Genomic DNA, 114,957 nt, shown 5'->3' with positions numbered 1-114,957 from the left:
CGGGTAGCCGGCGACCATCCCGCGCTCCATCTGCGTGCGCACGCCCTTCTCGACCGACGGGATGTAGTTGTGCGGCACCACCCCGCCGACGACCTTGTCGACGAACTCGAAGCCGGAGCCGCGCGGCAGCGGCTCGACCTTGATGTCGCAGACGGCGTACTGCCCGTGGCCGCCGGACTGCTTCACGTGCCGGCCGTGGCCCTGGCTCGGCGCGGCGAACGTCTCGCGCAGCGCCACCTTCACCGGCTCGGTGTCGAGCTCCACGCCGCCGGCGCGGAGCCGGTCGAGCACCACGTCGGCGTGCGCCTCGCCCATGCACCACAGCACGAGCTGGTGCGTCTCGGCGTTGCGCTCCAGCCGCAGCGTCGGGTCCCCGGCCACGAGCCGGCCGAGGTTCTTGGCGAGGGCGTCCTCGTCGGAGCGCGTGCGGGCCACGATCGCGATCGGCAGCAGCGGCTCCGGCATCTCCCAGGGCGCCATCAGCAGCGGCGACTCCTTGGACGAGATCGTGTCGCCGGTCTCGGCCGTGCCCGACTTCGTCACCGCGACCAGGTCGCCGGCGACGGCGTGCGGCACCTCGCGCAGGTGGGCGCCCAGCGGCGAGAACAGGTGGGCGAAGCGCTCGTCGGCGTCGTGGTCGGGATGGCCGCGCTCGGCCATGCCGTGGCCGGAGATGTGCACCGGCGTCTCCGGGCGCAGCGTGCCGGAGAAGACCCGGACCAGGGAGACGCGCCCGACGTACGCGTCGATCGTCGTCTTCACCACCTCGGCCACCAGCGGCCCCTCGGGGTCGCAGGCGAGCGGCTCGCGGGGGTGGCCCTCGACGTCGGTGACCGGCGGCACCTCGTGCTCCAGGGGCGACGGGAAGCCGCTGACCAGCACCTCGAGCAGCGCGTCGAGGCCGACGCGGGTCTCGCCGCACACCGGCACGACCGGGTAGAAGGTGCCGCGGGCGACCGCCTTCTCGAGGTCGTCGATGATCACCTGGGTCTCGATCGCCTCGCCGCCGAGGTAGCGCTCCATGAGCGTCTCGTCCTCGCTCTCGGCGATGATCCCCTCGAGCAGCGTGTTGCGGGACTCCTCGATCGCCGGCAGGTGCTCGACGTCGGGGTCGCGGACCTCGGGCGGGAACCCGGCCGAGTAGTCGAACACGCGCTGGGTGATCAGGCCGATGAGCCCCTCGGTGCTCGTGCCGTCGTCGCCGAGCATCGGCAGGTACAACGGCATCACGTTGTCGCCGAAGACCTCCTGGCACATCTGCAGCGTCTCGTCGAAGTCGGCGCGCTGGTGATCCAGCCGCGTGATCGCGACCGCGCGGGGCATCCCGACGTGGGCGCACTCCTCCCACAGCGCGGCGGTGGCCTCGTCCATGCCGTCGACCGCGGAGACGACGAACAGCGCGGCGTCGGCGGCGCGCAGCCCGGCGCGCAGCTCGCCGACGAAGTCCGCGTAGCCCGGCGTGTCGAGCAGGTTGACCTTCACGCCGTTGTGCAGCAGTGGCGCGCAGGACAGCGTGACCGAACGCTGCTGCTTCACCGCCGCCGGATCGTGATCGGTAACCGTGGTGCCCTCGCCCACCGAGCCGGCCCGGGGAATCGTGCCGGTCGCCGCGAGCAGCGCCTCGACCAGCGTCGTCTTCCCCGATCCGGAGTGGCCGACGACCACCACGTTGCGTACCCTGCCGGGTTCATCAACCACCGGCGCGGTGCCGGTGACACCCTTCTCCTGGACCTTCTGCGCCATCACGCGCCTCCTGAAAGTCTCGCGTTACCTGTGAGGAGTCTCACAGTCACGACCTGTTCACCGATCCCACACCCGAAACATCACCGACACAAGCCCACCGTGGCTCCCTCTCGCCTCAGCTTTACTCAAGCACCGTGAGCAGTCCCACGTGCCGGTATCGGGCAAGCTCCGCCCCCGTTATCGTGAGAGCGCCATGGCGAAGATCTTCAGCGTAGTCAGCCGGGCCGGGCTGGCCCGCGTCCTGGACCCCGTCGCCGCCGCATTATTGCGCGCCGGAGTCACCCCGAACGCCGTCACGGTGATCGGTACCGTCGGCGTGCTCGTCGGCGCGTTCGGCTTCGCGACGCGCGGCCACCTGTTCATCGCGCTCGTCATCATCACCGTGAGCTGCTTCACGGACCTCATCGACGGCTCGATGGCCCGGCAGCGCGGGATCACCAACAAGTTCGGCGCTCTGCTGGACTCGGCGATGGACCGCATCGCCGACGGCGCGATCTTCGGGTCCGTCGCCTACTACTACGCCACCCAGCACGAGCCGCGCCTGGTCGCGGCCGCCCTGCTGTGCCTGCTCACCGGGCAGGTCGTGTCCTACGTGAAGGCGCGGGCCGAGGGCCTGGGCTTCACCTGCAACGTGGGCATCATCGAGCGGCCCGAGCGGCTGGTCGGCATCGGCATCGGTGGCGTGCTGTGGACCGTCGGCGTGCCGTACGGCCTGGAGATCGTCATGTGGCTGCTCGGCGCGCTGTCGATCGTGACCATCGGGCAACGCATCGGCACGGTGTACCAGCAGGCGCACGCGGCCGAGCGGGCCCACGTCCAACCGGGCCCAGCCCGGTGAGCCTGGTCGAGCTCGGCTACGGCACCGCGTTCAACCTGCTCCCGAGGCTGCCCCGCGGCGTCGTGTGGCCGCTGTTCGCGGCGGCGGCGGCGAGCGGCTCCCGGGGGTACCGCCGCGGAAAACCGGGTAGGGGGACCGCCACGCTCGCCAAGAACCTGCGACGGGTGGTCGGACCCGAGATGCCCGAGGACGAGTTCCAGCGGCTGATGCACCGCGCCCTGCGCTCCTACGCGCGCTACTACTTGGAGGCGTTCCGGCTGCCCGGGTGCTCCAAGGAGCAGATCCTGGCCGGCTTCCGGCTCGAGCGCGGCGAGCTGCTCGGGCAGAACCACGCCGCCGGCATCGGCTCCGTGGTCGCGCTGCCGCACGCCGGCAACTGGGACGCGGCCGGGGCCTGGGTGGCGGCCAAGGGATGGCCGATCACCACCGTGGCGGAAAGACTCAAGCCCGAGAGTGTGTACCTCAAGTTCCTGGCCTTCCGCCGCTCCCTCGGCATGGAGATCCTCCCGCTGACGGGCGGCGAACGGCCCACCTTCGACGTGCTCGAGGAGCGCCTCCGCAAGGACGCGGCCGTCGTGCCCCTGCTGGCCGACCGCGATCTCACCCCGCGCGGGATCGACGTCGACTTCTTCGGCGGCCGCACCCGGATGCCGGCCGGCCCGGCGCTGCTCGCCCTGCGCACGGGCGCCCCCCTGTACGTGGTCGACATGTGGTTCGATGCGGATGCGGCGGCCGGGCACCTCGCCGGCCCGATCCCGATGCCGGGCGCCGACGAGGGCCCGCTCGACACCCGGGTCCGGATCGTCACCCAGCGGGTCGCCGACACGTTTGCCGAGGGCATCGCGCGGCACCCGGAGGACTGGCACATGCTCCAGCGGTTCTGGCTCGACGAGCCGGCCGTCAGCACCGTGGCCTAGGGGAGGGGCGTTGCGCATCGGGATCGTCTGCCCGTACTCGTTCGACGTGCCCGGCGGCGTGCAGAACCACGTCCGCGACCTCGCCGAGACGCTGATCGCGCTCGGCCATCACGTCAGCGTCCTGGCCCCCGGCGACGAGGAGGGCATGACGCTGCCCTACGTCGTGCCGGCGGGGCGGACCGTGCCGGTGCCGTACAACGGCTCGGTCGCCCGCGTCTCGTTCGGGCTCATCTCCGCCACCCGGGTGCGGCGCTGGCTCGCCGCGGGGCGGTTCGACGTGCTGCACGTGCACGAGCCGCTCATCCCGAGCCTGTCGATGCTCGCGGTGCTCTCCGCGCGCGGCCCGGTGGTGGCGACCTTCCACACCGCGATGACCCGCTCGCGGGCCCTCGCCGCCGCCCAGGGGGTGCTCCAGCTGGTGCTGGAGAAGATCACCGGGCGGATCGCGGTCAGCGAGCTGGCGCGCAAGGTGCAGGTCGAGCACCTCGGCGGCAGTGCGTGGGAGATCCCCAACGGCGTGCAGGCCTCGAAGTACCGCGGCGCCGTGCCGCTGGACGGCTGGCCGGGGGAGGGCGGCGCGCTCGGGTTCATCGGGCGCTTCACCGAGCCGCGGAAGGGTTTCCGGTACCTCCTGGAGGCTTTCGGCGCTCTGGTCGAGACGCGGCCCGGGCTGCGGCTCCTGGTGGCCGGTCCCGGTGACCCTTCGGAGGTGGTCGAGGACCTCGACGTGCGGGTCCGCGATCGCATCGTCTTCCTCGGCAAGGTCTCCGAGGAGGACAAGGCCCGGATGCTGCGCAGCGTCGACCTCTACGTCGCGCCCAACACCGGCGGCGAGTCCTTCGGCATGATCCTCACCGAGGCCATGGCGGCCGGCACCCCCGTGCTGGCCAGCGAGCTCGACGCGTTCCGCCGGGTGCTCGACGGCGGCGACGCCGGGGCGCTGTTCCCGGTCGGCGACGCCGGCGCCCTCGCCCGCTCCGCCGCCGCCCTGCTCGACGACCCCGCCCGCCGGGCCGCCCTGGCCGCCCGGGGCGCCGAGGTGGTGGCCGCGTACGACTGGCCGGTCGTCGCCGAGCGGGTCCTCGAGGTGTACTCGACGGCGATCGAGGTTGCCGGAGCGACCGTGCAGGAGTCCGTCCCGTAGGCTGCGCCGCATGTGGTGGGTGATCGCCGTGGTGGCCGTGGTGGTCGCGGTGGCCACCTACCTGACCTGGCTCGCGGCCCGGGTCGACCGGCTCCACGCCCGGGCGGCCGCGGCCTACGCGACCCTCGACGCGCACCTGGTCCGCCGGGCCGCGGCCGCGGTGGCCCTGGCCGAGGCGGCCCAGCTGCCCACACTCATGTACGCGGCCAAGATCGCCCTGGACGCCCAGCCGGACGACCGCGAGGTGGCCGAGAACGACCTCACCCGGCACCTGCGCAACGGCTTCGGCGGCGCGGCGAACCCGCCGGCCGAGGTGGTCGACACGCTGGTGCAGGTCAGCCGCCGGGTGGCCCTGGCCCGCCAGGTGCACAACGACGTGGTGCGCGACGCCCTGGCCGTGCGCCGCCGCGGGCTGGTGCGGGTGTTCCGGCTGGCCAGAAAACACGCCGTGCCGGCCTACTTCGACGTCGACGACCCCTCGCTGGCCTGATGCGGGCCCCGGCCCGGACTCGGCCTCAGCGAAGCTCGCCAAATCCGGGCCCGGTGCATTCCGTGGGCCACGGGGTTGTCCGTGGCTGTCGGATCGGGTTACGGAGACAGCGTAAACTTGCGGGTGAATCCAGCTTTCCCCGTTAGGAGTGTCTCGTCGTGTCCTCACCCACCTCGCCGGTCACCGGCACGGCCCGCGTCAAGCGCGGCATGGCCGAGATGCTCAAGGGCGGCGTCATCATGGACGTCGTCACCGCCGAGCAGGCCAAGATCGCGGAGGACGCCGGCGCCGTCGCGGTGATGGCGCTCGAGCGGGTCCCCGCCGACATCCGCGCCCAGGGTGGCGTGTCGCGGATGAGCGACCCCGACATGATCGACAGCATCATCAACGCCGTCTCGATCCCGGTCATGGCCAAGGCCCGCATCGGGCACTTCGTCGAGGCCCAGGTGCTGCAGGCGCTCGGCGTCGACTACGTCGACGAGTCCGAGGTGCTCACCCCGGCCGACTACGCCAACCACATCGACAAGTGGGCGTTCACCGTGCCGTTCGTGTGCGGCGCCACCAACCTCGGCGAGGCGCTGCGGCGCATCAACGAGGGCGCGGCCATGATCCGCTCCAAGGGCGAGGCCGGCACCGGCGACGTCTCCAACGCCACCACCCACATGCGCAAGATCCGCGGCGAGATCCGCCGGCTGACCTCGCTGCCCGAGGACGAGCTGTTCGTCGCCGCGAAGGAGCTCCAGGCGCCGTACGACCTGGTCAAGGAGGTCGCCGAGGCCGGCAAGCTGCCCGTCGTGCTGTTCACCGCCGGCGGCATCGCGACCCCGGCCGACGCGGCGATGATGATGCAGCTCGGCGCCGAGGGCGTCTTCGTCGGCTCCGGCATCTTCAAGTCCGGCAACCCGCAGCAGCGCGCCGCCGCGATCGTCAAGGCCACCACCTTCCACGACGACCCCGACGTGCTCGCCAAGGTCTCCCGCGGCCTGGGCGAGGCCATGGTCGGCATCAACGTGGACGAGATCCCGCAGCCGCACCGCCTCGCCGAGCGGGGCTGGTGACGCACTCCGTGAACGGTCCGGAGCGCAGCGGAGGGGCCGTTCACCATTGGACCCGGTTATCGCGCCGGAGCGAAGCGGAGGCGATCGCGTGATCATCGGTGTGCTCGCCCTGCAGGGCGATACCCGCGAACACCTGCACGCGGTGGCCGATCTCGACGCGATCGGCCGTCCCGTGCGCCGCCCCGACGAGCTCGACTCCGTCGACGCGCTGATCATCCCCGGTGGCGAGTCCACCACGATGAGCAAGCTGGCCGTCGAGTTCGGCCTGCTGGAGCCGCTGCGCAAGCGGATCGCCGGCGGCATGCCCGTCTACGGCTCGTGCGCCGGGATGATCATGCTCGCCTCGACCATCCTGGACGGCCGCGCCGACCAGGTGCCGTTCGGCGGGATCGACATGACGGTCCGCCGCAACGCGTTCGGCCGCCAGGTCGACTCGTTCGAGGGGTCCGTGGACATTTCGGGCATTGACGGTGGCCCTTTCCACGCCGTATTCATCCGCGCCCCGTGGGTAGAGTCGGTGGAGGACTCCGTAGAGGTACTGGGCCGCGTGAATGATGGCCCGGGCGCCGGTAGGATTGTCGCGGTTCGGCAGCAGCACCTGCTCGCGACGGCCTTCCACCCCGAGCTAACCGGCGACCTACGCGTTCATCGGTACTTCGTGGAGATGGTGCGCGAGGCGGGTCAGACGACGGAGGGTTAGGCATGTCGGGGCACTCAAAATGGGCGACCACCAAGCACAAGAAGGCGGTCATCGACGCCAAGCGTGGGAAGCTCTTCGCCCGCCTGATCAAGAACGTCGAGGTGGCCGCCCGCACGGGTGGCGGTGACCCCGCCGGCAACCCGACCCTCTTCGACGCCATTCAGAAGGCCAAGAAGAACTCGGTCCCCAACGACAACATCAACAACGCGGTCAAGCGCGGCTCGGGCCTCATCGGCGGCGGCGCGGACTGGCAGACGGCCATGTACGAGGGCTACGGCCCCAGCGGCGTCGCCATCCTCATCGAGTGCCTGACGGACAACCGCAACCGGGCCTCGACCGAGGTGCGCGTGGCCCTGACGCGCAACGGCGGCTCCCTCGCCGACGCGGGCAGCGTGTCGTACATGTTCACCCGCAAGGGCGTCGTGATCGTCCCCAAGGCCGGCGAGCTGACCGAGGACGACCTGCTCATGGCCGTCCTCGACGCGGGCGCCGAGGAGGTAAACGACCTGGGCGAGGCCTTCGAGATCATCAGCGAGGCCTCGGACCTGGTCCCGGTGCGCACGGCCCTGCAGGACGCGGGCATCGACTACGAGAGCGCCGAGTCCTCGTTCGTGCCGAGCGTGACCGTCCCGCTGGACGAGGAGGGCGCGCGCAAGGTCTTCAAGGTGATCGACGCCCTGGAGGACTGCGACGACGTACAGAACGTCTACGCGAACTTCGACGTGAGCGACGAGGTCATGGCCCTGGTCGAGGCCTGACCCACCCGCGTACCGGCGCCCCGACCCGCAACGGGCCGGGGCGCCGTAGTCTGTAAGACATTGCGGGGTTGGCCATGTGGCCACACGGGCATAAGGTGAGGGGGTGACTATGACGGAGATCGTGCCGAAGAAGGGCGCCGCAGCAAGCGTCGACCAGGAACTGCTCGCCGAAGCGCAGGACCATCTGGGAGGCGTTCCGGAGGCGGAAGCCATAAACGCTGCATTGAAACTGTTCGTTGAACACTGGCGCGAGCGACGAGGCCGGGCATTCGATCGCCTCCAGGCGATGGCCGACGACGGCGGGTTCAACTTCGATGCCATCGACGAGACGGATCGGTGAGGTATCTGGCCGATACGAGCGCGCTCGTCCGCATCTGGCGCAAGCAGGTCGACCCGGCTTGGCGCGAGATTGCGAGCCGCGGGTTGATTGTCTTGAGCGAACCGGTTCTCACCGAGACTCTTCTGGCGGCCGACGCGAAGAGATACGCCGAGGTCGAGGAGCAGTTCTACAACCTCTACCCCGTGGCAGCAATCCCCGACGGCATCGGGAAGCTGACCGCTGTCATCCGTCGAGAGTTGGCGCTGCACAGCGCGCACCAGGGTCTGTCCTTCACCGACGTGCTGGTGGCGGCGATGGCGATCCGGCTGACACTCGAGGTGCTGCACGAGGATGCGGACTTCGAGACGGTCGCGCGATTCGTGCCCGAACTGCGCCAGCGACGCATCAGTGCGAACCCGGAGTGATCGACCCGGCCGGCGGCGCCCCCGCGCTCGGGTGCGGTGGCGCCACCGTCCTGCTCAGGCTGTCGCGGGCACCGGGACGGCCTCCGGCGCCGGGTGGGCACGGCGGGCCACCGGAGCCAGGGCGGCCAGGAGCAGCGCCGGGCTCAGCAGGCTCAGCGGCCCCACCCCCAGCACCAGGAACGCCGCGATGCCCGCCGCCGTCAGCGCCGGCGTCCACCACCGCACGCGGTGCCGCACGGCGGCCAGTACCGTCACCGCGACCAGCCCCAGCAGCGTCAGCAACATGCCGGGCAGCATCCAGCCCAACGTGAACGGCGCGTACTCGCCGATCGTCGCGTCCACCTTCTCGGCCGTCGCGCGGTCCAGGGCCGTCGCCGCCGCGATCGTCGTGTAGTCGCCGACCATCAGGCCCGAGAAGTTCACCAGGGCCAGCACCGTCACGGCGGCCACGGGACCGCGGGCCAGGTGCAGTACCGCCGGGATGAAGGCGACCCAGGCCAGATGCAGCAGCAGGGCGCTCGCCTGGGCCTGCGCCGGGTGCGCGAGGGAGCCGTCGAGGCTCGGGGAGAAGCCCGGCACCGTGCCCAGGCCGCCCGCGAAGAGCAGCGGCGCCGCGATGAGGGCCGCGCGTCCGGCCCGGTCCACGAACGCTGCGTACCGGGCGGGCTCGCCCTCCGGCGCCGGGCGCAGCCGGAACGCGGCCACCGTGTAGGCGCCCAGCAGTACCGCCGGGCCGGTCAGCGAGAGCGGCAGCGGGGAGATCGCGAACAGGAAGTACAGGGCGGTGCCGAGCAGGGCCGCGCCGGCCGTCCACCAGTCGATCACCCGCGCCCGGGCCGCGGCCAGCGGGGCGAGGACCAGGGCCAGGGCCCAGCCCGCCAGGCCCGGCACCTGCCAGCCCCACCGGGCCCACGCCAGGTCCTCGAACGCCTCGTTCGCGCGGCGCACCGCGTCGTCCGGCAACGTCTGCTCCAGGGCCAGGATCCACAGGTCGGCGGCCATCAGGGCGGAGAACGTCGTCAGCCCCACCACCGTCGCGACCCACGCGATGCGCGCCGGCACCGCGCCGCGGGCCCGGATCGGGGCCAGCAGTGCCAGCAGGCCCGGCACGAACAGGGCCCACGCCGAGTGCAGCAGCAGCGAGTGCCACTGCAGCGCCTCCGGGTGCGCGCGGTACACCCCGTAGCCCTGCGCCTCGCCGAGCGCCGGGTCCACGGCGGTCGCGAGCAGCAGGCACAGCGGGGCCACTATCAGCAGGAACCGCATGCGGTCCTCCTCAATCTTCTCGTCGGGGACCGCGAACGTTAGGAACCCGCGCCGCGCCCGTAACCCCCACCGGGACGGATTCCGCGTCCGCCTCCCGGCGGAGAGTCGGTCATCCGGCGGACCGGTCCGCGCGCGGCCGCCGGCCCGTACGGTTCCTGCCATGCGCGGATGGCGGCTCGACCTGGCGGTGACGGCGGGGTTCGTCGCGTTCGCGCTCGTCGAGGAGGCCGTCGTGGGCATGCCCGGCGCCTGGTGGCCGTTCGCGCTCGCGGTTTTCGCGGTGCTTGTCGCGCTGCGCCGGAAGGTGCCCCTGCTCGGGCTCGCCGCGACGGTGCTGCACCTCAACCAGCTGCACTATTCCGGCTGGTCGGAGTGGTACCGGCTGTGGCAGCTCGCCGCCATGATGATCTTCGCGTACACGGCGGGGCGCGCGTGGGGGCCGGGGCGCGCGAAGTGGGCCGGGCTCGGGCTCGTGGTCGCCGTCGGGCTCACGTACTGGAGCGTCGACCACGAGGACCCGATGGCCGCCCTCTTCTTCCCGCTGGCGCCCTGGGGGCTGGGCCGGGCGATGGCGGTCCAGCAGCGGCGGAGCGCCGAGGCCGCCGGCGCCCGGGCCGCCGTCCGCGAGCAGCGCGCCCGGGAGGCCGTGATGGAGGAGCGCGTCCGGATCGCCCGCGAGCTGCACGACATGGTCGCGCACAGCGTCACCGTGATGGTCATCCAGGCCGGAGTGGTACGCCGCCGCCTCGACGCCGGGCTCGACGTCGACGGGGATCTGCTGCGCAGCATCGAGTCCTCCGGCCGCGACGCCGTCGGCGAGCTGCGCCGCACGCTGGGCCTGCTGCGCGGGGAGGGCGCGGCCGACCCGCCGGCCGGGCTGGAGCGCCTCGAGGACCTGCTGGCCCAGATGCGCGAGGCCGGGCTCGACGTGCGGCTGCGGCGGGAGGGGGCGGCGGTCGCGCTGCCGCCGGCGGCCGACCTCTCGGCGTACCGCATCGTGCAGGAGGCGCTGACCAACGTGCTGAAGCACGCCGGCCCGACCACCGTCACCGTGACCATGCGCTACGCCGACGACGGCCTCCACCTGACCGTCGCCGACCGCGGGGCCAGGGTCCCGGCGGCGCTGGCGGGCACCGGGCAGGGCCTCATCGGGATGCGGGAGCGGGTCACCCTCTTCGGCGGCGAGCTCGAGACCGGTCCGCAGGCCGAGGGCGGGTTCCGGGTGCACGCGCGGCTGCCGGTGCCGGTGCCGGTGCCGGCCCGGAGCGGGGCGGAGGTGCCGGTTTGAGCGGGGCGAAGGGTGCCGGCGGTAGCGGGGCGAAGGTGCCGGCGTGAGCGGGGCGGAGGTGCCGGCGTGAGCGGGGCGGAGGGTGCCGGCCGGACGCCGATCAAGGTGGTCGTGGCCGACGACCAGAAGATGGTCCGGGCCGGGCTGCGGATGGTCATCGAGACCGAGCCCGACATGGCCGTGGTCGGCGAGGCGGGCGACGGCGTCGAGGCGGTCGCCCTGGCGCGGCGGGTGCGCCCCGACGTGGTGCTCATGGACATCGCCATGCCGCGCCGGGACGGGCTCGCCGCGACCCGCGCGCTGCTGGCCACCCCGGCGCCGCCGCGCATCGTGGTGCTCACGACGTTCGACACCGACGAGAACCTGTACAACGCGCTGCGCGCCGGGGCGAGCGGCTTCCTGCTGAAGGTGTCGTCGCCGGAGCACCTGATCACCGCGATCCGGGTCGTCGCGTCCGGGGAGGCCCTGCTCGACCCGGCGGTGACGACCCGCGTGATCGCCGCGTTCGCGGGCGGCCCGGGCCCGAAGCCCCCGCCGGAGCTGGCCGAGCTGACCGCCCGCGAGACCGACGTCCTGCGGCTCATGGCGCGCGGGCAGTCCAACGCGGAGATCGCCGCGGCCCTGGTGCTGGGCGAGGCGACGGTGAAGACACACGTGGCGCGGGTGCTGCAGAAGCTGGCCCTGCGCGACCGCGTCCAGGCCGTGGTCTACGCCTACGAGTCCGGCCTGATCCGCGCCGGCGCCGTCTGATCGAAGGGGAACGTCAGTCCAGGGCGACGCGCAGGTGGCGCGGGCCGCGCAGGACGGCGCTCAGGCGGTACTCCGGCGGGTCCTCCAGCAGCCGGGCGCGGGCCAGCGCCGGGGCCAGGGCCGCGATGGCGACCTGGGCCTCGAGCCGGGCCAGCGGCGCGCCGAAGCAGTAGTGGATGCCGTCGCCGAAGCCGAGATGCTGGGCCGGGCGCCGGTCCGGGGAGAAGCGGTCCGGCTCGGGGAACTGTTCCGGGTCGCGGTTGCCGGCCGCCAGGAGCAGGGTGATCGACGCGCCCCGCGGGATCGTGGTGCCCGCCACCGGGATGTCGTCGAGCGCGGTCCGCCACGGCAGCATCTGCACCGGCGGGTCGTAGCGCAGCACCTCCTCGACGAACGGCACCACCGTCTCCGGCTCCTCGATCAGGCGGTCCAGCCACACCGGCTGGCGCAGCAGGACCAGGGCGCTGTTGGCGATGAGGTTGACGGTGGTCTCGTGGCCGGCGATGAGCAGCAGCATCGCGGTGCTCACCAGCTCCGAGCGCGACATGCGTCCGTCGGGGCCGCTGTCCGTGGCCAGCGCCGTGAGCAGGTCGTCGCCGGGCTCCGTGGCCGGCTCGGAGAGGGCCGAGAGCCGCTGGTCGACGAGGTCGCCGAGGTACTGGGCGAGGTCGGCCAGCGCGGTGCGGTCCGGCTGCACGGCGATCAGGGCCTCGTCGATCCAGGCCCGGAACCGCGGCTCGTCCGCCATCGGCACGCCGAGGAGGGAGCAGATCACCTGGACCGGCAGCGGGTACGCGAACTGGTCGACGAGGTCCACGGTGGACGGTGGGAACGCGGCGACCAGCGACCCGGCCAGCGACGCCAGGGTGGGCTCCAGATCGGCGACGCGGTGCGGCGTGTGCGGCGGGCCGAAGGGGCGGGTGGCCAGGCGGCGCAGGCGGTCGTGGGCCGGCGGGTCCAGGCGCAGGAAGCTCGGCGGCAGGCCGACGAGGTCCGCGGTCGCGCCGGACGACGACTTCTCCGCCAGGTCCGAGATGTCCGCCGAGCTCACCCTCGGGTCGTGCAGCAGGGCCGCGATGGCGTCGAAGGTGCTCACCACGTAGGTGCCGTCGCCGGTGACCGTCACCGGGGTGCGGCGCAGCGAGGTGAGCAGCGGGTAGGGGTCGTGGCGGTTCACGGGGTCCAGCACGGCGTTGAAGACGGAGGCGACCGCGGTCGTCATCGGATGCTCCTCACCAGGGTCGGGCGGTGGCCCGTCACCACCACTGTCGCGTCGCGCGCCAGCAGGGCCCGGTCGGGTACGCCCGCCGGCACCGGCAGCGCGTCGTCCGGCCGGTCGACCCGGTCGAACTCGGGCGGGAACGGGGCCGCCTGCTCGATCAGCCGCTCGTAGAACGGCAGCCACTTGGCGTGGTTGAAGGCCACCGCGCCGGTCAGGCGGCCCTTGTACCCGTACGCCGCCGCGAACCGCCGGTCGGCCACCGAGCCCTGCGCGATCACGACCTCGTCGGAGAAGGTGGGCACGCCCACGGACTTGATGTTGTTGCCGAACTGGGCGGACCAGAACTGCGGCATGTGCAGGTGCGGCCACCGGTCCGACTCGTCGCTGACCATGTTGTGCGCGGCCACCTCGGCCTGCGCGACGGCGTTGGCCCAGTGCTCCAGGGCCAGGAACTGGTAGCCGAAGAGCGCGTTGGGCGCGCGGGCCACGTCGCCGGCGACGAACACGTCGTCGGTCACCACGCCGTTGACGTCGAAGGCGCGGCAGCCCGCGTCGCAGGCCACCCCCCACGGCCCGACGGCCAGGCCGGAGTGCTCCAGCCACTCGACGTTGCGCAGGCCGCCGAGCGCGGCCACCACCACGTCGACGTCGAGCACCTCGCCGTTGGAGAGCACCGCCCGGCGGACCCGGTGGTCGCCCTCGACGCGCTCCACGGTCACCCCGCAGCGCAGGTCGACGCCGTGCTCGCGCTGGATGTCGGCGGCGACCGAGCCGATGGCACAGCCGAGCGCCCCCTCCAGGGGCGTGCTCGCGGCCTCGGCCACGGTCACCTCCAGGCCCAGGGAGCGGCACGTCGAGGCCACCTCGGAGCCGGTGAACCCGGCGCCGACGACGAGCACGCGGCCGGGGGGCGAGCCGTCGCGGGGCAGCAGGCGCTGCTGCAGCGCGATCGCGTCGTCGCGGGTACGCAGGACGAACATGCCGTCCAGGGCCCCCTCGGCCGGGACGGGCCACGGCCGGGCGCGCACGCCGGTGGCGATCAGCAGGCGGTCGAACGGCACCGCCGTACCGTCGCTGAGCTGCACCCGGCGGGCGGGCAGGTCGAGGCCGAGCGCGCGGACGCCGAGCAGCCAGCGGGCGTCGAGGTCGGCGCGGTGCGGCAGGCCGGTCCCGTCGGGGCGGATGCGGCCGCCGAGCGCCTGCTTGGACAGCGGCGGGCGGTCGTAAGGGCCGTACGGCTCGTCGTCGATGAGCGTCAGCGAGCCCGACCAGCCCTCCTCGCGCAGCGCCTCGGCCGCCCGCAGCCCGGCCAGCGACGCGCCCACGATGACGATCCGGTCGGCCCCGACGCCGGGGGTCACGCCGAGCGGCGGCATGTCGTGCGCGGCCACGCGGTCGAGCTGGATGGCCTGGACCGGGCAGGCTGCCGCGGCCCGCCGGACCTGCGCGTCCTCGGCCGGGGACGGGTCGTAGAGCAGGGTCTCCTCGCCCTGCATCTGGAAGGCCGACGGAGCCAGGAAGGCGCACTGGGCGTACCCCTGGCACTTGGTGAGGTCGACAACCACACGCATGCGTCAACCATGGGCCCGGTCGCGGGGCGGACAGCTCACCCGGCGGGAAGGGCCGCGCGCACCACGGTCCCGGCCCCCGGCGCGCTGCGGATGTCGAGGGTCCCGCCCAGCAGCGCCGCCCGCTCCCGCATCGAGCGCAGCCCGAGCCGTCCCGGGAACGACAGCGACGGCGTGAAGCCCACGCCGTCGTCGGAGACCTCGAGCACGACGTGGCTGTCGTCGCCGGCCAGCCGCACGGTCACCTGGGTGGCCTCGGCGTGCCGGGCGGCGTTGCCGAGGGCCTCCAGGGCGATGCGGTACAGCGCCTCCTCGACCTGCGGGCTGACCGCCGGGTCGGCGTCGAGCTGCAGGCCCCAGCCGGCCCGGCCCGGCGCCGCGTGCAGGGTCTCGAAGACGCCGCGCAGGGCGGCGGCGAGGCCGGCGCCGGCCAGCGTCTCGGGGCGCAGCTTGAGGATGATGCCGCGCAGGTCGGTCAGGCCGGCCGCGGCCGTCTCCTTGATCCAGGCGAGCGAGGCCTCGGCGTGCGCCGGGTTGCCGTACAGCAGTTCTGCGGCCGTGCCCGCGCCGAGGCTGATGCCGTACAGCGTCTGCACCACGGAGTCGTGCAGGTCCCGCGCCAGCCGGGCGGGCTCGGCCGCCGCGGCCAGCAGCAGCTCGGCGAGGGGCGCGAACGGGGCCAGGGCGGACGGGCGCGGGGCGCGGCGCCCGCCGGCGGCCAGCAGCCCGCCCGTCACCGGCAGGTAGGTCACCCGCCGGGTACGCAGGGCCCGCCCCTTCGCCATCGCCCGGAGCGCGACCGCCCGGTCCACGAAGCCGTCGACGCCGGACACGACCGACCCGCGGGCGTCGAGGACGACGACGGCGGTCACGCAGGGGCCGCCGCGTGCACCGGGACCAGCCCGACCCGCATGGCGTAGAGCGCGGCCTGCGTCCGGCTCTCGGCGTTGAGCTTCTGCAGGATGTTGCTCACGTGCGTCTTCACCGTCTGCGGGGCGATGTGCAGCTCGCGGGCGATCTGGCCGTTGGCTCGGCCGCGGGCCAGCAGCGCGAGCACCTCCTCCTCGCGCCGGGTCAGCTGCGGCGGGGTGCTCGGCACGTGCACGTCGCGCACGAGCCGGGCCGCCACCGCGGGGGAGAGTTGCACCTGGCCGGCGGCCGCAGCGCGCACGGCCCGGTGGAGCTCTTCGGCGTCGGTATCCTTCAGCAGGTACCCCACCGCGCCGGCGTGCAGCGCGTCGGCGATGAGCTGCGGTTCGAGGTACCCGCTCAGCGCCACCACCTCCACGCTGGGCAGCTCCCGGCGGATCACCGCGGTCGCGCTGATCCCGTCGAGGACCGGCATCAGCAGGTCCATCAGCACGATGTCCGGACGCAGCTGGTGGGTCAGCTCCACGGCCTGCCGCCCGTCGGCGGCCGCGCCGACCGGTTCCAGGTCGCCGCTCAGCGCCAGGAAGCTGCGCAGCCCCTCACGGACCATCGCGTGGTCGTCCGCGATCAACACCCTGATGCTCATTGCCGCGCCTATACCCCGCAAATGCCGCAAATACTCCAAGCGGCGGAGCCAAGCGCACTACGCCATCTGGGGGAGGCCAAAGGTGTGCGCCGGAGCCGGTCCGCGGCGGGATGCCCCGGGCTCCGCTCGTCGGCACGGTTGTGGGTGTGACGCACTACTTGCACCGGCTGAGCCGGTTCTCCCTGGTGGGAGTCAGCGGTGTCGTCGTGAACAACGTCGCCCTGCTCACGCTGCACGGGCTGCTGGGGCTCGCCCTGCTGCCGGCGACCGTGGCCGCGGTCGAGCTCGCCCTCGTGTCCAACTACGTCCTCCACGAACTGTGGACCTTCCGCCGGCGGCGGCTGTCGCTGACGCGCTTCGCCTACTTCAGCCTGGCCGGGCTCGCCGCCCTGCCCGTCAACGTGATCGTCGTTCAGCTGCTGGTCGGTCTCGGCCTGCACTACCTCCCCGCCAACCTGGTCGGAATCACGGCCGGTTTCGGGGTCAACTTCGCCGTCAGCTCGAAGTGGATTTGGAGTGAACGCACCGATGGAGCAGCTGGTGTTGGGGGTCCTCACGCTGATCTCGCTGGTGCTGACGGTCCAGGCGGCCCACGCCCTGTATCTCATGATCTACACGTGGGACCAGCCCGAGGCGGACGCCAAGGCCCGGGTGCCCGATCAACGTGCTACGCCGGAACTCTCCTTCACCGCCATCCTCCCGGCTCGGCACGAGGAGGAGGTCATCCAAGCCACCATCGCCCGCGCCGCGTCCGCTGACTACCCGCCGCACCTGGTGCAGATCCTCGTCGTGTGCTCGGCCGACGACGTGGGCACCATCGAGCAGGCCCGGGCCCAGGTGAGCCAGCTGCGCGCGGCCGGGCGCGCCAACGTCGACGTGGTCGTCTTCGACGACGGCCCGATCAACAAGCCGCACGGGCTCAACACCGCCCTGCGCTACGCCACCAGCGACATCGTGGCCATCTTCGACGCCGAGGACGAGGTCCAGCGGGAGCTGTTCGACATCGTCAACACCATCATGCTGACCGACGACGTCAGCGTCGTGCAGGCCGGCGTGCAGCTGATGAACTTCGACTCCAACTGGTACTCGACGTTCAACGTGCTGGAGTACTTCTTCTGGTTCCGCAGCCGGCTGCACTACCACGCCAAGAACGGCGCCATCACGCTCGGCGGGAACACGGTCTTCTTCAAGCGGGAGCTGATCGAGCGCCTCGGCGGCTGGGACGAGACAAACCTGACCGAGGACGCGGACATCGGCCTGCGGGTCTCCAGCATGGGGGAGAAGGTGCGGGTGGTCTACGACGACCGCTACGTCACCAAGGAGGAGACGCCGCCGACCCTGCAGAGCTTCATCAAGCAGCGGACCCGCTGGTGCCAGGGGTTCATGCAGACGCTGGGCAAGGGCACCTGGAAGCTGATGCCCAACCGGCGGCAGCGGTTCCTGGCCTGGTACACCCTCGCCTTCCCGCACGTGCAGGCGATGCTCGGCTTCTACCTGCCGGTCGCGCTGCTCAGCGCGTTCGTGCTGAGCGTGCCCGTGCCGGTCGCGATGCTGTCCTGGCTGCCGGTGCTGCTGCTCGGCGCGCACTTCGTGATGTCCGTCGTCGGGCTGTACGAGTTCACCAGTGCGCACGGGCTGAAGGCCGGTCCGGGCACGGTCGTGAAGATGGCGCTGACCTGGTTCCCGTACCAGATGGTGCTGTCCTATGCGGCCGGCCGGGCGCTCTACCGCCAGCTCAAGGGCACGACCAACTGGGAGAAGACCGCCCACGTCGGCGCCCACCGCACCGAGGCCCCGGAGCTGACCAATGTCGGCTGAAGTCCTGACCAAGCCGAAGAAGCGGCCCTCGTCCGGTGCGGCCCGGGTGCCGCAGAAGGCGCCGAAGCTGCTCATCGCCGTCGCCCTGCTCATCGGGCTGGCCAGCCACGGCTGGAACATGTTCCGATATCCGCTGTACCTCACCGACGAGGGCATCTACATGGAGCAGGCCTGGTCGGTGCTCAAGGAGGGCAAGCTCTCCCCGTACACGTACTTCTACGACCACGCCCCGATGGGCTGGCTGGCGCTGGCCGGCTGGGTCGGCATCCTGCCGGGTGGCTTCGGGGCCTTCGGCAACGCCATCAACACCGGCCGGGTGCTGATGCTCATCGTCCACCTGGCGTCGGTGTTCCTGATGTTCGAGGTGGTGCGGCGCTTCACCGGCTCCAAGTCCGCGGCCTTCCTGGCCACGTTCGTGTTCAACCTCTCCCCGCTCGGGGTGTACTACCAGCGCCAGGTCCTGCTCGACAACCTCATGATGTTCTGGATCCTGCTCGGGCTCTACCTGCTGGCCCGCCGCGACGGGCGGATCGTCACCGCGATGGGCGCCGGGGCCAGCTTCGGCGTGGCCCTGGTGACCAAGGAGAACGCGGTCTTCCTGCTGCCGGGCTGCGCCTACCTGCTGCACAAGACGGTCAAGGAGCAGTCCAACCGGCGGTTCGGGGTCAGCTTCTACTGGTTCACCGTGCTGGCCCCGGTCGTCGGGTACCTGCTCTTCGCCCAGATCAAGAACGAGCTGTTCCCGGAGGGCTTCCGGTTCAGCCCGGACAACAACCAGCTCCACGGCCACGTGTCGCTGCTGAACACCATCTGGTGGCAGCTGCACCGCAACTCCAACAGCTCGACCGGCCTGTCGTTCACGTACCTGCTGCAGCAGAGCTGGCTGTTCAAGGACCGGTACCTGCTCATCGCCGGCGTCGCCGCGACGGTGCTCGCGCTCATCTCGGGCCGGCGCAACAAGCGCCTGCGCACCCCGATGCTGGGCTGTGCCCTGATGACGCTCGGCTACGCGTTCTACCTCAGCCGCAGCGCGCTGCTGGACTTCTACATCGCGCCGATGGTGCCGCTGTTCGCGCTGAACCTGGGCATGTTCTTCGGCTGGCTGACCCGGCGCACCAACCAGAGCGGGGCGGCGGTGCTCGTCGCCTGCCTGCTGGTGCCGGTGCTGGTCATGCCGGGCGGGTTCATGATCAAGTACAACGCCAAGGGCGAGCTGGAGTTCAGCGACGCCTACCGGCTGCCGCTGACCCGGCTGCAGGAGCAGCAGGTCGCCTGGATCAAGCAGAACATCCCGACCAGCGCCCGCCTCATCATCGACGACGACATCTGGGTGGCGCTGCACGACAGCAAGCCGGCGTACAAGTACGCCCATCCGCACTACAAGGCCACGTCCGACCCGGACGTGCGGGACAAGGTCTTCCATTCCAGCTGGGAGAACGTCGACTACGTCGTGATGTCGAACAAGATGCGCGACGCCCTCCAGCGCGGCGGCGAGACCTGGATCATCGAGGCGATCGACCAGCACGGGGAGACCGTCTGGCAGGCCACCCGGGGCGACGTCTCGCTGTCAATCGTCAAGATCGGGAACACCTCCTAGCTGGAGTCCAACCATGCAGACGCTGAAGCACCGCCCGGCCTCCGGCCGCGCCGGGAAGAGAAAGCGACCGAAAATCTCACGCAAGCGGCTGCTGCTGGCCGGTGTGGCCGCAGTCCTGCTCATCACGCTGGGCCGCTCGCTGCTGCCCGCCCTGGGCATCTCGGCGCCCGGCCTGGGCGGGTCGGCCGACGACGCCCCGACCGAGGTGCAGACCAAGGCCCCGCCGGCGCCGACGATCGACCTGAACGGGGTCATGGTGCAGGGCGGCGGCACGCCGATGATCACCCTGAACCCGGGCCTGGTGCGGCTGGGCGGGGGCGTGACCGTGTCCGGGTCGGGCTTCGACCAGGGCTCAATGGTCGACGTGTACCTCGGGCCGTCCTCCACGCCCGGGCAGAAGAAGCCGCCGAGCGGGGCTCCGGACGCCAAGCCCAAGCAGGTGGCCACCGCGAAGGCCGGCAAGTGGGGCGTGTTCACGGCCAACTTCACGATGCCCGGCAAGATGACGGTGCCCGTGCAGGAGGTCACCGCGCAGGCCCGCGGCAGCGACAAGGTGGCCAAGGCCGACGCGTCGGTCGCCCAGGGCGCCGGCCAGGCCGCGCTCTCGGCGGTGGTCGGCAAGCCGGGCGACACGATCAACCTGACGGTCAAGGGCTTCACGCCCGGCGAGCAGCTCAACGTGTACTGGGGCCGGATCAACGGCGACCCGAACCTCACCCTCAAGGCCGACGAGGGTGGCTCGGTGGGTAAGACGCCGATCAGAGTGGGCGTCACGGCCGTCGGGACGACCAGTCTGGTGGTCGTGGGCAAGACCAGTGGCGCGGCGGCGAGCGCGCCGTTCCAGGTGCTGCGGCTGTACCCGTCCATCAAGCTGGCGCCGTACGCCGTGAAGGCCACCCAGAAGATCACCTTCTCCGGCTCCGGCTTCGCGCCGGGCGAGCGGGTGCTGGTGCGGCTCAACGCGGCCGGAGGCCAGCCGGTCATGGCGGTCCAGACCGACGACGCCGGCACGTTCAAGGGCGCCGGGCTGGTGATGCCGTTCCAGCTCAAGGGCGCGCAGTCGCTGGTGTTCACCGGCGAGCAGAGCCGGGCCGCGGTCTCCACCGGCTTCACCATCCTGCCGTTCACCCCGCAGGCGCGCACCAACGCCTACGGCGGCCTGCCCGGCACCGTGGTGAACTTCTACGCCACCCAGTTCGCGCCGAACGAGGCCGTGCACGTGTCCGTCAGGACCGCCAAGGGCGCCAAGCCGCAGCTGGTGGCCGCGTTCCGGGTCGACGCCAAGGGCGCGGCGCGGGCGGTCGGGCAGTACACGATCCCGGGCGACACCGAGGACACCGTGGTGTTCCAGCTGCATGGGCAGCGCAGCGACGCGACCGCGACGGTGAACTTCAAGGTCGACAAGTCCGGCGGGCCGGTCGAGCTGCCGTCCGCCAAGCCGTACGTGGTGCCCAAGGATCTGGAGAACTGACGCCCGTGTACTGGCAGGCGTTCCGCACGGCCCCGGAGGCGTTGGTCGTCCTCGACGCCTCCGGGGTGGTCCGCCTGGCCAGCGCGGCCGCCGAGACGCTGTTCCAGCGCGGGGCGCCCGCGCTCATCGGGTGCGACGCCCGCGACCTGTTCGGCGGCGAGCCCGCGTTCCGGGCCGAGGCGCCGACCACGGCCGTCGTCCGCCTGCCGGACGGCCGCGAGCTGGCCGTCGACGTGCGGGTGCGCACGCTGGAGGGCGACCCGAGCGGGATGCTCGCCCTGGCCGTCGAGGAGCGCGGCGCGGCCGGGCGCAGCCGGGCCAGCCTCGAGCAGCGCATCGCCCGGCTCACGCTCACCGGCCAGGAGCAGGGCGAGCTGCTCACCGACGTGATCGTCACCCAGGAGCGGGAGCGGGCCCGCATCGCCGCCGGGGTGCACGACGACAGCCTGCAGGTCATCACCGCCGCCACCCTGCGCCTGCAGCAGCTGCGCCGCCGCCTGTCCGACCCGGCCGACCTGGCGATCCTCGACCGGCTCGAGGCGTCGCTGGTGCAGGCGGCCGAGCGGCTGCGGCGGCTCATCTTCGACTTCCGCCCGCCCCGGCTGGCCGACGACGGGCTGGCCGCGGCGACCGAGGACCTTCTCGACGACCTCGCCGAGCAGCATGGCCTCGGGGTGCGCGTCGACTCCCGGCTCACCGGCGAGCCCGCGCTGCCGACCCGGCTGCTGCTGTTCCGGATGCTGCAGGAGGCGGTGGCAAACGTCGGCAAGCACGCCGGGGCCGACCGGTGCACGGTCATCCTCGGGGAGGAGCAGGGCGGGTACCTCGTGCGCGTCGTCGACGACGGCGTCGGCGCCGAGAACCTGCACACCGACCCCGGCCACCTCGGGCTGCTCCTCATGCGCGAGCGGGCGGCGCTGGCCGGCGGGTGGTTCCGGATCAGCAGCCTGCCCGGGCGCGGTACCACCGTCACGTTCTGGGTGCCGCGCGGCGCCGACCTCGAATCCAAGGGAGCCGTATCGTGACTCGTCCGCCCTACCGGGTGCTGATCGTCGAGGACCACCAGGTCGTCGCCGAAGGGCTCGCGGCGCTGCTCAGCGAGCACCCGGAGCTGCGCGTGGTGGCCCTGGCCGGCAGCGTCGGCGAGGTCGAGCACCTGGCCGACGTGGAGCGGGTCGACGTCGTGCTGTGCGACTTCTGGCTGCCCGACGGCACCGGGGCCGAGGCCGTCGCGGCGCTGCGGTCCCACCAGCCCGAGGTCGCCGTCGTCTTCCTCAGCGCCGACCAGAGCGACCAGGTCATCCTCACCGCGCTGGAGGCGGGGGCGGCCGGGTACCTCGTCAAGAGCGCCGGCGGCGCCGACGTCGCCGAGGCCGTGCGGCGGGCCGTCGACGGCGAGATCCTCGTCCCGGCCCGCCAGCTGGCCAAGCTCCTGGCCCGCCGCCGCGAGCAGGCCCAGCGCTCCGAGGACCACGCCCGCCGGCTGGACAGCCTCACGCCCCGGGAGCGCGAGATCCTCGCCCTGATGACCGAGGGCATGGACAACCGCGACATCGCGCGCGAGCTCAACATCAGCTACACCACCGTGCGCAGCCACGTGCGGCACCTGCTGAGCAAGATGGGCGCCCGGTCGAAGCTCGAGGCGGTCGTGCGAGCCGCGGAATGGGATGCTCCCACGGTGGGCACTTGACGAGTTGTACGGGCGCGACTCCCTGTTCGTGCCGCAATGCGCGACGGTCCTCCCTCAATTGGCGCACAGGTAAATCCGACATCAGTACGCTGACACCATATGTCCGATATCCGTAACGTTCTGACCTGCCCCGCAGTCAAGTGTGAGGACAGGTCAGTTTTATGGGTCGTACGCGCCTTTACTGGATTTCCGCCCTCGTCGCGCTCGCCGTCGCCGGCGTGGCACTGGTACCGCTGCTGGACCACGACAAGAAGGTCCACCCCGCAATGACCGAGTCCGGCCAGCGCCTGCAGATGCCGCTGCATGCCGAAGGCTCGAAGATCGTCGACGCCCGCGGTGAGACCGTGACGTTTACCGGTGTCAACTGGTTCGGGCTCGAGACCAACACGTTCGCGCCGCACGGGCTGTGGTCGCGCAACCTCGGCGACATGCTCGACCAGATGGTCGGGCAGGGCTTCAACTCGATGCGCCTGCCGTTCAGCAACGAGCTGTTCGACGCGGCGTCCAAGCCCAACGGCGTCGACTACGCGCTCAACCCGGACCTCAAGGGCCTCACCGGGCCGCAGCTGATGGACAAGGTGGTCGAGGGCGCGACCAAGCGCGGCATGATGGTCATCCTCGACCGGCACCGCCCGACCTCGCAGGGCCAGAGCAACCTCTGGTACACCGACAAGGTCAGCGAGGAGCGCTGGATCTCCGACTGGGTCAAGCTCGCCGAGCACTACAAGAACAACCAGCTCGTGGTCGGCGCCGACCTGCACAACGAGCCGCACGGCGAGGCCACCTGGGGCGACGGCAACGAGAAGACCGACTGGCAGGCCGCCGCGCAGCGGGCCGGCGACGCGGTCCTCAAGGCCAACCCCAACTGGCTGATCGTCGTCGAGGGCATCGAGAGCTACAAGACCGCCGACGGCAAGAGCGACGGCTACTGGTGGGGCGGCAACCTGCAGGGCGCCAAGGAGCACCCGGTGAAGCTGACCGACCAGTCGAAGCTGGTGTACTCCGCGCACGACTACAGCCCGAAGGTCTGGTCGCAGCAGTGGTTCACCGACCCGAAGTTCCCGGCGAACATGCCGGCGCTGTGGGACAAGCAGTTCGGGTACCTGGTGAAGAACAACACCGCCCCGGTCCTGATGGGCGAGTTCGGCGGCCGCTCGGTGGCCGAGAAGGACGCCCAGGGCAACAAGGACCTGGAAGGGATCTGGCAGCGCAACCTCATCGGCTACCTCAAGGACAACGGGCTCAGCTACACGTACTGGGCCTGGAACCCGAACTCCGGTGACACCGGCGGGGTCCTCAAGGACGACTGGAAGACGGTCGATGCCGACAAGGCCGCCCTGCTGAAGACCTACCAGGCACCATTGGCCGCCGCCGCCCAGTAACACCGCGGCTCGCCGGTCGGGCGCGGCCCTCCCTCCGCTGCTACATTGCGCGGGGGGAGGGCCGATTCCATGCCTGAGCGAAATACGGTCGTCGATACCGCGATGGGGCCGCTCAACGCGATCCTGTGCACGCCGGACGGTCCGGCCCGGGCCGGCCTGGTGCTGTCCGACGGCTCCGGCCCGGCCACCCGCGACGCCTGGCAGGGCGTGCCCGGCTGGCTCGCCGAGCGCGGGATCGCCACCCTCCGCCACGACAAGCCCGGCTGCGGCGGCTCGCCCGGCGACTGGCGCGCGCAGTCCCTCGGCGACCGCGCCATCGAGGGCCTCGCCGCCCTCGACGCCCTGCGCAAGCAGGCCACGGTCGACCGGGCCGGGCTGATCGGCTACAGCCAGGGCGGCTGGGTCGCCATCGCGGCCGCGGCCAACGAGCCCGGCCTCGTCGACTTCGTCGTCACCGTCTCCGGCCCCATGGTCGGCCCGATCGAGCAGGAGCGGGTGCGCATCGAGCGGGCCCTGCGCGCCCGGGGCCGCTCCGAGGAGGTCATCGCGGACGCCCTGCGCTGGGTCGACGAGCGCGCCGACCGCCTCGTCGCCGGGCAGGACCCGGCCCAGATCCTGGCCGACCAGGCCCGCTACGCCCGCCGCGACTGGTACGCGGAGGCCGCCGGGCCCCCGTACGACACCGAGGAGCTGCTGGTCCTCGGCGGCCGGCTGGCCCGCTTCGACCCGGCCGAGATCCTGCCCTTCGTGCGCTGCCCCGTCATGGCGTTCTTCGGCGCCGCCGACGAGCTGGTGCCGGTCGAGCGCAGCCTGGTGGTGCTGGGCGAGCGGCTGCCGGCCGAGCAGCGGGGCAACAACGGCGTGGCGGTCCTGCCGGGGGTCGGGCACATGCTGTATCCGGAGCCCCCACAGGCCGACGTCCCGCTCTTCCAGCAGCTGTCCCCGGCCTTCCTGCCGCTGCTCGAAGCCTTCCTCGACCGAGTGGCTGCTGGGTAGTCACCATAGGGGAACGCCGATTCTGTGTGGCCCGACCACATAGCGACGTGCCCGACGCCACTCCTAGCGTGTCGAACACCGCCAGCAGGCGCTGGCCTTAACAAGGCGTTCACACGGAGGAAGCGTTGATCAGGCAGACAGGCGCGCCGCGGCGAGTGTTGTTCGCGGCGTTGGGGCTCACGCTGGCGGCGACGTTCGCGTCCGCGTGCAGCAGCCCCCAGGAGGCCGCGCAGGAGCCGGCCGGCGACGGCGCACCCATCAAGGTCGGGCTCGTCTACTCGCAGACCGGCCCGCTGGCCGGCTACGGCAAGCAGTACATCGAGGGGTGGAAGGCGGGGCTCGCCTTCGCCACCAAGGGCACCGGCAAGGTCGGCAACCGCCCGATCGAGGTCAAGGAGTCCGACGACGCCGGCGACGCGGCCAAGGCCGTCTCGGCCGCGAAGGACCTCATCGGCCAGGGGTACAAGATCATCGCCGGCAGCACCTCGTCCGGCGTCGCGAGCCAGATGGCCCCGCTCGCCGCGCAGAACAAGGTCCTGTTCATCTCCGGACCCGCGGCCACCGACGCGGTGACCGGCATCAACAAGTACACCTTCCGCTCGGGTCGCCAGTCCTACCAGGACGTCCTCGCGGCCAAGTCCTACCTGCCCGCCCCCTCGGGCAAGAAGGTCCTCGTGTTCACGCAGGACGGCGCCTTCGGCAAGTCCAACGCGGACGCGGTGAAGGCCGTCATCGGCGGCGCCGGGGCCACCGTCGAGACGATCTCGGTTCCGGCCAACGCCACCGAGTTCACCGGCTTCGCGGTGCAGGCCAAGAACGCCAAGGCCGATATGATCTTCGTCGCGTGGGCCGGCACCACCGCCACCGCCATGTGGCAGGCGCTCGACCAGCAGGGCGTGCTCGGCTCGACACTCGTGGTCACCGGCATCGACCAGCGCGCGTCGTGGCCGACGTTCGGCGCCGCCGGGTCGAAGATCTCGCTGCTCGCCCACTACTTCGACGGCGCGAGCGACAACGAGGCCACCGCGGCGCTGCGCAAGGGCGTCGACGGCGGCAAGGTCGACCTGTTCCACCCGGACGGCTTCACCGCCGCCCAGATGGTGGTGCGGGCCGCGCAGGAGGGCGGCGACGACGTCGACAAGATGGTCACCGCGCTCGAGGGCTGGTCGTTCGACGGCGTCAAGGGCAAGCTGACCGTCCGCAAGGAGGACCACGCCCTGCTCCAGCCGATGTTCCAGGGCAAGTTCAGCGGCTCCGGCGCCGACCTCAAGCCCGAGCTGGTGAAGGCGATCGACCCGGCCGCCGCCGCGCCGCCGGTCGCGCAGATGAAGGGCTGAGCCCGTGGCGAACGCCCCGGGTCCGGTGGCCGGCGGTGTCCTTGCGGACGCCCCGGCCACCGGCCTGCTCAGCATCCGGCGCCTGACCTGGCGGATCGGCGGGGCCGCCATCGTCGACGGGGTCAACCTCGACCTCGCCGAGGGCGAGTTCCTGGCCGTCATCGGCCCGAACGGCGCCGGCAAGACCTCGCTGTTCAACCTGGTCTCCGGGCTGCGCCGGCCGTCCGACGGCTCGGTGTCGCTCGCCGGGCAGGACGTGACCCGGCTGCCGCCGCACCGGCGGGCCCGGCTCGGCCTCGGGCGTACCTTCCAGTCGTCCTCGGTCTTCGCCTCGCTCACCGTCGCGGCCAACGTGCGCCTCGCCGTGCAGGCCCGCCGCGGCGGCTCGATCCGCCCCTTCCCGCTGCCCGCCCGCGACCGGGACGTCGCCGAGCGCGCCGACCGGGTGCTGTGGCGGGTCGGGCTGGACCACCGCGCCGGCGCGCTGGCCGGCACCCTGGCCCACGGCGAGAAGCGCAAGCTCGAGATCGCGCTGCTGCTGGCCGGCGAGCCGCGGGTGCTGCTGCTCGACGAGCCGATGGCCGGGGTCAGCGCCGAGGACGTGCCCGGCCTGGTCGCGCTGATCCGCACGCTGACCCGCGAGGAGCGGCGCAGCGTGCTCATGGTGGAGCACCACATGGACGTCGTACTCGACCTGGCCGACCGGGTCGCGGTCATGCACCACGGGGCGCTGCTGGTCTGCGACACGCCGGACGTGGTCATGGCCGACCGCACCGTCCAGGAGGCGTACCTGGGGGAGAAGTTGTGAGCGGGCCGGAGCGAAGCGGAGGAGCCGGGAACCATGAACACAGGGTCCGGCCGGCGCCGGAGCTTGCGGAGGTGACGGCGTGACCGTTCTCGACATCGCCGGGCTGGACGTGCGCATCGCCGGCTCGCACATCCTGCAGGGCGTGACGTTCGGCGTCGCGCCGCAGGGCGTCACCGCGCTGCTCGGGCGCAACGGCGTCGGCAAGACCACGACCCTGAAGGCGGTGCTCGGCCTGCTGCCGCGCGGCGCCGAACTGGCCGGCGAGGTGCGCTTCGCCGGGCAGCGGGTCACCCGGCTGCCGACCTTCCGGCTGGTGCGCGACGGGCTCGGGTACGTGCCCGAGGACCGCGGCGTCTTCGGCGGCCTCACCGTCGCCGAGAACCTGCGCCTCGCCGAGCGCTCCGGCGCCGCCCCCGACTACGAGCGCGTCTACGGCCTCTTCCCCGAGCTGCAGCGGCGCGGCCGGCAGCGGGCCGGCACCCTGTCGGGCGGCCAGCAGCAGATGCTCGCGATCGGGCGGGTGCTGCTCAACCCCAACCGGCTGCTGCTCATCGACGAGCCGACCAAGGGCCTCGCGCCGAAGGTCGTCGGCGAGGTGGCGGCCGCCCTGCACGCCGTCGCCCAGGTCGTGCCGATGCTGCTGGTCGAGCAGAACCTGGCCGTCGTGCGGCGCCTGGCGCAGGACGCGGTCGTCATCGCCGCCGGGAAGGTCGCCTACGCCGGGGCCGCGGCGGACCTCCTGGACTACACCGAGAAGACCAAGTCGCTGCTGGGCGTCGGGAAGGCGGACCACGCATCATGAGTGGTACGGAGCGAAGCGGAGTGGCCACTCATCATAGGCGCAGATCTGACTCAGGCCGGCGCCGGAGCGAAGCGGAGGTGTCGGCATGAGCACGTTCGTGCTGCTCACCCTGACGGGGCTGGGCCTCTCCGCGCTGTACTTCCTCGTCGCCTCCGGCCTCGCCCTCGTCTTCGGCCTCGCCGACGTGCTCAACTTCGCGCACGGGCTGTTCCTCTCCGTCGGGGCCTACGGCACCTGGTGGGCGGCCGGGCACCTGCCCGGGGCCGGGCCGAGCGGCTGGGGCTTCGCGTTCGCGGTGCTCTTCGGGGTCGCGTGCGGGACGGTCGTCGCGGCGCTGGTCGAGCTGGTGCTCATCCGGCCGCTGTACCGCCGCACGATCGAACAGGTCCTGGTGACCGTCGGGCTCTCGCTGGCCGGCGTGGCGCTGCTGCAGGCGTCGTGGGGCAGCGACGCCCGGCCCTACCCGCGTCCACAGTGGACCCAGCGGCTCACCACGATCGCCGGCGCGCGCGTGCCGAACGACCGGTTCCTGCTCATCGGGGCCGCGGTCGTGGTGCTGCTCGGGCTGCTGGCCTTCCTGAAGTACACCCGGATCGGTCTGGTCATTCGCGCCGGCGTCGAGGACCGCTCGATGGTCACCGCGCTCGGCATCGACGTGCGGCGCGCGTTCACCCTCGTGTTCGCCATCGGCGGCGCGGCCGCGGCCCTCGCCGGCGCGCTCGGCGGCGTGTTCACCGGCGCGATCTCGCCGACCGGCGGCAGCTCCCTGCTCATCTTCGGCTTCATCGTCGTCGTCATCGGCGGCATGGGCTCGGTCACCGGCGCCGCCTACGCCGCGGTCGCGGTCGGGCTGCTGCAGCAGTTCGTCAACTACACCTCGTCGGGCCTCGGCGACATCTGCGTCGTCGCCCTGCTCGCGGTCGTGCTCCTCGTCCGTCCACAAGGGATCACCGGGAAGGTCGCCACCTCATGACGACACAGACGGCACCGCAGGTGCGAACGGCGCCGGCCCGGCTGCGCGCGAGTCGTTTCGGGCCGGTCGCGGTGCTGGCGGCGGCCATCTTCCTGCCCTACTGCGGCCTGAGGATCCCGGGCGTCTTCGACTCCGCGCTCAACGCCCCCGGCACCCTGCAGCTGCTGGCCCTGGGCCTGGTCTTCGGCGCCCTCGCGCTGGGCTACGACCTGCTCTTCGGCCGCACCGGGATGCTCTCGTTCGGCCACGCCCTCTACTTCGCGGCCGGCGTGTACGGCACCGACATGCTCGTCACCAAGGCCGGCTACGGGCTGTGGACCGCGATCCTGCTCGCCGTCATGGGCACCGCGATCCTGGCCGCGCTGCTGGGCGCGGTCGCGCTGCGCACCGGTGGCATTGCGTTCGCCATGGTGACACTGGCGTTCGCGCAGGTCGCCGCGATCACCATCGGGCGCAACCCGGGCGGGGCCACCGGCGGCGAGGAGGGCCTGCCGATGGACGGCGCGAAGGTGCCCGGCTTCCTGGTCGGCGTGGCCAACACGGTGAACCTGTACTGGCTCGCCCTGGGCGTGCTCGTGATCACCGTCCTGGTCGTGCACGCGATCGCCGACTCCCCGTCGGGGCGGGTGCTGGCCGCCATCCGCGACGACGAGCGCCGGGTGGGCGTGCTCGGCCTCGACCCGTACCGCTACCGCCTCTTCGCCTTCACGGTCGCCGGCGGCCTGGCCGGGCTCGCGGGGGCCATGTACTCGCTGCTGATCGGCGGCGCGACGCCCCACGTGGCCGCCTCCGACCAGACCCTGACCCTGCTGGTGATGGTGGTCCTGGGCGGCCCGGGGACGCGCTGGGGGCCGCTGATCGGCGGGTTCCTGTTCACGTACCTCGACTACCGCCTCGTCGCCCTGGGCGACTCGGACGCGGTGGCCGGGCTGCCCGGCTTCCTGCGCGGCCCGCTGTCGCAGCCGCTGTTCATCCTCGGCACCGTCTTCATCCTGGCGGTGTACTTCTTCCCGGGCGGCCTCGCGGGCCTGCGCACCCGGCTCGGCCCGCTGGCGCGCTGGATCCCCGAGCGCCGGCCGGGCCCACATACCTAAGCATGGGAATGTGTGGATCAGCTCCGTAGTGGCGCCGGGAGTGACGGCCATACCTTGTGACGGCCGTCACTTCCGACGTCACAGGAGGGTGAATCCCACATGGCTGGTTCCGCGCTCGTCGCGCGTGGCCTCACCCGCGACTTCCGCGGCTTCCGCGCCGTCGACGGGGTCGATCTCGATGTCGCCACCGGCGCCGTGCACGCGCTCGTCGGGCCCAACGGGGCCGGCAAGACGACGCTGTTCAACCTGCTGACCGGGTTCCTCGCGCCGAGCGCCGGGCGGATCGAGCTGGCCGGGCGGGACATCACCGGGCTCGCGCCCGAGCGGGTCGCCCGCCTCGGCCTGGCCCGCTCCTTCCAGATCGCGAGCCTCTTCCCGCAGCAGACGGTGGTCGCCCACGTGGAGCTCGCGCTGCAGGGCGGCACCTCCCTCGGCTGGGCCTTCTGGCGCTCCGAGCGGCCGCTGCGGCGCTTCCGGGCCCCGGCCGAGGAGCTGCTGGAGCGGGTCGGGCTCGCCGCGGCCGCGCAGGAGCCGGCCGGGAGCCTGCCCTACGGGCGCAAGCGGGCCCTGGAGCTGGCCATCGCGCTCGCCCTGGACCCGCGGGTGCTGCTGCTGGACGAGCCGACCGCCGGCATGGGGGTCGAGGACGTCGAGCGGACCGTCGAGCTCATCGCCGCGGTCCGCGACGGGCGCACGGTGGTGCTGGTCGAGCACAACATGAGCGTCGTGGGCCGGCTCGCCGACCGGGTCACGGTCCTGCAGGCCGGCCGGGTCCTCGCCGAGGGCCCGTACGAGCAGGTGCGCGCCGACGAGCGCGTGGTCGAGGCCTACCTGGGCAGCGCCGATGCTGCGCATTGAGGGACTTTCCGCGTGGTACGGCGAGGCCCGCGTGCTGCGCGACGTCGGCCTGCACGTGGCCGAGGGCGAGGTCGTCACGCTCTGCGGGCGCAACGGCGCCGGCAAGACCACGCTCCTGCGCTGCGTCATGGGCCTGCACCCCGGCCAGTCGGGGACGGTCACCCTCGCCGGCACGGACGTCTCCCGCCGCCCCGCGCACGTCCGCGCCCGCGCCGGGCTCGGCTGGGTGCCGGACGACCGCGGGGCCTACGCCACGCTCAGCGTCGCCGAGCACCTGGCGCTGCCGCCCGTGGTCGGGCCCCGGCCGTGGGGCCTCGACGAGATCCACGAGGCGTTCCCGAACCTGTACGAGCGCCGCCGCAGCCCGGCCACCACGCTCTCCGGGGGCGAGCAGCAGATGCTCGCGCTCGCCCGGGTGCTGCGCATGGGCGCCACGGTGCTGCTGTGCGACGAGCCCACGGAGGGGCTCTCGCCGCTGCTCGTGCGGCGGGTCGGCGAGATCCTGCGCCGCGCCCGCGACCACGGCGTCACCGTCCTGCTCGTCGAGCAGAACCTGCGCTTCGCCACCACCGTCGCCGACCGCCACTACCTGCTCGCCGAGGGGCGGATCGCCGGCACTTTCGACAACGCGGACGTGCAATCCCGCGAGGACGAGCTCCTCGCGCTACTCGGCATCTGACCGGAGGTACACCCCAATGAAGCGTTCCATTGTGATCGGCACGGCGCTGTGCGCGCTGCTCGCCGGGTGCGGCGGCGGCGGCCCCCGCTCCACGGGCGGCGGCGGGCTCACCGGCGACAAGATCGTGCTCGGCGTGCTCAACGACCAGTCCGGCGTCTACGCCCAGCTGTCGGGCAAGAACTCCGTCGTGGCCGTGCAGATGGCCATCGACGACTTCAAGGCCAAGTACGGGGACAAGGCGGTCACCAGGAACATCACCGTGGAGACCGCGGACCACCAGAACAAGCCCGACATCGCCAACACCCGCGCGAGCGAGATGTACGACCGGCTCGGGGTCGACGCCATCCTCGACGTGCCGACGTCCTCGGCCGCGCTGAAGGTCGCCGACGTGGCCAAGCAGGCGAAGAAGCTGTACTTCAACATCTCGGGCGCCACCACGGACCTGACCGGCAAGTCCTGCAACAAGTACACGTTCCACTACGCCTACGACACGGCGATGCTCGCCAACGGCACCGGCACCGCGGCCACCCAGGCCGGGGCGAAGAACTGGTACATCGTCTACCCCGACTACGCCTTCGGCCAGGACATGCAGAAGTCCTTCAGCGCGGCGGTGACCAAGGGCGGCGGCACGGTGGTGGCCAGCGACCCCACGCCGTTCCCGAACGACAACTTCTCCACGTTCCTGCTCAAGGCGCCGACCCTGAACCCGAAGCCGGACGTGCTGGGCACCATGCAGGCGGGCGCCGACCTGGTGAACCTCGTCAAGCAGTACAACGAGTTCAAGCTCAAGGACAAGGGCATCGGGCTGGCCGTGGGCCTCATGTTCCTGACCGACATCCACTCGCTGACCCCCGACGCGCTGGCCGGCACCACCTTCACCGACGCGTGGTACTGGAACTTCGACGAGCGCAACCGCGCCTGGGCCGACAAGTTCGCCGCCCGCACCGGCGGCCAGCGCCCCACGTTCGCCCACGCGGCGAACTACTCGGCGGCGATGCAGTACCTCGAGGCGGTCCAGGCGGCCGGCACCGACGACGCCGACGCGGTCGTCAAGCAGCTGGAGGGCAAGAAGGTGGACGACTTCTTCCTGCGCAACGGCGAGTTCCGGGCCGCCGACCACCGGGTCCTGCACGACGCCTACCTGGCCAAGGTCAAGCCCGGGTCCGAGGTCAAGGAGGCGTGGGACTACGAGCAGATCGTCAAGACCATCCCGGCCCAGGAGGCCTTCCGGGCCCCGTCGCCGGACTGCAAGCTCTGACACGCGATGGGTCTGCTCACCCACACGGTGAACGGTCTGGTCGGGGGCGGCTTCTACGCGCTGCTCGCCCTCGGCCTGGCCGTCATCTTCGGCATGCTCCGCGTGGTCAACTTCGCGCACGGGGCGTTCTACATGCTCGGCGCGGTCGGCGCCTTCTTCCTGCTGGACGCGTTCGGGCTCTCCTTCTGGGTCGCCCTGGCGGTCGTGCCGGTCGTGCTCGGCCTGCTCGGCGTGGTGCTGGAGCGCACGGTCGTGCGGCGGCTGGCCGCGCTCGACCCGCTCTACAACTTCCTGCTCACGTTCGGCCTGACGCTGATCCTGCAGGACGCGGTGAAGTCGCGCTACGGCACCCAGTCGAAGCCCTACGGGGCGCCGGCCGGGCTCGGCGGGACGGTCGACTTCGGGGTGTTCGACTTTCCGGCGTACCGCGTGTTCGTCCTCGCCGTCGCGGTCGCGCTCTGCGCCGTCGTCTGGTGGGTGCTGGCCCGCACCCGGGTCGGGATGGTGGTGCGGGCCGGCATCGAGCGGCCCGAGCTGACCCGGGCGCTCGGCATCGATGTCGGGCGGTGGATCGCGCCGGTGTTCGGCTTCGGCGTGGCCCTTGCGGCGCTGGCGGGCGTCCTGGCCGCGCCGGTGCGGGCGGTCAACCCGCTCATGGGCGGCGACCTGATCATCGGCGTCTTCGCCGTCGTCGTCATCGGCGGGCTCGGCTCGGTCTTCGGCTCGGTGGCCGCCGGCTTCGGCATCGGCCTGCTGCAGGCCTGGAGCGAGGCGTACGCGCCGCCGCTGCTGGCCCAGACGCTCATCTTCCTGGTGATGGCGCTCGTGCTGCTCGTGCGCCCGGCCGGGCTGTTCGGGCGAGAGGAGAGTTCGGCGTGAAATGGGTGCTGCTGGCCGCCGGGGCGGCGATCGCGCTCTGGCTGCCCAACGGGATCTACCCGGCGGTGGCGGTGGACATGCTCTGCTGGGCGCTGTTCGCGGTCGCGATCGACCTGCTGCTCGGGTACGGCGGCCTGCTGTCCTTCGGGCACGCCGCGTTCTGGGGCACGTCGGCGTACACGGCCGGGCTGATCGCGGCCCGGCTCGGGGCGCCGTTCCCGGTCGCGGTGCTCGGCGGGGCGCTCACGGCGGCCGCGCTCGCGGTGCCGATCGGCTGGCTCGCCGTACGCCGGACCGGGATCTACTTCGCGATGGTGACCCTCGCGTTCGCCCAGATGATCTACTACGTGGCCAACGCCTGGTCCTCGGTCACCGGCGGCGAGAACGGGCTGCAGAGCGTGCCGCGGGAGCTGTTCGGCCTGGACCTCTCCGACCCGTACTACTTCTACTACGCGGCGCTGCCCATCGTGGCGCTCGGCCTGCTCCTGGCCTGGCGGATCGTGCACTCGCCGTTCGGCCGGGTGCTCGTCGCGGTGCGGGACAACGCCGGCCGGGCGCGGGCGCTGGGGTTCGCGGCCTCCCGGTACAAGCTGCTGGCCTTCGTGCTGTCGGCCTTCCTGGCCGGGCTCGGCGGCGGCCTGTTCGCGGTCGCGCACGGCTTCGTCTCCCTCGACGTCGTGCACTGGACGACGTCGGGCAAGGGCGTGGTGCTTGTCGTGCTGGGCGGGATCGGCACGCTGTGGGGCGGCGTGCTCGGCGCCGGGCTCGTCGTCAACCTGGAGGACCAGCTCTCGCAGGCCGGCTTCGACCTGGTCGGCCTCGTCACCGGAGGGATCTTCGTGCTGGTGGTGCTGCTGTTCCGGCGGGGGCTGTGGGGCACGGTCGCCGGGTACCTCCCCCGTTTATTCCGCAGGTGGCGCCGGGTGTGATCGGACGCACTATTCAATACGAGACGGTTCCGTATCGGCGTTGGGAGGGCTACGTTGATACGGAACAGTTCCGTATCGTTATCGCGTTCCGACCAGGGGGAGCAACACCGTGGACGCAGCCACCCAAACGCCGGCCCCAGCCAACACAGGACATCCTCGCCGCTGGGCGATCCTCGGCGTGCTCGTCATCAGCCTGCTCGTGGTCGTGCTGGACAACACCGTCCTCAACGTCGCCATGCGCACCATCGCCGACCCGGAGAAGGGCCTGGGCGCGTCCCAGAGCCAGCTCGAGTGGGCGATCAACTCGTACACCCTCGTCTTCGCCGGCCTGCTCTTCACCGCCGGCATCCTGGCCGACCGTCTCGGCCGCCGCATCACGCTGACCGTCGGCCTCGCGCTGTTCGGCATCGCGTCGCTCGTCTCGGCCTACTCCGACTCCGCGGACCAGCTCATCTGGGCCCGGGCCCTCATGGGTCTCGGCGCCGCGGCGGTCATGCCCTCGACCCTGTCGATCATCGCCAACGTCTTCGACCCGCGTGAGCGCGGCCGCGCCATCGGCGTGTGGGCCGGCGCGGTCGGCCTCGGCGTGGCCATCGGCCCGATCGTCGGCGGCCTGCTGCTCGAGCACTTCTGGTGGGGCTCGGTCTTCCTGATCAACGTCCCGATCGTGATCGCGGGCCTGGTCCTGGTCAACACCCTCATCCCCGAGTCGCGCGACCCGAAGCCGGGCCGCATCGACTTCGTCGGCGTGCTGCTGTCGATCATCGGCCTCACCCTGCTCACCTACGGCGTGATCGAGGGCGGCGACCACGGCTTCGGCAAGACCGAGTCCTGGGGTGCCCTGGTCGCGGCGGTGGTCGTGCTGGCCGCGTTCGCCGTCTACGAGCGGCGCATCGAGTTCCCCTCGCTGGACGTGCGCCTCTTCGGCAACCGGCAGTTCAGCGCCTCGACCGGCATGATCGGCCTGGTCTTCTTCGCGGCCATGGGCATCATGTTCGTCAGCGCCTTCTACCTGCAGCTGGTCCGCGGCTACGGCCCGCTGGCCTCCGGCGCCCTGTTCGTGCCCTTCGCGGTCGCCCAGATGGTCTTCGCCCCGCGCAGCGCGGCCATGGTCAAGCGCTTCGGCCCCAAGGCCGTCAGCACCACCGGCCTGCTGCTGGTCGCCATCGGCCTGGCGGCATGGATGTTCATCCAGGCCGACACGCCGATCTGGATCGTCGGCGGGCTGTTCTTCCTGATGGGTGTCGGCATGGCCAACGTGATGCCGCCCGCGACGGAATCGATCATGTCCGTGCTTCCCCGTGAGAAGGCCGGCGTCGGATCGGCCGTCAGCAACACCATCCGGCAGGTCGGCGGCGCCCTCGGCGTGGCCGCCCTCGGCGCCGTCATCTCCTCGGTCTACCGCAGCCACATGGAGTCGGCCACGAGCGGACTGCCGGCCGCGGCGCGCGACGCCGCCAACGAGTCGATCTCGGGCGCGTACGGGGTCGCCGAGCACGCGGGCCAGGCGGCGCCGGCGCTGATCCAGCACGCGAACGACGCGTTCCTCACGGCCATGCACGGCGCGGCCGTCGGCTCGGCGATCTTCGCGATCCTCGGTGCCGTCGTCGCCGTGGTGTGGCTGCCCGGCAAGCGCCCGGCCAGCGCTCCCGCACCCACCAACGCCGAGGGTCTGGCGGAGGAGCAGGGTGTGGAACTGGTAGTCGTCGGCGACTGACGGGACTGGAGGAAACCGGTGAGTAGCTTCGGTGTGAAAACTCGGTAACAATGGAAAACATGACGCTCAGCGTGGAACCGGTGGCTGACCAGGACCGCAAGGGTCCGGGCCGGCCCCGGAGCGCCCGGGTCGACGAGGCGATCGTCGAGGCGGTGTTCGAGCTGCTCAGCTCCGGCCAGAGTGCGGACGCCATCTCGATCGAGGCGGTCGCCGCGAAGGCCGGCGTCGGCAAGGCGACGATCTATCGCCGCTGGCCCAACAAGGACGCGCTGCTCATCGACGCGGTGCTGGCGATGAAGGGCCCGCTGCCCGAGCTGAGCGGCGAGTCGGTCCGGGGCGATCTGATCACGCTGATCGCGTCGATGCGCAACAAGCGGATGGCTCACTACGGCAAGGTCACGGCCTGCCTGATGCCGGAGCTGTTCAAGAGCTCGGAGATGAGCCGGGTGTACCAGGGTGTGGTGGAGCCGCGCCGGGAGCTGATGCGCCGCGTCCTGCGGCGCGGCATCGCCTCCGGCGAGCTGCGCGAGGACCTCGACGTGGAGCTGGCCCTGCTCGTCCTGTCGGGCCCGACGCTCGCGCAGAACATGCTCCGCTGGAACCCGAACGTGCCCGACGAGGGCTTCGCCGAGAACCTGGTGGACTTCGTCCTGCGCGGCGCCCACGCCTGACGCCCGATCGATGTACGACGGCCCGGCCCGCTGAACCAGCGGGCCGGGCCGTTGCTCATGAGGTCTGCAGGCGGTGCAGGCGCAGCGCCAGCTGGACCTCCAGGGCCCGCTCCGGCTTCTGCCAGTCCGGGCCGAGCAGCTGCGCGATCCGCTCCAGGCGCTGCGTCACCGTGTTCACGTGGACGTGCAGGAGCTCCGCCGCGCGGGCCAGGCTGCCGCCCACGCCGAAGTACGCCTCCAGCGTCTTGACCAGCGCGGTGCCCCGGCGGACGTCGTAGTCCACCACCGGGCCGATCGTCGCGGCCAGGAAGGACTGCACGTCCCGGTCGCGGCCGTCCGGGGCCGAGCCCAGCAGCAGCCCGACGAAGCCGAGCTCGGCGGTGCTCGCGCCGGTGCCCGTGCGGCCCAGGGCGGTCAGCGCCGTCACGCAGCGGTCGGCGTCACGGTACGCCGCGGCGATCGCCTCCGGACGCGTCGACGGGCCGCCGGAGCCCGCCGTGATCGGGCGGGCCAGCAGCTTGCCCAGGTCGCGGGCGACCGCTCGCGCCGCGTCGCCCGGGGCGTCGCCGGGCAGCAGCAGGACCACGTGGCCGTCGCGCGCGGCGGCCAGGCCGGCGCGGCTGTGGGCGTACGTCTGGGCCCAGGACACCGCGCGCTGGCGGATCGAGCCGCCCGTGAGGGCGTCCGCGCCGATGGCGACCACGACGTTCGGGGCGTCGAGGTCGACGCCGAGGCGCTTGGCCCGGGTGCGCAGCGCGTCGGCGTCGCGCACGGGGCGGGTGATGACGTCGTCCAGCAACTCGCCGCGCACGCGGCCCTCGGCCTCCGCGACGGTACGCCGGAAGAGCTGCAGCAACGCGGTGACGACGGCGGCCCGCTCCAGGATGCGCTGGTCCGCGTCGACCAGGGGGCTGTCCGGACGCAGCACGAGGGCGCCGAGGTTCTCCGCGCCCGCCACCACCGCGGCGACCCACAGCTCGCCGCGGCGCACGCTGCGGCCCTCGGTGCGGGAGGCGGCCAGGGCCTCGGCGATCGCGGCCGGCTCGGGCCGGGTCAGCACGCCGACCAGGGCCAGGTTGCGGCCCTCGGCGTCCAGCACGAGCAGGGAGCCGCCCAGGACCTCGACCACCACCGCGGCCACGTCCTCGACCCCGGCGCCGCGCAGGACCAGGGCGGTCATGCGGTCGTGGGCGGCGGCCGCGCGCTCGACGGAGTCGCTGTGCGCGCGGATGACCCCGTTCGCGGCGGAGAGCTCGGCGAGCGCCTCCTGCGTCTCGCCCAGCAGGCGGGCGGTGTCGATCGCGACGGCCGCGTTGGCCGCGAGCGAGACGAGCAGCGACACCTCCTCGCGCGCGAACGGGCGGGCGGAGCGGTTCGCGGCGTACAGCACGCCGATGATCCGCGCCCCGAGCCGCAGCGGCACGCCCAGGATCGCGACCAGGCCCTCCTCGCTCACGCCGGCGTCGATGTCGCCGGTGTGGCGGAAGCGGGCGTCGCGGGGGTAGTCGGCGGTGACGTACGGGCTGCCGGTCTGGGCCACCAGCCCGCCGAGCCCGGCCCCCATCGGCAGCCGCAGCGCCTGGAAGCGGGCCGAGATCGAGCCGTCGGTGACGCGCATGTACGTGTCCCCGCGCGCCTCGTCGTTGAGGGTCATGTAGGCCACGTCGGCCCCGAGCAGCGTCCGCGCCCGGTGCACGATCGCGGCCAGCACCGCGTCGACGTCGCGCAGGCCGGCGAGGTCGCTGGCGGTGTCGAAGAGCCCGGACAGCTCCTCCTCGCGGCGCCGGCGGCGCTCGAGCAGGGCCCGCACCCGCAGCGCCACGACCTTGGCCTGCTCCAGCTCGGCGAGGTGCTCCGGGGGCAGCCCGGCGCCCCGGGCGGCGACGAGCGGGCCCTCGAATTCGACGGCGGCGGCCTCGCGGGCCAGCAGCTCGAGGTACTCCAGCATCGTCACGTGCCTAGTGTGCGGTCCAGCCGCCGTCGATCGACAGCGAAGTGCCGGTGATGAACCCGGCGACGTCCGTGCACAGGTAGGCGACCAGCTCCGCGACCTCGGCCGGCTCGATGAGCCGCTTGATCGCCGCGCTGGTCAGCATGATCTTCTCGACGACCTCGGACTCGGGGATGTCGTGGGTGCGGGCCTGGTCGGTGATCTGGCCCTCGACGAGCGGGGTGCGCACGTACGCCGGGTTGATGCAGTTCGCGGTCACGCCGTGGGGCGCGCCCTCCAGCGCGACGGTCTTCGACAGTCCTTCCAGGGCGTGCTTGGCGGTGACGTACGCGGCCTTGAACGGCGACGCGCGCAGCCCGTGCACGGAGGAGATGTTGACGATCCGGCCCCAGTTGCCGGCGTACATGTGCGGCAGGACCCCCCTCACCAGGCGGAAGGGCGCCTCGACCATGACGGCCTGGATGTACGCGAAGCGCTCCGGCGGGAACTCCTCGAGCGCGGCCACGTGCTGCAGCCCGGCGTTGTTGACCAGCACGTCGACGTCGGCGTGGTCGCGCAGCAGCCGGTCGATGGCGTCGGCGTCGGAGAGGTCGGCCAGTACGGGTACGACATCGTCCTGGGTCTGGAAGGCACGGTCCACCGCCACGACCTTCGCTCCCGCCGCGGCCAGGCGCATGGCGACCGCGCGGCCGATGCCGCTGCCGGCCCCCGTGACCATCGCGGTGCGCCCCCGCAGGTCCAGGGCGACCACATGCTCCGTCGTCATGGCGGGAAACGTACGAGGCTGAGCGCCGCCGTCCCATGGGGGAGGCCCACATACCTTCACCGCACTCGGTGTGTGTGTCGCGCGATCGGCGCGCGGCGATCGTCCGATAGGGTGTCGAACACACGTATGAGGTGGGTGTGAAAAAGTGACCGTGCGCGTGCTGGGGGTCGACCCGGGCCTGACCCGGTGCGGCGTCGGGGTGGTCGAGGGCTCGCCCGGCCGCCCGTGCCGGCTGGTGCACTACGAGGTCGTCCGCAGCGATCCGGACCTGGACCTCGCGCTGCGCCTGCTCAACCTCGACCGGCGCCTCACCGAGCTCGTCGCCGAGCACAAGCCCGAGAGCATCGCCGTGGAGCGGGTGTTCTCCCAGCACAACGTGCGCACGGTCATGGGCACGGCCCAGGCCGGCGCGGTGGCGATCCTCGCCGCGGCGCGCGCCGGGCTGCCCGTGCAGCTGTACACCCCGAGCGAGGTCAAGGCCGCCGTCAGCGGCAACGGCCAGGCCGACAAGGCGCAGGTGACCGCGATGGTGACCCGGCTGCTGCGGCTCGAGGTCGCGCCTCGCCCGGCCGACGCCGCCGACGCCTTAGCCTTGGCCATCTGTCATGTGTGGCGAGGTGGTGCGCGCGAGCGCATCAGCGCGGCGTTGAGGAGGACGCGGTGATCGCGAGCGTTCGCGGCAAGGTGGCGGCGGTGTCGCCCGACGGCGCGGTGATCGAGGTCGGCGGGGTCGGGCTGGCCGTGCAGTGCTCCCCGCACACCCTGGCCGAGCTGCGGGTCGGCCAGGAGGCCCGGCTGGCGACCTCGCTTGTCGTGCGCGAGGACTCGCTGACCCTGTACGGCTTCGCCGACGACGAGGCCAAGCAGCTGTTCGAGCTGCTGCAGACCGCCACCGGGGTCGGGCCGCGGCTGGCCCAGGCGGTGCTGGCCGTGCACACCCCGGAGGTCGTGCGCCGCGCGGTCGCGTCCGCCGACACCTCGACCCTCACGCAGGTGCCGGGCATCGGCAAGAAGGGCGCCGAACGGCTGGTGCTGGAGCTGCGGGACAAGATCGGCGCGCTGCCGGGCGCCGGGAACGCCACGCTCCTCGCCGGCGGCGCGGTGTGGCCCGAGCAGGTCCGCCAGGCCCTCGTCGGGCTCGGCTGGAACGAGAAGCAGGCCGACCAGGCCGTGGCCGCGGTCGCCGAGCAGCTTGACGGGCAGACCGCCCCGCCCGTGCCGGTGCTGCTCAAGCAGGCGATCCGGATGCTGGGCACCATTCGATGACCGATCCGCTCGTCAGCTCGTTCGCCTCGGACGAGGACATCGCGGCCGACCAGAGCGTCCGGCCCAAGCGCCTCGTGGAGCTGATCGGCCAGCACCGGGTGCGCGAGCAGCTCGACCTGCTGCTGCAGAGCGCCCTGCGCCGCGGCAGCCCGCCCGACCACATCCTGCTCTCCGGCCCGCCGGGGCTGGGCAAGACCACCCTGGCCATGATCGTCGCCGCCGAGCTCGGCGCCGGGCTGCGGATGACCAGCGGGCCGGCCATCGAGCGGGCCGGCGACCTCGCCGCCGTGCTGACCAGCCTGTCCCACGGCGACGTGCTGTTCATCGACGAGATCCACCGCATCGCGCGACCGGCGGAGGAGCTGCTGTACAGCGCGATGGAGGACTTCCGCGTCGACGTCGTGGTCGGCAAGGGCCCGGGCGCGACCGCGATCCCGCTCGACGTCGAGCCGTTCACGCTGGTCGGCGCGACAACCCGCAGCGGACTGCTCACCGGCCCGATGCGGGACCGCTTCGGCTTCGTCGGCCAGCTGGACTTCTACGACCCGGACGAGCTCGAGCAGATCATCACGCGCTCGGCCCGCATTCTCGACGTACCGATCACCGAGGACGGGGCGGTCGAGATCGGGCGGCGTTCCCGCGGTACCCCCCGCATCGCCAACCGCCTTCTCCGGCGGGTCCGCGACTATGCCGAGGTGCGGGCGGACGGCATCGTGGACCTCACCGCGGCCCGGGCGGCGCTGCGGGTGTACGACGTCGATGAGCTGGGCCTCGACCGGCTCGACCGGGCGGTGCTCGCGGCCCTGCTGCGCCACGGCGGCGGGCCGGTGGGCCTGTCCACCCTGGCCGTGGCCGTCGGTGAGCAACCCGACACCGTGGAAGAGGTCTGCGAGCCCTTCCTGCTGCGTACGGGACTCATGGCCCGCACGCCCCGTGGTCGCATCGCCACGGCGAGCGCATGGCAGCATCTCGGAATTCCAGCTCCCGCTGGTACCGTCGGTGGCGGAAATTCCAAGGACGGCTTGTCACAAACGCCCGATCTATTCAGTTTGTGATTAGAACGTGACGGACGCCGGTCATCGTGCTTTCCGCCACACCGACTAGACTCGCCGCGATCCGCTGCGCGGACGTCAGTTACCTCGAATGGGAAGGCCACCAATCGTGTATTACGCCGCGGAGAGCTCGGGCGGCAGCTCGGCACTCCCGCTTCTTGTCGTTGTCGCCTTCGCCGCCTTCGTGTACTTCCTCATGATCCGCCCGCAGCAGAAGCGCCGGCGCGAGGTCGAGAGCATGCAGTCCGCGATGGGCCTCGGCGACGAGGTGGTGACGGTCGGCGGCCTCTACGGCATCGTGACCGAGGTGGACAGCGACACCGTCATGCTCGAGATCGCGCCGGGAGTCACCGCCAAGTACGCCCGGGCCGCAATCGGCAAGGTGAACAGGAAGGCGGCGGTCGAAGAAGAGCCCGCCGCCGAGGAGGAGTCCGCGCCGAGCACGGACGACTGAAAGCTCGACCACGCCGCCCCGCCAAGTGAAACATTCACGCCGCGCGACCTCCGCCGGCGTCGTGTAGGGAGACCCGACAGCCGTGGCACAACCTCAGGCACCGATGCGCCCGAGCCGCCAGCTCGCCGTGCTTGCCGCCATCTTCGTCATCCTGGCCGCCATCGTATGGTTCGGTGGCAAGGGTGGCTGGCGGGACCGGCTCGAGCCGAAACTCGGCCTTGATCTGATCGGCGGGACCACGGTCACGCTGCAGGCCCAGAACCTGGAGGGCAACAAGCCGCCCACGCAGGATCAGATGGAGACCGCCCGCCGCATCATCGACCAGCGGGTCAACGGCCTGGGCGTCGCCGAGGCCGAGGTCGTGGTCGAGGGCAGCAACAACATCGTCGTCTCCCTGCCGGGCAAGAGTGACGACCGGCTCAAGCAGATCGGGCAGACCGCGGAGCTGCGGTTCCGCATGGTGCTGGGCTCGACCGCCGACACCGGCGCGACCTCCTCCTCGGCGTCGGCCTCGGCGTCCGCGCCGGCCTCGGCGCCGGCCTCCACGGGCGCTTCGGCGACGCCGACGGCCAACGCCTCGGCGACCGCGACGCCGGCCGCCACGAGCGCAGCGCCGACGGCCTCGGGCTCGGCGCCCGCCGCCGCGGCTCCCTCCGCGTCGGAGTCCCTCGCGCCGGACATCGCCACGCAGCGCGCCGCGGTGCAGAAGAAGCTGGGTGCGGACGTCTGGGCCGCGGCCCTGGCCGAGCAGGCCCCGCTGGACTTCTCCAAGGACCCGGCCAAGGCCCAGGCCTACGCGAAGTTCAAGGACCTGAGCCCCGCCGAGGTCGCGGTGCTGCCGGCGTCGATGCAGTACAACATCCCCTACGTCAACTGCGACAAGCTCAACCACCGGCCGGTCGGCTCGATCAGCAAGGCCGACGAGCAGGCCGTCGCGTGCGGGCCGGGCGCCAAGTACCAGCTCGACGTGGCCAAGGTCCTCGGCACCGACGTCTCCAGCGCCAACTCGGGCATCAACTCGCAGAACGGCCAGTGGACGGTCAACCTGTCCTTCCACAGCGACGGGCAGAACCGCTGGACCGACCTGACCCGCGTGGCCTACAACAACGGCCAGGACAGCAAGCAGGTCGCCGTGGTGCTCGACAACGAGGTCGTGTCGGCGCCGACGATCCAGAACGTCATCCCGGGCGACGCCGAGATCAGCGGCAGCTTCACGAAGACCGAGGCCCAGCTGCTCGCCAGCCAGCTGCAGTACGGCGCCCTGCCGCTGTCGTTCACCTCGCAGGACGCGCAGAGCATCTCCGCCACCCTGGGCAGCTCGCACCTGGAGGCCGGCCTGCTCGCCGCCGGCATCGGCCTGCTGCTGGTCGTGCTCTACTCGTTCTTCTACTACCGGCTGCTCGGCGGCGTCATCATGCTCAGCCTGGTGCTCTCCGGCGTGCTGGTCTTCATGTCGCTGATCATCCTGGGCCGCTGGATCGGCTTCACCCTGAGCCTCGCCGGCTTCGCCGGGTTCATCGTCTCGCTCGGTGTGGCGGCCGACTCGTTCGTCATCTACTTCGAACGGCTCAAGGACGAGATCCGCGACGGCCGGAGCCCACGCAGCGCGGTGCCGCGCGCCTGGGTCCGGGCCCGCCGCACGATCATCTCGGCCAACACGATCACGCTGCTGGCCGCGGGGATCCTGTACTTCGTCTCGATCGGCTCGGTGAAGGGCTTCGCGTTCGCCCTGGGCGTGGCGACGATCCTCGACCTCGTGGTCGTGTTCCTCTTCCGCCATCCGATCATGACGCTCTTCGCCCGCCAGAAGGCGTTCTTGTCGCCCCGGGTCAGCGGCCTCGGGCGTGTGCTCAACCAGCACCCGACCACCAGCGACGCGGCGCCCACCACCCGTCGTAACCGCCCGAAGGAGGCCTGACGATGAGCGCCAGTGGCATCGCAGCCCGGCTCTACCGCGGTGAGGCCGGCGTCAACATCGTCGGCCGCCGCAAGCTGTGGTTCACCGTCGCCGGCATCGCGATGCTCATCGCGATCGCGAGCATGTTCATCCGCGGCTTCACGCTCGGCATCGAGTTCCAGGGCGGAAACCAGTACAACGTGCCGGCGAAGGTCGGCACCCTCGCCGACGTCGAGAAGGCGTTCGGGGATGCCGGCGTCGCGGTCAAGACGGGCCAGACCGTCGGCAACAGCCAGTACATCATCAAGACCGAGCTCATCACCGACGCCGAGAAGCAGACCGCGATCAAGGACACGGTCGCCAAGCAGTTCGGCATCGACGCGTCGCAGATCTCCGACAGCGCGGTGAGCACGTCGTGGGGCGGCCAGGTCACCAACAAGGCGGCGCTGAGCCTCGCGATCTTCCTTGCCGCGGTGCTGGTCTACCTCGTCGCGCGATTCGAGTGGCGGATGGCCGTCGCCGCGATCGCCTCGCTGCTGCTGGACCTGATCCTCACCGGCGGCGTGTACTCGCTGGTCGGCTTCGAGGTCACCCCGTCCACGGTCATCGGCTTCCTGACGATCCTCGGTTTCGCGCTCTACGACGTCGTCGTGGTGTTCGACAAGGTGCAGGAGAACACCCGCGGCATCACCGGCTCCAGCACCTCGACGTACGAGGAGGCGGCCAACCTCGCGGTCAACCAGACCCTGATGCGCTCGATCAACACGGGCCTGGTGGCGCTGCTGCCGGTCGGCGGCCTGCTCTTCATCGGCGCCGGCCTGCTGGGCGCCGGCACGCTGAAGGACCTCGGCCTCGTGCTCTTCATCGGCATGGGTGTCGCGGTGTACTCGTCGATCTTCTTCGCCACCCCGGTGCTGGCCGAGCTCAAGAGCCGCGAGCCGCGCCTGCAGCAGCACGCCAACCGCGTCAAGGCCAAGCGCGCCTCGCAGGCCAAGGAGGCGGCGACCCGCGCCGCGAACCCGGCCCGCGACAGCGACGGGGTGCCGATCGGCGGCCCGGCGAAGGCGGCCGAGCGCTCCGAGCTCGCGGGCGCGGCCCCGCGGCCCGGCGCCCGCCCGGCGGCGCGGCCCGGACCGGGCAAGCGCCCGCGTGCGGGCGGCCGTCCCGGTGGGGGCGGCGGCCGGCGGTAGCCGATCGGTATGCAATGCGGGCCCCGATCCGGATCGGCCCACCGCGAAGCGCGGCCGATCCGGATTGGGTGGAGAATCAACGGGCGTCGCGATCATTCGCGGCGCCCGTTGCCGTTTCCCCCGAAGGAGCCCCGTGGAGATCGCCGAGCTGGTCGCGAGCAAGGTCCTCGACGTGCCGGACTTCCCGAAGCCGGGGATCCTGTTCAAGGACCTCATGCCGCTGTTCGCCGACGGCCCGGCGTTCGCGGCCGCCATCGACGCGGTCATCGCCGAGCACGGCGCGGAGAGCTTCGACGTCGTGGCCGGCATCGAGGCGCGCGGGTTCGTGATCGCCGCCGCGGTCGCCTACGCGACGGGCAAGGGTGTCGTACCCGTTCGCAAGGCCGGCAAGCTCCCCCGCGCCACCGTCTCGGCGACCTACGCCCTGGAGTACGGCGAGGCGACCCTGGAGGTGCACGCCGACGCGTTCGTGGCGGGGGAGCGGGTGCTCGTCGTCGACGACGTGCTCGCCACCGGCGGCACCGCGGCGGCCACGCTCTCGCTCGTCGAGCGGGCGGGCGGCACGATCAGCGGCTTCAGCGTCCTGCTGGAGCTGTCGGGGCTGGCGGGGCGGCAGAATCTGGCCGGCCGTCCGGTTCATGCCCTCTTGACCGTCTGAGGGCGGGTAACCGGGCCTTTTCGCTGACGAGAAATGTCGGTGGGGGCGGGTAAGCTTGCCGTTCGGATCGTTGTCGGCGATGAGGAGCGGCCGGTGAGCGGCGACATCGCACCCCCCATTGAGGGTACGGTCGACCACGTGCAGGATGAACCGCAGGACGCCCGGGAGTCGGCCTCGCCGGAGACGGCGGAGGCGGGCGGCGTGGTGCTGCAGTTCCCGACGCCGCCCGGCGCGCCCCAGCGGCGCGCCTCGGATCAGCAGGCGCCCCGCCGCACGCCCGAGGAGATCCTGGGCGAGGACACCGAAGACCTGACCGACGCCGCCGGCGGGGTCACGGGCGCCGTCGCCGGGTTCGTCGGGGCCGCGCCGACGGGCCGCCGCGTGCGCGCCCGCCTGGCCCGCTTCAACGCGCCCTGGCAGAGCCCGTCGGTCAGCGAGGTGCTCGAGCCGCTGATCGCCCAGCACAAGGCCAGTCACCCGAAGGCCGACGTGCGGCTGCTCCAGCGCGCCTACGACATGGCGGAGCACTTCCACAAGGGGCAGTACCGCAAGTCCGGCGACCCCTACATCACGCACCCGCTCGCCGTGGCCACCATCCTCGCCGACCTGGGCATGGACACCACCACGCTGGTCGCCGCCCTGCTGCACGACACGATCGAGGACACCGAGTACACCATCGAGCGCATGCAGGTCGACTTCGGCGGCGAGGTCACGCTGCTCGTCGACGGCGTCACCAAGCTCGACAAGGTCAAGCTCGGCGACGCGGCGAAGGCCGAGACGATCCGCAAGATGGTCGTCGCGATGGCCAAGGACCCGCGGGTGCTGGTCATCAAGCTGGCCGACCGGCTGCACAACATGCGCACCCTGACCTTCCTGCCCCGGCCCAAGCAGGAGCAGAAGGCCAAGGAGACGCTGGAGATCCTGGCCCCGCTCGCGCACCGCCTGGGCATGAATACGATCAAGTGGGAGCTCGAGGACCTGGCGTTCCGCACGCTGTTCCCCAAGCGCTTCGACGAGATCAGCCGGCTCATCGCCGAGCACACCCCGCAGCGCGACTCGCTGCTGCGCTCCGTGACCCAGAAGGTCGCCAACGACCTCAAGGCCGCCAAGATCAAGTCCGAGGTGACCGGGCGGCCGAAGCACCTGTACTCCGTCTACCAGAAGATGATCGTCCGCGGCCGCGACTTCGGCGACATCTACGACCTGGTCGGCGTGCGCATCCTGGTCGACACCGTGCGCGACTGCTACGCGGCCCTCGGCGTGATCCACGCGAACTGGCAGCCCGTCCCGGGCCGGTTCAAGGACTACATCGCCATGCCGAAGTTCAACATGTACCAGTCGCTGCACACGACGGTCATCGGACCCACCGGCAAGCCCGTCGAGCTGCAGATCCGCACCTACGCGATGCACCGCACCGCGGAGTACGGCATCGCGGCGCACTGGCGCTACAAGGAGACGAAGAACGCCACGATCGCCGGCCCGCCCGCGCACATCGACGAGATGACGTGGCTGCGGCAGCTGCTGGACTGGCAGCGCGAGGCGAGCGACCCGAGCGAGTTCCTCGACGCGCTCCGCTTCGATCTCTCGAGCCAGGAGGTGTACGTCTTCACGCCGAAGGGCGACGTGATCGCGCTGCCCACCGGCTCGACGCCCGTGGACTTCGCCTACGCCGTGCACACCGAGGTCGGGCACAAGTGCATCGGCGCCCGGGTCAACGGCAAGCTCGTGCCGCTGGAGAGCACGCTGTCCAACGGCGACGTCATCGAGATCTTCACCTCGAAGTCGGAGACCGCCGGGCCGACGCAGGACTGGCTGGGCTTCGTCAAGAGCCCGCGGGCCCGCACCAAGATCCGGCAGTACTTCAACAAGGAGCGCCGCGAGGAGGCGATCGAGGCCGGCAAGGAGGCGATCGTCAAGGCCATGCGCAAGCAGGGCCTGCCGCTGCAGCGCCTGCTCACGTCCGAGTCGCTGATGACGATCGCCCGCGAGCTGCACCTGTCCGACGTGGCCGCCCTCTACGCCGCCGTCGGCGACGGGCAGTCCTCGGCCCAGTCCGTCGTGCAGCGCCTCGTGCAGGGCTACGGCGGCGAGGAGGGCGCGGTCGAGGACATCGCCGAGACCGCCATCCCGACCCGGCCGGCCCGCGCGCGCACGGCGGCGACCGACCCCGGCGTCGAGGTCCTGGGCGTCGACGACGTCTGGATCAAACTGGCCCGCTGCTGCACCCCGGTGCCGGGCGACGCCGTCTTCGGCTTCGTCACCCGCTCCGGCGGCGTCTCGGTCCACCGCGACGACTGCGCCAACGCGGGCGACCTGAAGGAGCAGCCGGAGCGCGTGCTCGAGGTCAGCTGGAAGCCCACGAGCGCCTCGACGTTCCTGGTCGCCATCCAGGTGGAGGCCCTCGACCGCCACAAGCTCCTGGCCGACGTGACGCGCGTCCTGTCGGACGAGAAGGTGAACATCCTCTCGGCCACCGTGACAACGACCCGCGACCGCGTGGCCATCAGCCGCTTCAGCTTCGAGATGGCCGACCCGAAGCACCTGAACCACTTGCTGGCCGCGGTGCGCCGCATCGACGGCGTGTACGACGCCTATCGGGTGACGTCGGGCGCCTGACCCGACCCACTGTGCTCTTGACCCGCTTGGCACAGTGGGTCGCATGGTCTCCGTCGCGGCCTGGTGGTGGCCGTGGCGGCTGTGGTCGGCGGTACTACTCCTGGTCGCCGCCGCGTACTTCATCGAGGCCCAGCGCGGCCTGGGCGGCGGGGCGACGACGCCGAGGTGCGGCGGACGGTACGCGACCCGGCCCAGCGCCCTGTTCGGCTACGCTGCCGGCTCGGTGCGCGGGGCGATCGCCGCGAGCGTGGTCGCCGTAATGGTCGCGATCGGCTGGGGGAAGCCTGATCCGCCGCGGCTTGATCGGTCCACGGCGCGCCGCGTTCGCGCCGGCGTCCGGAGGCCATCTCGATGAGGCCTCCGCGCTGGCGCGTGAATACCTCGGCGGTCCGGAGGCCGCGTCGTTCGTGGACGGTCTGCGCCGATAACGGGCCGAGGGCCGCTCACCGTTGCCGGTGGGCGGCCCTCGTGACGTGCTACGAACCGGTTACTGCTTGGCCTCGCTCATGGTCAGCGACTTGATGCGCACCTCGGTCTTCGGCTTGCCCTCGCTCGGGCCCGCCGACGGGTCCGCGGCCGGGGCCGACGGGTCCGGCACGACGCCGGCCTCCGCGACCTTCTTCACGAGGTCCAGGCCCTCGGTCACCTTGCCGATTACCGTGTAGTTCGCGTCCAGCTGAGTGATGTCCTTGTACACGATGAAGAACTGGCTGCCGGTCGACGCGGGCTGGCCGTTGTTCGCCATCGCGACGACGCCCTCGCCGTACGCCGGGCGCTTGCCGGTCGGCAGGTTCTCCTCGGCGTAGCGGTAGGAGGGGCCGCCGTAGCCGGTGCCGAACGGGTCGCCGCACTGCAGCACGTAGATGCTCTGCAGCACCAGACGGTGGCAGATGGTGTTGTCGAAGAACTTCTTGCTGGCCAGGTACGTGAAACTTTCCGCGGTGCAGGGCGCGTGCGCGGTGTCGACCTCGATCTTGATCGCGCCCACGCTCGTGTCCAGGGTCATCGTCTGGGTGCCCGTGCGCGGCTCGCCCGAGGTCGGGGGCTTGCCCACGTCCTTGGTGTTCTTCGCCAGCTCCGGGTCGGGCGAGGCGCTCGCGCTGGGGTCGACCAGCGGCTGCCACACGCAGTTGGTCGGCGTGGCCGAGCCCGACGGGCTCGCCGAGGCCTGGTCCTTCTTGTCGCCGTCGCTGGTGAGCGCGATGACCACCCACGCCGCGGCGAGCACCACGATCAGGGCGCCCGCCCCGGCGGCGATCGTCGTGTTCCTACGGCGCCGGAGCCGGGACTGCTCGGCGCGTACGGCCATCTCCCGCTCCAGCCGTGCACGCGCGGCAGCGCGCTGACGGTCCCGGTTGGTGGTCACGGTTGGTACTCCTTGCTCAACAGGGATGGGGTGGACTTCACGACTCAGGAGTTGCTGGAGGCGGCGGCCGAGGGGGTGGCCGAGGTGGCGGGGGCCGATCCGCTCGTCGAGGGGGCGGGCTCGGGCTCGCCCGGCGCCTGGTCGGTGACGGTCAGCGAGCTGATCTTCACCTCCTGGTTGGGCTTGCCGCCGCCGGCCTGGCTGGAGCCGTCGTTGCCGGCCGCGCCGATCTTCTGCAGTACGTCGAGGCCGCCCGTGATGGTGCCGAAGATGGTGTAGTTCGGCGGGAACTGCTGGTCCTTGAACACCAGGAAGAACTGGCTGCTGTTGGTGTTCGCGCCGGAGTTGGCCATCGCGATGGTGCCTGCCGGGTACAGCGCGGTGCTGCTCGGGGCGGCCGAGGGGTCCGCGGACGCGCTCGGGTCGGCCGACGGGGCGGCCGGGGTCGGCAGGTTCTCGTCCGGGAAGCGGTACGCCGGGCCGCCGCTGCCGGTGCCGGACGGGTCGCCGCACTGCAGGAAGGTGTCCCCGAGCCGGTGGCAGGTGGTGTTGTCGAAGAACTTCTTGCCCGCCAGGTACCGGAAGCTGTTCACCGTGCACGGCGCCTTGCTCGGGTCGAGCTTGACCGTCACCGTGCCCTGGCCGAGGGAGATCGACATCGTCTCGACGCCGTTCTTCACCACATCGCGCGTGGGCGGCTTGCCGACGTCCGTGATGCCGGTGGCCTGGTCGACCGAGGTGTAGGCGCATTCCTCGGCCGCGGCCGGAGCGGGGGAGAAGCCCCCGGTCTTCCAGATCACGACCACGACCAGCAACGCGAGGACCACGGCCGTGCCGATGCCCGCCTGCCACTGGCGGCGGCGCCGCGCCGCGGCCGCCCTCCGGGCAATCTGCCGCTCGGTCTTCGCCCGCGCCAAAGCACGCTGCCGGCTCTTACTGGAAGCCACCTGCGCTCCCCTCCAGGAAAATACATTTGGGTGCCACGTCACACGCCCGCCAGAGTGTACGGGTAGAACCCGGAATGCGGGTCGCCGCCCGGTCACGGTTCGCTGTGCCTGACCTCCGGATAGGGTCTACCTGGTTGTTGGCAGGACATCGACAGGGAGGAGCGCCGCCGTGCTGGTCGCCGGGTTCCCCGCCGAGGCGTTCGGGACCAACTGCTTCGTGGTGGCCCCCGGGCCGGGCGAGCAGTGCGTGGTCATCGACCCGGGCATCGGGGTGACGGACCGGCTGGACGAGGTGCTGGCCCAGCATCGCCTCCAGCCCGCCGCGGTCCTGCTCACCCATGGTCACCTCGACCATACGTTCTCCGTGACGCCGGTCTGCGGTGCGCGCGGGATCACCGCGTACATCCACCCCGACGACGCCGAGATGCTCGCCGACCCGGCCAAGGGCCTCAGCACCGACCTGACCGCGCTGTTCGGCGGCCGGCTGACGTGGACCGAGCCCGAGGACGTGGCCCCGCTGGAGGACGGCCTGGTGCTCAAGATCGCCGGGCTGGAGCTGACGGTCGACCACGCGCCCGGCCACACCCGCGGCTCGGTGATGTTCCGGGGGGCCGACGGCGACGCCGCGCTCTGCTTCTCGGGCGACGTGCTGTTCCGCGACTCGATCGGCCGCACCGACCTGCCCGGCGGCAGCCTGGACCAGATGATGGCCAGCCTCCGCGACAAGGTGCTGACGCTGCCCGACGAGACCGTAGTGCTGCCCGGGCACGGCCCCGAGACCACGATCGGGCGCGAGCGGGCCCGCAACCCGTATCTCCGTGAGGCGCTCGAGGCGCCCCGTAAAGGCTGGTAGACCATGACCCGACCCATGCCGCTGTCCGGCTTCCCGGAGTGGCTCCCCGCCCAGCGCGTCGCCGAGCAGCAGGTGCTCGACCGGCTGCGCCGGACCTTCGAGCTCTACGGATTCGCGTCGCTGGAGACCCGGGCGGTCGAGCCGCTCGACCAGCTGCTGCGCAAGGGCGAAACCTCGAAGGAGGTGTACACCCTGCGGCGCCTGCAAGCCGCGGAGGGCGACGAGGAGCTGGCCCTGGGGTTGCACTTCGATCTGACCGTTCCGTTCGCCCGTTATGTGCTTGAAAATGCCGGAAAGCTGCAGTTCCCCTTCCGGCGGTACCAGATCCAGAAGGTGTGGCGGGGCGAGAAGCCGCAGGCCGGCCGCTACCGCGAGTTCCTGCAGGCCGACATCGACATCGTCGACCGGGACACCCTCCCGCCCCACTATGAGGCCGAGATCCCGCTGGTGATCGGCGACGCGCTGCGCTCGCTGCCGATTCCCCCGGTGAAGATCATGGTGAACAACCGCAAGCTCTGCGAGGGCTTCTACCGTGGCCTCGGCCTCGACGAACCCGAGGAAATCCTCAGGATAGTCGACAAACTGGACAAGATCGGGCCGAACGCCGTCGCCGAGCTGATCGAGAAGGCCGGCGGCACCGCGGTCCAGGCCCAGGCCTGCCTCGCGCTGGCCGGGATCCGCGCCGGGGACGCCTCCTTCGCCGACGCCGTGCGCGCCCTCGGCGTCGAGCACCCGCTGCTCGACGAGGGCATCGCCGAGCTCGCCGCGGTCGTGGAGACCGCCCGGGAGCACAGCCCGGGGCTGGTCGAGGCCACCCTGAAGATCGCCCGAGGGCTCGACTACTACACCGGCACCGTGTACGAGACCGAGCTGGTCGGCTACGAGCAGTACGGCTCGATCTGCTCCGGCGGCCGGTACGACAACCTCGCCAGTGCGGGCAAGGACGTCTTCCCCGGCGTCGGCATCTCGATCGGCGTTTCGCGGCTGCTCGGCCTGCTCTTCGACGCCGGCGAGCTGGCCGTCAGCCGGCCGACCCCGACCGCGGTGCTCGTCGCGCTGTGGAGCGAGGAGGAGCGGGCGACAAGCAACCGCATCGCCGCCGACCTGCGCGCCCGGGGCATCGCCACCGAGGTCGCGCCCGTCCCCGCGAAGCTGGGCAAGCAGATCCGCCACGCCGAGCGGCGGGGGATCCCGTTCGTGTGGTTCCCGGCCAGCGCGTGGGCCGAGGGCGGCGACCAGGTCAAGGACATCCGCTCCGGCGAGCAGGTCCCGGCCGTGAGCGGGGAGTGGAACCCCCCGGCCGAGGACATGGCGCCGCGGCTGCAGTGAAAGAATGGGCCGTCTTGCGTAGTTCGCCGAAGGAGACCCTGTGATCCGATCCCATGAGTCCGGCACCCTGCGTGGCGCCGACGCCGGAACGACCGTGACGCTGGCCGGCTGGGTGGCCCGCCGCCGCGACCACGGCGGGGTCATCTTCGTCGACCTGCGCGACGCCTCGGGCGTCGTCCAGGTGGTCTTCCGCGAGGAGATGCAGGCCGCGCACGCGCTGCGCAACGAGTACTGCGTTCTCGTCACCGGCGAGGTGCGCGCCCGGCCCGAGGGCAACGAGAACCCCGACCTGCCCACCGGCGCGGTCGAGGTCGTCGCCACCGCGCTCGAGGTGCTCTCGGAGGCCGCGCCGCTGCCGCTGCCGATCGACGACACGGAGGCGGCCAGCGACGACGTCCGCTACCGGTACCGCTACCTCGACCTGCGCCGCTCCGGCCCGCACAAGGCCATGAAGCTGCGCAGCCGGGCCAACCAGATCGCGCGCAACCTGCTCGCCGACCGCGACTTCGTCGAGGTCGAGACGCCGACGCTGACCCGTTCGACGCCGGAGGGCGCCCGCGACTTCCTGGTGCCGGTCCGGCTCCAGCCCGGCACCTGGTATGCGCTGCCCCAGTCGCCGCAGCTGTTCAAGCAGCTGCTCATGGTCGGCGGGCTCGAGCGGTACTACCAGATCGCCCGCTGCTACCGCGACGAGGGCTTCCGGGCCGACCGCCAGCCGGAGTTCACCCAGCTCGACATCGAGATGTCCTTCGTGACCCAGGAAGACATCATCGGGCTCGGCGAGTCGATCGTCCGGTCGCTGTGGTCCGACCTGGCCGGGCACGAGATCGCCGGCGACATCCCGCGCCTGACCTGGCACGACGCCATGGCGCGGTACGGCTCCGACAAGCCCGACCTGCGGTACTCGGTGGAGCTGACGGAGCTGACGGAGTACCTGCGCGGCACCGAGTTCCGCGTCTTCGCCGGCGCGATCGACGCGGGCGGCTACGTCGGCGCGGTCGTGATGCCCGGCGGCGCCGCGCAGACCCGCAAGGAGCTCGACGGCTGGCAGGACTGGGCCAAGGCGCGCGGCGCCAAGGGCCTGGCCTACGTGGTCCTCGACGCCTCGACGGGCGAGGCCCGCGGCCCGGTGGCCAAGAACCTGTCCGAGTCGCACCTGGCGGGTCTGGCCGACTTCGTCGGGGCCAAGCCCGGCGACGCGGTGTTCTTCGCCGCCTCCACCGAGCGGCGCGAGGCGCAGGAGCTGCTCGGCGCCGCCCGCATCGAGATCGCCAAGCGGGCCAAGCTGGTGGACGAGAGCGCCTGGGCGTTCTGCTGGATCGTCGACGCGCCGATGTTCGAGCCCACCGACCCCGAGGCCGGCGGCACCGGCGGCGGCGCCAAGGGCTGGACCGCGGTGCACCACCCGTTCACCTCGCCGAACCGCGAGTGGATCGACCGGTTCGAGGAGGCGCCGGGGGAGGCCCTGGCGTACGCGTACGACATCGTCTGCAACGGCAACGAGATCGGCGGCGGCTCGGTCCGTATCCACCGCGGCGACGTGCAGCGGCGCGTGTTCGACATCCTCGGCATCTCCGCCGACGACGCCGCGGACAAGTTCGGCTTCCTGCTCGAGGCGTTCAAGTACGGCCCGCCGCCGCACGCCGGCATCGCCTTCGGCTGGGACCGCATCTGCATGCTGCTCGCCGGCGCCGACTCGATCCGCGAGGTCATCGCGTTCCCGAAGACCGGCGGCGGCTTCGACCCGCTGACCGGCGCGCCGACCCCGATCACGACCGAGCAGCGGGCCGAGGCCGGCATCGACGCCAAGCCCAAGGTCCCGGCCCCGGCGTCCGCCGACGTGAAGGTCCCGGTCGAGCGCTCGAATTGAGCCCCGGACTGTAGGGTCTGGGGCCGTGGACGGCTTGTTTGAGGTTGCGTCATCCGGTGACGGTCCGGTCTCCCCCGGTGGGGACCAGGCCGTCACCGGCGGTTTCACCGACGTGGCGGCCGACGCGCCGCTCGCGGTCCGGATGCGCCCGGCCGGCCTGGACGAGCTCGTCGGCCAGCAGCACCTGCTGGCCCCCGGCGCGCCGCTGCGCCAGCTCGTCGGCGGCGCCTCGCCGATGTCGGTGATCCTCTGGGGGCCGCCCGGCTCCGGCAAGACCACCATCGCCCACCTCGTCGCCGGCGCCACCGACCGGCGCTTCATCGCGCTCTCCGCGCTCTCGGCCGGCGTCAAGGACGTGCGCGCGGTCATCGACACCGCCCGCAAAGAGCGTCGCCGCGGCGGCCCGCCCACCGTGCTGTTCATCGACGAGGTGCACCGCTTCAGCAAGACCCAGCAGGACTCGCTGCTGGCCGCGGTCGAGGACCGCACCGTGACGCTGCTCGCGGCCACCACCGAGAACCCGTACTTCTCCGTCATCTCCCCGCTGCTGTCCCGCTGCGTGCTGCTGACCCTCCAGCCGCTCACCGACGACGACGTGCGCACCCTCCTGCGGCGCGCGGTCACCGACGCCCGCGGGCTGGACGGCGCCGTCACGCTCGACGACGACGCGGAGGCTCATCTGGTACGGCTGGCGCGCGGTGACGTCCGTAAGGCGCTCACGGCCCTCGAGGCGGCCGCGGGGGCGGCGCTCGCGCAGGGCCTGGCCACCGTTGACCTCCCGACCGCCGAGAAGGCCGTCGACGTGGCCGCGCTGCGCTACGACCGCGACGGCGACGAGCACTACGACGTGGTGAGTGCCTTCATCAAGAGCATCCGCGGCTCCGACGTCGACGCGGCCCTGCACTACCTGGCCCGCATGATCACCGCGGGCGAGGACGCCCGGTTCATCGCCCGGCGCATGGTGATCTCGGCCAGTGAGGACATCGGCATGGCCGACCCGACCGCGCTGCCGATCGCGACCGCGGCCGCGCACGCCGTGGAGTACGTCGGATTGCCCGAGGTCCAGATCGTCCTGGCCCAGGCGGTGATCCATCTCGCGCTGGCGCCGAAGTCCAACGCGGTCGTCGCCGCCATCGGGGCGGCCATGGCCGACGTGCGCTCCGGACACGGCGGTACAGTTCCCGCGCATTTACGCGATTCGCACTACAAGGGTGCGAGTCGGGTCGGGCACGGGCAGGGGTACAAATACCCTCACGACGACCCGCGCGGCGTGGTCCAGCAGGAGTACGCCCCGGAGGGGATTCGCGACCGGGAGTACTACCGCCCGACGGGCCATGGCGCCGAGCGCGCGGTGGCGGAACGATTGCCGAAACTGCGGCGTATCGTGCGGGGGGCCGGAGCTTCCGGGGGCTCCGGGGCGGGTGACGCTCCGGAGTCGAACAGCAGCAGCATGGAGGAGCGACACCGGTGAGTTCGGGTCGAGACGAGGCCAAGAAGCGGCGTGGCCGCGGCAAGGCCGATCCAGGCTCGAGCGACGACGAACTGGGCTGGCTCGCCGAGCTGCGCAGCGCCGGCAACGACCGCGCCGACGAGTTCGGCGCCGCCGGCCCGGCCGACGTGCTCGATGGGGTGAGCCCGCGGCGCGGGGTGCCGCCCCAGTCCCGGGGCGACGTCAACCCGCCGGTCGCCGAGCCGCCTTCGCGGTCGCGTCCGGACGCCCAGCCCCCCGCCGCGCCGGTCGCGGGGCCGGCCGGTCGTTCGGGTGCGCGTTCGTCGCGGTCGCGCTCGGATGCGCCGCCGCCGGTCGCGGAGCCTCCGGGTCGCCCGGGGGGCCGGTCCCGCGCTGACGGCCCGCCGCCCATGGCCGAGCCGACGCAGTCCTGGCGGGCCCCCGCCGTCCCGGAGCCGACCCAGGCCTGGCGGGCCCCGCGGGAAACGCCGCCGGGCCCCGCCGCGGAGGCGATGCCGACCTGGCGCCCGCCGCGGGACGTCCTGCGCGAGTCCGGCGACAACCCGCCGCCGGCCCCGACCAACCCGCAGGCGAGCCCGGACGCGACGCAGGCCTGGCGCGTGCCGCGCGGGCCGGCTCGCGAGTCGACGTCCGGCAACCGTCCGGCGACCCCGCCCGACCCGCGCCGTGAGTCCACTTCGGGTGCGCGGCCGGCGAATCCGTCGGAGCCGTGGCGAGAGCCGCCCTCGGATCCGCGCCGCGAGTCCACGTCGGGTGCGCGGCCCGCCAATCCCTCGGATCCGCGCCGCGAGTCGACATCGGGCGCACGCCCAGCCAATCCGTCGGATCCGCGCCGTGAGTCGCCGCCCGGCTCGCGGCCGGCGAACCCGTCCGAGCCGTGGCGGGAGTCCACCATGGACAGCCACGCGGCCGAGGAGTCGCGGGCCGCGGCGGGCCGGGGTGGGCACGAGGCCGATCCGCGGCGGGAGTCGAAGTCGCAGGGCCGGCGCACCGCGCGCGAGATGGCCGCGGCCTGGGAGGCCACCGCGGCCGCCACGCTGGCGCCGTCGGGGTCCGCGCCTCCGGCCGCCCCGCCGGCGGGTGGTCGCCGGCGCGCGCCCGAGGCCGAGCAGGAGCCGCCGAACGCCGGGCGGAAGGCCGCGCACGCGCTGCCCGAGCCCCGCCGCGGCGAGACCGAACCCCCCGACTCGCGGCGCCCGTCCGGGCCGGGCGGCGGCGGTCGCCGTCACGCGGCCGAGCCCGACGAACCGGCCGCCTTCCACCCCGGGCCGCCGGCCGACCCGCGCGCCCCCGACCCGCGAACCGGCGATGTCCGCGGAGGCAGCCAGCGGACCGGCGGCGATCCGCGTACCGGCGACGTTCGCGGTGGCGGACCACGCACGGGTGATGTGCGCGGCGGCGATCCGCGGGCTGGAGGCGACCCGCGCAACGGTGACGTACGTGGTGGCGACCCCCGTAGCGGCGATGTCCGCGGCGGTGACCCGCGTACGGCCGACGCGCGTTCCGGCATGCCCGCCGAGGCCCCCAACCGACGTGGACCGGGCGGCCCCGGCGGCCGTGACGGTCAGGGTGGCCGTGACGGTCAGGGTGGCCGCGACGGTCAGGGCGGCCGTGATGGTCAGGGCGGCCGTGATGGTCAGGGCGGGCGCGATGGTCAAGGCGGGCGTGGACCCGGCCAGGGCGGCCCCGGTGGCCAGGGCGGCCCCGGTGGCCAGGGCAGCGGACGCGGCCCGGGCCAGCGCGGCCCGAACCACGGCGGCCGCGGACCGGGCCAGGGTGGCGGCGGCCCCGCCGGACCGGGCCCGTTCGGCAACGGGCGCGCCCCCGGCGGCCGGTTCCAGGGCGAGGGCCCCCCGCCCAAGCCCTTCGTCGATCTCGCGCGCTTCGACACGAACCCGGTGACGTACCGGGGCACGGCCAGCTCGCCCTCGGCCTTCGACTGGGAGTCCACGACGCAGATCGCGCCGTTCGGGCTGCTCCAGCACGCTCAGGTGAAGCGGGTTCGGCAGCTGCGGTACGCCACGATCATTTTTCTCGTGCTCGCCATCGTCAGCGCCCCGGCCGCGTTCTTCGTGATCCGGGAGCTCTCGCGCGACCCCGTGTTCGCCGAGCTCGACGACCTCGACCTGCCCGAGTGGGCCGCGCGGAACCCGACCGACGGCGCCGTCGGCAGCCGGTGGTGCATCGACGAGTGCCGGTCGCGCCAGCGCACCTGGGAGTCCGCGCGCGGGCCCGAGGAGACCAACCGGGCCTTCGTCGGCAAGCTGCGCGACGCCGGCTGGGTCGAGTGGAGCATCCCGGACTGCCAGGCCGACGGCGTCGACGGCATCGAGACGTGCTGGCAGCGCGACGAGTACGTGCTCGACCTGTGGGTCCGCGCGGCCGTGTGCGACGTGAAGGGCGCCCGCCCGACCATCAGCCCGGCCCCGGCCTCGACCGGCGGCGCGAAGACCCCGACGGCCAAGCCGGCGGCGTCGAAGCCGCCCGCGTCCGAGCCGCCCGCGGAGGGCGACAGCCCGGGCGCGGGCCCGACGGCGATCTGCCCACTGGCAGTGACAACGATCAAGGTGTTCAACCGCATCAGCTATGACCCGGGCGGCGGCGGACCACCGGGACCGTGAACGCCTTGCGCGAATGCGCACACAACTGCGCCGGTCGAAGCGCGGCAATGCCTCACGGAGGGTAGGGTTCCTCCGTTGGAATCACCCATTCATGCGGGTTGAGTCATGAGGGCTGAAGGAGGACGGCGTGACCGTGTCCCTGGGCGGAATCGCGGCGCTCGTAGCGTCGGGTGGATTCTTCGTGCTCGTGCTTGTGCTCGCGGTGCCGATCCTGCGAGCTCGCCACACAATCGACGCGGCCACCGGCGCCCTGCGCGACGCCGCCAATCAGACCACGCCCATGCTGGAGCGGGTCAACACCACCATCGACAATGTGAACACCGCGCTGACGCAGGTGCACACCACGCTCGACGGGGTCAACATGCAGCTCGCCCGGATCGACACGATCACCGAAAACGTGTCGCACGTGAGCGCGAACGTTGCGAACCTGTCAACGGTGGTCAGTGCCGCCGCGGCCAACCCGCTGGTGAAGGTCGCCGCGTTCGGTTACGGCGTGCGCAAGGCCGCCGCCAACCGTCGCAACGCCGCGGACGAGGCCGAGGTCCGCGAGCAGGTCAAGCAGCGGCGCCGGCGCGGCTGAGCAAGCACCGAAGGTACAACCAACACAACAAGGGAAGGGTTGAGCCATGCGGCGTCTGCTGTGGCTCGGTATCGGACTCGCCGTCGGGGCACTGGTGGTCCGGGCGGTCACCAAGAAGGTGAACGCCTTCAGCCCGCAGGGGATCGCGGCCTCGGCGCGCGACTCCGCGACGGGGATCGCCGCCGGAGTGCGCAACTTCGTCGACGACGTGCGCGACGGCATGGCCGAGCGCGAGGCCGAGATCCATGCCGCCTTCGCCGAAGGCCTGCCCCTGGACGAGGATCTTTACCCGGAAGGCCCGCAGTACCGATGAGAACCGCCGAGATCAAGCGACGTTTCCTGGCCCACTTCGAGGCCAACGGGCACACGGTGGTGCCCTCCGCCCCGCTGCCGGCGATCGCGGACCCCAACCTGCTGTTCATCAACGCGGGCATGGTCCAGTTCGTGCCGTTCTTCCTCGGCCAGCGCACCCCGCCCTACTCGCGGGCCACGAGCGTGCAGAAGTGCATCCGCACGCCCGACATCGAAGAGGTCGGCAAGACCAGCCGGCACGGCACGTTCTTCCAGATGAACGGCAACTTCAGTTTCGGCGACTACTTCAAGGAAGGCGCCATCAAGCTGGCCTGGGAGCTGTCCACGAACTCCGTCGCGGACGGCGGGTTCGGGCTGGACCCCGAGCGCATCTGGGCGACCGTGTACCTCGACGACGACGAGGCCATCGACATCTGGAGGCGCACCGGCCTGCCGGCCGACCGCATCGTGCGGCGCGGCAAGAAGGACAACTTCTGGTCGATGGGCATCCCGGGCCCGGCCGGACCCTGCTCGGAGCTGTACTACGACCGCGGCGACGCCTACGGCAAGTCCGGCGGCCCGGAGGTCGACGAGGACCGGTACCTGGAGTACTGGAACCTCGTCTTCATGCAGCACGAGATCGCCAACGTGAAGTCGAAGGAGACCTTCGACATCGTCGGTGACCTGCCGAAGAAGAACATCGACACCGGCATGGGCCTGGAGCGCATCGCCTCGATGCTGCAGGGCGTCGACAACCTGTACGAGATCGACGAGGTCCGGCCGATCCTGGCCAAGGCCGCCGAGCTGACCGGGAAGCGCTACGGCCAGGCCGTGTCCCACGTCGCCGCCGAGAGCCACCCCGACGACGTACGCCTGCGCGTCATCGCCGACCACGTGCGCACCGCGCTGATGGTCATCTCCGACGGCGTGATCCCGAGCAACGAGGGCCGCGGCTACGTGCTGCGCCGCATCCTGCGCCGCGCGATCCGCTCGATGCGCCTGCTCGGCTGGCAGGAGGGCCCGGCGCTGCCGCTGCTGCTGCCGATCGCCCGCGACTGCATGGCCCCGTCCTACCCCGAGGTCGCCGCGGAGTACGACCGGATCTCGCAGTACGCGTACGGCGAGGAGGAGCGCTTCCTGCAGACCCTCAACGCCGGCACCACGATCCTCGACCTGGCCGTGACCGAAACCAAGGCGACGGGCGGCCGCCTGCTGGCCGGCGACAAGGCCTTCCAGCTGCACGACACCTACGGCTTCCCGATCGACCTGACCCTGGAGATCGCGGCCGAGCAGGGCCTGAGCGTCGACGAGGACGGCTTCCGCCGGCTCATGGCCGAGCAGAAGGCCAACGCCAAGGCCGACGCCCAGGCGCGCAAGACCGGCCACGCCGACCTGTCGGTGTACCGCGCCGCGCTGGAGGAGGGCGGCCCGGTCGAGTTCACCGGGTACCGCGAGATCACCCGCGAGTCCCGGGTCCGCTCGCTGCTCGGGGCCAAGGTCGCGGGGGAGGGCGAGGAGGTCTCGCTGGTCCTCGACGCGACCCCGTTCTACGCCGAGAGCGGCGGCCAGCTTGCCGACTCCGGCTTCATCACGCTCGGCGGCGGCAAGGTCGAGGTGCTCGACGTACAGTCGCCGCTGCCCGGTCTCATCGTGCACCGCGCGCGCGTGGTGGCCGGCGAGGTCCACCCCGGCGAGACCGCGTTCGCCGAGATCGACGTCGACCGGCGCCGGGCGGTCTCGCGCGCCCACACCGCGACGCACCTGATCCACCAGACGATGCGCAACTTCCTCGGCGAGTCGGCGACCCAGGCTGGCTCGCTCAACGCCCCGGGCCGGCTGCGCTTCGACTTCAACACGCCCTCGGCGGTCCCGGCGAGCGTGCTGCACGACGTGGAGCAGCAGGTCAACGAGGTACTCCTGCGCGACCTGCTCGTGCACGCGTTCGTCACCTCGCAGGAGGAGGCGCGCAAGATCGGCGCCATGGCGCTGTTCGGCGAGAAGTACGGCGACGAGGTCCGCGTCGTCGAGGTCGGCGACTACGCCCGCGAGCTGTGCGGCGGTACCCACGTCGAGCGCTCCTCGCAGCTCGGCCTGGTCAAGATCCTGTCGGAGGCGTCGGTCGGCTCGGGCGTGCGCCGCGTCGAGGCCCTCGTCGGCCTGGACGCGTTCAGCCACCTGGCCCGCGAGCACGTGCTCGTGTCCCGGCTGGCCGAGCTCTTCCGCGTGCCGGGCGACCAGGTCGCCGACCGCGTCGAGCAGACGGTCGCCCAGCTGCGCGACGCCGAGCGCGAGCTGGAGAAGCTGCGCACCCAGGTCGTCCTGGCCGGCGCGGGCGCGCTGGCCGAGGCCGCCCGCGACGTGCGCGGCGTCGCCTTCGTCGGCACCGAGGCGCCGGAGGGCACCTCGGCCAACGAGGTGCGCACGCTGGTGCAGGAGATCCGCGGCCGCATCCCGGCCGACCGCCCGGCGGTGGTCGCCGTGACGTCCCGCGCGGGCGGCAAGGCGTCGCTGGTCGTGGGCGTCAACGCGGCCGGCAAGGGCCGCGGCCTCAAGGCGGGCGACCTGGTCAAGGGCGCCCTGTCCGGCCGCGGCGGCGGCAACGCCGACCTGGCCCAGGGCGGCGGCGTGCCGGCCGCCGAGGCGCCGAACCTGCTGACCGCGGTGGAAAAGGCCCTGTAGCAGCGCTGATTGTTCGACTGGGCGGTCCCGGAAGGGGCCGCCCGGTTCGTTTCCGCGCGACGTGCCGATTTCCCCAAGTCGGAAATAACGGACTCGTCACCCGAGTGGGGTACAGGGTTCGCATCCGGCGTGTCGGAGGGTGACGCGGTGCGCACAGGCCGGAAAACCCCGGCGGGACAACGGTTCAAGGCCGCCTTAAGTCTTGCCTTGGCGGACCCCGGACGGGCCGCGGGTGGCGCGCGGAAGTGCGCGAAACGGTTATCGTGCGCGTGTGGAGCAGTGGACCCGGGGACGACGCCTCGGCATCGACGTGGGGTCGGTGCGCGTCGGCGTGGCCGTGTGTGACCCGGACGGCATCCTCGCCAGCCCAGTGGCCACCGTCGCGCGCGACCAGAAGACCGAGCCGGACACCGTACCGTCCGACATTTCGGAAATTCTCGGTTACGCCGCCGAGTACGAGGCGGTCGAGCTCGTCGTCGGCCTGCCGATCAACCTGGCCGGCCGCGAAGGGCCGGCGGCGACTCTGATCAGGCAGTACGCGGACCGGCTGGCCACGGCGGCCGCTCCGGTGCCCGTCGTGCTGACGGACGAGAGGATGTCCACCGTGACGGCAGCACGTAGGCTGTCGGAGCGCGGCGTCCGAGGCAGGCGCCAGCGCGCGGTGGTCGATCAAGCGGCTGCGGTGGAGATCCTGCAGGGTTGGCTCGATGCCAGACGTGCCGGAATCGTTCGTGGCTGAGCGCCCAGGAGGCAGAGTGCAGATGAACGAGCTGGATCTGGCGTGGGAGGACGAGGAGCGGCCGCGTCACCGGCACCGCTCCAACTCCGCCCCGGCCAAGAAACGCAAGAAGGGCCGCGGCGGCAAGACCTTCCTCGCCTTCTTCATCAGCCTGCTGGTCGTGGGTGGCCTCGCCCTCGGCGCGTACGTCGGGATCGACAAGGTCAAGGGCATGTTCAGCGCCCCCGATTACAACGGCGGCGGCACCGGCGAGGTGACGGTCGAGATCATCTCCGGTCAGCTCGCCGCGGACATCGGCACCACCCTGCAGGAGAAGGGCGTCGTCAAGAGCGCCAAGGCGTTCATCGAGGCGGCCAAGAAGGACGAGCGCAGCCGCAAGCTGCAGCCGGGCTTCTACAACCTGCGCAAGGAGATGAAGGCCTCGGCCGCCCTCACGCTGCTGCTCGACCCGCGCAGCCGCCTGGTCAACAAGGTGACCCTGCCCGAGGGCCTGACCTGGCAGGACACGTTCAAGAAGCTCTCCGAGGTCACGAAGATCCCCTACGCGGACTTCGAGAACGCCGCCAAGGACCCGAAGGCGCTCGGCGTCGGCGACGTCTGGTACACGCGGCAGGACAAGAAGGAGCGCGACCCGGGCATCGAGGGCTTCCTCTTCCCGGCGACCTACGACCTCCCGCCGAACGTCGACGCGACGGCCATCCTGAAGCTCATCGTGGCGCGGTTCAACCAGGAGGTCGAGAAGATCGGCTTCATCGACACGGTGCAGAGCTCGCTGCACATCTCGCCGTTCGAGGCGCTCGTCGCGTCGTCGATCGCGCAGGTCGAGGGGCTCGACAAGGACCAGGCCGGCATCGTGCGGGTGCTGTACAACCGCGTCTACAGCGGCAAGTTCCCCTGCAACTGCCTGCAGGTCGACAGCACGGTCAACTACTACCTGCGCATCACGCACCAGGGCGCCAAGCCCTCGACCGAGCTGCTCAACAGCGAGATCCACAACAAGAACAACCCGTACAACACGCACGACTTCCCCGGCATGCCGCGCGGCCCGATCAGCAACCCGGGCACCAGCGCGCTGAGCGCGGCCATGAACCCGCCGAAGTCCGACTACTACTACTTCCTGGCCATCGACACCCAGGGCAACACCGCGTACGCCAAGACGTACTCGGAGTTCCAGAGCCTCTGGACCCAGGCGCAGAAGAACGGCGTCAAGTAGGTGCGCGCCGCGGTGCTCGGCAAGCCGGTGGGCCACTCGCGCTCACCGGCGATCCACAATGCCGGCTACCTCGCGGCGGGGCTGGGAGATTGGCGGTACACCGCCGTCGAATGCGACGAGGAGAGCCTCCCGGCGCTGGTGGAGGGGCTCGGCCCGGAGTGGGCCGGGCTCTCCCTGACCATGCCGCTCAAGGAGGCCGCGCTCGCGGTCGCGACGTTGGTCGACCCGTTCGCGGCGGCGATCGGCGCCGCGAACACGCTCGTGCGGCGGCCGTACGGCTGGCACGCGTACAACACCGACGCCCCGGGCATGGTCCGCGCCCTGCTCGAGGCCGGCGTGTCCCGCACACCCCGGCTGTCCCTGCTCGGCGCGGGCGGCACGGCGAGAGCGGCGATCGCGGCCGCGGCCGGCCTCGCCGCCGACGTCACCGTGTACACCCGGCGCCCCGAGGCGGCCGACGAGCTGCGCCCGGTGGCGGAGGCCCTCGACGTGGAGCTGACGGCGGCCCCGTGGAGCGCGGCGGCCGAGGCGACGGCGGCCCCGGTCGTGATCTCGACGGTCCCGAAGGGCGCGGCCGACCACCTGGCCATGGCGGACTTCTCGGGCCGCCCGGTCGTGTTCGACGCCATCTACGACCCGTGGCCGACGCCGCTGGCCGCGGCGGCCCAGGACGCGGGGTGCCCGATCGTGTCGGGCCTCGACCTGCTGCTGTGGCAGGCGGTGGACCAGTTCGAGCTCTTCACCTCGACGAAGGCTCCGGTCGCGGCGATGCGGGCCGCGCTTTGACGAAATGCCAGGCGGTGGCCCGCCGCGACATTTCGGATATTTCGTATATGCGCAGTTAAGCCGCGCGGTCGCCATCTGGTGAGATGCGCGCGGCCCAGCGGTCCGTGGGGTAATGCGCGCGTGACAAACTGGCGAGCGTGCTGCGCTGGTTGACTGCTGGGGAATCCCATGGCCCGGCGCTCGTCGCGATCCTCGAGGGCGTGCCCGCCGGAGTTGAGCTGACGAGCGCGTCCGTGGCGGCTGAGCTCGCCCGTCGACGCCTCGGCTACGGCCGCGGCGCCCGGATGAGCTTCGAGCAGGACGTCGTCGAGTTCATCGGCGGTCTCCGGCACGGGCTGACCATCGGCAGCCCGGTCGCGATCCGGGTCGGCAACAGCGAGTGGCCCAAGTGGGAGACGGTCATGGCCGCCGACCCGGTCGACCCCGAGCTGCTCGCCGCCCAGGCCCGCAACGCCCCGCTGACCCGGCCCCGGCCCGGCCACGCCGACCTGGCGGGCATGCAGAAGTACGGCCACACGGACGCCCGCCCGATCCTCGAACGCGCCAGCGCACGGGAGACCGCGGCTCGAGTCGCCGTCGGTACCGTCGCCAAGGCCATCCTGCGTCAGGCGCTCGGCATCGAGATCGTCTCGCACGTCATCGAGCTCGGCTCGGTCGCGGCCAAGCCCGGCCTGCTGCCCACCCCGGACGACTTCGAGCGCATCGACGCCGACCCGCTGCGCTGCCTCGACCCGGACGCGAGCGCCCGCATGGTGGAGGAGGTCGACGCGGCCAAGAAGGACGCCGACACGCTGGGCGGGATCGTGGAGGTCCTGGCGTACGGGGTGCCGCCGGGTCTCGGCAGCCACGTCCAGTGGGACCGCAAGCTCGACGCCCGCCTGGCCACCGCGCTCATGTCGATCCAGGCGATCAAGGGCGTGGAGATCGGCGACGCGTTCACGCAGGCCCGTTCGCGCGGCTCGGTGGCCCACGACGAGATCATCAACACCCCCGACGGCGTCAAGCGCGTCACCGACCGCGCCGGCGGCCTCGAGGGCGGCATGACCACCGGCGAGCCCCTGCGCGTACGCGCCGCGATGAAGCCGATCTCGTCGCTCAACCGCGCCCTGCAGACTGTCGACGTGACCACGGGCGAGCCGGCGACGGCGATCAACCAGCGCTCCGACGTGTGCGCGGTGCCGGCGGCGGCGGTCGTGGCCGAGGCGATGGTGGCGCTGGTGCTGGCCGAGGCGGCCCTGGAGAAGTTCGGCGGCGACTCGGTGCCGGAGATCCGCCGCAACGTGACCGGCTACCTCGACAACCTGGTGATCAGGTGAGCCCCCGCGCCGTGCTCGTGGGAGCGCCCGGGGCCGGGAAGACCACCGTGGGGGAGCTGCTCGCCGAGCGCCTCGGCGTCGACTTCCGCGACGCCGACGCCCTCATCGAGGCCGCGGCCGGCAAGCCCATCCCCGAGATCTTCTTCGACGAGGGCGAGGATCACTTCCGCGCCTTGGAGCGGGCCACCATCGGTACCGCCCTCGAGTCCTTCGACGGCGTCCTGGCCCTCGGCGGCGGCGCGATCCTCGCCGAGGAGACGCGCAAGGCGCTGGCCGGGCACACCGTCGTGTACCTCTCCGTCGAGTTCGCCGACGCCATGTCCCGCGTCGGCCTCGGCGCCGGCCGCCCGCTGCTCGCCCTCAACCCGCGGGCCACGCTCAAGCACCTGCTCGACCAGCGCCGCCCGCTCTACGAGGAGGTGGCGAGCGTGACGGTTCCGACCGACGGCCGCACGCCCGAGGAGATCGCCGAGCACCTGGCGGGTGTCGTATGACGATCGTCGACGTCTCCGGGTACGCCGTGCAGATCGGCCGCGGCGCGACCGACGCCGTCGCCGACCTGGTCAAGGGGGCCAACCAGGTCGCCGTGATCTTCGCCGGCCCGGTGCGCGCGCACGCGGCCCGGGTCGAGGCCGCCCTGACCGCCGCGGGCGCCAAGGTGCTGCCCATCGAGGTCCCCGACGCCGAGGCCGGCAAGGACCTCTCGGTCGCCGCCCGCTGCTGGGACGAGCTCGGCGCGGCCGCGTTCACGCGCACCGACGCGGTCGTCGGCGTCGGCGGCGGCGCGGTCACCGACCTGGCGGGCTTCGTCGCCGCGTGCTGGTTGCGGGGGGTGCGGGTGGTGACGGTACCGACGAGCCTGCTCGGCATGGTGGACGCCGCGGTGGGGGGCAAGACCGGGATCAACACCGCCGCCGGGAAGAATCTCGTGGGCGCGTTCTACCCGCCCACGGGCGTCCTGTGCGACCTCGCCGCGCTCGACACGCTCCCGGCCGACGACCTGCTCGCGGGCCTGGCCGAGGTCGTGAAGTGCGGCTTCATCGCCGACCCGGCCATCCTGGACCTCATCGAGGCCGGCCCGGACGCGGCCCTCGGCCCGCGCGGCCCCGTGCTCGCCGAGCTGATCGAGCGCTCGGTGGCCGTCAAGGCGCGCGTGGTCTCCGCGGACCTCCGCGAAAGCGGCCTGCGCGAGATTCTCAACTACGGCCACACCCTGGGCCACGCGATCGAGCGGCGGGAGCGGTACCGCTGGAAGCACGGCCACGCCATCAGCGTCGGCCTCATCTACGCCGCCGAGCTCGGCCGCCTCTCGGGTCGCCTGGCCCCGGAGGTGGCGGACCGGCACCGCGCGATCCTCTTGCGGCTCGGCCTCCCGGTGTCGTACCCGGCCGATGCCTGGGCGGAGCTCCACGCGGCGATGCGGGTCGACAAGAAGGCCCGCGGCGCGACGCTGCGGTTCGTGGTTCTCGACGGCCTGGCGGTGCCCGGCACTCTGGAGGGTCCGTCCGACGAGCTGCTGAAAGCCGCATACGGGGCAGTGGCCCGGTAAGTGTCCGATAAGTCGGGCGCTCCGCGCCGCGACTTATCGCCCTTATCGCCTGGCGGGGTATAAATCCGACATGTCGGGGTGCGGAGCGCCCGACATGTCGGGAAAGCGGCTTACCGCGCGCTCGGAGCGGCTCCGGCGCGCCAGCAGCGGCGGATTCGGCGTTGCGGAGCGCTCGCACGTCGGGAAGCGCGCACTATGCCGAGGTCGAGCGGCGGGCTCGGGGTTGCGGAGCGCCCGACATGTCGGGCTCCCGCCCGACATGTCGGGAGGGAAGACGTCCGGCCGCCCGGTCGGAGCGGCTATCGCCAGGGCGTCGCGGCGCGTTCGCATGGCGTGAAATGCGCTTTCTACGAGGTCGCGGCCGCGGCCAGAGGCGCTGCGACCGGCGGCCTCATGCGCAGGTACAGCAGCCCCGCCACGGTGCCGACCGTCGCCGCCACCACCGCCTCCGGATACCCCGGCGCCCCCGTCGGCAGCAGGAAGAGCGAGAGCCCCACCGACCCCCAGACCGCCGCCTGCGGAACCCGCCGCAGGCCCGCCGCGAGCGGAACGAACGCCCACAGCAGGTACCACGGATGCACCACCGGCCCGAGCAGGATGATCGAGCTCAGCGCCAGTCCGAGCCCGGCCACCGGGTTCGGGGCCCGCAACAGCGCCCAGCCCGCGAGCAGGCAGCCCACCACTCCCGCCGCGGTGCGGATGATGTCCATCGGCCCCGGCCAGCCCAGCGCGCCCAGCAGCAGCCCCAGGTCGGTGCTGAAGGACAGGCCGTTGCGCACGGTCGTGGGGGTGTGCATCGCGCCGATCCAGCCGGTGCCCAGGCCCGATGCCAGTTGCAGGCCGGCCGCCGACGCGGTCGCGGCGGCTCCGATGCGCAGCCAGGCGCGCGGGGCGATCATGAGGATGGTGAGCAGGGCCAGCGCGGCCGGGGCCTTGATCAGGGCGGCGGCCGTGATGAGGACGGCGCCCAGGGCGGGGTGGTGGCGTACCGCGGCGTAGATGCCCGCCGTCATCAGGCCGACCATTATCGCGTCGTTGTGCATGCCGGCGATCAGGTGCAGCAGGAGCAGCGGGTTGAGCGCGCCGAACCAGATGGCGCGCTGGGGCGGGACGCCGAAGCGCGTTGCGATGCCGGGCAGGCACAGCACGATCATGACCACGCCCGCCAGCGAGATCAGCCGGAAGGCCAGGACGCCCAGCGTCACGTGCGCGCCGGTGACGTTGACCACGGCCGCGGCCGCGCGCAGGAACAGCGGTCCGTAGGGCGCCGGGGTGTTCTGCCAGATCGCCGGCACCTCCGCGGCGAACGGCCCACCCAGATAAGCGGGCCCGTGTTTGTACGCGTCGAGCCCCTCGTGCACCATCGCGCCCTGGGCCAGGTAGCTGTACACGTCCTGGGAGAACATCGGCGGCACGAGCACCAGCGGGCCCGCCCAGCACAGCAGGGTGCGCACGAGGTCGGACGGGCTCTGCTCGTCCAGGGTGCGCCGTAGCCGGAGCCAGGCGCCGCACAGCAGGGCCAGCCCGACGTACGCCCCGGCGATCGCCACGAGTGGGAAGGAGCGGAGCTCGCGGATCACCGGCCAGTGGGCCAGCGGATCGCCGCGCTCGGGAAGAGCCCCGGCCGCCAGACCCCCCAGCGCGATGGCGACGGATCCGGCGAAGCCCAGGGTACGGTTGAGGAGGTCCGGTCTTCCCACCCCGGCACGCTGGCAGAGTCAGGTGTCTCGATGGATAAGGAAAGATGAACACGGACCTCTGAGGCCGGTACACTGCGTCGGGCCCCACCTGCCTTCCCGGTACACTTCACCGGGCCTTTTTCCCGCGTACCGCTCGGGATCAACTCTTCCCGGTCCGCTGGGCCGGCAGTGACGAAAGTGACGTCGAATCACATGGCATCCACGAACGACCTGAAGAACGGCCTGGTGCTCAACCTCGACGGCGACCTGTGGACCGTCGTTGAGTTCCAGCATGTCAAGCCGGGCAAGGGCGGCGCGTTCGTGCGGACCACCCTCAAGAACGTGCTCTCCGGCAAGGTGGTCGACCGCACGTTCAACGCCGGCACCAAGGTCGAGACCGCCACCGTCGACAAGCGCACGATGCAGTACCTGTACGCCGACGGCCCCGACTTCGTGTTCATGGACCTGGACACGTACGACCAGATCACCGTCCCCGGCGGCATCGTCGGCGAGGCGAGCAAGTTCCTGCTCCCCGAGGCCGAGGTCACCGTGGCCACGCACGAGGAGGCGCCGCTCTACGTCGAGCTGCCGACCTCGGTGATCCTCGAGATCACCTACACCGAGCCGGGCCTGCAGGGCGACCGCTCCACCGGCGGTACCAAGCCCGCCACCGTCGAGACCGGCGCGACCGTCAACGTGCCGCTGTTCATCTCGACCGGCGAGAAGATCAAGGTCGACACCCGCGACAGCCGTTACCTGGGCCGGGCGTGACCGGTCCGGAGCGCAGCGCAGGGGCCGGGCACCATGAGCACAGTCCCCTGTCGCGGCGCCGGAGCGAAGCGGAGGCGGCGTGACAAGTTCCAAGGACTCGTTTCTGGGTGGTGACGTCACCGCCCAGATGACCGCGCGGCGCAAGGCGCGCAAGCGGGCCCTCGACGTGCTCTACCAGGCCGACCTTCGCGGTGAGCCGCGCGGGTCGGTGCTGACCGCCTACGTGGCCAACCTCGAGGAGCCGCGGCCCGGGTACCTGCCGTACACGGTCCGCCTGGTCGAGGGCGTGGAGGACCACGCGGCGCGCATCGACGAGCTGCTGGCCAGCTACGCCGAGGGCTGGACGCTGGAGCGGATGCCGGTGATCGACCGCAACCTGGCCCGCATCGCCGTGTACGAGCTGCTGTACAACGACGAGATCGACAACCCGGTGGCGATCACCGAGGCCGTGGAGCTGGCCGAGACGCTCTCCACGGACGACTCGCCCCGCTTCCTCAACGGCATCCTGGGCCGCATCGCCGACTACGCGACCTGACGGCCGGGACATGCAGAAAGGGGCCGCGCCGGTAGGCGCGGCCCCCTCCTTGCGTCTCAGCTCTGGAACAGGCTCCGCGGGTCGGTCACCAGCACGCCGTGCTCGTTGAGGCGCTCGACCAGGCCCGACGGCGAGGCGTCGTACACGATCGCCAGCGCGCGCAGGTCGTCCGCGCGGATCGACAGCACGCGGCCGTTGTAGTCGCCCCGCTGCTGCTGGATGGCCCGGGCGTAGCGGGCGACGTAGGCGAGGTCCTCGGCACCGGCGTCGTAAAGGCGCTCCAGGTCGAGGACGATCTTGTTGGTGGGCTCGTGACGCACTCCGCTGCCCTCGGGCAGCAGCTCGGCCACGGGCACGCGGTAGAACTCGGCCAGCTCGGCCAGGCGAGAGACGGTGACGGCACGGTCGCCACGCTCATACGACCCGACGACGACGGCCTTCCAGCGCCCGGCCGACTTCTCCTCGACACCCTGCAGAGACAGCCCCTGCTGCTGTCGGATGGAGCGCAGGCGAGCACCAAGAGACTTGGCGTACTCAGACGGCATACGGACACTCCCAGTCACTGGCCTGAGGGGTTTCCCCAGCGATCGCTACGGAGCGTGACCGTAACTGGCTCGCGACGCGCGGTCAAGTGGTCGAGACCCTTCCGTTGCCCTGGTCAGGGCGGTTGTTAGGGTAGTTGACGTTCGACGTCCTTTAACGACCCGTCCGGAGAGGCGGGGAAGGAGGTCCTGTTTTGTCGTCCCCGACAACCGGCACTGAGCTGGGTAAAACCATCCTAACGGCGACGGATGTCGCCCGTGTGGTGGACCGGATTGCCCATCAGATTCTGGAAAAGACGTCCGGCGCGGCCGAAACGGTGCTGCTGGGCATACCTACCCGGGGCGTTCCGCTGGCTCGCCGACTGGCCGCCCGGATCGCCGCATTCGAGGGCTTTGACGTTCCCGTGGGTGTGTTGGACATCACGCTGTACCGGGACGATCTGCGACTGCACGCGACGCGTGCTGTGGGTCACACCGAGATCCCTGCCGGCGGCCTCGACGGGCGCCGCGTGATCCTCGTCGACGACGTCCTCTTCTCCGGGCGTACCGTCCGCGCCGCGCTCGACGCGCTCAAGGACCTCGGCCGCCCCCGGGCGGTCCAGCTGGCCGTCCTGGTCGACCGCGGCCACCGCGAACTGCCCATCCGGGCCGACTACGTGGGCAAGAACATCCCGACCTCGATGGACGAGAGCGTGCGGGTGCTGACGGCCGAGATCGACGGCACTGATCTTGTCAAAATCCAAAGCAAGTCTGCCCTCCTGATCCAGAGCAAGGGGGACCGGGCATGATCAAGCACCTGCTGAGCGCGGCCGACCTCGACGCGCCCACCGCCACCCTGGTCCTCGACACCGCCGAGGAGATGGCGAGCCTGGCCGCGCGCGAGGTCAAGAAGCTGCCCACGCTGCGCGGGCGGACCGTGGTGAACCTCTTCTACGAGGACTCCACCCGCACCCGCATCTCGTTCGAGGCCGCGGCCAAGCGGCTGTCCGCCGACGTCATCAACTTCTCGGCCAAGGGCTCCAGCGTCTCCAAGGGTGAAAGTCTCAAGGACACGGCGCTGACGCTGCAGGCGATGGGCGCCGACGCCGTGGTGGTGCGCCACCCGGCCAGCGGGGCGCCGCACCGGCTCGCCAACTGGGTCGAGGGCAGCGTGGTCAACGCCGGCGACGGCACCCACGAACACCCGACGCAGGCGCTGCTGGACGCGTACACCATGCGCAGCCGCCTCGGCCGCCTGGCCGGGCTCAACGTCACGATCGTCGGCGACGTGCTGCACTCGCGGGTCGCGCGCTCCAACGTGCAGCTGCTGCACACGCTGGGGGCCAAGGTGACGCTCGTCGCGCCGCCGACGCTGCTGCCGGTGGGCGTGGCGGCGTGGCCGGCGAGCACCTCCTACGACCTCGACGCGGTGGTGCCCGGCTCCGACGTGGTCATGATGCTGCGCGTCCAGCGCGAGCGCATGAACCAGGCGTACTTCCCCTCCGAGCGCGAGTACTCCCGCCGGTACGGCTTCGACGTTCCGCGCATGCGCCGCCTGCCGGAGCACGCGATCGTCATGCACCCCGGCCCGATGAACCGCGGCATGGAGATCGCGCCCGAGGTGGCCGACTCCGCCCGCTCCACGATCGTCGAACAGGTCGCCAACGGCGTCTCCGTGCGGATGGCCGTCCTCTACCTGCTGCTCGGAGGCAAGTCGTGATCATCACCAACACGCAGCTCGGCGAGATCACCGTCGAAAACGGCGTCATCACCGCCGTCGATCCGGCGAAGACCGGACCGAACATCGCCCTTCCGGGCCTCGTCGACCTGCACACCCACCTGCGCGAGCCGGGCCGCGAGGACGCCGAGACCGTCGAGTCCGGCTCCCGCGCCGCGGCCCTGGGCGGCTTCACCGCCGTCTGCGCCATGGCCAACACCTCGCCGGTCGCCGACACCGCCGGCGTGGTCGAGCAGGTGTGGCGGCTCGGGCGCGAGGCCGGCCTGGTCGACGTCCAGCCGATCGGCGCCGTCACCGTCGGCCTGGCCGGCGAGCAGCTCGCCGAGCTCGGCGCGATGGCCGACTCCGCCGCCCGCGTCCGGGTCTTCTCCGACGACGGGCACTGCGTGCACGACCCGCGGCTCATGCGCCGGGCGCTGGAGTACGTGAAGGCCTTCGACGGGGTGATCGCCCAGCACGCCGAGGAGCCGCGGCTGACCACCGGCGCGCAGATGAACGAGGGCGCGGTCGCCGCGCGGCTCGGGCTCACCGGCTGGCCGGCCGTCGCCGAGGAGGCGATCATCGCCCGCGACGTGCTGCTGGCCGGGCACGTCGGCGCGCGGCTGCACATCTGCCACGTCTCCACCGCCGGCAGCGTCGAGCTGATCCGCTGGGCCAAGTCCAAGGGCTGGCGGGTCACGGCCGAGGTCACCCCGCACCACCTGCTGCTCACCGAGGACCGCGCCACCCAGTACGACCCGGTCTTCAAGGTCAACCCGCCGCTGCGCACCGAGGCCGACGTGCTGGCCCTGCGCGAGGGGCTGCTGGACGGCACCATCGACTGCGTCGCCACCGACCACGCCCCGCACAGCGTGGAGGACAAGGAGTGCGAGTGGGCGTACGCCCGGCCCGGCATGCTGGGGCTGGAGACGGCGCTCGCCATCGTGGTCCAGACCATGGGCCCGCGCTGGGACCGCATCGCCGAGTGGATGTCGGCCGCCCCCGCCCGCATCGCCGGGCTGTCCGGGCACGGCACCCCGCTGGAGGTGGGGCAGCCGGCCAACATCGCGATCTTCGACCCGGGCGTGCGCTGGACCGTCGACCCGACGGCCCTGGCCAGCCGCTCCCGCAACACCCCTTACGCCGGAATGGAGCTGCGCGGCCGCATCGAGGCGACCTACCTGCGCGGCGAGCCGACGGTGCTGAACGGAAAGGCAACACGGTGAGGCGCAGAGAGGCCCTGCTCGTCCTGGAGGACGGGCGCACCTTCCGGGGTGAGGCGTTCGGTGGCATCGGCGAGACGTTCGGCGAGGCCGTCTTCAACACCGGCATGACCGGCTACCAGGAGACGCTCACCGACCCCTCGTACCACCGCCAGGTGGTCGTGCAGACCGCGCCGCAGATCGGCAACACCGGGGTCAACGGCGAGGACGACGAGTCCGGCCGGATCTGGGTGGCCGGCTACGTGCTGCGCGACCCGTCCCGCTCCTACTCCAACTGGCGCGCCACCGGCAGCCTCGAGGACCGGCTCGCCGCCGAGAACGTCGTGGGCATCAGCGGCATCGACACCCGGGCGCTCACCCGGCACCTGCGCGAGCGCGGCGCCATGCGGGTCGGCGTCTCCAGCGTCGAGGACGACCCGGAGGCGCTGCTCGATCGGGTCCGGCGGCAGCCGCAGATGCTCGGCGCCGACCTCTCCGCCGAGGTCAGCACGCCGCAGCGGTACACCGTGGAGGCCGACGGCGAGCATCGGCTCACGGTCGCCGCGATCGACCTCGGGATCAAGCGCAACGTGCCGCGCCGGCTCGCCGCCCGCGGGGTCACCACGCACGTCCTGCCGGCCTCGGCGACCCTGGAGGACATCCGGGCGCTCGGCGCCGACGCGGTGTTCTTCTCGCCCGGCCCGGGCGACCCGGCCACCGCCGACGGCCCGGTGAACCTGGCCCGGGCGGTCATGGGGGCGAAGATCCCGCTCTTCGGCATCTGCTTCGGCAGCCAGATTCTGGGCCGTGCGCTCGGTTTCGGCACCTACAAGCTCGGGTACGGCCACCGCGGCATCAACCAGCCGGTGCTCGACCGCACCACCGGCAAGGTCGAGGTGACAAGCCACAACCACGGTTTCGCGGTCGACGCGCCCCTCGACGAGCGGGTCGAGACCGAGTTCGGCGCCGTCGAGGTCAGCCACGTCTGCCTCAACGACAACGTGGTCGAGGGCCTGCGCTGCCTGGACACGCCGGCCTTCACCGTGCAGTACCACCCGGAGGCGGCAGCGGGGCCGCACGACGCGGATTACCTGTTCGATCGATTCGCGGAGCTGATGCAGACCAATGCCTAAGCGCACCGATCTCCGGCACGTCCTCGTCATCGGCTCGGGTCCGATCGTCATCGGGCAGGCGTGCGAGTTCGACTACTCCGGCACCCAGGCCTGCCGCGTGCTGCGGGCCGAGGGCCTGCGGGTCAGCCTGGTCAACAGCAACCCGGCGACCATCATGACCGATCCCGAGTTCGCCGACGCGACATACGTCGAGCCGATCACGCCCGAGTTCGTCGAGCAGGTGATCGCCCGCGAGCGCCCCGACGCGCTGCTGGCCACGCTCGGCGGGCAGACCGCGCTCAACACCGCCGTGGCGCTGCACGAGGCGGGGGTGCTCGAGAAGTACGGCGTCGAGCTCATCGGCGCCGACATCGACGCCATCCGCCGCGGCGAGGACCGGCAGCTGTTCAAGGACATCGTCGCCCGCGCCGGTGGCGAGACGCCCCGCTCGCGGGTGTGCCACTCCATGGACGAGGTGCACGCGACCGTCGCCGAGCTCGGCCTGCCCGTCGTCATCCGGCCCTCGTTCACCATGGGCGGGCTCGGCTCCGGCATGGCGCACAACACCGCCGACCTCGAGCGCCTCGCCGGCGGGGGCCTGGCCGCCTCGCCCGTGCACGAGGTGCTCATCGAGGAGAGCGTGCTGGGCTGGAAGGAGTACGAGCTCGAGCTCATGCGCGACAAGCACGACAACGTCGTGGTCGTGTGCTCGATCGAGAACGTCGACGCGATGGGCGTGCACACCGGCGACTCGGTGACCGTGGCGCCGGCGATGACGCTTACCGACGTGGAGTACCAACGGCTGCGCGATCTCGGCATCGCCGTGCTGCGCGAGGTCGGGGTCGACACCGGCGGCTGCAACATCCAGTTCGCCGTGAACCCGGAGGACGGGCGTCTCGTGGTCATCGAGATGAACCCGCGGGTGTCGCGCTCCAGCGCCCTGGCCTCCAAGGCGACGGGCTTCCCGATCGCGAAGATCGCCGCCAAGCTCGCCATCGGGTACACCCTCGACGAGATCCCCAACGACATCACCCTCAAGACGCCGGCCGCGTTCGAGCCGTCGCTGGACTACGTCGTGGTGAAGATCCCGCGCTTCGCGTTCGAGAAGTTCCCGGGCGCCGACGCCGAGCTCACCACCACGATGAAGTCGGTGGGCGAGGCGATGTCCCTCGGGCGGACGTTCGCCGAGGCCCTGGGCAAGGCCATGCGCTCGCTGGAGACCAAGGCCGTGGGCTTCTGGACGGTGCCGGACGAGTCGCTGCTCGGGGATCTGCGGGTGCCGCACGACGGGCGCCTGTACACCGCCGAGCTGGCCCTGCGCCAGGGGCGGACGGTCGCCGAGGTCGCCGCCGCGTCCGGCTACGACCCCTGGTTCGTCGACCAGCTGGCCGCCCTCGTGGAGCTGCGCGCCGAGATCGTCGACGCGGCCGTGCTCGACCTGCCGCTGCTGCGCCGGGCCAAGCGGGCCGGGCTGTCGGACCGGCAGGTCGCGGCGCTGCGGCCCGAGTTCGCGGGCGAGGACGGCGTGCGCTCGCTGCGCCACCGCCTCGGGCTGCGGCCGGTGTACAAGACGGTCGACACCTGCGCCGCCGAGTTCGCCGCGGGCACGCCGTACCACTACAGCACGTACGAGGACGAGACCGAGGTCACGCCGTCGGACCGGCCGAAGGTGCTCATCCTCGGCTCCGGCCCGAACCGCATCGGCCAGGGCATCGAGTTCGACTACTCGTGCGTGCACGCGGTCATGGCGCTGCGGGCCAAGGGCTACGAGACCGTCATGGTCAACTGCAACCCGGAGACCGTGTCCACCGACTACGACACCGCCGACCGGCTGTACTTCGAGCCGCTCACCTTCGAGGACGTCCTCGAGGTCGTGCACGCCGAGGACAGCTCGGGCCGGGCGGCCGGCGGCCCCGGCGTCGTCGGCGTCATCGTGCAGCTGGGCGGCCAGACCCCGCTCGGGCTGGCCGAGCGCCTGGAGCGGGCCGGGGTGCCGATCGTGGGCACGTCGCCGGCGGCGATCGACCTCGCCGAGGACCGCGGCCTGTTCGGGAAGCTGCTGACCGAGTCCGGGCTGCGCTCGCCCGCGCACGGCACCGCGACCACGTTCCCGGAGGCCAAGCGGATCGCCGACGAGATCGGGTACCCGGTGCTGGTGCGCCCGTCGTACGTCCTCGGCGGCCGGGGCATGGAGATCGTCTACGACGAGCCGACCCTGCGCGACTACATCGGCCGGGCCACCGAGATCTCGCCCGCGCACCCGGTGCTCGTCGACCGCTTCCTGGACGACGCCATCGAGATCGACGTCGACGCGCTGTGCGACGCGACCGGCGAGGTGTACCTCGGCGGCGTGATGGAGCACATCGAGGAGGCCGGCATCCACTCCGGCGACTCGTCCTGCGCGCTGCCGCCGATCACGCTCGCCGCCGTGCACCTGGCCGAGGTGCGCCGGTACACCGTCGCCATCGCGCGCGGGATCGGCGTGCGGGGGCTGCTCAACGTGCAGTACGCGCTCAAGGACGACGTCCTGTACGTGCTGGAGGCCAACCCGCGCGCCTCGCGCACGGTGCCGTTCGTGTCCAAGGCGACCGCGGTACCGCTGGCCAAGGCGGCCGCCCGCATCGCGCTCGGGGCCACCGTCGCCGAGCTGCGCGCGGAGGGGCTGCTGCCGGCCGCGGGCGACGGCGGGGCGCTGCCCGAGCACGCCCCGATCGCGGTCAAGGAGGCGGTGCTGCCGTTCAAGCGGTTCCGCACCGTCGAGGGCAAGGGCGTGGACAACCTGCTCGGCCCCGAGATGAAGTCCACCGGCGAGGTGATGGGCATCGACCCGTCCTTCGGGCACGCCTTCGCCAAGTCGCAGGCGGCCGCGTACGGCTCGCTGCCCACCTCCGGCACCGTGCTCGTCACCGTGGCCAACCGGGACAAGCGCGGGATCGTCTTCCCGGTCAAGCGCCTCGCCGACCTCGGCTTCGCGATCGTGGCGACCTCCGGCACCGGGGAGGTGCTGCGCCGCTACGGCGTGGCGTGCGAGATCGTGCCGAAGCACTACGAGGAGGGCGGCGGCCGCAACGCCGTCTCGCTCATCGCGGCCGGCGAGGTCGACCTGGTGATCAACACGCCGCAGGGCTCCAGCGGGCGGCAGGACGGGTACGAGATCCGCAGTGCCGCGGTTGTCTCCGACATCCCGTGCATCACGACCCTGCCGGGCGCGGCGGCCGCGGTGATGGGCGTGGAGGCGCTCATCCGCGGTGAGATGACGGTCCGGCCGCTGCAGGAGCTGCACGCGGCCCTGCGGGAAGCCCGGTGAGGCTCTACGAGCGGGCGGTCCGCCCGGCGCTTTTCCGGCTCAACGGCGGTGACGCCGAGTCGGTGCACGAGCGGACCCTGCGCATGCTCGCGCGGCTGCCCCGGGCGCGGCGGGCCTACAGCCCGCCCGGGGCCCGCCGGACGGTGTTCGGGGTCGACTTCCCCAACCCGGTCGGGCTCGCCGCGGGCATGGACAAGGACGGCCGCGCGCTGGGCGCCTGGCCGCGCCTGGGCTTCGGCTTCGTCGAGGTCGGCACCGTCACCCGGCACGCGCAGCCGGGCAACGAGCGGCCGCGGCTGTTCCGCCTCCCGGAGCAGGAGGCGATCGTCAACCGGATGGGCTTCAACAACGCCGGGGCCGAGGCGCTCGCGGCCCGGCTCCGGGCGCTGGGGCCCCTGCCCGTGCCGCTGGGCATCAGCCTGGGCAAGTCGAAGGTCACCCCGCTGACGGGCGCCGTCGAGGACTACGTGCACAGTTTCCGGCAGCTGTACGGCCTGGGCTCCTACTTCGCCGTCAACGTCAGCTCGCCCAACACGCCGGGCCTGCGCGAGCTGCAGGACAAGGCGCACCTCTCGGCCCTGCTCGGCGCCCTGCGCACGGAGGCCCAGGGGCTCGGCGGCCCGGTGCCGGTCCTGGTCAAGGTCGCCCCCGACCTGACCGACGCGGCCCTGGGCGACCTGCTCGACGTCTGCCTCGGGCTGGATGTCGCCGGGCTCATCGCGACCAACACGACGATCGAGCGCCCCGGCGTCACGACCGCCGAGGCCGGTGGGCTCTCCGGGCGGCCGCTCGCCCCGCGGGCCCTGGAGGTCGTGCGGTTCGTGGCCAAGGAGAGCGGGCTGCCGGTCATCGGCGTGGGCGGCATCACCCGCCCCGACGACGCCCAGCGGATGCTCGACGCCGGCGCCGCGCTGGTGCAGCTGTACACCGGGTTCATCTACCACGGCCCCGCTCTCGTGCGCGGGGCCGTCGCATCGACGAGGAGCGCTACGTGAGCGTGCACCGTGCGGAACGTGTGACTGAAGCTTTCGGGGCGCGTTTGAGGGCCGCCATGGACACGCTGGGGCCCCTGTGCGTAGGGATCGACCCTCACCCCTCCCTCCTGGCCTCCTGGGGCCTCTCCGACGATGTCAAGGGCCTGGAAGCGTTCGGTCGGACGGTGGGGGAGGCCCTGGCCGGACGGGTCGCGGCCATCAAGCCCCAGTCTGCCTTTTTTGAGCGTTTCGGCTCCAGAGGCATAGCCGTCCTTGAGTCGGTTATCCGACAGTTGCGCGGCTCGGGCAGCCTGGTGATTCTCGACGTCAAGCGGGGCGACATCGGCTCGACCGCGGCCGCGTACGCCGACGCGTACCTCGATCCGGCCTCCCCGCTGTGCGCCGACGCGGTCACCGTCAGTCCCTACCTCGGCTTCGGCTCGCTGCGCCCGATCATCGACAAGGCCCGTGCCAACGGGCTCGGCGCGTTCGTCCTGGCCCTCACCTCCAACCCCGAGGGTGCGGCGGTCCAGCGGGCCGTCGCGGCCGACGGGCGGACCGTCGCGCAGACCATTATCGACGAGATTTCCCAGGTCAACGCGGGTGTGAGCCCGATGGGCGACATCGGCGTCGTGGTCGGGGCGACCGTCGGGCCGACGGGGCACAGGCTGATCGATCTCAATGGACCGATCCTCGCGCCGGGCCTCGGCGCGCAGGGCGGAAAGGCCGAGGATCTGCGCGCCGTATTCGGGAACGCGCTCGATCTCGTTCTGCCGTCGTGGTCGCGCGAGGTCCTCTCGGCGGGCCCGGATCAGGCCGCGTTGCGGGCCGCGGCGGAGCGCGCGCGTGATTCCTGTGCGTCCGCAATTGCGGTCACTGCGTGATCATCGAATCTTCACAAGGCGTCGATCTTGCCTTCTGACGTTGCCGAAATGGCTTCTGACCGCTAGTTTTCCCGGCGCTAGACCATCAACACTTTTTTCAAGGGACCTGAGGAGACCTGGTGCCGCTCCCGTCACTGAGCCCGGAACAGCGCGCTGCCGCTTTGGAAAAGGCGGCTGAGATCCGTAAGGCTCGCGCTGAGCTGAAGGAGCAACTCAAGCAGGGCAAGACGACGCTTGCCGCGGTGATCGATCGCGCGGAGTCCGACGATGTCGTCGGCAAGCTGAAGGTCTCGGCCGTGCTCCAGGCGATGCCCGGCATCGGCAAGATCCGGGCAACGCAGATCATGGAGAAGCTGAAGATCGCCGAGAGCCGCCGCCTGCGCGGCCTGGGTGACCAGCAGCGCAAGGCCCTGCTCGGGGAGTTCGCCGGCGGCAAGTGATGCCCCCGGCGGTCCCCCGGACCGGTGCAATCACCCCGACGCGCTCGGACTTCGGTCCGGGCGCGTCGGCGTTCCTGCACCTCTGGTAAGGTCGTAGGGTTGGCTCGCAAGAGCCGTCAATTTCACCGTGCTAGCTAACACTGTGCTAGCTAACGAGAGTGTTGAGGTTAGATCCGTGGCCGGAACCGTGGCAGACCCGCAGGGGATCACCAACCCGCCGATCGACGAGCTGCTGGAAAAGACGACGTCGAAGTACGCCCTGGTGATTTTCGCGGCGAAGCGTGCCCGCCAGGTCAACGCCTACTACAGCCAGCTGGGTGAGGGCCTCCTCGAGTACGTCGGCCCCCTGGTGGAGACCACGCCGCAGGAGAAGCCGCTCTCGATCGCGCTGCGCGAGATCAACAGCGGGCTGCTGACCGCCGAGCGCATCGAAGAAGTCGTCTGAGCTGACCCATGTCCGACCAGCCCGCCGAGGGACGCCCCAGGCTCTGTCCGGCCGCTCCTGCCGGCCTGCGACGGGTCCAGATTCCGCCTGGCGGCGTCGCGTGCAAGCCGGGTTACAACCCCGGTAGCCAGGCTTCCACGCGCCACCACCAGGCGAAGTCTGGCCTCCGTCTCGGCTCGGCATGAGCGACCGGACAGAGCCTCGGGTCGTCCTCGGCGTGGCCGGCGGCATCGCCGCGTACAAGGCCTGTGAGCTGCTGCGGCTGCTGACCGAGTCCGGTCACCGGGTGCGGGTCGTCCCCACCGCCGCCGCGCTCACCTTCGTCGGCGAGGCCACCTGGGCCGCGCTGTCCGGCGAGCCGGTCAGCACCGACGTCTGGGCCGGCGCCCACGAGGTGCCGCACGTCCGCCTCGGCCGCGAGGCCGACCTGCTCGTCGTCGCCCCGGCCACCGCCGACCTGCTCGCCAAGGCCGCTCACGGCCTGGCCGACGACCTGCTCACCAACACGCTGCTCACCGCCCGGTGCCCGGTGCTCTTCGCGCCGGCGATGCACACCGAGATGTGGGAGCACCCCGCCACCCAGGCCAACGTGGCCACCCTGCGCGCCCGCGGCGCCGTGGTGCTCGAGCCCGCCGTCGGGCGGCTCACCGGCGCCGACACCGGCAAGGGCCGCCTGCCCGAGCCGGCCGAGATCTTCGCCGTCGCGACCCGGCTGCGGCGCCGCGGCCCGGACGGGTCCGACCTGGCCGGGCGGCACATCGTGGTCACCGCCGGCGGCACCCGCGAGCCGATCGACCCGGTGCGGTTCATCGGCAACCGGTCGTCGGGCAAGCAGGGGTACGCGATCGCCCGCGCCGCCGTCGCCCGCGGCGCCCGCGTGACGCTGATCGCGGCGAACGTCACACTGCCGGACCCGGCGGGGGCCGACGTGGTGCGGGTGGAGACCACCGAGCAGTTGCGGGTGGCCGCCGTGACCGCCGCCAAGGCCGCCGACGCCGTGGTCATGGCGGCCGCGCCGGCCGACTTCCGGCCCGCGAGCCGGTCCGCGACGAAGATCAAGAAGGTGGACGGGGCGGCGCCGGCCCTGGAGCTGGTGACCAACCCCGACATCGCCGCCGAGCTGGGCGCGGCCAAGCCCGAGGGGCAGGTGCTCGTCGCGTTCGCGGCCGAGACCGCCGACCTCGAGCGGGCCGTCGTCGCCGGCCACGAGAAGCTGCTGCGCAAGCGGGCCGACCTGATCGTGGTCAACGAGGTCGGGGTGGACAAGACCTTCGGCGCCGAGCGCAACCAGGCGGTCATCCTGAGTGCCGACGGTTCGCGCGATGCGCTGCCCGAGCTACCCAAAGACGAGCTAGCGGATAGGATTTTAGACCGCATGGCCGCCTGTTTTGCCTGATCGCCGAGGTGCGGGGCGCAACGAGGCGCCGCGCTTCCCGCCGGTGCGTCGACCGCGGCACCAGCCCGAGGTCGTACACTCTGGCGAAACTCATCTCTCGTCCGTCGTTTCCCCCTGAGGAGCACCATTGGCACGCCGCCTTTTCACGTCGGAGTCGGTCACCGAAGGCCACCCGGACAAGATCGCCGATCAGATCAGTGACGGCGTCCTCGATGCGCTCCTCACCCAGGACGCGCGCAGCCGCGTGGCCGTCGAGACGCTCATCACGACCGGCCAGGTCCACGTCGCCGGTGAGGTGACCACGACCGCCTATGCCGACATCGCGAAGATCGTCCGCGAGACGATCCTGGGCATCGGGTACGACTCTTCGAAGAAGGGCTTCGACGGCGCGTCCTGCGGCGTGAGCGTGTCGATCGGCTCCCAGTCGCCCGACATCGCCCAGGGCGTCGACTCGGCCATCGAGATCCGTGAGGGCAGCGGCGGCGACGCGCTCGACCTGCAGGGCGCCGGCGACCAGGGCATGATGTTCGGCTTCGCGTGCAGCGAGACGCCGGAGCTCATGCCGCTGCCGATCGCGCTGGCGCACCGCCTGGCCCGCCGCCTCTCCGCGGTGCGCAAGGACGGCACGATCCCCTACCTGCGCCCGGACGGCAAGACCCAGGTCACCATCGAGTACGACGGCCTGCGCCCGGTGCGCCTGCACACCGTCGTGGTGTCCAGCCAGCACGCCCCGGACATCTCGCTCGACTCGCTGCTCACGCCCGACGTGCGCGAGCACGTCATCGCCCCCGAGCTCGAGGGCCTGGGCCTGGAGACCGAGGGCTACCGCCTGCTGGTCAACCCGACCGGCCGCTTCGAGATCGGCGGCCCGATGGGCGACGCCGGCCTGACCGGCCGCAAGATCATCGTCGACACCTACGGCGGCTACGCCCGCCACGGCGGCGGCGCCTTCTCCGGCAAGGACCCGTCCAAGGTCGACCGCTCCGCCGCCTACGCGATGCGCTGGGTGGCCAAGAACGTCGTGGCCGCGGGCCTGGCCGAGCGCTGCGAGGTGCAGATCGCCTACGCCATCGGCAAGGCGCACCCGGTCTCGCTGTTCGTGGAGACCTTCGGCACCGAGGTCGTGCCGGTCGAGCGGATCGAGAAGGCCATCAACGAGGTCTTCGACCTGCGCCCGGCCGCCATCATCCGCGACCTGGACCTGCTCAAGCCGGTCTACCAGCAGACCGCCGCCTACGGGCACTTCGGCCGCGAGCTTCCCGGCTTCACGTGGGAGCAGGCCTCCCGCACGGCCGAGCTGAAGTCCGCCGCCGGCGCCTGACGCGATTCGCTCCGCTCCGACGTTGGCCGATCAGCCCGAACCCCGGATTGATCGGCCATCGTCATTTTCGCCACCTGGCGAAAATCCGCCGGAGTCTATTCATTCAGCTTCATCTCGCATTGTGGCGCGCTCAACTGATCGATCAGAGACTATTGAGTCGGCGTTGTTCCCCGAGTCGGAACTGAAGCCGCGGGCCGCCGCCGAGCGCATTGCCGGAAACGCCGGCGGGAAGGCGCGCGCCGCCCGCAAGGCCGCCCCGCCGAAACGCGCGACCGACGATTCGCCGATCGCGCGCGTCTGCGTCGACAGCCCGCTGCCGCACCTCGACCGCCCCTTCGACTACCTGGTGCCGGCCGAGGCCGCCGGGACCGCCCGCCCCGGCACGCGCGTGAAGGTCCGCTTCGGCGGCCAGGTCGTGGACGGCTTCGTGCTCGAACGCGCCGCGCAGAGCGACCACGACGGGCGGCTCTCGTTCCTGGACAAGGTCGTCTCGCCCGAGCGGGTGCTCACGCCCGAGGTCGCGCGGCTGGCCCGGGAGATCGCGGACCGGTACGCGGGCACCCTCTCCGACGTGCTCCGCCTGGCCATCCCGCCCCGGCACGCCCGGGCCGAGGCCGAACCGCCCCCGGCCGAACCGCCGCCGCCGTCCGGCTCGACGGCCGGGGCGGCCTGGGAGCGGTACACCGCCGGCGCCGCGCTGCTGCGAGCCCTCGCCGACGACCGGGCGCCCCGCGCGGTCTGGACGGCCCTGCCCGGCGAGGACTGGCCGGCCCGCCTGGCCGAGGCCGCCGCGACAAGCCTCGCCGCCGGCCGGGGCGCGCTCGTCGTCGTGGCCGACGCCCGCGACCTCGAACGCCTCGACGCCGCGCTGCTGCGGGTCCTGGGCGGCCCGGGCCACCACGTCGCGCTCTCCGCCGCGATCGGGCCCGCCGAGCGGTACCGCCGCTTCCTCGCCGCCGCCCGCGGCACCGCCCGCATCGTCATCGGCACCCGCGCCGCCGCGTTCGCCCCGGTCGCCGGCCTCGGGCTGGTCGCCATCTGGGACGACGGCGACGACCTGCACTCCGAGCAGCGCGCCCCCTACCCGCACGCCCGCCAGGTACTGCTGGCCCGCGCCGAGCAGGAGCACTGCGCCGCGATCGTCGGCGGCTTCGGGCGCACCGCCGAGGCCCAGCAGCTCGTCGAGACCGGCTGGGCGATCGAGGTCGGCGCCACCCGCGAGGAGCTGCGCCGCGCCATGCCGCGCGTGCTCACCGTCGGCGAGCACGAGCGCGCCCGCGACCCGGAGGCCGCGGCCGCGCGCCTGCCCTCGGTCGCCTGGCGCGCCGCCCGCGAGGCCCTCACCGGCGGCCGGCCGGTGCTCATCCAGGTGCCGCGCCGCGGGTACCTGCCCGCCGTCGCCTGCGCCGACTGCTACACCCCGGCCCGTTGCAGCCACTGCTCCGGCCCGCTCGCCCTCCCGGCCGCCGACGGCGTGCCCGCCTGCCGCTGGTGCGGCCGCCCCGCCGCCGGCCACGCCTGCCCCGAGTGCGGCGGCCGACGCCTGCGCGCCGCCGTGGTCGGCGCCCGCCGTACCGCGGAAGAACTGGCCCGGGCCTTTCCCGGCGCCCCGGTGCGCACCTCGGGCCGCGACGGGATCCTGACCACCGTGCCGCACGAGGCCACCCTCGTCGTGTCCACCCCCGGCGCCGAGCCGCTCGCCGAGGGCGGCTACGGCGCGGTGCTCCTGCTCGACACCTGGGCCTTCCTCACCCGCGCCGACCTGCGCGGCACCGAGGAGGCGCTGCGGCGCTGGTTCACGGCGGCGGCCCTGGCCCGGCCCGGCGCGCCGGTGGTCGTCGTCGCCGACGGCGGGCTCGCGGCCGTGCAGGCGCTGCTGCGCTTCGACCCGGCCTGGCTCGCGGCCCGCGAGCTGGCCGACCGGCGCGAGCTCGGCTTCCCGCCGGCGGCGAGGATCGCGGCGCTGACCGGGACGCCCGCGGCGGTCGCGGAGCTGCTGGCGCTGGCCGAGCTCCCGCCGGGCGCGGAGGTCCTCGGGCCGGTGCCGGCCGCGGAGGGGCAGGAGCGGATGCTGGTACGCACCTCGCGGGCGGCGGGGAAGGCGCTGGCGCTGTCGCTCAAGGCGGCGGCGGGCGCGCGGTCGGTGCGCAAGGCCGCCGATCCGGTGAAGATCCAGGTCGACCCGCTCGACCTGCTGTAGAGCCGGCGGGGTGCCCTCTGGTCCTTGCATTATCTATCTAGATAGAATTAGCGCATGGCCCGCACCCGACGCCCGTCGCCGCAGACCGCGGCCGTCCTGACCGCCCTCGCCGAGCAGCCCGGCACCTGGCGGCACGGCTACGAGCTCGGGCAGGAGGTCGGCCTCAAGGCCGGTTCCCTCTACCCCATCCTCATTCGTCTCGCCGATCGCGGGCTGCTCGAGGCGACCTGGGAAGCCGATCCGCCGACCGGCCGGCCGCCCCGGCACCTGTACCGGCTGACCGGCGCCGGGGCCACGCTCGCGGCCGAGGTCGCCGCCGAGACGCGGGCCGCCCCGCGCAACGCCGGCCCCGCCACCGAACTGCGGGGGGCCTGGTGAGCGCCCGGGACGGCGCGGCCCGGCTGCTGTCGGCGGCGGTCTGGCTGCTGCCGCCCGCGCGGCGCGACTGGGGCCGCGCGATGCGGGCCGAGCTGGTCGCGGTGACGGCCCGCCGCGACCGCTGGACGTTCGCCGCCGGCTGCACGGGCGCCGTGCTGCGCCAGCCGGGCGTGCTGCGGTCCCTGGTGTACTCGCTCGTGACGGTGGGCGGCCTCGCCGGTGTCGTGGTGTGGAGCGCCGCCATCGTCGACCCGGCGCTGCGGTGGGACGCCGTCATGCTGGTGGCCGGGCTGGTCGCGGTCTCCTGGCTCGGCCGGGTCGCCGGCCCGCTCGGTCCGGTCGGCGCCGCCGGATCCGCCCGCACCGTGCGCGGATTCGGTTCCCTGGCGGTGGCGGTGGCCGCACTCGGCGTCGTCGCCGGCATGAACCAGATCGGGCAGAATCAGGAGGCCGAGCAGGTGGTCCCGGTACTCAGCGGGATCCTGGTCGGCTACCTCGCCGGCTTCGTCGCGGTCACCGCGGACCGGTCACCCGCGACCGCGAGGACACTGTGGGCAGCCGGCGGCGCCGCGGTCGGCGGGGCGCTGGTGTGGCTGGCCCGCGCGGTGCTGGCCCCGCCGATTCCCGCTTCGGCCGGGTTCGCGGCGGAGCTTCTCGTCTGCGCCATGGGCATCGCCGCGTTCCTCACCCGCGGGCAGCCCTCCCGCCGGGTCCTCGGCGCCCTCACCGCCGGCGCGGGCCTGACCCTGCTGGTGCTGATCGAGGTGGTGCTGCTGTCCAGCTACGCACCCGCCCGCATGATCCCCGACCTCGCGCCGGCCGCGCTGACGCCGGCCGACGATCTGGCCCAGAGCCGCTCCGAACTGCAGGACCCCTACGTCGCGCTCATGTTCCTCGGCGCGCTCATCGCGCTGGCCCTCGGCATCACGAGCCTGGCCCTGCGGCGGCGACGAGCGGCCGGCCCGATGACATCCCGGTGACCGGCCGGGCTATCGCTGCAGCACGGATTCGAGGGCCTGCAGCAGCGGCGGGGCGCCGGCGCGGTTGTCGATCTCCAGGTGCGGCACGGCCGGTGGGCGGTCCGGGGGTATCGCGGCCAGGAACTCCGGCCAGCGCGCCAGCTTCTGGCCGTCGCGGTGTGAGCCGCGCGCGAGCAGCCGCTGCCGCAGGGTCTGCTCGTCGGAGCGGACCCAGACCAGCGACACCGGGTCGCCGCCCAGTGCGGCGACGAACGCGTGCCAGCGGGCCGGGTCCGAGATCTGGCCGGTGAACGGGCCCGACAGCAGCACCGGGCAGCCGTGGGTGCGGATCTCGCGCGCGGTCGCGGCCAGGCCCGCGTACTCGTGGATCTTGATGTTCGTGTCGTACCAGGGGCCCTCGCGCTCGCCCGGGGGGCGCCCGGCCGCCTCCAGGGTCGCGGCCACGAAGCCGCCGTAGAGGGTGTCCTTGTCGAGCAGTGCGGGCGTGGGGGAGAGCAGCCGCAACAGCAGGCCGGCGACCGTGGACTTGCCCGCCCCCGGCGGCCCGGCCACCACCCAGGCCGGCGCCGTCATGCCACCAGCAGCTGGTTCGTGGCCAGCTCCCGGTACAGCGGGCTGATCTCCAGCAGCTCCTCGTGGCGCCCGACCGCCGCGACCCGCCCGGCCTCCAGCACCACGATCTGGTCGGCGTCGACCACGGTGGACAGCCGGTGCGCCACCACGATCATGGTGCGGTTGCGGGCGACGGTGTCGATCGCCTCGCGCAGCGCGACCTCGTTGCGCGCGTCCAGGTTCGACGTCGGCTCGTCCAGCAGCAGGATCGGGGGCGCGGCGAGCAGGGTACGGGCGATCGCCAGCCGCTGCCGCTCGCCTCCGGACAGCAGCACGCCGCCCTCGCCGACCTGGGCGTCAAGCCCGTTCGCGGTTCGTCCGACGATCTCGGTGAGGTTGACCGCCGCGAGTACCTCCAGCATCTGCGCCTCGGTCGCGTCCGGCACGGTCAGGCGCAGGTTCTCCCGCAGCGTGCCGGCCAGCACCGGGGCCTCCTGCTCGACGTACCCGAGGTGCGCGCGCAAGGCCCGGCGCGGCAGGTCGCGCACGTCCGCCCCGGCCACGCGGACCGTGCCGCCGGTGACGTCGTAGAAGCGCTCGACGAGCTGCAGCAGCGTCGACTTGCCGGCGCCGGACGGCCCGACGAGGGCGGTGCGGGTGCCGTACGGCACCGTGAACGACACGTCGCGCACGACGGGCTCGGGCGCGGCCGCGTAGCCGAACGTGACGCGCTCGAAGACGACCGCCGAGGGCCCGACCGCCGGGCGCGCGGTGCCGGTATCGGCCTCCAGCGGCACGGCGAGGATGTCCTCCATGCGCTGCAGCGCTCCGAGGCCGGTCTGCAGCTGGGTGTACGCGTGCAGCGCCTGCCCCAGCGGCATGACCAGGAAGAACAGGTACAACACGAACGCCACCAGGTCCCCGACGGAGATCGTGCCGGCGGCGACCCGCGCGCCCCCGACCCCGAGCAGGAGCAGGAAGGCGCCCTGGATCGCGGCGATGCTCGCCGGCCCGACGAGCGCCTGCAGGCGGGCGATGCGCACGCCCGCGTGGTACGCCTCCTCGGCGCTGACCTCGACGGCCGCGATCTCCCGGTCCTCGGCGTTGCTGGCCCGGATCGTGCGCGCGGCCGACAGCGCCCGCTCCACGGCGCTGGTCATCTCGCCGATGCGCTCCTGGGCCGCCTCCGACGCGGGCCGCACCCGGCGCGAGAAGACCAGCGCGATCGACAGCCCCAGCGCGAGCCCGAACCCCGCGGTCAGGAACAGGATCGGGTCGAGCAGCAGCATCGCCACCGCCGCCCCGACCACCATCACCGCGCCGGTGACGGTCTCGAACAGCCCCGACGTGACCACGGCGCGCAGCAGCGTCGAGTCCGCGCCCACGCGGGAGAGCAGGTCACCGGTGCGCCGCGAGTCGTACTCGCTGATGGGCAGCCGCAGCAGGTGCCGCGTGAGCCGGCGGCGCGAGGTGAGCACCAGCCCCTCGGCCGTGCGCTGCAGCAGGTAGTCACGGACCGCGGTGATGACGGCGACCGCCGCGAGCACCACGACGAGCAGGGCGACCGTGCCCCACACCGTACGCGAGGCCTGGAGCCCGTCGAGCACCCGGCGGGTGAGCAGGGGCTGGGCGAGCGTGGTGACGGAACCGAAGAGGGAGAGGACCCCGACGACGACGAGGGTGGCCCGATGATCACGGAGGTAGGGCAGCAGCGACCGCAGCGAGACGCGAGGCGAGTCGGACACGAATCAAAGCTAGCTTAGACTTGACGAGCCCGAATTCAGCCGAAGCCAGATGAGGTGCCGCTTGACCGTCCAGTCCGTCCGCCTGTTCGGCGACCCGGTGCTGCGCACCGCAGCCGACCCGGTCGTCGACTTCGACAAGGAGCTGCGCAAGCTGGTGAGCGACCTGCTGGACACGATGCACCAGCAGAACGGCACCGGCCTGGCCGCCCCGCAGATCGGGGTCGGGCTGCGGGTGTTCTCCTTCGACGTCGACGAGGTCGTCGGGCACCTGGTCAACCCGGTGCTGGAGTTCCCCGACGAGGAGGAGCAGGATGGGCCCGAGGGCTGCCTGTCGATCCCCGGGGTGTACGTCGACACCAAGCGGCGCCAGAACGTGATCGCCAAGGGCTTCAACGAGCACGGCGACCCGATCCAGATCGTCGGCACCGGGCTGATGGCCCGCTGCGCGCAGCACGAGACCGACCACCTCGACGGCGTACTGTTCGTCGACCGGCTCGACGCCGAGCGGCGCAAGCAGGCGATGAAGGAGATCCGGGCGGCCGAGTGGTACAGCCCCGATGCGCCCCCGGTCGTCAAGGCGAGCCCGCACGGGCTCTTCGGGATTCGGTGAGGCTCCGGTGAAGCTGGTTTTCGCGGGCACCCCGGTCGTGGCGCTGCCCGCCCTCGACGCCATCGCCGCGTCGCAGCACGAGCTCGTGGCGGTCGTCACCCGGCCGGACGCGCCCGCCGGGCGTGGGCGGCAGCTCGTCCCGTCGCCGGTCAGCGCGTGGGCGAGCGAGCGCGGCATTCCGGTGCTCACGCCGGCCAAGCCGCGCGACCCGGAGTTCCAGGAACAGCTGCGCGCCCTGGAGCCCGACTGCGCGCCCGTGGTCGCCTACGGTGCCCTGGTGCCGCGCAGCGCCCTGGACGTCCCGCGGCACGGCTGGGTCAACCTCCACTTCTCGCTGCTGCCCGCCTGGCGCGGCGCCGCGCCCGTGCAGCACGCGGTGCTGCACGGCGACGAGGTCACCGGCGCGAGCGTGTTCCGGCTGGAGGAGGGCCTCGACACCGGGCCGGTCTACGGCACGCTCACGGAGCCCGTCGGCCCGCGCGACACCTCGGGCGACCTGCTCGAGCGGCTGGCCAAATCCGGCGCCGAGCTGCTCGTGCAGGTTTTGGACGGCATCGGGGCGGGGGCCCTTTCGGCGGTACCGCAGCCGCACGAAGGGGTGACGACCGCTCCGAAGCTGACCGTGGAGGATGCTCAGGTGCGCTGGGGCGACCCCGCCTTCGCGGTCGACCGGCGGGTCCGGGCCTGCACCCCGGCCCCGGGCGCGTGGACCACGTTCCGCGGCGAGCGGCTCAAGCTCGGCCCGGTCACCCCGCTCACGGCGGCGACCGTGATCGCGGGCGGCCCGGCCTCGCCCGGCCCCGGCCGGATCGCCGTCGAGCGCAACCGCGTGCTCGTCGGCACCGGCACCGTGCCCGTCGTGCTGGGCACCGTGACCGCGCCCGGCAAGAAGGCGATGCCCGCCGACGCGTGGGCCCGCGGCGCCCGGGTCGAGTCCGGGGAGCTCGTATCTTGACGCGCCCGGTTCCTCGTCGCGGCCCGGGCCAGCGGCCCGCCGGTGGGCGCGACGACCGGCTGGCCCGGCCCCCGCGCGGCGGCCGGCCGGCGATCGACCCGGCCCGCGAGGCGGCCTACGAGGCCGTGGCGGCCGTGCACCGCGACGACGCCTACGCCAACCTGGTGCTGCCCGGCATCCTGCGCGAGATGGGCGTGTCGGGGCGCGACGCGGCCTTCGCGACCGAGGTGACGTACGGCACGCTGCGCCAGACCGGCACCCTCGACGCGATCGTCGCCGCCGCGGCCGACCGGGCGATGGAGCGCATCGACCCGCCGGTGCGCGACGCGCTGCGGATCGGGGCGTACCAGCTGCTGCACATGCGCGTCGGCGCCCACGCCGCCGTGGCCACCACCGTGGACCTCGTGCGCTCGCTGGTGCCGGGGGCCGCCGGCTTCGCCAACGCCGTATTGCGCCGCGTCGCCGAGGCCGACCGCGCGGCCTGGGTCGAGCGCCTCGCGCCCGAGGACCCGATCGCCCGCGCCGCGCTGGCCCACGCCCACCCGGCGTGGATCGTCAACGCGTTCGCCGACGCGCTGGGCTCCCTCGACGAGGCCGAGCTCGCCCTGGACGCCGACAACCTGCCGCCGGCCGTGCACCTGTGCGCCCGCCCGGGCCTGGTCACGGCGGCGGACCTGGCGGCCGGGCTGCGCGGGGCGACCGTCGGGCGGTACTCGCCCTACGCGGTCGTGCTCGCCGGCGGCGGCGACCCGGCCGCGATCGCGGCGGTGCGCGACGGGCGCGCCCACGTGCAGGACGAGGGCAGCCAGCTGGTCGCGGCCGTGCTCGCCGATGCCCCGGTGGAGGGCCCGGACGAGCGCTGGCTGGATCTGTGCGCCGGACCGGGCGGCAAGGCGGGCCTGCTCGGCGCGCTCGCCGCGCAGCGCGACGCGCACGTGACGGCGGTCGAGATCACCCACCACCGCGCGGAGCTGGTGGCCAAGGCGACGCCGGGGCTGCCGGTGTACACCATCAACGCCGACGGCCGCGACATCGGCAAGGACCCGGACCTGCCCGAGGGCGCCTTCGACCGCGTGCTGGTCGACGCGCCCTGCACCGGCCTGGGCGCCCTGCGTCGCCGGCCCGAGGCGCGCTGGCGCCGTCAGCCGTCGGACCTGCCGCCGCTCACCCGGCTGCAGCGGGAGCTGCTCCAGGCGGCCTTCCGGGCGGTCCGGCCGGGCGGCATCGTGGCGTACGTCACGTGCTCGCCGCACCAGGCCGAGACCGAGGTCTCGGTGACGGAGGCGGCGCGGCGCTCGTCGATCGAGGTGGAGCTGGTGGACGCGCGGCCGTACCTGCCCGCGGCCCTGCCCGAGGTGGGCACGGGCCCGACGGTGCAGCTGTGGCCGCACCGGCACGGCACCGACGCGATGTTCGTGGCGCTGCTGCGACGGGCTAACTGATCGAGTCGTGGGCCATCGGGTCGCGCTGCTGCGGTACCTCCGGAATGAGCGCCGCGACCGCGTCCCGGGCCCCGCACCCGGCGTTGACGAGCCGGTCGCGCTCGGCCGCCCAGGCGATGCCGAGCGCCTCGCGGGCCGCGGCGTCGAGCTGGAGGCGGGCGTCGTTGAGCAGCGTGCGCTCCTCCTCGTCGAGGTGGTGCGCGAGGGAGTTGGCGAGCCGGCCCACGGCCCGGTCGAAGTCGGGCGCGAGCACGTCGCGCACCTCGAGCAGCGCCAGGAGCTTGCGGTGCCCGTCGATGTGCTCGTCGGCGCCGTGCTCGACGTGGGCGCCGCCGTCGGCCAGCCGGCGCAGCTTCGGGTACACCTCGGTCTCCTCGGCCGTGGCGTGCGCGATGAGCAGGTCGGCGAGCTCGGCCCGCGCGCTCGTGCGCCGGGCCCGCAGGGTGTCGGGGTCGGTGTCGCGGGTCCGCAGGACGCGCAGCAGGTACTCGAACCGCACGTGATCGCTGACGATCGCCTCGACGACATCCATGGGTGTCATTCTCGCAGCCGCCCACGGCAAATCACGCATCGAACGCGCGTTCTCGCGATGCGTCGCGGCGGGTCATGCGTTGGGGTGAGCGCCGCCCGGGATCGCGGATAGCATCACGCTGTGTCGGACAACCTGGTGATCGCGCCCTCGATTCTCGCCGCGGACTTCTCCCGCCTCGCCGACTCGGCGCGGGCCGTCGAAGGGGCCGCGGACTGGCTGCACGTGGACGTCATGGACTACCACTTCGTGCCCAACCTCACCATCGGGCTGCCGGTGGTGCAGAGCCTGCGCCGGGCGACGACCCTGCCGTTCGACTGCCACCTCATGATCGCCGACCCGGCGCGCTGGGCGACGGACTACGCGGAGGCCGGGGCGTACAACGTGACCTTCCACGCCGAGGCGGCCACCGACCCGGTGGCGATCGCGAAGGACCTGCACGCGGCGGGGAGCCGGGCCGGGCTCGCCATCGACCGGGACACGCCCGTCGAGGGGTACCTCGACCTGCTGCCGCACTTCGACCTGCTGCTCATCATGACCATCAAGGCCGGCTTCGGCGGCCAAGCCTTCCTCCCCGAGCTGCTGGACAAGGTCCGCACGGCGCGTCGCCACATTGACACTGGTCATCTCGAGTTGCGCATTGAAGTCGACGGCGGCGTGGCCGAAGATACGATCGCGGCATGTGCGGCGGCCGGGGCCGACACCTTCGTGGCCGGGACCGCCGTCTACGGCGCGCAGGACCCGGCGGCGGCCGTGCGCAAGCTGCGCGGCATCGCCGCGGACAACTGAGACCGGCGCCGGCCGGAGACGAACAGACGGGACGACAGTGGGCGAACGCGACCTGATCCTCGTGGTCGACGACGACGTCGACATCGCCCGGTTCATCAAGGTGAACCTCGACCTGGAGGGGTTCGAGGTGCTGATGGCCCACGACGGGTCCACCGCGCTCAACCTCATCCAGGAGTACAAGCCCGCGCTGGCCGTGGTCGACTGGATGATGCCGCAGCTCGACGGGCTCGAGCTGACCCGCCGGCTGCGGGCCGACCCGATGACCGCCTCGATGCCGGTGATCCTGCTGACCGCGCGCGGGCAGACCGCCGACAAGGTCATCGGCCTGCAGGCCGGGGCCGACGACTACCTGGTCAAGCCGTTCGACACCATGGAGCTCGTCGCCCGGGTGCGCTCCACGCTGCGGCGCAACCAGGAGAACCGCGAGGTGTCGCCGCTGACCGGCCTGCCCGGCAACACGCGCATCCTGCGCGAGATCACCGACCGGGCGCGGGCCGGCACCGACTTCGCGGTCTCGCACGTGGACATCGACCGGTTCAAGCCGGTCAACGACGTGTACGGCTTCCAGCGCGGCGACGAGTTCATCATCGCCCTCGCCCGCGCGCTGCACCGGGCGGTGGTCGACGTCGGCCTGCCGCCCGCGTTCCTCGGCCACATCGGCGGCGACGACTTCCTGATCGTCTGCACCCCCGACCAGCTCAAGGACCTCACGACAAACGCGATCCTGGCGTTCCAGGGCGCCGCCGACGCGCTGTACGACCCGGTCGACGCCGAGCGCGGCTACATCGAGGTCGTCTCCCGCACCGGCGAGGTCCAGCAGCCCAACCTGGTCACCCTGTCGATCGGGGTGGCCGTCGCGACGCCCGAGAGCGGCAAGTTCACCGACCCGCGCGAGGTCATCTCCATCGCCACCGAGATGAAGAAGGTGGCCAAGAAGCACAACGGCAACTACGTCGCCGTCGACCGCCGCAGCGTGGTGGACCTGAGCTGACCCGGTTGCTGTGACGCACATCCCGCAATCTGGAAGGTAAGGACCGGCGGTTGTGTGTCAGACTCAGGTTACGTACCCACCACGCGCTGGCGGGGCTCGGTGAAATTCCGAACCGGCGGTAATCGCTCCTCCACGGGGAGCGGGAGCCCGCGACCCGGTCGAAGCCATCGGCCGGTGGACCTGGTGTGAGTCCAGGGCCGACGGTCAAAGTCCGGATGGGAGTTCAGCGCGCGGGATCCGGTGTCGACCCATTTGGGGCGATTCCGGTGGGTCGCCGCGCGCTCCCCGGGCGAAACATGGGGGTGCCACAGGCGTCCCCCCGCGTGTGATCACTTGACCACGCGGGAGAGGGCCATGGCAGACGACGAGACGTTCATGCGACGCGCCATCGAACTGGCGCGCCTGAGCCTCGGCGAGACCAGCCCCAACCCCAACGTCGGCTGCGTGCTTGTCGCGCCCGGCGGCGAGATCGTCGGCGAGGGGCGCACGGCCCCGGCCGGCGGGCCGCACGCCGAGGTCCGGGCGCTGCTGGCGGCGGGCGAGCGGGCCCGCGGCGCCACCGCCTACGTCACCCTCGAGCCCTGCGACCACACCGGTCGCACCGGGCCGTGCTCGCGCGCGCTCGTCGCGGCGGGGGTGGCCCGGGTCGTGGTCGGGGTCGCCGACCCCAACCCGGTCGCCGCGGGGGGCGCCGAGACGTTGCGCGCCGCCGGGGTCGTCGTGGAAATGGGTTCGGTACTGCACGAGCCCGCCCACGAGGCCATGGAGGGCTGGCTCACCGCCGTTTCCCGGGGCACTCCTTACGTCATCTGGAAGTTCGCGGCCACGCTCGACGGGCGCTCGGCCGCGGCCGACGGGACCAGCAAGTGGATCACGTCCCCGGACGCCCGGGCGGACGTGCACCGGCTGCGGGCCGGGGTCGACGCGATCATCGCCGGCATCGGCACCGTGCTGGCCGACGACCCCCAGCTCACGGTCCGCTCGCCCCAGGGCGTCCTCGCCCCGCGCCAGCCGCTGCGGGTCGTGGTCACCGGCGCGCGCGGCGCCGAGCTCGACGACGGCAGCTTCCGGATCACGGACCGCTCGGCCCCGACCTGGCGCGCGGAGGGCTCGGACCTCCCGGCCCTGCTGCGCGAGCTGTACGCCCGCGGCGTACGGGTGGCGCTGCTCGAGGGCGGGCCGACCCTCGCGGGCGCCTTCCTCGCCGCGGGGCTCGTGGACCGGGTGGTCGCCTACCTCGCCCCCAAGCTGCTCGGGGCCGGCCCGGCCGCCCTGGGCTTCGCCGGAATCTCCAGCATCGCCGAGGCATTGACGCTCGACGTTGTCGACCTCGCCAGGATCGGGCCCGACGTGCGCCTGACGGCAACAGTGAAAGGTGCGTGAGCAGTGTTCACCGGCATCATCGAAGAGCTCGGGACCGTCGTCGCGATCGACGAGCTGGGCGACTCCGCCCGGCTGGCGATCCGCGGGACGACCGTCACCTCCGACGCCGCCCACGGCGACTCGATCTCGGTCAACGGGGTCTGTCTCACCGTCGTGGACAACGCCGACGGGGTGTTCACCGCCGACGTGATGGGGGAGTCGCTGCGGCGCTCGACGCTCGGCGCGCTGCGCCCGGGCTCGGCCGTGAACCTCGAGCGCGCCGCGACGGTCGCCACCCGCCTCGGCGGGCACATCGTGCAGGGCCACGTCGACGGGGTCGGGCAGGTCCTGTCGCGGGAGGCCGGCGACCAGTGGGAGACGGTGACGTTCGCGCTGCCCGAGGGGCTGGGGCGCTACGTCGTGGAGAAGGGCTCCATCACCGTCGACGGGATCTCGCTGACCGTCATGGCCGTCACCGACGACACATTCTCGGTCGGGCTCATCCCGACCACGCTCAAGCTCACGACGCTCGGCGCCAAGGGCGCCGGCGAGCGGGTCAACCTGGAGGTCGACATCATGGCCAAGTACGTGGAGAAGCTGCTCGGCAAGGCGGCCCAGTCATGAGCGCCTCGGAGTCGAGCCTGGACCCGATCGAGCGGGCGGTCAAGGAGATCGCGGCCGGGCACGCGGTGATCGTGGTGGACGACGAGGACCGCGAGAACGAGGGCGACCTGATCTTCGCGGCCGAGTTCGCCACGCCGGAGCTGGTCGCGTTCATGGTGCGCTACACGTCGGGCTACATCTGCGTGCCGATCACCGAGGCCGAGGCCGACCGCCTCGACCTGCCGCCGATGTACCGCACCAACCAGGACCGCCGCGGCACCGCCTACACCGTCACGGTCGACGCCCGCTTCGGCGGCACCACCGGCATCTCCGCCGCCGACCGGGCCCGCACCATCAACCTGCTCTCCTCGCCCGAGACCCAGCCGTACGACCTGACCCGGCCCGGGCACATCGTGCCGCTGCGGGCCAAGGACGGCGGGGTGCTGCGCCGGGCCGGGCACACCGAGGCGGCCGTGGACCTGGCCACCATGGCCGGCCTGCGCCCGGCCGGCGTGCTCTGCGAGATGGTCAACGACGACGGCACCATGATGCGCCTGCCCGACCTGCGCGCGTTCGCCGCCGAGCACGACCTGGCGCTGATCAGCATCGCGGACCTGATCGCGTACCGCCGCCACACCGAGCAGCAGATCGAGCGGGTCGCCGAGACGCGGCTGCCGACCGAGCACGGGGTGTTCCGGGCGGTCGGGTACACCCAGCGGTACGGCAACGGCGAGCACATCGCCCTGGTCTACGGCGACCTCGGCGACGGCCAGGACGTGCTCGTGCGCGTGCACTCCGAGTGCCTTACCGGCGACGTGTTCAGCTCGGTGCGCTGCGACTGCGGCCCCCAGCTGGAGGCGTCGATGAACATGGTCGCCGCCGAGGGCCGCGGGGTGGTGCTCTACATGCGCGGGCACGAGGGCCGGGGCATCGGGCTCATGCACAAGCTGCAGGCGTACCAGCTGCAGGACCTCGGCCGCGACACCGTCGACGCGAACCTGGACCTGGGCCTGCCCGCGGACGCGCGCGACTACGGCACCGGCGCGCAGATCCTGGTGGACCTCGGCATCAAAACGATGCGGCTGCTCACGAACAATCCGGCAAAACGGGCGGGCCTGGAAGGGTACGGTCTGTCCGTACTGGGTCGCGTGCCCCTGCCGACCCGGCCGCACCCCGAGAACGTGCGCTACCTGCGCACCAAGCGGGACCGCATGGGGCACCTGCTGGACGAGCTCGACGAGGTTGCGGAGGGACTTGCGTAATGGCTGGTAGTGGGGCACCCGTGCTGCAACGGGTGGACGGCACCGGGCTGACGTTCGGGATCGTGGCCACGCGGTGGCACGCCGACCTCGTGGACCACATGCTCAACCGGGCGATCGAGGCCGCGGAGGCGTCCAACGTCGACCACATCACGGTGGCCCGGGTCGAGGGCGCGGTCGAGCTGCCGGTGCTGGCGCAGGGCCTGGCCCACCGCTTCGACGCGGTAGTCGCGCTCGGCGTGGTCATCCGGGGCGACACGGCGCACTTCGAGTACGTCTGCCAGTCCGTCACGGACGGCCTCACCCGGGTCGCCCTGGACAACTCGACGCCGGTCGCCCACGGGGTGCTCACCGTCGACAACTACGAGCAGGCGCGGGCCCGGGCCGGCTTCCCCGACTCCGCGGAGGACAAGGGCTACTCGGCCGCGCTGGCCGCCCTGGACGCGGCCGTGGCGCTGCGGCTGGTCGCCAAGTCCTGAGCCGTCACGTGGGTGGGAGGCCGCACCGGCCCCCCACCCGCGCTCAGACCTCGAGGGCCGCGGCCAGCTCGTCGCGGAAACCGCGCTCGGCCGGGGTGACCTGCTCGCCGCCGATGCCCAGCACCCCGCCGGTGCTCGCCGCGCCCACGACCACGTCGGCCAGCGTGACGACCCAGTAGCGGTACGCCTCGGCGTCGGCCGCCTCGGCCTTCGCCGCCAGCAGCTCGTGCGCGGCCCGGGCGCGGGAGATCACGTCGGCCAGCCCGGCCTCGCGGTCGGGGAACTCGATGACCGGAGGCTCGTCGCCGTCGGTGATGTCACCCTGGCGGCTGACCACCTCGGCGGCGACGGTCTTCACGAGCTCGCTGGACGAGCCGCGGCCGTCGGCGATGGCGGTCATCCCCGCCGTCCACTCCTCGCGGGTGCGCCGGGCGCCGTCGGCCTCGGCCTGGGACGCGGCGATCAGGACGGACTGCGGGAGGCCGACGAGCAGGCCCCACTCTTCGTCGGTGTACTTCGGCTCCGTATCCACGAGGCACAGGGTAACCAGGTGATCAGGCCGGTAAACCGATGGGCGGACCCGCGCGTCGTCTGGGTGTGATGGCGGAAGCCGCGGCCGCGGCGTGGGACCGTAGGCCGGTGCAGGCAGCGACCCCCGGCAGCCCGGCGCGCGACCCGGGCCGCGAGTTGCTGCGCGACACGCCGGAGGAGGGCGCGCGCGGCTGGAGCGCCGACGAGGCGATCGGGGCCCTCTTCGCCGCGCACTACCGCGGCCTTGTGCGCCTCGCGGTCCTGCTCCTGCACGACGAGGGGGTCGCGGAGGACGTGGTCCAGGACGCGTACGTCGCGCTGCACCGCCGCTGGTGGCGCCTGCGGGATGCGGACAAGGCGCTGGCCTACCTGCGCACGAGCGTGCTCAACGGGGCCCGGTCGGCGCTGCGCCGGCGGGGCGTGGCCGAGCGGCACGTCGCCCGGGGCCCCGACGGCCCGCAGGTCGTGGCCAGCGCCGAGACGGGCGCGCTGAGCCTGCTCGCGCACCGGGAGGTCCTGGACGCGGTACGCCGGCTGCCCACCCGGCAGCGGGAGGCGATCGTGCTGCGGTACTACGCCGAGCTGTCCGAGGCCGAGATCGCCGACGCCATGGGGGTCAGCCGCGGCGCCGTCAAGAGCCACGCGTCCCGCGGCATGGCCGCGCTGCGCCAGACCCTGGAGCGGATGCCGTGAGCGGTCCGGAGCGAAGCGGAGGAGCCGCTCACCAGAGGCGCAGGGTGCGGCTCGCGCCGGCGCCGGACCTTGCGGAGGTGACGGCGTGAGGCCAGGTCAGTCCCCCGAGGAGCGCCTCCGCGAGGCGCTGCGGGCCCGCGCCGCCGAGGTCGAGCTGGCCCCGGACGCCCTGCCCCGCATCCGGCAGCGCACGGCGGCCGCCCGGGGCCGCGGCCTGTGGGCCATGGTCGGCGCGGTCGCGGCCGTCGCGACCGCCATCGCCGCCGGCGTCGTGGCGGTCGAGACCACCCGCGGCGAGCACCGCACCCTCCCGCCGGCCGCGCGCATCTCCGGCACCGCCGAGGCGCCGGCCCCCGGCACGGCGCCGTCCACGCCCGCGCCGGCCCCGCCGGGGAGCGTCAACCTGCCGGCCTACTTCACCCGCAACGGCCGCCTGTACCGCGAGTTCCTCCCCGCCACCGCCGACGGTGACCAGGCCCGCATCCAGGCCGCCGTCCTGCTCTCGCTGCAGGGCCGGGCCAAGGACCCCGACTACCGCAGCCTGTGGCCGGACACCGTCGAGGTGCACGGCGTCACCATCGACGGCAGCCGGGTCACCGTCGACCTCGGCGGCGTCGGCGCCGCCCCGGCCGACCCGCCGCTCGCCGTCCAGCAGCTCGTCTACACCGTGCTGGCCGCCGCGACGTACACCTCGATGCGCCACGCCGACGGGGTGCGGGTGCTCGTCGACGGCGCGCCGGTGGCCCGCCTGTGGGGCGCCGTCGACACGAGCGGGACGCTGCACCAGGGCACCCTCGCCGAGCTCCAGGCGCCGGTCTGGGTGATCGAGCCCGACCAGGGCGCGGTGGTGGGCAAGACCTTCACGGTGTACCTCGCCGGGGTGGTCCCCGAGGGCACCGTCAACCTGCGCGTCCGCGACGCCGGCGGGGCCATCGTCGACGAGCGGGTCGTGCCGCTGAGCGCGGGCGCACCGGCCCTGGGCGAGGCGCGCGTGCAGGTGACGCTGCCCTCGGGGCGGTACACGGTGGAGGCTTTCCTGCACTCCGAGAAGGACGGCAGCGTGCAGTGGGTCGACGATCATGAATTCTCGGTGGGGTGACCGGCGACACGCCTGTCATCAATCGGATTCCGTTCGGGGGCTCAGGCCTGCGAGAATCCCTGCCCGTGAAGACCTTCGACGAGCTGTTCGCCGAGCTGAGCGCCAAGGCGGCGGCCGGCACCCCGGGATCCGGCACCGTGGCGGCGCTGGAGAAGGGCGTGCATTTCATCGGCAAGAAGGTCGTCGAGGAGGCCGCCGAGAGCTGGATGGCGGCCGAGCACGAGGGCCGGGAGCGCACCGCGGAGGAGCTTTCGCAGCTGCTGTACCAGGTGCAGTGCCTGATGCTGGCGACCGGGCTGTCGCTGGAAGACGTCTACCGACATCTGTAGTTCGGTCCCGTCCTTCCCGTACCCGCCGACAACCCACCCGTCTGGAGACCAGCAAATGCTCCTCCGCATCGCCGTGCCCAACAAGGGCACGCTCGCCGCCCCCGCCACCCAGATGCTCCAGGAGGCCGGCTACCGCCAGCGCTCCGACCCCAAGGACCTGCTCTGCCGCGACGAGGCCAACGGCGTCGAGTTCTTCTACCTGCGCCCGCGCGACATCGCCACCTACGTCGGCTCCGGCGACCTCGACCTCGGCATCACCGGCCGTGACCTGCTCATCGACGCGGGCAGCCCGGCGGTGGAGGTGCTCGACCTCAACTTCGGCCGCGCCACGTTCCGCTTCGCCGCCGTCCCCGGCTCGGTGAAGGGCTCCGCCCCGTCCGACCTGGAGGGCCTGCGGGTCGCCACCGCCTACCCCGGCGTGATGGAGCGCTACTTCGCCGAGCACGGCGTGCGGGCCGAGGTCATCCGGCTCGACGGCGCCGTGGAGAACGCCATCCGCCTCGGCGTCGCCGACGTCATCGCCGACGTGGTCGAGACGGGCAAGACGCTGCGCCAGGCCGGCCTCGACACGCTCGGGGAGCCGATCCTGAAATCCTCGGCGCTGCTCATCCGGCGTGCGGGGGAGGAGCTTCCGGCGGGTGTACCGCAGCTGCTGCGCCGCCTCCAGGGCGTCCTCGTCGCCCGCGAGTACGTGATGCTCGCCTACGACGTGCGGGCCGACTCCCTGGACGCGGCCGTCGCGCTCACCCCGGGCATCGAGTCGCCCACCATCTCCCCGCTGCACCGCGAGGGCTGGGTCGCCGTGCAGGCCATGGTGCCCCAGGCCGAGGTGCACCGGATCATGGACGAGCTGTACGAGGTCGGCGCCCGGGCCATCCTGGTGACCGGAATCCACGCCTGCCGGTTGTAAGGGTCGGCTTCACACCTGCCGCAGCCCCACCCCAGGTGTGAAGCGGACCCTAGTGGCAGACTGGGGCCGTGAGCAGCGAGCAGAGCCCGGTCACGGCCCCCGTCGTCGCCCGTCCGCAGCGGGCGCGGATCATCGCCTACGTCCTGGCGCTGGTCGTCGTCATCGTCTTCACGCTCATCGCCTTCGGCCTGCACGGCAAGACCGGCGACGGGCCCGGCTACTTCCAGCGCGGCGACCAGGCGGCCATGATCGGCCTGGGCCTGTGCGCGGCCGCCGGCATCCTGCTCATGACCCGTCCCCGGGTCCGGGCCGACGAGCACGGGGTCCGGGTGCGCAACATCATCGGCTCCTACGACCTGCCGTGGGAGGTCGTCCGCGGGGTGACCTTCGGCCGCGGTGCGCCCTGGCTCACCCTCGACCTGCACGACGACGAGCGGGTGGCCGTCATGGCGGTGCAGATGGCCGACAAGGACTACGCCGTCAAGGCCGCCCGGCGCCTCCGCGCCCTCCACACCGCCTCCTTGACTCATACGTCACAGGCCTCGTCGGTCGAGACCTGATCGGCCGGGCGCCGGCGGATCCATTCGTGGTAGAGTAGATTTCGTCGACCGCATCCCGTCCCAACCGGGATGTTCGAAGCGGGGCCTCGAGCCCCCACCCGCGCAGCTGACACACGGCAGCCGGGTCCGGTCCGACCGCAGCGGCCTGCACTGGCTGTAGCGGTCGAACGGCCCTCGCCTGCGCATGCGCGGCGGGGGTTTTTGGCGTTGCTTTGCAGGATGCGTCGGCCGCATGAGTGAAGTACCTATCGAGGAGGCCACATCAGCGTCGAGCCACGCGTCAACGAGCAGATCCGGGCACGTGAGGTCCGGCTGGTCGGCCCGGAGGGTGAGCAGGTGGGCATCGTCCCGCTCGAGCGCGCACTCCAGCTGGCCGCCGACGTGGACCTGGACCTGGTCGAAGTTGCGCCCATGGCACGCCCGCCCGTCTGCAAGCTCATGGACTTCGGCAAGTTCAAGTACGAGAGCGCGCTCAAGGCCCGGGAAGCCCGGCGTAACCAGCAGCAGACCGTCATCAAGGAGATGAAGCTCCGCCCGAAGATCGATCCGCACGACTACGAGACCAAAAAGGGTCACGTGGTGCGGTTCCTCAAGGCGGGCGACAAGGTCAAGGTAACGATCATGTTCCGTGGCCGCGAGCAGAGCCGCCCGGAGCTTGGTTTCCGGCTGCTGCGCAAGCTCTCGGAGGAGATCTCGGAGCTGGGCTTCGTCGAGGCCGCGCCGAAGCAGGACGGCCGCAACATGATCATGGTCTTGGCGCCGCACCGCAATGTGAAGGCCGCCGCGACCGAGCGTCGCGAGGGCAGGGCGGACGGCGGCACGGGCGCGGAGGGCGAACCAGACCTGGTCGCCGAGCTGCCCGAGCCGGTCACCGCCGACCAGGCTTGATCCGAACGGCCTGGCACCAGGCCGCACCGGCGCCCCGATCGTCACCATGACCGGGGCGGCCATAACGCCCGGGCCGCGACCAGCGGCCCAGGGCGGAGCACCACCATGTCCACCACCGCGTCGTGCGGGCGGTTCCGCACTGCGCGGAGCCCGGCTGCGCGCCGGAGCTACTGAAGGGCAACATCAGCATGCCGAAGTTCAAACCGCACTCCGGGATGAAGAAGCGCGTGAAGATCACCGGTCGCGGCAAGTTCCTCAGCGAGCCGGCCGGTAAGCGCCACCTCCTCGAGGTCAAGCCGAGCAAGCGGACCCGTCGCCTGAGCGGCAACGTCGAGCTCGCTCCGTCGGAGACCCGCCGCGTCAAAAAGCTCCTCGGCCGATAACCCAGCGGCGTTCTCCCCCGACCTTTCTTGACTTTCGACCGGCCCGCGCCGGGTACGCCCCCGCGGCCGGTCTCGCATGAGGAGTTAGAACCGTGGCACGCGTAAAGCGGGCAGTGAACGCCCAGAAGAAGCGCCGCACCGTCCTGGAGACCGCCAGCGGCTACCGCGGGCAGCGCTCGCGGCTGTACCGCAAGGCCAAGGAGCAGGTGCTGCACTCGATGCAGTACGCCTACCGCGACCGTCGCGACCGCAAGGGTGACTTCCGCCAGCTGTGGATCACCCGGATCAACGCCGCGGCCCGCGCGAACGGCCTGACGTACAACCGCCTGATCCAGGGCCTGCGCCTGGCCGGCGTCGAGGTGGACCGCAAGATCCTCGCTGAGCTCGCCGTCAGCGACGAGAAGGCCTTCAGCGGCCTGGTCCAGGTGGCGAAGACGGCCGTTGCCGCCGCCTGAGCACGATCGACCGCGACCCGGGGTGTTCACCGTTCGAACGCCCCGGGTCGTTGCCGCCCGGCGCCTGCACCGCCGCCGGGACCGCGACGAGTCCGGCCGTTTCCTGGCCGAGGGCCCGCAGGCGGTCCGCGAGGCGCTCAAGGCCGGTGTCGTGACGGAGCTCTTCGCCACCGCCGAGGCCGCCGCCCGCTACCCGGAGTGGGCCGCCTCTCTGGTCGATGAAGCCGCGATGCAGGCGCTCGCGGACACGGTGCAGCCGCAGGGCCTGGTGGCCGTCTGCCGGCAGCGTGACATCCCGCTGGAGACCGCCCTCGCCGCGAAGCCCCGGCTCGTGGCCGTGTGCGTCGACATCCGCGACCCCGGCAACGCCGGCACCGTCCTGCGCACCGCCGACGCGGCCGGCGCCGCCGCCGTGGTCTTCGCCGGCGACTCCGTCGACCCGTACAACGGCAAGGCCGTGCGCTCCTCGGCCGGCAGCCTGTTCCACGTCGACGTCGTCCGGGCCCGCGACACCGCCGCCACCGTGGATGCATTGCGAAATGCCGGTATCCAGGTGCTCGCCGCCGACGGCTACGGCGAGACCGACCTGTTCGATCTCGACACGCTCGGGAAGCCGACCGCCTGGCTGTTCGGCTCCGAGGCGCACGGCCTGCCCCGCGAGCTGGCGGCCGACCGGCGGGTCCGGGTACCCCTCTACGGCGGCGCCGAGAGCCTGAATCTGGCTGCGGCCGCGGCGGTATGCTTGTACAGTTCCGCGAAAGCGATGCGAGGAGCGCAGTGATGTCCCTGTTTATGCGGCCCGCCGGTAATGGTGGGCGAACGGGGCGCTGCACTTCCTAGGAGCGGCACCTTCCCACGACCGGCGGGCGGACCTCACTACACTGTCCGAGGCCAATCTCCCGTGGGAAGAGTCCGATGACGTACCGCAATGATCCGTACGATCCGAAACAGGCCGCTCTGCTCGACCAGGGCGCGCTCGACGACGCGGTCGCCGCGGCCGACAAGGCGTTCGCCGGAGCGGGCGACCTCGATGCGCTCGCCGCGCTGAAGCACCAGCACCTCGGCGACCGCGCCCCGATCTCCCTGGCCCGCCGCGAGATCGGCTCGCTGCCCCCGGCCGCCAAGGCCGACGCCGGCAAGCGCGTCAACCTCGCCCGCGTCGCCATCCAGGGCGCGTTCGACGCCCGGCTCGCGGCGCTCACCGCCGAGCGCGAGGACCGGGTGCTCGTCGAGGAGGCCGTGGACGTCACGCTGCCGACCGCCCGCCGGCCGACCGGCGCGCAGCACCCGCTGACCAAGATCATGGAGCGGGTCGGGGACCTGTTCGTGAGCATGGGCTACGAGGTCGCCGAGGGGCCCGAGGTCGAGTGGGAGTGGTACAACTTCGACGCCCTCAACATGCACCCGGACCACCCGGCGCGCTCGATGATGGACACCTTCTTCGTGCAGGCCGGCCCGCCCCACCAGGGTGACGACTCACGGGTGGTGCTGCGCACGCACACCTCGCCGGTGCAGGCGCGGACGATGACCAGCCGCAAGCCGCCGATCTACATCGTCTGCCCGGGCCGCACCTACCGCACGGACGAGCTCGACGCGACCCATACTCCGGTCTTCCACCAGGTCGAGGGCCTGGTCGTGGACAAGGGCATCACGATGGGCCACCTCAAGGGGACCTTGGACAACTTCGTCAAGGGCCTCTTCGGCGACCAGGCCCGCACGCGGCTGCGCCCGTCCTACTTCCCGTTCGTGGAGCCGGGCGCCGAGATCGACCTGTGGTTCCCGCAGCACCGCGACGGCCCGCGCTGGGTCGAGTGGGGCGGCTGCGGCATGGTGAACCCGCGGGTGCTGCGCGCCTGCGGTATCGACCCGGAGGAGTACTCCGGCTTCGCGTTCGGCATGGGCATCGAGCGGGCGCTGATGTTCCGCAACGGGGCCGCCGACATGCGCGACATGGTGGAGGGCGACGTGCGGTACGCGCGGGCGTTCGGATGGGAGGCCTGAGGTGCGCGTTTCGCTTTCCTGGCTGCGCGAGCACGTCGACCTGCCGGCCGGCCTCGACGGCGACGGGCTGGAGAAGGCCCTGGTCAAGGTCGGCCTGGAGGTCGAGGAGCTGACCGACGCCGGCGCCAGTGTCACCGGGCCGCTGGTGGTCGGGCGGGTCGAGTCGATCGAGGAGCTCACGGGGCTGAAGAAGCCCATCCGGTACTGCCTGGTCGACGTCGGCAACGAGCAGCCCCAGGGGATCATCTGCGGCGCCCGCAACTTCGCCGAGGGCGACCTCGTCGTCGTGGCGCTGCCCGGCGCCGTGCTCCCCGGCGGCTTCACCATCTCCGCGCGCAAGACCTACGGGCACGTCTCCAACGGCATGATCTGCTCCGGCCAGGAGCTCGGGGTCAGCGACGACCACGACGGGATCATCGTGCTGGCGCCCGACTCGGCGAAGCCGGGCGACGAGGCCCGCCCGCTCGTCGGGCTCGACGACGTCGTGGTCGAGATCAACATCACCCCCGACCGCGGGTACTGCTTCTCCGTGCGCGGCATCGCCCGCGAGCTGTCGCACTCCCTCGGCGGCGCCTACCGCGACCCGGTCGCGGCGGTCGTCCCGCTGGAGGGCGACGGCGGCGAGGCGTACCCGATCGAGGTCCTCGACAGCGTGGCCTGCGACCGGTTCACCGCCGTCGCCGTCCGCGGCGTCGACCCGGCCGCGGCCACCCCGCAGTGGATCAGGACGCGCCTGGCCACGGCCGGCATCCGGTCCATCTCGCTGCCGGTCGACATCGCCAACTACGTGATGATCGAGATGGGCCAGCCGATGCACTCCTGGGACCTCGGGCAGCTGACCGGCCCGCTGGTCGTGCGGCGCGCGCAGCCGGGGGAGAAGCTGACCACGCTCGACGGCGTCAGCCGCGTGCTCGACCCCGAGGACATCGTCATCGCCGACGGCACGGGCGTCGTCTCGCTCGCGGCCGTCATGGGCGGCAGCACCACCGAGGTCTCGCCCACGACCGTCGACGTGCTGCTCGAGGCCGCGCACTGGGACCCGCGCTCGGTCGCGCGCACCATCCGCCGGCACAAGCTGCCCAGCGAGGCCGGCAAGCGCTACGAGCGCGGCGTCGACCCGCAGATCACCGCAGCGGCCTGCGCCCGGGCGGCGGAGCTGCTGGCCGAGCACGGCGGCGGCACCGTCTCCACCAGCGTCACCGACGTCTACGCGGTCGTGCCGCCCGCGCCGGTCACGATGACCGTCCAGCGCCCCTCGCAGCTGGCCGGCGTCGACTACACGCCGGAGCGGGTGCTGGAGATCCTCGCGATGATCGGCACCCAGGTGGTCGTGGACGGCGACGTGCTCGCCGTCACCCCGCCGAGCTGGCGGCACGACCTCAACGACCCGGCCGACCTCGCCGAGGAGGTGCTGCGCCTCGACGGGTACGACCGGATCCCGAGCGTCCTGCCGATCGCGCCGCCCGGGCGCGGGCTCACCGCGACCCAGCGGCGCCGGCGCACGGTCGGGCGGGCCCTGGCCGATGCCGGCTACGTGGAGACGCTGTGCTGGCCGTTCGTCGGCGAGGCGGCCCTCGACGCGATGCGCATCCCGGCCGGCGACGAGCGCCGCAACGCCCTGCTGCTGCGCAACCCCATCTCCGACGAGGAGCCGGGGCTGCGCACCACGCTGCTCCCGCCGCTGCTGGCCGCGCTGCGCCGCAACCTCGGGCGCGGCCTGCGCGACACCGCGCTGTTCGAGATCGGGCCGGTCTTCCTGCCCGACGGGCCGCTCGCCGTCGCGCCCGCGCACGGCGTCGACGGGCCGCCCAGCGCGGACGAGTTCGCGGCGGTCGAGGCGCTCCTGCCGCGCCAGCCGTGGCACGTGGCGACCGTCATCGCCGGCGAGGCCGACCCGGCCGGCTGGTGGGGCGGCGGCCGCCCGGCCGACTGGGCCGACGCGGTCGAGTCCGCGAAGGTCGCGGCGGCCGCGGCCGGCGTCGAGCTGACCGTGCGGGCCGCGGCCGAGGCGCCGTGGCACCCGGGCCGCTGCGCGGCGCTGCTCGTCGGCGACACCGTCGTCGGGCACGCGGGTGAGCTGCACCCGGCCGTCTGCGCGGACCTGGACCTGCCCCGTCGTACCGTCGCCATGGAGATCGACCTCGACGCGCTGCCGATCCCGGGCGTGTGGATCGCCCCCCGGCTGTCGACCTTCCCCACGGCGCTGATCGACGTGGCGGTCGTGGTCGACGCGGCCACCCCGGCCGGCGCGGTCGGGGCGGCGCTGGCCGAGGGCGCGGGGCCGCTGCTGGAGTCGGTGCGGCTCTTCGACGTGTACGCCGGGGCGCAGCTGGGTGAGGGCCGCAAGTCCCTGGCCTACAAGCTGACCTTCCGCGCGCCGGACCGCACGCTCACCGGCGAGGAGGCCCTGGCCGCCCGCGACGCCGCGGTCGCCGTGGCCGCCGACCGGTTCGGGGCCGTCCTGCGCGGAGCGTGACGGAACGCATCGACGGTTCGGAGCCGTGACCGGCAGGATGGTACGGTCACGGCGCCGAGCCGACAATCCTGAAGGGGCAGCGCGTGTCAGACGTCAGTGCATCGGGGGGTTTCACCACCGACGTCGTGGTGATCGGCGGTTGCGGCCGGGTCGGTCTCCCGCTCGGCATCGCGCTCGCGTCCCGCGGTCTGCAGGTCACCCTGTACGACATCAACGAGGCCGCGGTCGCCGTGGTCAACACGGGCACGCTCCCCTTCGACGAGGAGGGCGCCGCCGAGCCGCTGGCCAAGGCGGTCGCCGAGGGCCGGCTCACGGCATCGACCGACCCGAGCACCGTGGCCACGGCCGAGCACCTCGTCGTGATCGTGGGCACGCCGGTCGACGAGCACCTCAACCCCAACATCGCGGCGGTGCCGAAGGCGATCGAGCGCTGCGCGGAGTACCTGCGCGACGGCCAGCTCATCGTGCTGCGCAGCACCGTGCACCCCGGGGTCACCGCGCTCACCGAGAAGCTGATCAAGAAGCTCGGGGTCAACGCCGACGTCGCGTTCTGCCCCGAGCGCATCGCCGAGGGCAAGGCGATGACCGAGCTGTTCGAGCTGCCGCAGATCGTCGCCGCGCGCACCCCCGAGGCGACCCAGCGCGCCGAGAAGCTGTTCCGCAACCTGGCCGGCCAGATCGTGGTCCTGGAGCCGGAGGAGGCGGAGCTCGCCAAGCTCTTCACGAACACGTGGCGGTACATCAAGTTCGCCGCCGCGAACCAGTTCTGGATGATGTCCAACGACTTCGGCCTGGACTTCGAGCGCATCCGGCACGCGATCCGCTTCCAGTACCCGCGCGCCGCCGACATGCCCGGCGCCGGCTTCGCGGCCGGGCCGTGCCTGCTCAAGGACACCATGCAGCTCGCGGCGTTCAACAACAACAACTTCGTGCTCGGCCACAGCGCGATGCTCATCAACGAGGGCCTGCCGCTGTACGTCGTGTCCAAGCTCCAGGAGCGCTTCGACCTGTCGGAGATGACGGTTGGCATCCTCGGCATGGCCTTCAAGGGCGGCAGCGACGACATCCGCGAGTCGCTCGCCTACAAGCTGCGCAAGGTCGTCATGCTGCGCGCCAAGGAGACGCTCTGCAGCGACCCGTACGTCAAGGACGACCGGTTCGTCCCGCTCGACGAGGTCCTCGGCCGCGCCGACCTGCTCATCATCGCCGCTCCTCACCCGGAGTACCGTGACCTGCAGACCGATGTCCCGGTTGCGGACATGTGGGGCGTGACGAACAAGGGCGTGCGTATATGAGCTTGCCGCCACAGATTTCTGTGGTCATTCCGGTCTACAACGAGGGCGAGGCCATCGTCCGCTGCCTGGACCGGATCCTTCGCGAGGTGATGATGCCCGCGGAGGTCCTCGTCGTGCACGACATGCCCGAGGACACCACCGTGCCGTTCGCGCTGCAGGTGCAGGAGCGCGACCCGCGGGTCCGGCCGGTGCTCAACACCTACGGCCGCGGCCCGGCCAACGCGATCCGCTTCGGCATCGACGTCGCCCGCGCCCCTGTGGCCGTGGTCACCATGGCCGACGGCTCCGACGACCCGCGCCAGATCGAGGACCTCGCGCGGCTCGTGGACCGCGGGGTCGTGGTCGCGGCCGCGTCGCGCTACATGCCGGGCGGGCAGCAGGTCGGCGGGCCGCGGTTCAAGCGGTTCCTGTCCCGCAACGCCGGGCGCAGCCTGCACTGGTTCGCGCGCGTCGGCACCCGGGACGCCACCAACAGCTTCAAGGCATACTCGACCCAGTTCGTCCGCCAGGTCGGCATCGAGTCCAAGACCGGCTTCGAGATCGGCATCGAGCTGACCGCGAAGGCGACCCGGCTGGGCCTGCCCGTCGCGGAGATCCCGACGATCTGGCTCGACCGGCAGCTCGGCGAGTCCCGCTTCGACGTGGGGCGTTTCATGCCGAGCTACCTCAAGTGGTACTGGTTCGCCTTCGGCCCCAGACTGACCGTCGAGAAGCTGGCCAAGCGCCCGGCTTCCACGGCCGCGCGCGACGACGCGCAGGCCGCCCGCGAGAGCTCGTCCGCAACCCAGAGCTAGAAGGAGTATTTGTGGCAAAGGTCCTGGTCACCGGCTCGGCCGGCTTCATCGGTGGATATGTCGTCGAGGAGCTGCTCGCCCGCGGCTACCAGGTCGTCGGCCTCGACAACTACTCGAAGTACGGTCCGGTCACCCGCAGCTACGACTCGCACCCGGACTACCGCTTCGTCGAGGGCGACGCGCGCGACGTCGACCTGGTCACGGACCTGCTCGACGGCTGCGATCACTTCATCGCCGGCGCGGCGCTCATCGGTGGCATCTCGTACTTCCACGCCTACGCCTACGACCTGCTCGCGGCCAACGAGCGGATCATGGCCTCGTCCTGCGACGCGGCGATCAAGGCGCACCAGAGCGGCACGCTGAAGAAGATGACGTACCTGTCGTCGTCGATGGTCTTCGAGTCCACGACGCACTGGCCGTCGAAGGAGGGCGACGAGCGCAAGATCCCGCCGCCGCTCTCGTCGTACGGGTTCCAGAAGCTCGCCGTGGAGTACTACGCGAAGGCGGCCTGGGACCAGTACAAGCTGCCCTACACGATCGTGCGGCCGTTCAACTGCGTCGGCGTCGGCGAGGGCCGCGCGCTGGGCGAGGTCGAGGTGCTGTCCGGCAACGTGAAGCTGGCCATGTCGCACGTCGTGCCCGACCTGGTGCAGAAGATCGTCAAGGGCCAGAACCCGCTGCACATCCTCGGCACCGGCGAGCAGGTGCGCCACTACACCTACGGCGGCGACCTGGCCAAGGGCATCATCACCGCGATGGAGTCCGACAACGCGCTGAACGAGGACTTCAACATCTCCACCGCCGAGTCGACAACGGTCCTGCAGCTGGCCGACGTGATCTGGCGCAAGATCAAGGGCACGGACGAGCCGCTGAGCGTGGTCTCCGACGACCCGTACGAGTACGACGTGCAGAAGCGCGTGCCGGACTGCACCAAGGCGCGCGAGGTGCTCGGCTTCGAGGCGACGACCTCCCTCGACGAGATGCTCGACGAGGTCATCCCGTGGGTGACCGAGGCCGTCAAGGAAGGCCGCCTGTAAAGCTTCCCGGAGAGGGCCCCGCCGCTCGGCGGGGCCTTTTTCGTTGGTGTGGGTGTGACGCTCGTCGAGGAACGCGAGACCGCCGCGGAGGTCGTGCGGGAAGGGTCCCGGCGGCGGTGGGCGTGGCCCGCCGTCGCGGTGGTCGCCGGAGCGCTGGTCGGGCTCGCCCGCACCCGGGAGCCGGGGCGCTGGACTCGATCTGGGCCGAGGACGGGCAGAACTTCCTCACCGACGCGCTGAACCGGCCCTGGTACGAGGCGATCCTGACCCCGTTCAACGGCTACTTCCACGTCGTCGCCCGGATCTGCTGGGCCGGCATCGCGCTGTTCCCCGTCGAGTGGGCGGCCGCCCTGAACGCGGTGCTCGACGCCGCGATCAGCAGCCTGCTCGGGCTCGCCGTCCACGGCGCGGCCCGGTCGAGGCTCGACCGCCTCCCGGCCGCCGTGATCGGGGTCGCCGCGGCGCTGCCGATGGGGTTCGTGCCCAACGCGCTCGCCCAGCTGCAGTTCCCGCTCGTGTACGCGGGCCTCTGGATGCTGCTGTGGCGGCGGGCGAACCTGCTGACCGCCGGGCTGCCCGCGCTCGCCGCGCTCAACTCGATGCTCGGTGTCCTGCTGGTGCCGGTGGCCTTGGGCGGGCTCCTGCGGTACCGCTGCCGGGAATGGCTCTTGAAGCTTCTCGCCCTGGTGCCGGGCGCCCTGCTGCAGCTCGTGCCGCTGCTCACCGGGGCCACCCGCCGGGGGCTGGGGGAGCGGCCCGAGCACGACCCCGTCGCCGTCGCGGCCATGTACCTACGCTGGGGCGTCCCGCGCGCCTTCCTCGGCCCGGCCTGGCTGGCGCCGCCCGACGACGACGTTTGGGGGCACCGGGCGCTCGTCGCCGCCGGGCTGCTCGTTCCGGCCGTCCTGCTCGGCGTGGCGCTGTGGGCGCGGGCGTACCGGGAGCTGCGCCTGGCCGCGGTCCTCGCCGGGTTCGCGGCGCTCGCCGGGGCCGTGCAGCTGGCCGCGCACGGGTTCGGCGAGGACCGCTACCTGGTGCTGATCGGCCTGCCCAACGTCGCCGCCGGGGTCTGCCTCGCGGCCGGCGCCCAACGATCGGTACGGGCTCTGGGTTGCGTACATAGGTCAACGCCACTTGTCGTGTTCGCGACACTTGTCGCCATGGTGCTGGCCGCGAACCTGCGCCCGGCGAGCCCGCGCGACGGCGGCCCGCGCTGGGGGGCCGCCGTGCGGTCCGCGCGCGCGGAATGCCTTGTCCGGCCGGGTCTCGCGCGGACCGGCGTGCACATCGCCCAGTGGCCCGTGCTCGGCTGGGAGGCGGTGCTGCCCTGCGCCCGGCTGCGGTGATCACCGGTCGATCGGGCGTCACCCCGGCGTCTCGCCTTGTTCCCCGGCCGTTGCGACGAACGGGCGTTCGTTAGAGACTCGGCGTCGTGGTGAGCACCTCGTCGGCGCCCATCGGCCGGGCCGATCTCCTGAGCCATGCCCGGGAGCGGCTGGTGGCGGGGGGCAGCGTCGTGCTCTGCGGGCCGGCCGGCATCGGCAAGTCCACCATCCTGGACGCGCTGGCCGCGGCCGAGCTCGAGGCGCTGGTGCTGCGCGCGGCCGCCGCCGAGGCCGAGGCCGACCTGCCCTACCTCGCCCTGGTCGACCTCTTCGACGGCGCCCCGGACGCCTCGGAGCTGCTCCCGGCCCATCTGCGCGCGGCGCTGGACGGCGCCCTGCTGCGCAGCGCCCTGCCCGCGACCCCGCACGACCAGCTGGCCGTGCGCCTGGCGGTGCTCGAGCTCTTCCGCGCCCTGGCGGCCGACCGGCCGGTGCTGCTCATCCTCGACGACGTGCAGTGGATCGACGAGCCCAGCGCCGGGGTGCTGCGGTTCGTCTCCCGCCGACTGGGTGAGGTGCCGG

General features: G+C 72.3%; 110 protein-coding genes, 1 pseudogene and 1 riboswitch (2 of these 112 only partly in view). Of the genes and pseudogenes, 95 read left to right on the top strand and 16 right to left on the bottom strand.

The window, feature by feature from the left end:
* On the bottom strand, positions 1-1,743 hold the 5' portion of the coding sequence (locus ACPPVO_RS49230; protein ID WP_426505980.1) for an elongation factor G-like protein EF-G2. It extends 420 nt beyond the left edge of the window; only the first 1,743 of its 2,163 coding nucleotides appear in the window; the start codon lies at positions 1,741-1,743; its stop codon lies beyond the left edge, outside the window.
* Between the two features lie 193 nt (positions 1,744-1,936).
* On the opposite strand from ACPPVO_RS49230, the gene pgsA reads away from it, so the two are divergent.
* The 9 genes from pgsA to ACPPVO_RS49185 all read left to right on the top strand — a co-directional run bounded on the left by pgsA (position 1,937) and on the right by ACPPVO_RS49185 (position 8,392).
* A complete protein-coding gene (gene pgsA, locus ACPPVO_RS49225) occupies positions 1,937-2,581 on the top strand; it encodes a phosphatidylinositol phosphate synthase (RefSeq protein WP_426505979.1) in 645 nt (214 codons plus the stop codon).
* Positions 2,578-3,498, top strand: a complete 921-nt coding sequence (locus tag ACPPVO_RS49220; protein WP_426505977.1) for a phosphatidylinositol mannoside acyltransferase — start codon at positions 2,578-2,580, stop codon at positions 3,496-3,498. The genes pgsA and ACPPVO_RS49220 overlap by 4 nt, the downstream gene beginning before the upstream one ends.
* A 10-nt stretch (positions 3,499-3,508) precedes the next feature.
* Positions 3,509-4,642 (top strand): glycosyltransferase family 4 protein, encoded by a 1,134-nt coding sequence (locus tag ACPPVO_RS49215; protein WP_426505976.1) that lies wholly within the window; start codon positions 3,509-3,511, stop codon positions 4,640-4,642.
* 10 nt (positions 4,643-4,652) lie between these two features.
* On the top strand, positions 4,653-5,132 hold the full coding sequence (locus ACPPVO_RS49210; protein WP_426505975.1) for a hypothetical protein: 480 nt from the start codon (positions 4,653-4,655) through the stop codon (positions 5,130-5,132).
* A gap of 209 nt (positions 5,133-5,341) precedes the next feature.
* Positions 5,342-6,190 (top strand): pyridoxal 5'-phosphate synthase lyase subunit PdxS, encoded by an 849-nt coding sequence (gene pdxS / locus ACPPVO_RS49205; protein ID WP_426514838.1) that lies wholly within the window; start codon positions 5,342-5,344, stop codon positions 6,188-6,190.
* A gap of 88 nt (positions 6,191-6,278) precedes the next feature.
* Complete coding sequence (gene pdxT / locus ACPPVO_RS49200; protein ID WP_360376081.1) at positions 6,279-6,890, top strand: pyridoxal 5'-phosphate synthase glutaminase subunit PdxT; 612 nt, start codon at positions 6,279-6,281, stop codon at positions 6,888-6,890.
* Between the two features lie 2 nt (positions 6,891-6,892).
* Positions 6,893-7,648: a YebC/PmpR family DNA-binding transcriptional regulator gene (locus ACPPVO_RS49195; protein WP_360375737.1), complete on the top strand. Its 756-nt coding sequence runs from the start codon at positions 6,893-6,895 to the stop codon at positions 7,646-7,648.
* A gap of 109 nt (positions 7,649-7,757) precedes the next feature.
* Complete coding sequence (locus ACPPVO_RS49190; protein WP_426505974.1) at positions 7,758-7,988, top strand: type II toxin-antitoxin system VapB family antitoxin; 231 nt, start codon at positions 7,758-7,760, stop codon at positions 7,986-7,988.
* Positions 7,985-8,392 (top strand): PIN domain-containing protein, encoded by a 408-nt coding sequence (locus tag ACPPVO_RS49185; RefSeq protein WP_426505973.1) that lies wholly within the window; start codon positions 7,985-7,987, stop codon positions 8,390-8,392. The genes ACPPVO_RS49190 and ACPPVO_RS49185 overlap by 4 nt, the downstream gene beginning before the upstream one ends.
* Positions 8,393-8,446: 54 nt before the next feature.
* Here the strand turns inward: ACPPVO_RS49185 and ACPPVO_RS49180 are convergent, their stop codons facing one another.
* Positions 8,447-9,658 (bottom strand): hypothetical protein, encoded by a 1,212-nt coding sequence (locus ACPPVO_RS49180; RefSeq protein ID WP_426505972.1) that lies wholly within the window; start codon positions 9,656-9,658, stop codon positions 8,447-8,449.
* Between the two features lie 160 nt (positions 9,659-9,818).
* Between ACPPVO_RS49180 and ACPPVO_RS49175 the strand changes: the two genes are divergently transcribed.
* Both ACPPVO_RS49175 and ACPPVO_RS49170 read left to right on the top strand, forming a co-directional pair.
* Positions 9,819-10,946 carry a sensor histidine kinase gene (locus ACPPVO_RS49175; protein ID WP_426505971.1) on the top strand — a complete coding sequence of 376 codons (1,128 nt, stop codon included), beginning with the start codon at positions 9,819-9,821 and terminating at the stop codon, positions 10,944-10,946.
* A 129-nt stretch (positions 10,947-11,075) separates the two neighbouring features.
* Complete coding sequence (locus ACPPVO_RS49170; protein ID WP_426514837.1) at positions 11,076-11,696, top strand: response regulator; 621 nt, start codon at positions 11,076-11,078, stop codon at positions 11,694-11,696.
* 13 nt (positions 11,697-11,709) lie between these two features.
* Here the strand turns inward: ACPPVO_RS49170 and ACPPVO_RS49165 are convergent, their stop codons facing one another.
* Genes ACPPVO_RS49165 through ACPPVO_RS49150 form a run of 4 tightly spaced genes read right to left on the bottom strand, consistent with a single transcriptional unit; the run spans position 11,710 to position 16,002 of the window.
* Positions 11,710-12,918, bottom strand: coding sequence for a cytochrome P450 (locus ACPPVO_RS49165; protein WP_426505970.1), 1,209 nt, complete (start codon positions 12,916-12,918; stop codon positions 11,710-11,712).
* Positions 12,915-14,489 (bottom strand): FAD-dependent oxidoreductase, encoded by a 1,575-nt coding sequence (locus tag ACPPVO_RS49160; protein ID WP_426505968.1) that lies wholly within the window; start codon positions 14,487-14,489, stop codon positions 12,915-12,917. Before ACPPVO_RS49160 ends, ACPPVO_RS49165 begins: the two co-directional genes overlap by 4 nt.
* Positions 14,490-14,524: 35 nt before the next feature.
* Positions 14,525-15,358 carry a sensor histidine kinase gene (locus ACPPVO_RS49155; RefSeq protein ID WP_426505966.1) on the bottom strand — a complete coding sequence of 278 codons (834 nt, stop codon included), beginning with the start codon at positions 15,356-15,358 and terminating at the stop codon, positions 14,525-14,527.
* Positions 15,355-16,002 (bottom strand): response regulator, encoded by a 648-nt coding sequence (locus tag ACPPVO_RS49150; protein WP_426505965.1) that lies wholly within the window; start codon positions 16,000-16,002, stop codon positions 15,355-15,357. Before ACPPVO_RS49150 ends, ACPPVO_RS49155 begins: the two co-directional genes overlap by 4 nt.
* Before the next feature lie 110 nt (positions 16,003-16,112).
* On the opposite strand from ACPPVO_RS49150, the pseudogene ACPPVO_RS49145 reads away from it, so the two are divergent.
* The 20 genes and pseudogenes from ACPPVO_RS49145 to ACPPVO_RS49050 form a co-directional block, all read left to right on the top strand.
* Positions 16,113-16,457: pseudogene (locus tag ACPPVO_RS49145) on the top strand (GtrA family protein); the annotation flags it as partial.
* A gap of 61 nt (positions 16,458-16,518) precedes the next feature.
* Positions 16,519-17,820: a glycosyltransferase gene (locus ACPPVO_RS49140; RefSeq protein WP_426505963.1), complete on the top strand. Its 1,302-nt coding sequence runs from the start codon at positions 16,519-16,521 to the stop codon at positions 17,818-17,820.
* Positions 17,810-19,417: an ArnT family glycosyltransferase gene (locus ACPPVO_RS49135; RefSeq protein ID WP_426505961.1), complete on the top strand. Its 1,608-nt coding sequence runs from the start codon at positions 17,810-17,812 to the stop codon at positions 19,415-19,417. The genes ACPPVO_RS49140 and ACPPVO_RS49135 overlap by 11 nt, the downstream gene beginning before the upstream one ends.
* Before the next feature lie 13 nt (positions 19,418-19,430).
* Positions 19,431-20,888: a hypothetical protein gene (locus tag ACPPVO_RS49130; RefSeq protein WP_426505960.1), complete on the top strand. Its 1,458-nt coding sequence runs from the start codon at positions 19,431-19,433 to the stop codon at positions 20,886-20,888.
* Positions 20,889-20,893: 5 nt separating this feature from the next.
* The gene (locus ACPPVO_RS49125) at positions 20,894-21,913 is read left to right on the top strand and encodes an ATP-binding protein (protein WP_426505958.1); all 1,020 of its coding nucleotides are present in this window, start codon (positions 20,894-20,896) and stop codon (positions 21,911-21,913) included.
* Positions 21,910-22,578 carry a response regulator transcription factor gene (locus tag ACPPVO_RS49120; RefSeq protein WP_360375715.1) on the top strand — a complete coding sequence of 223 codons (669 nt, stop codon included), beginning with the start codon at positions 21,910-21,912 and terminating at the stop codon, positions 22,576-22,578. The genes ACPPVO_RS49125 and ACPPVO_RS49120 overlap by 4 nt, the downstream gene beginning before the upstream one ends.
* 161 nt (positions 22,579-22,739) lie before the next feature.
* Complete coding sequence (locus tag ACPPVO_RS49115) at positions 22,740-23,960, top strand: glycoside hydrolase family 5 protein (protein WP_426505955.1); 1,221 nt, start codon at positions 22,740-22,742, stop codon at positions 23,958-23,960.
* Positions 23,961-24,029: 69 nt separating this feature from the next.
* Positions 24,030-24,956: an alpha/beta hydrolase family protein gene (locus ACPPVO_RS49110; RefSeq protein WP_426505954.1), complete on the top strand. Its 927-nt coding sequence runs from the start codon at positions 24,030-24,032 to the stop codon at positions 24,954-24,956.
* A 128-nt stretch (positions 24,957-25,084) separates the two neighbouring features.
* Complete coding sequence (locus ACPPVO_RS49105; RefSeq protein WP_426514836.1) at positions 25,085-26,293, top strand: substrate-binding domain-containing protein; 1,209 nt, start codon at positions 25,085-25,087, stop codon at positions 26,291-26,293.
* Positions 26,294-26,357: 64 nt separating this feature from the next.
* Complete coding sequence (locus tag ACPPVO_RS49100; RefSeq protein WP_426514835.1) at positions 26,358-27,101, top strand: ABC transporter ATP-binding protein; 744 nt, start codon at positions 26,358-26,360, stop codon at positions 27,099-27,101.
* A gap of 79 nt (positions 27,102-27,180) precedes the next feature.
* Entirely contained in the window at positions 27,181-27,903 is a 723-nt protein-coding gene (locus ACPPVO_RS49095; RefSeq protein ID WP_426505952.1) for an ABC transporter ATP-binding protein, read from the top strand.
* An 85-nt stretch (positions 27,904-27,988) separates the two neighbouring features.
* On the top strand, positions 27,989-28,876 hold the full coding sequence (locus tag ACPPVO_RS49090; protein WP_360375707.1) for a branched-chain amino acid ABC transporter permease: 888 nt from the start codon (positions 27,989-27,991) through the stop codon (positions 28,874-28,876).
* On the top strand, positions 28,873-29,970 hold the full coding sequence (locus ACPPVO_RS49085) for a branched-chain amino acid ABC transporter permease (protein ID WP_426505950.1): 1,098 nt from the start codon (positions 28,873-28,875) through the stop codon (positions 29,968-29,970). The genes ACPPVO_RS49090 and ACPPVO_RS49085 overlap by 4 nt, the downstream gene beginning before the upstream one ends.
* Positions 29,971-30,069: 99 nt before the next feature.
* Positions 30,070-30,828 (top strand): ABC transporter ATP-binding protein, encoded by a 759-nt coding sequence (locus ACPPVO_RS49080; protein WP_360375703.1) that lies wholly within the window; start codon positions 30,070-30,072, stop codon positions 30,826-30,828.
* Positions 30,815-31,507 (top strand): ABC transporter ATP-binding protein, encoded by a 693-nt coding sequence (locus ACPPVO_RS49075; RefSeq protein WP_426505948.1) that lies wholly within the window; start codon positions 30,815-30,817, stop codon positions 31,505-31,507. Before ACPPVO_RS49080 ends, ACPPVO_RS49075 begins: the two co-directional genes overlap by 14 nt.
* A 16-nt stretch (positions 31,508-31,523) precedes the next feature.
* Positions 31,524-32,765, top strand: coding sequence for an ABC transporter substrate-binding protein (locus ACPPVO_RS49070; protein ID WP_426505946.1), 1,242 nt, complete (start codon positions 31,524-31,526; stop codon positions 32,763-32,765).
* Positions 32,766-32,771: 6 nt separating this feature from the next.
* Entirely contained in the window at positions 32,772-33,644 is an 873-nt protein-coding gene (locus ACPPVO_RS49065; protein WP_426505945.1) for a branched-chain amino acid ABC transporter permease, read from the top strand.
* Positions 33,527-34,573 (top strand): branched-chain amino acid ABC transporter permease, encoded by a 1,047-nt coding sequence (locus tag ACPPVO_RS49060; RefSeq protein ID WP_426514834.1) that lies wholly within the window; start codon positions 33,527-33,529, stop codon positions 34,571-34,573. The genes ACPPVO_RS49065 and ACPPVO_RS49060 overlap by 118 nt, the downstream gene beginning before the upstream one ends.
* Positions 34,574-34,751: 178 nt before the next feature.
* Positions 34,752-36,290 carry an MFS transporter gene (locus ACPPVO_RS49055; protein ID WP_426505943.1) on the top strand — a complete coding sequence of 513 codons (1,539 nt, stop codon included), beginning with the start codon at positions 34,752-34,754 and terminating at the stop codon, positions 36,288-36,290.
* Between the two features lie 59 nt (positions 36,291-36,349).
* Positions 36,350-36,961 carry a TetR/AcrR family transcriptional regulator gene (locus ACPPVO_RS49050; protein ID WP_360375691.1) on the top strand — a complete coding sequence of 204 codons (612 nt, stop codon included), beginning with the start codon at positions 36,350-36,352 and terminating at the stop codon, positions 36,959-36,961.
* Positions 36,962-37,016: 55 nt separating this feature from the next.
* Here the strand turns inward: ACPPVO_RS49050 and ACPPVO_RS49045 are convergent, their stop codons facing one another.
* Together ACPPVO_RS49045 and ACPPVO_RS49040 are read right to left on the bottom strand one after the other, a co-directional pair.
* On the bottom strand, positions 37,017-38,909 hold the full coding sequence (locus tag ACPPVO_RS49045) for a helix-turn-helix domain-containing protein (protein ID WP_426514833.1): 1,893 nt from the start codon (positions 38,907-38,909) through the stop codon (positions 37,017-37,019).
* A 10-nt stretch (positions 38,910-38,919) separates the two neighbouring features.
* The gene (locus tag ACPPVO_RS49040; RefSeq protein ID WP_426505941.1) at positions 38,920-39,678 is read right to left on the bottom strand and encodes a 3-hydroxybutyrate dehydrogenase; all 759 of its coding nucleotides are present in this window, start codon (positions 39,676-39,678) and stop codon (positions 38,920-38,922) included.
* A gap of 151 nt (positions 39,679-39,829) precedes the next feature.
* Between ACPPVO_RS49040 and ruvC the strand changes: the two genes are divergently transcribed.
* The 9 genes from ruvC to ACPPVO_RS48995 all read left to right on the top strand — a co-directional run bounded on the left by ruvC (position 39,830) and on the right by ACPPVO_RS48995 (position 49,166).
* Positions 39,830-40,342, top strand: coding sequence for a crossover junction endodeoxyribonuclease RuvC (gene ruvC / locus ACPPVO_RS49035; protein ID WP_426514832.1), 513 nt, complete (start codon positions 39,830-39,832; stop codon positions 40,340-40,342).
* Positions 40,339-40,944 (top strand): Holliday junction branch migration protein RuvA, encoded by a 606-nt coding sequence (gene ruvA / locus ACPPVO_RS49030; RefSeq protein ID WP_426505939.1) that lies wholly within the window; start codon positions 40,339-40,341, stop codon positions 40,942-40,944. Before ruvC ends, ruvA begins: the two co-directional genes overlap by 4 nt.
* A complete protein-coding gene (ruvB, locus tag ACPPVO_RS49025; protein ID WP_426505937.1) occupies positions 40,941-41,999 on the top strand; it encodes a Holliday junction branch migration DNA helicase RuvB in 1,059 nt (352 codons plus the stop codon). Before ruvA ends, ruvB begins: the two co-directional genes overlap by 4 nt.
* Positions 42,000-42,087: 88 nt before the next feature.
* Entirely contained in the window at positions 42,088-42,450 is a 363-nt protein-coding gene (gene yajC, locus ACPPVO_RS49020; RefSeq protein WP_426505935.1) for a preprotein translocase subunit YajC, read from the top strand.
* 82 nt (positions 42,451-42,532) lie between these two features.
* Entirely contained in the window at positions 42,533-44,368 is a 1,836-nt protein-coding gene (gene secD / locus ACPPVO_RS49015) for a protein translocase subunit SecD (RefSeq protein WP_426505934.1), read from the top strand.
* A gap of 2 nt (positions 44,369-44,370) precedes the next feature.
* Positions 44,371-45,537 carry a protein translocase subunit SecF gene (gene secF / locus ACPPVO_RS49010; RefSeq protein ID WP_426505933.1) on the top strand — a complete coding sequence of 389 codons (1,167 nt, stop codon included), beginning with the start codon at positions 44,371-44,373 and terminating at the stop codon, positions 45,535-45,537.
* 91 nt (positions 45,538-45,628) lie between these two features.
* Entirely contained in the window at positions 45,629-46,195 is a 567-nt protein-coding gene (locus ACPPVO_RS49005; RefSeq protein WP_426514831.1) for an adenine phosphoribosyltransferase, read from the top strand.
* A gap of 33 nt (positions 46,196-46,228) precedes the next feature.
* On the top strand, positions 46,229-48,811 hold the full coding sequence (locus ACPPVO_RS49000; protein WP_426505931.1) for a RelA/SpoT family protein: 2,583 nt from the start codon (positions 46,229-46,231) through the stop codon (positions 48,809-48,811).
* 43 nt (positions 48,812-48,854) lie between these two features.
* Positions 48,855-49,166 (top strand): hypothetical protein, encoded by a 312-nt coding sequence (locus ACPPVO_RS48995; protein WP_426505930.1) that lies wholly within the window; start codon positions 48,855-48,857, stop codon positions 49,164-49,166.
* Between the two features lie 132 nt (positions 49,167-49,298).
* Here the strand turns inward: ACPPVO_RS48995 and ACPPVO_RS48990 are convergent, their stop codons facing one another.
* Both ACPPVO_RS48990 and ACPPVO_RS48985 read right to left on the bottom strand, forming a co-directional pair.
* Positions 49,299-50,177, bottom strand: coding sequence for a peptidylprolyl isomerase (locus tag ACPPVO_RS48990; protein WP_426505928.1), 879 nt, complete (start codon positions 50,175-50,177; stop codon positions 49,299-49,301).
* Between the two features lie 44 nt (positions 50,178-50,221).
* Positions 50,222-51,124 (bottom strand): peptidylprolyl isomerase, encoded by a 903-nt coding sequence (locus tag ACPPVO_RS48985; RefSeq protein ID WP_426505926.1) that lies wholly within the window; start codon positions 51,122-51,124, stop codon positions 50,222-50,224.
* A gap of 169 nt (positions 51,125-51,293) precedes the next feature.
* Between ACPPVO_RS48985 and ACPPVO_RS48980 the strand changes: the two genes are divergently transcribed.
* From ACPPVO_RS48980 to aroB, 14 genes are all read left to right on the top strand, one after another.
* Complete coding sequence (locus tag ACPPVO_RS48980) at positions 51,294-51,977, top strand: MBL fold metallo-hydrolase (RefSeq protein ID WP_426505924.1); 684 nt, start codon at positions 51,294-51,296, stop codon at positions 51,975-51,977.
* A gap of 3 nt (positions 51,978-51,980) precedes the next feature.
* Entirely contained in the window at positions 51,981-53,306 is a 1,326-nt protein-coding gene (gene hisS / locus ACPPVO_RS48975) for a histidine--tRNA ligase (RefSeq protein WP_426505922.1), read from the top strand.
* 40 nt (positions 53,307-53,346) lie between these two features.
* Positions 53,347-55,176 (top strand): aspartate--tRNA ligase, encoded by a 1,830-nt coding sequence (aspS, locus tag ACPPVO_RS48970; RefSeq protein WP_426505920.1) that lies wholly within the window; start codon positions 53,347-53,349, stop codon positions 55,174-55,176.
* A 25-nt stretch (positions 55,177-55,201) separates the two neighbouring features.
* Positions 55,202-56,647 (top strand): replication-associated recombination protein A, encoded by a 1,446-nt coding sequence (locus ACPPVO_RS48965; RefSeq protein WP_426505918.1) that lies wholly within the window; start codon positions 55,202-55,204, stop codon positions 56,645-56,647.
* Positions 56,644-59,268: a hypothetical protein gene (locus tag ACPPVO_RS48960; protein WP_426505916.1), complete on the top strand. Its 2,625-nt coding sequence runs from the start codon at positions 56,644-56,646 to the stop codon at positions 59,266-59,268. Before ACPPVO_RS48965 ends, ACPPVO_RS48960 begins: the two co-directional genes overlap by 4 nt.
* Positions 59,269-59,401: 133 nt before the next feature.
* Positions 59,402-59,848 (top strand): DUF948 domain-containing protein, encoded by a 447-nt coding sequence (locus ACPPVO_RS48955; RefSeq protein ID WP_426514830.1) that lies wholly within the window; start codon positions 59,402-59,404, stop codon positions 59,846-59,848.
* A 46-nt stretch (positions 59,849-59,894) separates the two neighbouring features.
* On the top strand, positions 59,895-60,161 hold the full coding sequence (locus ACPPVO_RS48950) for a hypothetical protein (protein ID WP_426505915.1): 267 nt from the start codon (positions 59,895-59,897) through the stop codon (positions 60,159-60,161).
* The gene (gene alaS, locus ACPPVO_RS48945) at positions 60,158-62,818 is read left to right on the top strand and encodes an alanine--tRNA ligase (protein WP_426505914.1); all 2,661 of its coding nucleotides are present in this window, start codon (positions 60,158-60,160) and stop codon (positions 62,816-62,818) included. The genes ACPPVO_RS48950 and alaS overlap by 4 nt, the downstream gene beginning before the upstream one ends.
* Positions 62,819-63,089: 271 nt before the next feature.
* Complete coding sequence (gene ruvX / locus ACPPVO_RS48940; protein WP_360375653.1) at positions 63,090-63,557, top strand: Holliday junction resolvase RuvX; 468 nt, start codon at positions 63,090-63,092, stop codon at positions 63,555-63,557.
* Positions 63,558-63,579: 22 nt separating this feature from the next.
* Positions 63,580-64,770: an endolytic transglycosylase MltG gene (mltG, locus tag ACPPVO_RS48935; protein WP_426505912.1), complete on the top strand. Its 1,191-nt coding sequence runs from the start codon at positions 63,580-63,582 to the stop codon at positions 64,768-64,770.
* Positions 64,771-65,556, top strand: coding sequence for a shikimate dehydrogenase (locus ACPPVO_RS48930; protein ID WP_426505910.1), 786 nt, complete (start codon positions 64,771-64,773; stop codon positions 65,554-65,556). It begins immediately after the preceding gene.
* Positions 65,557-65,693: 137 nt separating this feature from the next.
* Positions 65,694-66,872, top strand: coding sequence for a chorismate synthase (aroC, locus tag ACPPVO_RS48925; RefSeq protein ID WP_360375647.1), 1,179 nt, complete (start codon positions 65,694-65,696; stop codon positions 66,870-66,872).
* Positions 66,869-67,366: a shikimate kinase gene (locus tag ACPPVO_RS48920; RefSeq protein ID WP_426505908.1), complete on the top strand. Its 498-nt coding sequence runs from the start codon at positions 66,869-66,871 to the stop codon at positions 67,364-67,366. Before aroC ends, ACPPVO_RS48920 begins: the two co-directional genes overlap by 4 nt.
* Positions 67,363-68,421 carry a 3-dehydroquinate synthase gene (gene aroB, locus ACPPVO_RS48915; RefSeq protein ID WP_426505906.1) on the top strand — a complete coding sequence of 353 codons (1,059 nt, stop codon included), beginning with the start codon at positions 67,363-67,365 and terminating at the stop codon, positions 68,419-68,421. Before ACPPVO_RS48920 ends, aroB begins: the two co-directional genes overlap by 4 nt.
* A gap of 347 nt (positions 68,422-68,768) precedes the next feature.
* Here aroB and mptB read toward each other — a convergent pair whose 3' ends face one another.
* Entirely contained in the window at positions 68,769-70,121 is a 1,353-nt protein-coding gene (gene mptB / locus ACPPVO_RS48910) for a polyprenol phosphomannose-dependent alpha 1,6 mannosyltransferase MptB (RefSeq protein WP_426505904.1), read from the bottom strand.
* 192 nt (positions 70,122-70,313) lie between these two features.
* Here mptB and efp point away from each other — a divergent pair, with 192 nt between their 5' ends.
* Together efp and nusB are read left to right on the top strand one after the other, a co-directional pair.
* Entirely contained in the window at positions 70,314-70,871 is a 558-nt protein-coding gene (gene efp / locus ACPPVO_RS48905; RefSeq protein WP_360375639.1) for an elongation factor P, read from the top strand.
* Between the two features lie 127 nt (positions 70,872-70,998).
* Positions 70,999-71,406 carry a transcription antitermination factor NusB gene (nusB, locus tag ACPPVO_RS48900; RefSeq protein WP_360376064.1) on the top strand — a complete coding sequence of 136 codons (408 nt, stop codon included), beginning with the start codon at positions 70,999-71,001 and terminating at the stop codon, positions 71,404-71,406.
* Between the two features lie 56 nt (positions 71,407-71,462).
* Here the strand turns inward: nusB and ACPPVO_RS48895 are convergent, their stop codons facing one another.
* Positions 71,463-71,951, bottom strand: coding sequence for a transcriptional regulator BldD (locus ACPPVO_RS48895; protein WP_033356835.1), 489 nt, complete (start codon positions 71,949-71,951; stop codon positions 71,463-71,465).
* 191 nt (positions 71,952-72,142) lie between these two features.
* Between ACPPVO_RS48895 and pyrR the strand changes: the two genes are divergently transcribed.
* The 14 genes from pyrR (at position 72,143) to ACPPVO_RS48825 (ending at position 88,283) form a co-directional block, all read left to right on the top strand.
* Positions 72,143-72,736, top strand: a complete 594-nt coding sequence (gene pyrR, locus ACPPVO_RS48890) for a bifunctional pyr operon transcriptional regulator/uracil phosphoribosyltransferase PyrR (protein ID WP_426505902.1) — start codon at positions 72,143-72,145, stop codon at positions 72,734-72,736.
* Positions 72,733-73,647, top strand: coding sequence for an aspartate carbamoyltransferase catalytic subunit (locus tag ACPPVO_RS48885; RefSeq protein WP_426505900.1), 915 nt, complete (start codon positions 72,733-72,735; stop codon positions 73,645-73,647). Before pyrR ends, ACPPVO_RS48885 begins: the two co-directional genes overlap by 4 nt.
* Complete coding sequence (locus ACPPVO_RS48880; RefSeq protein WP_426505899.1) at positions 73,644-74,870, top strand: dihydroorotase; 1,227 nt, start codon at positions 73,644-73,646, stop codon at positions 74,868-74,870. The genes ACPPVO_RS48885 and ACPPVO_RS48880 overlap by 4 nt, the downstream gene beginning before the upstream one ends.
* Positions 74,867-75,979 (top strand): glutamine-hydrolyzing carbamoyl-phosphate synthase small subunit, encoded by a 1,113-nt coding sequence (gene carA, locus ACPPVO_RS48875; RefSeq protein WP_426505897.1) that lies wholly within the window; start codon positions 74,867-74,869, stop codon positions 75,977-75,979. The genes ACPPVO_RS48880 and carA overlap by 4 nt, the downstream gene beginning before the upstream one ends.
* Positions 75,972-79,265 (top strand): carbamoyl-phosphate synthase large subunit, encoded by a 3,294-nt coding sequence (gene carB, locus ACPPVO_RS48870; protein WP_426505895.1) that lies wholly within the window; start codon positions 75,972-75,974, stop codon positions 79,263-79,265. Before carA ends, carB begins: the two co-directional genes overlap by 8 nt.
* Entirely contained in the window at positions 79,262-80,260 is a 999-nt protein-coding gene (locus ACPPVO_RS48865; RefSeq protein WP_426505893.1) for a quinone-dependent dihydroorotate dehydrogenase, read from the top strand. The genes carB and ACPPVO_RS48865 overlap by 4 nt, the downstream gene beginning before the upstream one ends.
* 56 nt (positions 80,261-80,316) lie before the next feature.
* Complete coding sequence (pyrF, locus tag ACPPVO_RS48860; protein ID WP_426514829.1) at positions 80,317-81,123, top strand: orotidine-5'-phosphate decarboxylase; 807 nt, start codon at positions 80,317-80,319, stop codon at positions 81,121-81,123.
* 119 nt (positions 81,124-81,242) lie between these two features.
* A complete protein-coding gene (mihF, locus tag ACPPVO_RS48855; protein WP_190253177.1) occupies positions 81,243-81,563 on the top strand; it encodes an integration host factor, actinobacterial type in 321 nt (106 codons plus the stop codon).
* A 175-nt stretch (positions 81,564-81,738) separates the two neighbouring features.
* Positions 81,739-82,008, top strand: a complete 270-nt coding sequence (gene rpoZ / locus ACPPVO_RS48850; protein WP_350612578.1) for a DNA-directed RNA polymerase subunit omega — start codon at positions 81,739-81,741, stop codon at positions 82,006-82,008.
* Between the two features lie 181 nt (positions 82,009-82,189).
* The gene (gene coaBC / locus ACPPVO_RS48845; RefSeq protein ID WP_426505891.1) at positions 82,190-83,404 is read left to right on the top strand and encodes a bifunctional phosphopantothenoylcysteine decarboxylase/phosphopantothenate--cysteine ligase CoaBC; all 1,215 of its coding nucleotides are present in this window, start codon (positions 82,190-82,192) and stop codon (positions 83,402-83,404) included.
* A 127-nt stretch (positions 83,405-83,531) separates the two neighbouring features.
* Positions 83,532-84,725, top strand: coding sequence for a methionine adenosyltransferase (metK, locus tag ACPPVO_RS48840; RefSeq protein ID WP_360375622.1), 1,194 nt, complete (start codon positions 83,532-83,534; stop codon positions 84,723-84,725).
* Between the two features lie 286 nt (positions 84,726-85,011).
* On the top strand, positions 85,012-86,925 hold the full coding sequence (locus tag ACPPVO_RS48835; RefSeq protein ID WP_426514828.1) for a primosomal protein N': 1,914 nt from the start codon (positions 85,012-85,014) through the stop codon (positions 86,923-86,925).
* Positions 86,926-86,979: 54 nt separating this feature from the next.
* The gene (locus tag ACPPVO_RS48830; RefSeq protein ID WP_426505889.1) at positions 86,980-87,303 is read left to right on the top strand and encodes a PadR family transcriptional regulator; all 324 of its coding nucleotides are present in this window, start codon (positions 86,980-86,982) and stop codon (positions 87,301-87,303) included.
* The gene (locus ACPPVO_RS48825; protein ID WP_426505887.1) at positions 87,300-88,283 is read left to right on the top strand and encodes a hypothetical protein; all 984 of its coding nucleotides are present in this window, start codon (positions 87,300-87,302) and stop codon (positions 88,281-88,283) included. Before ACPPVO_RS48830 ends, ACPPVO_RS48825 begins: the two co-directional genes overlap by 4 nt.
* A 9-nt stretch (positions 88,284-88,292) precedes the next feature.
* Here the strand turns inward: ACPPVO_RS48825 and ACPPVO_RS48820 are convergent, their stop codons facing one another.
* Entirely contained in the window at positions 88,293-88,856 is a 564-nt protein-coding gene (locus tag ACPPVO_RS48820) for an AAA family ATPase (RefSeq protein WP_426505885.1), read from the bottom strand.
* Positions 88,853-90,580 (bottom strand): ABC transporter ATP-binding protein, encoded by a 1,728-nt coding sequence (locus tag ACPPVO_RS48815; protein ID WP_426505883.1) that lies wholly within the window; start codon positions 90,578-90,580, stop codon positions 88,853-88,855. Before ACPPVO_RS48815 ends, ACPPVO_RS48820 begins: the two co-directional genes overlap by 4 nt.
* A gap of 61 nt (positions 90,581-90,641) precedes the next feature.
* On the opposite strand from ACPPVO_RS48815, the gene def reads away from it, so the two are divergent.
* The 3 genes from def to ACPPVO_RS48800 are packed head-to-tail and all read left to right on the top strand — an operon-like array spanning position 90,642 to position 93,587.
* Complete coding sequence (gene def / locus ACPPVO_RS48810) at positions 90,642-91,190, top strand: peptide deformylase (RefSeq protein ID WP_426505882.1); 549 nt, start codon at positions 90,642-90,644, stop codon at positions 91,188-91,190.
* Positions 91,191-91,197: 7 nt separating this feature from the next.
* Positions 91,198-92,145, top strand: coding sequence for a methionyl-tRNA formyltransferase (gene fmt / locus ACPPVO_RS48805; protein WP_426505880.1), 948 nt, complete (start codon positions 91,198-91,200; stop codon positions 92,143-92,145).
* A complete protein-coding gene (locus tag ACPPVO_RS48800; protein WP_426505879.1) occupies positions 92,100-93,587 on the top strand; it encodes an RsmB/NOP family class I SAM-dependent RNA methyltransferase in 1,488 nt (495 codons plus the stop codon). The genes fmt and ACPPVO_RS48800 overlap by 46 nt, the downstream gene beginning before the upstream one ends.
* Here the strand turns inward: ACPPVO_RS48800 and ACPPVO_RS48795 are convergent.
* The gene (locus tag ACPPVO_RS48795) at positions 93,580-94,119 is read right to left on the bottom strand and encodes a hemerythrin domain-containing protein (RefSeq protein ID WP_426505878.1); all 540 of its coding nucleotides are present in this window, start codon (positions 94,117-94,119) and stop codon (positions 93,580-93,582) included. The genes ACPPVO_RS48800 and ACPPVO_RS48795 overlap by 8 nt on opposite strands.
* Before the next feature lie 120 nt (positions 94,120-94,239).
* Here ACPPVO_RS48795 and rpe point away from each other — a divergent pair, with 120 nt between their 5' ends.
* From rpe to ribH, 6 genes are all read left to right on the top strand, one after another.
* Entirely contained in the window at positions 94,240-94,905 is a 666-nt protein-coding gene (rpe, locus tag ACPPVO_RS48790) for a ribulose-phosphate 3-epimerase (protein ID WP_426505876.1), read from the top strand.
* Positions 94,799-95,896 carry a GGDEF domain-containing response regulator gene (locus ACPPVO_RS48785; RefSeq protein ID WP_426505874.1) on the top strand — a complete coding sequence of 366 codons (1,098 nt, stop codon included), beginning with the start codon at positions 94,799-94,801 and terminating at the stop codon, positions 95,894-95,896. Before rpe ends, ACPPVO_RS48785 begins: the two co-directional genes overlap by 107 nt.
* An 81-nt stretch (positions 95,897-95,977) precedes the next feature.
* Positions 95,978-96,128: riboswitch (FMN riboswitch) on the top strand.
* Positions 96,129-96,250: 122 nt separating this feature from the next.
* Positions 96,251-97,279 (top strand): bifunctional diaminohydroxyphosphoribosylaminopyrimidine deaminase/5-amino-6-(5-phosphoribosylamino)uracil reductase RibD, encoded by a 1,029-nt coding sequence (ribD, locus tag ACPPVO_RS48780; protein WP_426505873.1) that lies wholly within the window; start codon positions 96,251-96,253, stop codon positions 97,277-97,279.
* Between the two features lie 3 nt (positions 97,280-97,282).
* Positions 97,283-97,882 (top strand): riboflavin synthase, encoded by a 600-nt coding sequence (locus ACPPVO_RS48775; protein ID WP_360375598.1) that lies wholly within the window; start codon positions 97,283-97,285, stop codon positions 97,880-97,882.
* Positions 97,879-99,123: a bifunctional 3,4-dihydroxy-2-butanone-4-phosphate synthase/GTP cyclohydrolase II gene (locus ACPPVO_RS48770; protein WP_426505871.1), complete on the top strand. Its 1,245-nt coding sequence runs from the start codon at positions 97,879-97,881 to the stop codon at positions 99,121-99,123. The genes ACPPVO_RS48775 and ACPPVO_RS48770 overlap by 4 nt, the downstream gene beginning before the upstream one ends.
* Positions 99,123-99,599: a 6,7-dimethyl-8-ribityllumazine synthase gene (gene ribH / locus ACPPVO_RS48765; RefSeq protein ID WP_360375594.1), complete on the top strand. Its 477-nt coding sequence runs from the start codon at positions 99,123-99,125 to the stop codon at positions 99,597-99,599. The genes ACPPVO_RS48770 and ribH overlap by 1 nt, the downstream gene beginning before the upstream one ends.
* Before the next feature lie 43 nt (positions 99,600-99,642).
* Here the strand turns inward: ribH and ACPPVO_RS48760 are convergent, their stop codons facing one another.
* Entirely contained in the window at positions 99,643-100,131 is a 489-nt protein-coding gene (locus ACPPVO_RS48760; protein ID WP_426505869.1) for a hypothetical protein, read from the bottom strand.
* A gap of 107 nt (positions 100,132-100,238) precedes the next feature.
* Here ACPPVO_RS48760 and ACPPVO_RS48755 point away from each other — a divergent pair, with 107 nt between their 5' ends.
* The 16 genes from ACPPVO_RS48755 to ACPPVO_RS48680 all read left to right on the top strand — a co-directional run.
* On the top strand, positions 100,239-100,823 hold the full coding sequence (locus ACPPVO_RS48755; protein WP_426505868.1) for a SigE family RNA polymerase sigma factor: 585 nt from the start codon (positions 100,239-100,241) through the stop codon (positions 100,821-100,823).
* 85 nt (positions 100,824-100,908) lie between these two features.
* Positions 100,909-101,922 (top strand): Gmad2 immunoglobulin-like domain-containing protein, encoded by a 1,014-nt coding sequence (locus ACPPVO_RS48750; protein ID WP_426505866.1) that lies wholly within the window; start codon positions 100,909-100,911, stop codon positions 101,920-101,922.
* A 65-nt stretch (positions 101,923-101,987) separates the two neighbouring features.
* Positions 101,988-102,251: a phosphoribosyl-ATP diphosphatase gene (locus ACPPVO_RS48745; protein WP_380139083.1), complete on the top strand. Its 264-nt coding sequence runs from the start codon at positions 101,988-101,990 to the stop codon at positions 102,249-102,251.
* A 55-nt stretch (positions 102,252-102,306) separates the two neighbouring features.
* Positions 102,307-103,161 (top strand): ATP phosphoribosyltransferase, encoded by an 855-nt coding sequence (gene hisG / locus ACPPVO_RS48740; RefSeq protein ID WP_360375586.1) that lies wholly within the window; start codon positions 102,307-102,309, stop codon positions 103,159-103,161.
* A gap of 68 nt (positions 103,162-103,229) precedes the next feature.
* Positions 103,230-103,721, top strand: coding sequence for a PH domain-containing protein (locus tag ACPPVO_RS48735; RefSeq protein WP_426505864.1), 492 nt, complete (start codon positions 103,230-103,232; stop codon positions 103,719-103,721).
* A gap of 261 nt (positions 103,722-103,982) precedes the next feature.
* The gene (gene infC, locus ACPPVO_RS48730) at positions 103,983-104,609 is read left to right on the top strand and encodes a translation initiation factor IF-3 (protein ID WP_426514827.1); all 627 of its coding nucleotides are present in this window, start codon (positions 103,983-103,985) and stop codon (positions 104,607-104,609) included.
* A 188-nt stretch (positions 104,610-104,797) separates the two neighbouring features.
* On the top strand, positions 104,798-104,992 hold the full coding sequence (rpmI, locus tag ACPPVO_RS48725) for a 50S ribosomal protein L35 (protein ID WP_426514826.1): 195 nt from the start codon (positions 104,798-104,800) through the stop codon (positions 104,990-104,992).
* 92 nt (positions 104,993-105,084) lie between these two features.
* Positions 105,085-105,447, top strand: a complete 363-nt coding sequence (gene rplT / locus ACPPVO_RS48720) for a 50S ribosomal protein L20 (protein ID WP_360375582.1) — start codon at positions 105,085-105,087, stop codon at positions 105,445-105,447.
* Positions 105,448-105,469: 22 nt separating this feature from the next.
* Positions 105,470-106,228, top strand: a complete 759-nt coding sequence (locus ACPPVO_RS48715; protein WP_426505862.1) for a TrmH family RNA methyltransferase — start codon at positions 105,470-105,472, stop codon at positions 106,226-106,228.
* 134 nt (positions 106,229-106,362) lie between these two features.
* Positions 106,363-107,448 carry a phenylalanine--tRNA ligase subunit alpha gene (gene pheS / locus ACPPVO_RS48710; protein WP_426505861.1) on the top strand — a complete coding sequence of 362 codons (1,086 nt, stop codon included), beginning with the start codon at positions 106,363-106,365 and terminating at the stop codon, positions 107,446-107,448.
* A gap of 1 nt (position 107,449) precedes the next feature.
* Positions 107,450-109,924 carry a phenylalanine--tRNA ligase subunit beta gene (gene pheT / locus ACPPVO_RS48705; RefSeq protein ID WP_426505859.1) on the top strand — a complete coding sequence of 825 codons (2,475 nt, stop codon included), beginning with the start codon at positions 107,450-107,452 and terminating at the stop codon, positions 109,922-109,924.
* 83 nt (positions 109,925-110,007) lie between these two features.
* On the top strand, positions 110,008-111,219 hold the full coding sequence (locus tag ACPPVO_RS48700) for a nucleotide sugar dehydrogenase (RefSeq protein WP_360375574.1): 1,212 nt from the start codon (positions 110,008-110,010) through the stop codon (positions 111,217-111,219).
* Positions 111,216-112,013 carry a glycosyltransferase family 2 protein gene (locus tag ACPPVO_RS48695; protein WP_426505858.1) on the top strand — a complete coding sequence of 266 codons (798 nt, stop codon included), beginning with the start codon at positions 111,216-111,218 and terminating at the stop codon, positions 112,011-112,013. The genes ACPPVO_RS48700 and ACPPVO_RS48695 overlap by 4 nt, the downstream gene beginning before the upstream one ends.
* Before the next feature lie 11 nt (positions 112,014-112,024).
* On the top strand, positions 112,025-113,050 hold the full coding sequence (locus tag ACPPVO_RS48690; protein WP_360375570.1) for an NAD-dependent epimerase/dehydratase family protein: 1,026 nt from the start codon (positions 112,025-112,027) through the stop codon (positions 113,048-113,050).
* A gap of 122 nt (positions 113,051-113,172) precedes the next feature.
* Entirely contained in the window at positions 113,173-114,396 is a 1,224-nt protein-coding gene (locus ACPPVO_RS48685; protein ID WP_426505856.1) for a hypothetical protein, read from the top strand.
* Positions 114,397-114,482: 86 nt separating this feature from the next.
* Positions 114,483-114,957: the 5' end (the start) of an AAA family ATPase gene (locus ACPPVO_RS48680; RefSeq protein WP_426505854.1), read on the top strand. 2,243 nt of this gene lie beyond the right edge of the window; 475 of the gene's 2,718 nt are visible here — the first part of the coding sequence; the start codon lies at positions 114,483-114,485; the stop codon falls past the right edge of the window.

The sequence above is a fragment of the Dactylosporangium sp. McL0621 genome, from assembly GCF_049995355.1.
In the GTDB taxonomy this organism is placed as follows: Bacteria; Actinomycetota; Actinomycetes; order Mycobacteriales; family Micromonosporaceae; genus Dactylosporangium.
The sequence above is the reverse complement of the archived record's forward strand: the minus strand, read 5'-3'. Positions and strand labels throughout refer to the sequence as shown.

Bases quoted from the DNA above. Each gene is read 5' to 3' on its own strand.
- ribD (WP_426505873.1), top strand. From the start codon at position 96,251: ATGGCAGACGACGAGACGTTCATGCGACGCGCCATCGAACTGGCGCGC.
- pgsA (WP_426505979.1), top strand. From the start codon at position 1,937: ATGGCGAAGATCTTCAGCGTAGTCAGCCGGGCCGGGCTGGCCCGCGTC.
- ruvB (WP_426505937.1), top strand. From the start codon at position 40,941: ATGACCGATCCGCTCGTCAGCTCGTTCGCCTCGGACGAGGACATCGCG.
- ACPPVO_RS49175 (WP_426505971.1), top strand. From the start codon at position 9,819: ATGCGCGGATGGCGGCTCGACCTGGCGGTGACGGCGGGGTTCGTCGCG.
- ACPPVO_RS49110 (WP_426505954.1), top strand. From the start codon at position 24,030: ATGCCTGAGCGAAATACGGTCGTCGATACCGCGATGGGGCCGCTCAAC.
- ACPPVO_RS49080 (WP_360375703.1), top strand. From the start codon at position 30,070: ATGGCTGGTTCCGCGCTCGTCGCGCGTGGCCTCACCCGCGACTTCCGC.
- secF (WP_426505933.1), top strand. From the start codon at position 44,371: ATGAGCGCCAGTGGCATCGCAGCCCGGCTCTACCGCGGTGAGGCCGGC.
- mltG (WP_426505912.1), top strand. From the start codon at position 63,580: ATGAACGAGCTGGATCTGGCGTGGGAGGACGAGGAGCGGCCGCGTCAC.
- alaS (WP_426505914.1), top strand. From the start codon at position 60,158: ATGAGAACCGCCGAGATCAAGCGACGTTTCCTGGCCCACTTCGAGGCC.
- ACPPVO_RS49075 (WP_426505948.1), top strand. From the start codon at position 30,815: ATGCTGCGCATTGAGGGACTTTCCGCGTGGTACGGCGAGGCCCGCGTG.
- ACPPVO_RS49130 (WP_426505960.1), top strand. From the start codon at position 19,431: ATGCAGACGCTGAAGCACCGCCCGGCCTCCGGCCGCGCCGGGAAGAGA.
- coaBC (WP_426505891.1), top strand. From the start codon at position 82,190: ATGAGCGACCGGACAGAGCCTCGGGTCGTCCTCGGCGTGGCCGGCGGC.
- ACPPVO_RS49045 (WP_426514833.1), bottom strand. From the start codon at position 38,909: ATGCTGGAGTACCTCGAGCTGCTGGCCCGCGAGGCCGCCGCCGTCGAA.
- ACPPVO_RS49040 (WP_426505941.1), bottom strand. From the start codon at position 39,678: ATGACGACGGAGCATGTGGTCGCCCTGGACCTGCGGGGGCGCACCGCG.
- ACPPVO_RS49065 (WP_426505945.1), top strand. From the start codon at position 32,772: ATGGGTCTGCTCACCCACACGGTGAACGGTCTGGTCGGGGGCGGCTTC.
- ACPPVO_RS48995 (WP_426505930.1), top strand. From the start codon at position 48,855: ATGGTCTCCGTCGCGGCCTGGTGGTGGCCGTGGCGGCTGTGGTCGGCG.
- ACPPVO_RS49165 (WP_426505970.1), bottom strand. From the start codon at position 12,918: ATGACGACCGCGGTCGCCTCCGTCTTCAACGCCGTGCTGGACCCCGTG.
- ACPPVO_RS49160 (WP_426505968.1), bottom strand. From the start codon at position 14,489: ATGCGTGTGGTTGTCGACCTCACCAAGTGCCAGGGGTACGCCCAGTGC.
- ACPPVO_RS48950 (WP_426505915.1), top strand. From the start codon at position 59,895: ATGCGGCGTCTGCTGTGGCTCGGTATCGGACTCGCCGTCGGGGCACTG.
- ACPPVO_RS49195 (WP_360375737.1), top strand. From the start codon at position 6,893: ATGTCGGGGCACTCAAAATGGGCGACCACCAAGCACAAGAAGGCGGTC.
- ACPPVO_RS49050 (WP_360375691.1), top strand. From the start codon at position 36,350: ATGACGCTCAGCGTGGAACCGGTGGCTGACCAGGACCGCAAGGGTCCG.
- hisS (WP_426505922.1), top strand. From the start codon at position 51,981: ATGACCCGACCCATGCCGCTGTCCGGCTTCCCGGAGTGGCTCCCCGCC.
- ACPPVO_RS49085 (WP_426505950.1), top strand. From the start codon at position 28,873: ATGACGACACAGACGGCACCGCAGGTGCGAACGGCGCCGGCCCGGCTG.
- ribH (WP_360375594.1), top strand. From the start codon at position 99,123: ATGGCTGGTAGTGGGGCACCCGTGCTGCAACGGGTGGACGGCACCGGG.
- hisG (WP_360375586.1), top strand. From the start codon at position 102,307: ATGCTCCTCCGCATCGCCGTGCCCAACAAGGGCACGCTCGCCGCCCCC.
- ACPPVO_RS49210 (WP_426505975.1), top strand. From the start codon at position 4,653: ATGTGGTGGGTGATCGCCGTGGTGGCCGTGGTGGTCGCGGTGGCCACC.
- nusB (WP_360376064.1), top strand. From the start codon at position 70,999: ATGACCGCGCGGCGCAAGGCGCGCAAGCGGGCCCTCGACGTGCTCTAC.
- ACPPVO_RS48885 (WP_426505900.1), top strand. From the start codon at position 72,733: ATGATCAAGCACCTGCTGAGCGCGGCCGACCTCGACGCGCCCACCGCC.
- pheS (WP_426505861.1), top strand. From the start codon at position 106,363: ATGACGTACCGCAATGATCCGTACGATCCGAAACAGGCCGCTCTGCTC.
- ACPPVO_RS49180 (WP_426505972.1), bottom strand. From the start codon at position 9,658: ATGCGGTTCCTGCTGATAGTGGCCCCGCTGTGCCTGCTGCTCGCGACC.
- ACPPVO_RS48795 (WP_426505878.1), bottom strand. From the start codon at position 94,119: ATGGATGTCGTCGAGGCGATCGTCAGCGATCACGTGCGGTTCGAGTAC.
- yajC (WP_426505935.1), top strand. From the start codon at position 42,088: ATGGGAAGGCCACCAATCGTGTATTACGCCGCGGAGAGCTCGGGCGGC.
- ACPPVO_RS48770 (WP_426505871.1), top strand. From the start codon at position 97,879: ATGAGCGCCTCGGAGTCGAGCCTGGACCCGATCGAGCGGGCGGTCAAG.
- ACPPVO_RS49135 (WP_426505961.1), top strand. From the start codon at position 17,810: ATGTCGGCTGAAGTCCTGACCAAGCCGAAGAAGCGGCCCTCGTCCGGT.
- carB (WP_426505895.1), top strand. From the start codon at position 75,972: ATGCCTAAGCGCACCGATCTCCGGCACGTCCTCGTCATCGGCTCGGGT.
- ACPPVO_RS49150 (WP_426505965.1), bottom strand. From the start codon at position 16,002: ATGAGCATCAGGGTGTTGATCGCGGACGACCACGCGATGGTCCGTGAG.
- ACPPVO_RS48895 (WP_033356835.1), bottom strand. From the start codon at position 71,951: ATGCCGTCTGAGTACGCCAAGTCTCTTGGTGCTCGCCTGCGCTCCATC.
- efp (WP_360375639.1), top strand. From the start codon at position 70,314: ATGGCATCCACGAACGACCTGAAGAACGGCCTGGTGCTCAACCTCGAC.
- pyrF (WP_426514829.1), top strand. From the start codon at position 80,317: ATGGACACGCTGGGGCCCCTGTGCGTAGGGATCGACCCTCACCCCTCC.
- ACPPVO_RS49190 (WP_426505974.1), top strand. From the start codon at position 7,758: ATGACGGAGATCGTGCCGAAGAAGGGCGCCGCAGCAAGCGTCGACCAG.
- rpmI (WP_426514826.1), top strand. From the start codon at position 104,798: ATGCCGAAGTTCAAACCGCACTCCGGGATGAAGAAGCGCGTGAAGATC.
- ACPPVO_RS48695 (WP_426505858.1), top strand. From the start codon at position 111,216: ATGAGCTTGCCGCCACAGATTTCTGTGGTCATTCCGGTCTACAACGAG.
- pdxS (WP_426514838.1), top strand. From the start codon at position 5,342: ATGGCCGAGATGCTCAAGGGCGGCGTCATCATGGACGTCGTCACCGCC.
- ACPPVO_RS48830 (WP_426505889.1), top strand. From the start codon at position 86,980: ATGGCCCGCACCCGACGCCCGTCGCCGCAGACCGCGGCCGTCCTGACC.
- aroB (WP_426505906.1), top strand. From the start codon at position 67,363: ATGACGATCGTCGACGTCTCCGGGTACGCCGTGCAGATCGGCCGCGGC.
- ACPPVO_RS49070 (WP_426505946.1), top strand. From the start codon at position 31,524: ATGAAGCGTTCCATTGTGATCGGCACGGCGCTGTGCGCGCTGCTCGCC.
- ACPPVO_RS48820 (WP_426505885.1), bottom strand. From the start codon at position 88,856: ATGACGGCGCCGGCCTGGGTGGTGGCCGGGCCGCCGGGGGCGGGCAAG.
- ACPPVO_RS49000 (WP_426505931.1), top strand. From the start codon at position 46,229: ATGTCGGTGGGGGCGGGTAAGCTTGCCGTTCGGATCGTTGTCGGCGAT.
- ACPPVO_RS49115 (WP_426505955.1), top strand. From the start codon at position 22,740: ATGGGTCGTACGCGCCTTTACTGGATTTCCGCCCTCGTCGCGCTCGCC.
- ACPPVO_RS49090 (WP_360375707.1), top strand. From the start codon at position 27,989: ATGAGCACGTTCGTGCTGCTCACCCTGACGGGGCTGGGCCTCTCCGCG.
- ACPPVO_RS49170 (WP_426514837.1), top strand. From the start codon at position 11,076: ATGGTCCGGGCCGGGCTGCGGATGGTCATCGAGACCGAGCCCGACATG.